Source organism: Clostridium ihumii AP5 (assembly GCF_000612845.1).
GTDB lineage: Bacteria > Bacillota > Clostridia > Clostridiales > Clostridiaceae > Clostridium_J > Clostridium_J ihumii.
Window position 1 is genome coordinate 1 of sequence record NZ_CCAT010000012.1, and the last position, 115343, is coordinate 115343.

The window sequence follows — 115343 nt, forward strand, 5'->3', positions numbered from 1 at the left end:
CCATCAAATGCAAAATCATCAATTTTCAATGGTATAAGTACATCATGTGATGCAACCAATGCATTTATAGTAGATATATTTATATCTGGTGCATTATCTATTATGCAAAAATCATATTTATGATTTACTTGTTCTAATGCTATTTCTAACCTTGTTTGCTGAGGTCTTGCTTGATCCATTAGCACCCTTAAATTTGCATTTAATAAATTCATATTTGCTGTAATGATATCAAGATTAGAATAATTTGTTTTTTGTATTATTTTATCTAAGTTTACTTTTCTCATTGTCATAATTTCTTCAATTCCTTTATGATTATAAGAATGTCTATCAAACAGCTTAGATAAATTTCCTTGTTTGTCATTATCTATTAGTAATACACGATAGTTATATATAGCTGCTAAAATATATCCAATATTTGCAGTAGATATTGTTTTTGCTACTCCACCTTTTAAATTAATAATTGATATAACTTTCATTACATTTCACCTTCTTTTACATAATCTAGAAAGAATGCACAATCGCCTATTTTTATTTTGTACTTATCCACATCTTGTGCAGTTAAATACTGTCTACCATAAATCTTTTTCATATCTTTCCAAATAGTCCATGGTATAAATGCATACACATCTTTTATACAAATACATACACCTGTTTTTGCACCCATTCTTTCATGTTCCTCTAGGCATTCCATTTGTGTATCTGTTAATGCTGCTCTTCTCATTTTTAATGTGCTTGTGTATTTGGCTTCGAATACTATTGCTTGACCACCAGCTAACGTTCCTTTAAAGTCTGGCTGTGCATTAGCTGTAAATCTCCCCATAAAAGTTCCATTATTACTTTTTTTCATAACTCTAAATGGTTCTGGAGTTTTCTCTATAACTGCTAGTCCTTTTCTTTTATAATAATTACACCCAGCAGTTATATAAGCTTCAAATAAATGCCCTTGTGCATTGTTTACAGTATTTTGATATTCTCTACATTCACTGACTCTCATAAAATTCACTCCTCTTTAATTTCTTTTATATGTTTTTATAAATATCATTCTTTCCTTTTCCACATTTTTAGGTATATGTGCCACCCTGTATCCTCGTAATATTCTGTAACTACACTTGTTATTTCATATTGTGGATAAATCTTTTCAAATTCTTTTTTATTGCTATTGTCTTTTGCTAATTTTTCTACTTTTCTTTTAGAATATTTATTATCATTAGTTCTTGAACAAGGTCTTATAAGGTTTTGACTACCACTCCAACTTTTTTTGTTCTGTGGTCTTTTCACTATGTATTTACACATAGCCTCTATGCCATTTTCATTAGGTTGAAGTCTATCAGCATTTACATATCCTAAGCTTTCGCCTTTCTTTTCTCCCCTTTTTCTTCTTTTGCACCATAAGTCTTCTACTGTGTTTCTATCTAGTCCACCATTCATAATTAAATGATGATGAATCTTTATATTCTCTTCTTCATTTTTTGAATAATAGTATTCTGTAACAACGATATATTTTAACTCTCCTAGTCCCTCTTTTTTCATCTTACGTTTTATTCGTCTAATATGATTAATTAATATTATTTCTGCCTCTTCTGGTGTTTTAGGTCTATTTGCATCTGTATATGTTAAAGACACATGATAATCACCTATTCCAAAATTGGCATTACCTATCTGTACTAAACGCCTCTTTGAATTTTTATCATTCAAGTCTTTTTGCTTTGGTAAACTTTCTCTTACTTTCTTTGACCTTTTCCCTTTTACATATGTTTCTTGGTTTTGAGTTCTAGGGATTATATCAACCTCCATGTACTCACTACCACAATATATTTTTTTCTCTCTCATAAAACTTCTACTCATTTTGGTTTCAACTCCTACCCTCATAACTCAATTTCTTATCCCACTTGTACATATCTTTCTTTTAAAATCTATAGGGTATATTCTCATATATTTATTTTCTATATTTTCTTTATATAAAAATGTAATATTTTTATATAAAATCTAATATATTAGTTTATATGGTTGTAATGTTAATACCCCATACAAGCCCTAAAAGGACTATGTTTTTTATTTCCAATTGTACTTTTAAAACCAAAATGATATAATGTTGTTACTGTAGATATCGTTTTGGTTTTTTTAAGACCTTTAATAATGTGTTCCCGCACAAAATTAAAGGTCTTTTAGCTTTGTAAGTAAATTCCATTTCATAGATATATTTAATGCTTGTACACTTTTAAACGTATTCATGTTTCTTTATGCCTCTTATACAATCAATTCATTTTTTAACTTATTTAATGCTTTATTTTTTATCCTACTTATATGTGTTGAAGAATATCCCATGATATTAGCTACTTTGCTTTGAGGATATCCACTTAAAACATTTAAAATTACAACTTGTTTTTCTTTTTCATTTAATGATTTATCTAAAATATCTTTAATTTCTATATATGATTCAAATTCATTTATTTCAGTTTCTTTACTTTTTATCATATCTAGCAGTGTACTTGCTCCATCAATATTAGCAATTGGCATATCTAAGGATAATGGAATTTTTGCAACCTTGTTCAATCTTTCCTTTTTACTTCCCATTCTCCATTTATCAGTAGTTAAATAGTCTTTTATATAATTTCTTATAAATTGAGCTGCATATGATGAAAACTTGTATCCTAAACTTTCATCATATTTCTCAGTTGCTTTAATTAGTCCCATACATCCAACTTGAAATTTTTCTTCATAATCAAATTTATCAATTACTATAAAATACTTATTTATGGTAAATGAAACTAAATCTAAATATTCTTCTACATTAATCATTTTCTAAACTCCTATTTAAATTGATTTTTATCTACATTTTTTAATATTTCTATTGTCATTTCTAAAATTTCTACATCCTTATTACAAGTTTCTATCATCTCAAATTGTTTACAATCTGATTTCAAATCATTTAAATGTTTTATAATGTATTCTTTCTTTTTATTCAGTTGCTCTTGATTTTTTTCAAGAGCAACCCTTTGTTCTTTATCTTTCTCCATAACATTTCCCCTCATTCTTTGCCATTTCTCTTGCATGAACATTTTCAAGTTTAATACCACCATTTTTTAATAGTGTTTCTATAGCTTCTCTTAATAGTTCTGCTGCCTTTTCTTCATTTTGCTCTCCTGTAATTTTACATTCTAATAACATTTACAAATCCCCCATCCTTTTTAATTGCTTCATTATGCTAAAAAACTATTTAATTAAACTTTTTAATGATGTTTCTAAACTTAGTTCCTCTACTCTACTAATAGCCTCTTGAAATAATCTCCTAGTAAATATTGCTGTGACTTCTACTCCCTCAAATTCATCTATTACAAATTGTATTAACTTATCTATTACTTCTTCTCTTTTTTCAGTCGTAACATATACTGTTAATTCTTCCATCCTAATCCCTACTTTCTATATTCAAATTCACAATGTTTTGATTTTCTACATTTTTCCACCTATAATGTAATTATCAGCTTGGCAGAGCTGAAATATTTTTGAAAGGTGGTTCTAAAACATGTCGACTTTTGACTCACTCCCAAAAGAATCAAAAAAATTATTTTGTATTCTTTATAAACAATACTTAAAAAATCTAAAAGATAATATGTCTAAATCACGTGCACGATTCATGGATAATTCTGATTATATTCAGAAAAATCTTTATTCACATCTAAGTGTTGATGATGTTTCAGATATATGTCGAAACTTACACCACAATGATTTTATAGAGTGTCATTTCGGTGATGATTTAGTTCTTGATGTTTCAATTACAGATGATGCAATTGCTTTTATGCAACATCGCTTTAAAAATGGAATTAAAGATTTAACAACATTTATTACTTCTCTAATTCCTTAGGTTCAATTGAAGTCGCATCTAGCATGTGACTTCCTTTTAAAATTTTGTGTTCTTCTCTAGTAATCAATCTTACTTTTCTATACTCTTGGCATGGATTAGCTAATTGTATTACTCTTATTAAACTTTCTTCATCAACCAAGATTGTTTCATTTTTTCTGTCATACGCTAACGCTGATAAATAATTTCCCACACCTCTCCATCTAAACACATTCATAATTTCAATAGCTTTATTCAATTCCTTACATTCTTCACATTTATTACTTTTTGTTTCTATAAACGGACTATCTAAGTTTTTATCAATACTCATTTGTTTTAAAATAAGTGCCTTACAATTTTGTAAAGCTTCTAATGTTTCTCTAATTGTTAATCCACTAAATCCTAAGTGCCTTAAAATATCCTCTGTTATCTCTGACACTTCAACAATTTCATCTTCTTTAATCATTTATTAAATTCCTCACTTTCTTTTTCTAAGGTTGCTACCCATTTATTTAAGCTATTATTCCCATCATTACGATTTCACCGACCTATCGAGAAGTGTTCGCTTTTACAAATTTTTAACTTATACTAATTTAATTTATTTTCTTCTTTTTTGTTTCCAAATTGTTTACCTAATTCAAATCCCAGATTAAAGCTTCTTTTAAAGAATTCAAAAGTTTCTTGGTCTTTAACATCTAAAGATAATACAAAATCAGTTATTTTATCAATTCTGGACTTTTCTTCTTTCTTTAAAATAATTTCCATTTCTTCACTTCCTTTATTGATTTTTAGTGAAATTAAATTTTATATTTTGTGTTGATGAATACATTATATATCTATATTAAGTATCAGTCAATACATAATTATAATTTATTTTTATTCTTTTGCGTTGACTAACACATTTTGTAATGTTATTATTTTCTTATGACTGGAGGTGATAAAATGGAAATGCATGAAAGAATAAAAAAGGTTAGAACTGATAATAAACTAACCCAAAGTGAATTTGCTAAACATTTAGGTGTAACAAGATCTGTTATATCAAATATAGAATTAAATAGACTTGCGAAACCTGAGCAAAAAAACTCTCTAATAAAACTAATTAGTAAAGAATTTAACATTAATGAGCAATGGCTTCTTGACGGCATTGGTCAAATGTTCATTGAGCCAGATACCTTTTCTCTTGATGAATATTTAAAACAAAAGAAAGCTACAGATTTAGAAAAAAATATAGTTGAGTCTGTTGTTAAAAGTTATTTTGAAGTATCTGAAGAATTTAGAGATGAGTTTATCAATAATCTTATTAACAGATTTAAAGAAACACTAAACAATGAAGATTGTGCTTGTGAATATGATGACATTACATCTAATAATGAAAAAAGTATTGAAGAAAGAGTTGCTGAAGCTGAAAGAGAATATTTAATTACAGTTCATGGTAAAACACCTGAACAATTAGACACTAGAGATAAGATTTTAAACTTTAAGCCAAATAGTAAATCTGATAAAGAACATGCTTAAAAATTAAGAAACTATGGATAAATGGGGGATTTTATAATGGGAAAAAAATATACTAATGAAATGTCAATAACTACTGATAAGTGTAATTCCTCTTATTTTACATCTGAGGAATTATATATATAAGACATCTAATAGACTGTAAAAGGAAAGATGTTATTTGTCTAGAATATTTCAGAAGAAAGAAAAATAAAAGAATATAATTATATGAAACTAAATCTTAATTAATATGCTAACTTATTAATTAAATTTATAGTATTTGAACAATCACTATTTTAAAAGAGTTATGTTAATGCATAGCTCTTTAGTCTTGAAAGGAGTATTTTTATGAGAATAGCAATTTATGCTCGTCGTAGTGAAGAAAAAGAAACTGGTGAAAGCATTAAAAATCAAATTCTTATATGTAATAGATATGTCTCTACATATTATCCTAACGCTTCTGTGGTGGATGAGTATTTTGATGATGATTATAGTGGTAGAAATATGCACCGTCCAGAATTTGAAAAGATTTTAAAATTAACTAAAAAGGGATTTTATGATGCATTAGTATTTTGGAAGTTAGATAGAGTTTCTAGAAATGCACTTGAATTTTTACAACTACAAAAACAACTAGAAGATTTAAATGTTAATTTAATTTCTGTTACAGAGGGTTTTGACCCATCAACTCCAGCTGGCAAACTTATGATGACTATGCTTGCATCTATAGCTGAAATGGAACGAAAAAATATTTCTCTAAGAGTTGCAACAAATATGAATGAAATGGCTAAAGCTGGTCGTTGGACTGGTGGTAGAGTTCCTTTTGGATATTCTGTAAATATTATTGATGGTAAAAAATATTTAGTTCAAAATGAAAGCGAATTTGCAATAGTTAAATCTATGTTTGATAAGTATTTTGAATGTGAAAGCTTATTTGCTACTAGTAAATGGCTTAAATCTACTTACTCTATAAATAAACCAGCTACTACTATAAAAAGAATGTTAGAAAATTTACTGTATGTAAAATCTGATGAAGATATTAAAAGTTATTTATCTTCTAAAAATATAACTCTATATGGTGATATTAATGGATTAGGTCTTATTAGCTATAATAAAGTGGATAAAACTAAAGATATTGGTGTAGAGTATAGAAATGAATCTGATTGGATTATTGCCATTGGAAAGCACCCTGGCATTATAACTGGAAAAGACTATATTAAAATTCAAACAATATTAAAAAGTAAAAATAATAGTGGTCGTCGTGGAACTGGTGAAGTTACTTTTTTAAATGGTCTATGTAAGTGTGCATATTGTGGTGGTTATATGCGTACTAAGCAAAAAACTGGATCTAAAAATAAATATTTTGTTTGTGGAAATAAAGATAGCATGCGTAATGATTGCAAAAATAAATTTTTAAGAATACAGGATGTTGAAGAAACTGTTATTTACAAATTATCTAATTATACTTCAAGTACTATAAGTATTAATAATAGTAATATTGATACTACTCTTCTTAAAAAGGAATTAGAAAAAAAGAATTCTCAAATAAAAAAACTAGTTACTAAAATATCTCTTGCTGATGATTTAGAAGATATTTTCCTAGAACAAATAAGAGAATTAAAAAAGGATGTAACTGAATTAGAAGTAACTATTCAAAATGCTGAAAGAAAGAATCTTTTAAATGAAGTTGACGAATATAATAGAACTGTTTATCTTCAACAACTTAAAAATTTTAAAACCGCCTTTTATAATTGTGAATCAATACAAGATAAAAGAATACTTGTAAAATCGCTCGTTGCATCAATAAACCTTGATGGCATAAATAAAAAAATAGAGCTAGTTCCTAAGTTCTAGCCCTATTTATATCTCATTTTTTATTATCTACTATTCTTTTCATATGGCTGACCAGATGCTGCTGGTCCTTGAGTTTTTCCAACAAAACCAGCTAGTGCTAACATTGTTAGTATATATGGTATTGCTGAATAGAACTCAGTTGGTAAAGACCATGTAAATCCTTGAGCAACGATTTGGAATGCTTCTCCAAATCCAAATAGTAAACATGCTCCAAGTATTCCAAATGGTTTCCAGTTACCAAATATAAGTGCAGCTAATGCAATAAATCCTCTTCCTGCAACCATGTTTTCTTTATATAGTGGTGTTATACCTAATGATAATGCAGCTCCACCAAGGCCCGCTAACATTCCAGATATTATAACACATATATATCTAGTTTTATAAACATTTATTCCTAATGTATCTGCTGCTTTTGGATGCTCTCCAACAGATCTAACTCTTAATCCAAATGGTGTTTTGTAAATTACAAAGTAAGATACAAATACTAACACTATTGCTAATATAACAAACCAGTTTATCCCGCTTAAAAATGGTCCTATTACTGGTATACTTGCAACACTCTCTGGAACGTGGAATGGTAGTCCTTTAACTATATCTGTTTGACCACCTTTTCCAAACAATCTAGTTATTAAGAAACTTGCAAGTGCTGTTGAAAATAAGTTTATCGCTGTACCTGATATAACTTGATCTGCTTTTAAGTTTACACTTAAGAAAGCATGTATTAGTGCAAGAACACCTCCTGCAACCATACCTCCAAATATACCCATTACTGGGCTTCCAGTAACATGAGTTACATATACGGCAAAGAAGGCTCCCATTGTCATCATACCTTCCATACCTATATTTACTACACCTGATCTTTCTGAGAACATTCCACCAAGGGCAGCAAATAATAGAGGAGTAGCTATTCTTAACGTAGCTGTTATTAGTGATATAAAGTTAAAACTATCCATTTATTATCGCTCCTTTTTTCTTTTTCTCTTCAAAATGTTTCATAATGTAGTCTGTTGCAACAAATATAATTATTATCGCTTGTATTAAAAATATTATTTCTTTAGGTATTCCATTTAATTGAAGTGCTCTTGCACTTGTATTTAATGCACCAAACAATACTGCTGAAGCTATACATCCAACTGGATTGCTCTTAGCTAATAATGCAACTGCTATACCATCAAATCCGTAAGCTGGTACTGCCATAAAGTCTTGTACCATATAAGTAACACCTGAAACGTGTAATGCTCCACCAAGACCTGCTATAGCTCCTGAAAGTACCATTGCAAGAACTGCATTTTTCGCAACATTTATTCCACCATACTCTGCAGCATGTGGATTTATTCCAACTGCTCTGATTTCATATCCTACAGTAGTTTTCCATAATAACCAGAAAATAAATATTGCAACTATAACTGCAAATATAATTCCTATGTTTGCTGTAGAACCTTTAGAAAATCTCATAAGTTTTGCACTTTCCTGAATTATAGGAGTTCTTGCTTTTCCCGGAACTCCAAATGCAGTTTTAAGTATTACATAGTTAGATAGGAATAATGAAATATAATTAAGCATTATAGTATTTATAACTTCACTAGTTCCAAATTTAGCTTTTAATAGTCCAGGTATTCCTCCCCAAATTGTTCCTGCTATAATACCTGAAACTATCATTAATATTACATGAACTATTGGGTTTAATCCTGGAATTGTTCCAACAATTCCACCTGCTAACATACCTACAACGAACTGTCCACTTACCCCTATATTAAATAATCCTGTTTTAAATGCTATAGCATTCGCTACACCTGTGAATATAAGTGGCGTCACTTCTGATATAGTATTTAATATATTTTTTTCATTTCCAAAGCTACCTTTCCATACTGTTCCTATTAAATCAGTAAGAGCTGTAAAATACTTTGTTATAGAGTATCCTTTCGCCCACATAACAAAGAACACTGATATAAATAATGAAAGAAGTATAGCTATAAAAGGAAACGCTACGGCTTTCCAATTTATTTTAAATCCTTTTGACTGTTCAGCCATTATTTTTCAACTCCTTCCTTGTTTTCATCTAATGTTCCACCAGCCATTAATATACCTAATTTTTGCTCATCAGCATCTTTTCTATCTATGATGTCAACAATTTTTCCATCATACATAACTGCTATTCTATCTGATAAAGCTAAAATTTCATCCAACTCTAATGATACTAATAAAACGGCTTTTCCTTTATCTCTTTCTCCAACTAATCTCTTATGTATATATTCAATAGCACCAACGTCTATTCCTCTCGTAGGTTGAGCTGCAATTAATAATTCTGGATCTTTATATATCTCTCTCGCAGCAATTAGTTTCTGTTGATTTCCTCCTGACAATGCTGAAGCATTAACTGCATTATTTGGAGTTCTAACATCAAACTCTTCAATTAGTTTATCACAATGTTTTTTAATATTATTGTAATTTAAAACTATTCCTTTACAGAATGGTTTTTCTTTATGCATTCCAAGAATAGAGTTTTCAAATAGTGAGTACTTAAGTACTAACCCTCTTTTATGTCTATCCTCTGGGATATGAGCTACACCTGCTTTAATTATTTCTTTAGGTGTCTTTCCATATATATCTTTTTCATCTACTGATATTTTTCCTTCTTTGGGCTTTCTAAGTCCAGTTAAAACCTCTAATAATTCTGTTTGTCCATTTCCATCTACACCAGCAATACCAAATATCTCTCCGCCAAAGACTTCAAAGTTTATATCTTTTATAACTTCCACTTTTCTTTGATCTATAGCTGATAAATTTTCTACATGTAAAACTCTTTTTCCTATTTTACAAGGATCCTTTTCTACAACTAGATTAACTTTTCTTCCAACCATTAGTTCTGCTAGTTCATCTATGTTTGTCTCCTTAGTTTGAACTGTTCCAGTTACTTTACCTCTTCTTATAATTGTAACTCTATCACTCATTTTCATAACTTCTTTTAATTTATGAGTGATTAATATTACAGACTTTCCTTCTTTTTTCAAGTTATCTATAATATTAGCAAGTTCTTCTATTTCTTGCGGTGTTAAAACTGCTGTAGGTTCATCTAATATTAATATTTCCGCTCCCCTATATAAGGCCTTTAATATTTCAACTTTTTGTTGTTGTCCTACAGAAATATCTTCAATAACTGCATTTGGATCTATACTAAATCCATATTTTTCAGATATTGCCTCAACATCTTTTACCGCTTTTTTCAAGTCAAGTTTTATTCCTTTTTTAGGTTCTATACCAAGTATTATATTTTCTGCTACCGTAAAGTTGTTTACAAGCATAAAGTGTTGGTGAACCATTCCTATTCCTAATTTTATAGCATCATTAGGATTTGTGATTTTTGCCAAATTTTCATTGACATATATCTCACCTTTTTCTGGTTGGTATAACCCATATAAAATATTCATAAGGGTAGTCTTACCTGCCCCATTCTCACCAAGTAAAACGTGAGTTTCTCCTTTTAAAAGTTCAAAATCCACATTATCATTGGCAATAGTTCCAGGGAAAACTTTGGTTATACCTTTCATTTCTATTACCTTTTTCATTCCGTTTCCTCCTTATACTAATAACCTACCACTTATTAGTAATTTACATCTCATACTTATTTAAGCCTACCATAATTATAATATTAAAAATAATAATTCAAAATACAATTTACTATTTATTTAGAATTTCTCACAATTAATCTAAAAAAAATTAACATTTTGATTTATTATTTTGATTTTCTTAAAACCACTTTTTTATTAAAAGAAGCTAGATGTAACTAGACACCTAGCTTCTTTAAACTTATATATTAAAACTATTTAAATTCCATTACACCTTTTCTGTCTTCTGGAACTTTAACTTCGCCTTTTACTATTTTATCTTCATATTCTTTTACTATTTTTATAACATCTTCTGGAGTGTTTTTATTTGTAGTTTCAGCTATACCAACTCCGCCTTCTTTTAAGCCAAGAACTTTATGTTCAGCTTTGAAGCTTCCATCTTTTAATTCTTTTATAGCTTCGTATGTTCCAAGGTCAACTCTTTTTATCATTGAAGATAAGATTACATCAGCATATTCTGGAACTGATAATGATTGATCCATATCAACTCCGATTGCCCATACTGCATTTCCTTTATCTTTTATTTCTTTAGCAGCTTTGAACATTCCAATTCCAACTCCACCAGCAGCATGATATATAACATCACAGCCTGAATCATATAATGATTTAGCTATTTCATATCCTTTGTTTGTATCTGAGAATGAATCAGCATATTTTACGTTTGATCCTGGTTTTGTTCCATCAGCACTTTCTAATCCTTTTGCAGCTTCTGGGTTAACTGCTTTAACACCAGCAGCAAATCCTGATTCAAATTTATTTATTGTAGGTAGGTCTTTTCCACCTATAAATCCTATTTTATTTGTTTTTGTCATTTTACCAGCTATTACTCCCATTAAGAAAGAACCTTCTTCTTCTTTGAATGTAATAGACATTACGTTATCTACTCCATCTGCTTCTTTATCTATAACTTCATCAATTATAGCAAATTTAGAATCAGTATTGTTTTTTGCAATATTAATCATTGCTTCTTTTAATTGGAATCCAATTCCGAATGTTAATTGTGAACCAGCATCAACTAAAGCTTGTAGATTTGGCTCATAATCTTCTTTCTTTTGAGATTCTATTGGTTTATATTCTACACCAAACTCTTCAACTGCTTTTTTTACTCCAGCGTCAGCTGATTGGTTAAATGATTTATCATTTAATCCACCTTCATCAGTTGCTAATCCAACCATTATTTTTTCATTGCTATCGCCTTTAGCTTCTTCTTTTTTATCTGCTCCATTGTTTGCACCATTGTTTGCAGCATTGCCACAACCAACTAAAACTGAAGCACTTAACATAGTTGCTGTTAGTATTGCTACTAATCTTTTAACTTTCATAAAACTAACCTCCTAAGATTACACTTAATTATATGTCTGAATATGAAAACATGCTAATTTTCTGCATATTTTCAATATATATAATTCTTTTATAATTCTCTTTAATATTATAATTAAAAATCATATATTTATTCAACTGTTTTTCGTTTAAAAGTTTAAATTAATAAAAAGATAGCACATATGTAAAGTTTTTTTATTATCAATTAAATTTTTAAACATACTTTTTTATAATATGACAAAAATATAATATACTCTTTGTTTTTTTATTTAGTATGTTGTACACTAAAACTCCTTTTGTAATATACTATATTTTTTTAAATTATACAAGTACTTTTTAATACACTTAAAATTCTGTTTTATATGACTTTTTAGAATTATATATATATTTGTCGTTTAATTTATTATCGCATCACTTTTATGAATATGTAAAGTTATTTTTTTAATATTTCACATTTTTTTATAATAAATTTATAATTATCATTTATGATTTTTTCTCTGATGGATTGTTTTTGTTCCCAGTTGTATAGTTTATTTTTTCTTTATAAATAACTTTATAATATTCAATTTGAATTTTTTCTTCCTATATATATATGCATTTTAAATATACATTTATGTGTATTTATCTTTTATTGTTTAACGTAAATTTTGACTGAGCAAAATGCTCAGTCAAATCTATGCTAAATATTCAGCTTTTTTCAAAACTTCTTTTGCCTTATCAAGTTCGTCTTCAGATACAAGTACTATAGGACCTGTACAGCCCATTCCACTTTCTGAATAAATGTTTTCTTTCCATAAAGCTTTACATGCATTTTCAAGTTCTAATATATCTATTCCAGCGATTGATGCAGTTACAACCTTTTTAGGTGGAATTTTAACTTCTTCTTCACTTTCTACCTTAACTGCTTTCTTAGCAGTTTTATCTATGAATTCTTGAAGTCCTTTTTCATTCGCCTTTTTAAACTCATTTCTTGCAATATCTAAAACTTTATTTTCTGCACAAGTTGCACAGTATCTTAATGCTTCTGCTATTAAAGGTGCTCCTGATGCCCTTGAAACTATATTAACAAGTTTATCATAATTTTCTCCTACACCTGGGCCATATCCTGCCCCAACTGTTTCATAGTTTCCACCAGTTGTAAATGAAGAAAATACTTTAACAAGTAAGTTTCCTGTTAAAGAATCACAAACCATAACATCTGGTGTTCCTGCTAATAAATCGTTTCCTCTCATAACAGCTCCACCATCAGCTCTTAGTGAACTTGCAAATTCAAATTCATATCCAGCTTCTTTAACTTCATTTAATATTCTTTCTACTTGTCTAGCACCATCTAAATTTAATATACCAACTTTAGGATTTTTTATTCCATTAGCTTTAGCTACTGAAATTCCTGATATTGCATTTTTAACCATTCCTTCAACTCTGTTAGTTGATGTAGTTCCTGTTGTAGTTGCTAATATCATTTCCTTACCTAATCCTGGAGTTAAAACTCTACCTATAGTAGACACTCCTATTGGAAAATCAAAGTGTTGAGTTACACAACCATCTAACTCTCCATTTTCTAGCATTTCAGTCATTTTTTTATGACCTGCTTCTGGAGAATCAACTTCCACTACTTCAAAATCTCCATCTACTTTTGTTCCTATTAAAACTATATCAAAATCACCATATTTATTTTTGCAAAGCTCCGCTGCTTTAACCATTTCTTCTACACCGTGCTCTGAACCTAATATAGTTAAGCCAATTCTTGCTCTTTTTTTGAATTGACCACTTTTTATCCCATTAGCAATATCATTAAATACTTCTGCAATCATTGCCTTAGTTGAATTTTGGCTCATATTTACACCCCTTTTCTAAAGTATAGTTCCTCCATATTAAAAGGAACTATACTTAAAAATTTAATTATTCCATATCTTTTGCTAAGAATGTAGCAAAGTCTTTCATTGCATCTGCAACCATTGATTTAACTTCGTCTTTACTGATTCCTGCATTTTCTTCTACAACACCTGTATTTTTCTCAACTAGTATAGATACACCATCAAATAGATTAGTCATTCTTCCTAAGAATAAACTTCCTTTACCTATTATCATAAAGTTATTTAATTTTCCTTCCTTTATGTGATCTATTCCATGTCCTATTACTGGCACTCCTGAAGGTATATGTCCTTGAGTTGGTGCAAATCCTGGATATCCATGTTCTTTTACGAATCCTGGTAATTCTTTTCTTTCTAATTGTCCTTTTTTAACAGCTAATGCTCCTATCATTTTATAGTTTTGTGTTGGAACATCTCCAGCTCCTGCTGGTTCTGTTATATCTGGTGTTTGCATTTCTGGTGCAAATTTATCTACATCTGTTATTTTTATTCCATTTTTAGTTAATGGATCAAGAACTAATGCTTCTAATACAGCTTGTGGTGAAGCACCATGTCCTATTGTGTGTCTTCCAATTACATCTGTTCTTAATATTGGACTAACACCATCATTTTGAGATACTAATACTGCAAATCCGCCTAAGCAATCTTCAAGTACTGGCATATCTTTTTTAACATGATCTCTACCATTCATTCCAAGTTTAGCTGTAGCTCCTCCAGCTATAACTAAAACATTTTTATATATTCCACTTTTAACAAGTGATGCTGCTGTAATTAATGAGTGTGATGGTCCTGCACAGAATCCTCTCATATCAGCTCCAGTTGCTCCTGTTAATCCAACAACTTCTCCTATTGATTTAGCTATATTTCCGCCACCTCTTTGGTTCATGTCTCCTATAGCTTCTTCTGAACATTCAATTATATATTCAATTTCTTCTACAGGTACATCTAAGTTATCAACTAAATGTAATCCTGCTAAAACACCAGAAGACTTAACTGCTAAGTTTTCTAGCATATAGTGAGCTGATAAGTTTGGATCTATTTCGTGAGCTCTTCTTACACATCCAACTAATTTTCCATCTATATATAGACCTTCTGCTCCTACATTATTAACTAAATCTTCAATTTTAGAAATTTCATCACCAACAACTTTTTCAGCTTTGTCAGCTATTAATTTATGTTTAGTTAATTTTTCTCTTGTTTCATTTGCAAAACTTTCTTCTAATATAACTAAATCAAATACGTCACATATTTTCATAAGTCCATAGAATTCATCTTGTGGCATAACTTCTCCAAATTTACCAAATCTATTTGCATTTTCAACATTTTTTCCAAACCAAGGTCTTGGCATTTCACTTAATTCATCTGGAGTTAAGTTTCCTATATAAGTTTGGTTTGGTGCATAAGCTACAACTTCCTCATATGGTCTTAAATGATCTTTTAAAGCTTTTAAATATTCTGACCCCGGATTAGTTTGTCTTTCTGCTGTTTGAGTTGTTCCATTATGTATTACCATATCTGGAGTGTTAACTAATATATATGCTGCTTTTTTTAATACTGGAAAATTCATGATTTTAAAACCTCCCTTTATACTCAAGTGAATATAATTCACATTTTTTACTCTTATTAATATTATCTAAATCATGATAGATAATCTAAAATATACAAGCTACTTGTTTTAAATTTTTCTTGCATATTTTACATCATCTAATAATTTAACTATTATGAAATTTTAAAATAATCAGGGAACAGATTCGTTCCCTAATTATTTTATATTATTAAAATTTTACAATTTTATTCAAATATTTTTTGTCCATCTACTGGAGTTTGTAATGCTATTAATGCTTTTTCTACTAAGTGTTTTCTTAAAGCATATTCATCTTCCTTGCTTAATGCAGGGTTTCCTAGTGGGTGAGGTATTGCTATTGTTGGTACTATTCTATTAGCTCCAACAGTTAAAGAAACTGGAGTTATTGTACACATGTGTACTACTGGTAATCCAGCTCTTTCTATTTCTTTTACTAGCGTTGCTCCGCAACGTGTACAAGTTCCTCACGTAGAAGTTAATATAACTGCATCTACACCATCAGCTATTAATTCTTTAGCTGCATATTCACCATATTTCTTAGTAGAAGCAACAGCTGTTCCATTACCTACTGTTGAATAGTAATATCTGTGTAAAGAACCTATTTTACCTTCTTTTTCCATTTCTCTTAATACATCAACTGGTATTACTCTATCTGGATCTTCATTTGCATATACTGGATCGTGTCCACCATGAGCTGTTTCATGAGTTTCACTTGTTAAATCCATTATACCTTCTATATCATATTTACCAATTTTTGATGCACTTGATGATTCAATATGATCTGGATTTCCTTTTGGAACTATACCACCAGATGTAACTATAGCAATTTTAGCTTTAGTTATATCTTTTATTGGAGGATTTGGCTCTACTCTATCAAAGTTAGGCATTTTAAATTCTGTTACAAATTCTTCACCTTTTAATTTTTTAACAAGCATATCTACTGCTCTCTTAGAACCTCTTTCAGTTGCGAAGAAATTTTTTCTTACGCCTCTTTCAATATATCCTTCTTCAGCTGGTGATCCAATCTCTTCACCTTTAGCTAATTTTATAGCTAATTTAGCCATTGATGGAAGGGCAGCTCTCATACCAACAGCACTATTTCTAGTAGATACTATATGAACATATTTTTTGTACATATCAGCACCTGGGTTTTCTATATACATCGCTGTTAAAACTGGTATATTTAAACTTTCTTTAACTGCTGTAGATACGTCACCACAAGCAACTCCATATCTACCTGCATTAAATGCTGGACCAGCTATAAACATATCTGGCTCGTATTTTTTAACCATTTCTAATATTTCTTTTTTAGCTTCTTCTGTATTTTCAGCAAAATATGAGTCACCACATATTACAGTTGCAACTATTTCTGCTCCTTCTTTTTTTAATAATCCGTTAAGACCCATTCCTGGTCCAACAAATCCTTCACGAACTTCTGGTTTATAATCAGCTTTTTCTTCTCCACCTATTCCAGCGTAAAACTGATTTATATAATGAACTACTTTTATCATGGTTTTCCCCCTTTCATTGGGCATTGACCCGTGAAATCTAAAATGTTTTCAGGGTCAAAAAACAATTTCTATTTCTTCCGTATTTTATATTTTTACTTTATATATTTTAAATTAAAGGTATTTACAGAATTGGTCTCTTACTGATTTAACTTCACTTACTATTTCATCAACATCTAAAACCATTTCCATCATTCCGCATTGTTCATCATAAACAGCATCATCAAATTCAGCTTTCATTTCTTCTTCAACAACGTGGAAAACTGATAATCCTAATTCAACTCCTGCTAAAGGACCTGCAAAAGTAGGGTCTCCAGCTGAAACAGTTTCTGCTGATAATCCTGATGCTTCAGCCTCTGCTCCACCTATTACTACTACCATATTTTCTGGTCCGAATTTTTCTGCTAAATCTTTAACTCTTTGTTGGATCTCCAGATCCATTGCACCTGCAGCTGTTCAGACAAAGCACTCTGTAGATGCAAATACTACTTCTCCTCCTGCTGATTTAACGCAAGCTTCTAAAGCTGGTCCTGGTATTCCGTCTCTATCACCGATACAAACAACTTTTTTTCCTTGTAACATAATTAATCTTCCTTTCGCTTATAGTATTTTGGTTATAGTTTTATTTATAAACCTAATTTATTTCTTTTACTTAAAAACCTTTAGCTGTTAAAGTGTTAAATCCAACTTCGCTTGTAGCTCCTGTTATAACTTGGATTTCAGCTTCTATACTTCCATCTTCTCTTAAACTTCCCATGTGTCCTCCAGCAATTATATTTGCTGCATCAACATGTCCAATTACTCTATCCATTTTAGGAAGTACTATAACTTCATTAGCATTTCCGCCTGTTACAACTGCATCTCCTTTTGGAGTTGAGTCTGCTAATGATTGAGAACATCCATCTTGTCCTGCATATTCATCAGTTACAAGTACAGTTTTTATTCCTTTTGCAGATATTTTATTACAGTTCATAACTAAATCAGCATCTGGATTACCAAATCCTTCTTCTGAAATTATTACTGCCTCAGCTCCTAAGAATTCTACTAATTTAGCAGTCATGTTAGAAGATCTTTCTTTGTCTGCAAGATATACGTTTTCATTAGTTATTACACAACCAAGGAAGTTTATATCTTTTCCATGTCTTTCATATAAATCTTCTATTATTGGATGATTCATGTGAACATAACTTGGATTTTTATCGCAAGCTGATACACAGTTACCACTTACTACTGCTCCATCAAATACTTCTGTTGGATAAATAAATGTTGGTATTATTTTCTTAGCATCTACTCCATAAACATAAGTGTCATGTAATAGTCCTTGAGTTTGTAACATATAAACATATATTACCTTTGGTAATTCTGGATATTGTTTAACTTGTTCTAATAATGGTAATGTTTCGAATGTTTTAACTTCATCTGGTTCAACATTCATTCCAGCTTTTCCAAGGTATGTAGCTGCTTTAAATCCTATAGTTCTAACAGCTTCCTCATGTTCGTGTTGTTTTACTCCCTCTTTTGGTTCACATATAATAACTAAGTTATTAGTTTTTGAGAATGGAGTAAATTTAGCTCCCTCTCCACACATATCTACTATACCTTCTTGGAATCCTACAATTTTACCAGTTGTAACAACTGCAGCTCCTTTTAATACATGTGTTCTGCCTGATCCTACTGTATCAACTTTGTTTACGAAACCTGGGAATATACCACCATTGCCCTCAACTTTAACTCTTGGCTCAATTACGTCTTTAACAGGTATTATTCTTACACTTTCACCTGGTCTTGCAATATCAAAATCGATGCTTGCTATTTTTTCATCCCCACCGATTTCTTTTAGAAGCTCTTCTTTATTAACATAAAGAGTTCCATTTTCAACTTTTGTTTCTGGTCCGAATTGAAGATCTTTTATCATTATTTTTCCAATCTCTAGACGCAAAACATTCACCTCCTAAAAATATATAAAGTTTATTAACTTATAGTTTATTATTATTAATATAGGCAGCTTGAGCTGCCTATATTATAAGCAACACATTTAAATTTTTTTATTTATTAATTATAGTGTTTCATAGCAAGCTTTTATGAAGCTTTCTACATCTGCAATATTAGATATTTTATCTGGAGTTAAAGTATCTACACATTCTCCAGCTTTGTATAATTTCATTGTTGGAAGACCTAAAACTTTTTGTGCTATTGCAAGTCTTCTTGCTCCACTTATATTTAAGCTAACGAATTTTATTTTATCGCCATATTTAGCTTCTAATTCGTGTACTGATGGCATTAATTGTTTACATATTTCACATTTGTCTCCCCAAAAATCAACAAATACAGGTTTTTCAGTTTCACCTAAAACATCACTTTCAAATACTTCCTTGTTGTCTTTTCCTATTTCTAACATTTTAATACCCTCCCAAAATGTTTCTTCATATATTTAAAATTAATTTTAATTTTACTTATTAGCAATATAGTGTTCAGCTTGAGTTGCTGCTATAGCACCATCTGAAGTTGCAGTTATAACTTGTCTTAAAGATTTTTTTCTAACATCTCCAGCCGCAAAAACACCTTCTATATTAGTTCTCATATCTTCATCAGTTATGATTTCGCCTCTATCACTTAATTTTAAGCTAGTTCCTTCAAATACTTTTGTAGTTGGGTTGTATCCAACAAATACAAAGCATCCATCTACTGCTAAATCTGATATCTCATTAGTTTTAACATTCTTAATTTTCAATCCACCTAGTATTCCATCGTTATCTATTGCTTCCTCAACTACTGAATCCCAAAGTATATCAATTTTATCATTTGCAAATACTCTTTCTTGTACTGATTTATTTCCTCTAAATTCATCTCTTCTATGAATTACAGTAACTTTTTCAGCAAATTTAGTTAAATATATTGCTTCATCTAATGCTGAGTCTCCACCACCTACAACAGCAACATCTAATTCTTCAAAGAAATCAGCGTCACATGTAGCACAGTAAGATACTCCTTTTCCTCTTAACTCTACTTCGTTTTTAAATCCTGCAAGTCTTGGGTTAGCACCTGTAGCTATTATAATTGTTCTTGCTTTATACTCACCATTTTTTCCAGTTAAAGTTTTAACTTCACCTTCTAATTCAACTTTAACTATTTCATCTTTAACTATTTCAGTTCCAAAGTTTTCAGCTTGTTGTTTCATTCTTGCTATTTGTGGAGCTGTTTCGTCTTGTATTGATCCTGGATAATTTTCAATTTCTGAAGTTGTAGCAGCTTGGCCTCCAAATTTAGCTCTTTCTAATAGTAATGCACTCATTTTAGCTCTTCCTGCATATAATGCTGCACCTAATCCTGCTGGGCCTCCACCTATAATAATGGTATCATAAATTTTATTTTCCATGATTTTCCCCTCCCTATTCAATTGCATGATGTATTAAATCACAATCTATTAATTGAAAATCTTTTAATATTTTATCACTCCATTTTGGAGTATTGAAATCTTTCAAAAATTTTTCTGTAGTATGTATAGAATTTTCTATTATATCTAAAGACTGTAAATCTATAGATTTATTTTTTTCTATTGAAACACATATTGTTCTATATGGAGTCTCATTAGGCTTTACACTACTCATTAATGGATGCGTTAAAAGTTTATGTCCTATATGTATTTCGTCTCTCACTTTTCTTAATACATCCATAGCATTTCCGTTTTCTAAATATATAACTTCAAAGTTATTTTTAAAATGTTCATCTGACAATGGATTATTAGTTATTATATATAATGGTTCAATCACCTAATTACCTCCTAACTAAGCATAAAAAAAGCATACACAAAACTATTAATAAAACAATTTTGCCTATGCCCTGTCCTTTTACCTGAGAGTTTTACTCCTTCGGTGCTTGCGCTTTCCAGAGTTATGTCCATCTTCGATCCTTTTGCCTGAGAGTTTCAAACATACCTGGCAAGACATGTTTTTGCTTCTTCGGCTATTCTACTATAAAAAGCTTTACATTGCTATTATGTAGAATCATCTCTCGAATATTTCATCCATACTATTTTTATTAAATTTTCTAAATCTATTGGAAATTTCAATTACAAGTTAAGTATATATTATTGTTTTTTAAATTTCTATAGTTTTTCGAATTTTTTGTATTTGAAATATCTATACTCAATTTTAATATTTCAAATAATTAATATTTTTTGAATTTTCCTGTCGATTTTTGTTTATTTTTTAGTAAATTTATAATATTCTTTAAATTATACTCTATTTTTTTGAACATTTCTTATTTCTATATTCAATTATATTTATTTTTATACATTTTTTTCTTATTTATGTCGTACTAAGAATTTTAAATAATTAAAATATTCATTATTATATACTATTTAAAATTTAAATTTATGATATAAATTGCTTAAATACTGTTTTTTTTAAATATATTATATGCTTTTATATATAATATACTTTAAGTTCCAATCATTTTTTGTTAATAAGTTATATATAAATTTGTTTTTAATCTAAAAAATCAAACTTTAAATTTCTTTATATATAGGAATCCAAGTTGAAACTTTAAGTTATTCATGTTTCAGTTGAGAATTTTAATTCTAAGTTTTAATCTATATTTTTTTAAAATTGACAATGGACAATTGACAGTGGACAGTGAAGGTGAAAATTGGATTTCCAATTTCAAAGAATGATCTTTTATTAAATTTGCGAAGCAAATTAGTTGAAAACAATATAAAAACGTAGTTTTTATGTATTTCCATTTTAAATATTAGGAATGAAATGAATAATATTAACCCTAACTGTCAATTATCAATTTTCAATTGTCAACTGGTTCCAAATATAAATATAGCAATAAACTGTAAGATTAGTACTATCATTTAAGAAAGACATTACTTTAAATTTGAACTTGGAACCCTATATATTATTGTATGCTAATTTTTTTTATTTTCTCTTTCCTATATAAAGTTAAATTATTTTTAAAGTTTTATATTAGTCTTTAGTATTTACTGCTTTCTTAACATGTATTTTGTATAAGAAAAAAAGATAATAAAGAAAGTTAACTTTCTTCATTACCTCTTTATTATATATTACTATTTTTCTATAAAAAATATTGCAAATACATTATCTCCAGAATGAACACCTACTGCACATCCAGGAGTTCTTTCTAAAATTTCAGCATTGTTATTAATTAATAATTCCTCAGCATTATCATATATGCTTTTATTTTCTTCTTTAAATCCTGATTCTATAACTATAACAGGTGTGCTACTATCTATTTCATACTTTTCCAAATACTCCATTATAGATCTTTGCACTTTTTTATTTCCTCTTATTTTTTCTTCTACCACCATTTCTCCGTCTCTGATAGTAAGAATTAATTTTATTCCTAATAAATTTCCTATAGCTCCTGCTGCTTTTGAAAGACGTCCACCCTTCACAAGATTTGTTAAGGATTGAAAGCAAGTCATGCTTCTCACTTTACTTTTTGCCTTTAATACTTCATTATATATTTCTTCTGCAGGACAACCATTTTCTTTAAGTATTGCAGCTTTTAAAACTAAAACACCTAAAGCTCCGCAAACAGCTTCTGAATCTATAACATACACATCATTCGTTTCAATTAAATCTTTTGCAATTAATGCAGATTGATATGTTCCACTCATTTTTGAAGACATATGTATAGCTACTATTTTATATCCTTCTTTTAAATATTTATCAAACATTTCAGTAAATCTGTGAGGCGTTATTTGTCCTGTCTTAGGAAATTCACTACAATTCTCCATTTTTTCCATTAGACTTGAAAAGTTTATTTCAACTCCATCTAAGTAGCACTGTTCATCTATATTAATTATTTGAGGCATTACTTCTATATCATACTTTTTTATTATATGGTCAGGTATATCACAAGTACTATCAGTTATAATTTTCACTTTTTCCTTCATTAAGAATAAACCCTCCTGTCTATTTCATCCCTTTAAAATTTATTTGCCTTAATGCTTCGTACGCTATAATTGCTACTGTATTAGATAAATTTAAAGACCTAGTTGTAGTTTCAACCATTGGAACTCTTATTAAATTTTCCTTATTTTCTTCTCTTATATAATTAGGCAATCCACTAGATTCTCTTCCAAACACCAAGAAATCTGCCTCTTTAAATTGAGGTTCAGTATGATTTTTCACTGCTTTAGTTGTGCAAAAATAAAATGTACCATCTTTATACTTATCTCTTAAATCTTCATATGATTCATGTATTTCTATATCTAATAGTGGCCAATAATCTAATCCTGCTCTTTTTAAGCTTTTTTCATCCAAACTAAATCCTAATGGTTTTATAAGATGTAGCTTACAATTTGTAAGTACACAAGTTCTACCTATATTTCCTGTGTTTTGAGGAATTTCTGGTTGAAATAGTACTATATTCAAATTCATATATTTTCCTCCCTAGTTCATACATACTTTATATTTTACTTAATACTTATTTTCTACTTAACAAAATTTAATTATATCATACAGTTGTTTATAAAAATAACTTGAAAATTATAATTCACATAAATTTTAAATTATAATACTTATATTATACGTTATTTTATTATTTTTTTATAGTGTATATTATGACTTTAGTAATAAACACTACTACAATATAATCACATTATGTCATTTTATATATTTTTTTAAATTATATTATCATTTTTATATACTTGAAATAATAAATAATAAGTTAAATATATCTTATTATTTATTGTTATTTTTTGCTTTCTTAATTTAATATTCTAATATAAATTTATCTATAATTTTTTTTACTCCATCATTATCATTACTATCTGTTATGTAATTCGCAATTTTTTTTGTTTCATCAGTAGCATTTTCCATAGCTACACCTAATCCAGCATACTCTATCATTGAAATATCATTTTCATTATCACCAATTGCAATGACCTCTGATTTATTTAAGTTGTAATACTCTGTAAGTCTTTTTGCTGCTCTTCCTTTTGAAACATTTTTGTTCATAACTTCAAAGTTATTACTAAATGAACTCACAACTTCATACATTCCTAATTTTTTTATATCTTCTTTTGCTTTTTTTATTTTATTTATATCATCATCAATAGCTACAGCTTTTAATATATCCATCTGATGATTTTCAAATACTTCCTCCCAATTTTCTACTGTTTTTATTTTTATTTTAAATTGTTCTGGAACAACCCTATTTGACTTTTCATAAAACTTAGATGTATACATCGAATTTCCTGCAAATATACCTTCCGCTGTATAAAAATGTGGTACTAACTCATAATAATTGAATATTTTTAAGAGTTCTCTACAATTTTCTATCCCTAATATACATTTATAAATTAAATTGTCACCTTCTCTTATATAAGCACCATTTGATGCTATTATTGGCGCTTGTATTTTCAAAAGTTCTCCGTAATATTTAGCTGAAACGAAAATTCTTCCAGTTGTTATAGCTATTTTAACACCTTTCTCATGTGCTTTTTTTATACTTTCTAAAGTTGCTTTACTTACCTTTTTTTCATTATTTAATAAAGTTCCATCCATATCTGTGCATATTAATTTATATTTCATATTTACCTCCAACTTCACAAAAATGGCATTGAAAAATATCAATGCCATTTTTAACACTTTTTAATATTTTCTATAATTATAAAGTCACTAAATACTTTTTCATTAAATACTTAAATATTGACTGTCTTTGTCTTACATAGTTTTCTATAAATATTATATAACTTTTTTTATCAATATTACCTATGTTTATTTGGCCATAATATTCTTTGTAACTTAGCTCTATTAATTCTTTAAGCCTTTTCTTAAGTTCTGAATTCCTTATTTCATCTAAAAATTCCAAATCAGTTGAACTTCTATTTTTAGTTATTCCTAATGTTTCTAATCTATTTATATAATAATTATATAACGGTATTATACTATCTGATTTTAACATCTTATTTTTTCTTACATAATATAAAACCACTTTGATTATTATATATAAAACTATTGTAAATATAATTGATACTCTTTTAAAGATTTTCTCATAATTTAAATTATAAAAATAACTGTCATCATCATCTTCTTCAAATTGGTTAATATTTTGATGATTTTTTCTTGGTGATATAATATTGTTTTCTTCGTACTTACTTTCTTCCTTTTTTTCTTCTTCTATTTTATTTTCCTTTTTCCATTCAGTCGGCGTTGGTGATGGATCTAGTGGAATCCATATATCCTTTTCTGGGTTTATTAAAATCTCACACCATGCATGTGCTTCTCCATTTGTAACAGTATAATGATCAATACCATCTTTTTTATCTTTTGAAATTTTAAATCCTTCTACATATCTTGAAGGTATTCCCGCTATTCTACACATCACTGATGTAGCCGTTGCAAAATACGTACAATACCCTTTTTTTTCTTTAAATAAAAAATAATTTAGGAATTCATCATCTTCTGGAATTTTGGAAACATCTAAACTATACGGATAATTGTTTTTTAAATACTTACTTATGGCAGTAGCTTTTCCAATAGTTGTATTTTCAAATTGTGTAATATCATTTACTAACTCATAAACATTTTCTGATAAAATAATTGGCAACTGAAGATATTTTTCGTAATCTCTTAGTACAATTGCATTACATCTAATCTTATTTTCATCTTTTTCATCATAAGCAATTATTTCTTCATCACTACTCTTTCTTGTTATAAAGTTATATGCATTTCCTTTATTATTGTTTTTTATATAACTATATAAGCCTTCATACCCCTCTGTTTTTATTGTATTTCTTATATTTTCTGGTACATTATACATAATTGTATATTGCTTTTTTATATTTTCATTACTTAAATAAGTGTCACCTTCGCTATGATAAACATCTCCAGTAGCTCCTAATATATTTATAGCTTTTTCTGGAACAAAAAAAGTATTTGTTTTGAAACTATTATTATGTGATATTTTAATGTTTTTGATATTCTTATAATCTGATAAATAATCACCTTTGTTCAAACTATTATTTTCATACTGTTTATTTTCATTTATACTAATTAATTCATCTATATTCTTTGATTTTAACCATCGCTTTCCATCATAAGTGTATTTTATATTGCCCTTTAAATAGCAAGGAATATCCGTATCCACATTAAATACATCATCATTTTTTAACTGTATCGGCCCACCTAGCTCTTTATCTGAATTTGTGTATCCCGAACTTTTTATACTATATGTTCCATTTAATGCATTTTCCTTGATATTTTCAATATTATTAACTCCAAATTTATTTTTAACTTTACTAATATATATATCAGTATTTATTGCTTCATATTCTTTAGGTAATGTTGATATTGAATATATCATCACAACTGATATTACAGTAGTAAAAATCATAGTATTTTTTATACTTAAATTTATATCTATTTTTTCCTTTTTATATTTCTTAGCCATATCCATATAATTGATCAAACATATGGATATAATAAAGAAGAAAAAATATAAATCTAAATACATTATAACTGTTTTAGTATATAGATACCAAAATGCTATTATAAAAGAAAAACTTAAAACTAATATTATTTTTTTAATTTTATTTGTTAAATATAATAATATTAACACTATACCAACTATAAATATTGCTATTACTATTTTGTATTCAATATAATCTATAGGTTTATTTTTATAAATCAAGTTGAAAAGCCTAGGTGTTTTTTTAACTATTTCATTTGTTATAAAAGCTATTACAACTTCATAGTTTCTATAACTATATATTGCACCTGCTATTAGCATAGCTAAAATTATACCTAATTTACATTTAATTTTTTTTGCAATTTCGTTTAAAAAATATACAAAAAATGCTAACATAACCCATTTAAAAATACTAGAAAATATAATACTATAATTGTAACTAATTTTTTCCACATTGTATGCTTTAATGATAATCTCTAAGGGAACTATTATATTTAAAAATACTAAAATTATAGTCACTATTTTATTTTTAAATTGCTCTTTATAATCATTATTTAAAATATACTTTTTCAAGATCTACACCTGCTTTTAAAATTTAATTATCTTATTAAATTCATAAATTTCTATATTCATATCTTTTAATTCATTTAATATTTGACTTTCATAAATATTTTTATCATAATAAAATATTTTTAAATTATATCCTATATTTCTTAAATAAATTATGTTATTTATATCCTCTTTCATTAATGTTAAAGTTATTATTACAACATCTGATGAATTATTTAAATTTTTAATTTTCTTTAATATAAATTTTGAAAAACTTTCATTACTATTACTATAATTTCTTAGGAAATACTCTCCCAGAATTTGAAAATCTTCATGATTTTCTATTTTAAATACCTTTTCATAATCATTATTTATATATATATTACTTTTTATTTCTCTTTTTAATATTTGATTTAAAAAGGATAATGTAAAATCTATCATTAGCTCTTCTTCTTTTGCAGTATAATCTTTTATTTTTTCTAAACTTTCCATGTTAAGGAAAATATTGGTATCTCCCCCTGATAATTTTTCATAATTTTTTACATATAATTTATTTTCTTTAGCACTTATCTTCCAATGAATTTTCTTTATGCTATCCCCATTTGTATATTCTCTAACATCTCTTACATCACTATTATTATTTAAAAACTTTTTTTTAACTATAACTTCTTCTAACATATTACTATAACTTTTATCTATTTCATCTAACTCATATATTTTGGGATAAACCATTATATTTTCATCATGTTCACCCTTAATGCTTATTGTACTAATATTGAAAATATCATTAATTGTTATATCTGTTTTTCCTAAACCATATACTCCTCTTCTTATAAATCTAATTTGTTTTCTCACAAAGTAACTGCCATCTTGTTTTAAATAAAATCCATTTCCTTTATAATCATTGCACATATGTTCAAAAAAGGAACTTTTAACTTTAACATATGGTAATGGTATAAAACTATCATTTTTAACTATCAATTTAATTTCTTCATTATCTCCTACTATAAAACTTTTTTTTAATATTCTAAAGTTACAATATACATATTTTGTACATATATAAAAATATATAACTTCTACAATTCCTACTAAAAATAATATATAAAAAATATAGTATGGAAAGTTTCCACCTGATAACTTTGCATATATAAAAGATACTATTAACATAAAAATATATATTAATTTGAACTTAATCATTTTGTTTCACCTTAGGAACAGGTATTATTTTCAATATATCATCAACTACATTTGCTTCTGTTAATCTTTCCGCTTTACTTTTAGGTGTTAATATAATTCTATGACATAATACTATCTTTGCATTTTCTTTTATATCTTCTGGAATAACATAATCTCTCCCCTTTATAAATGCAGTGGCTTGAGATATTTTTTGGAATGCCAATGATGCTCTTACACTTGCCCCTAAAGCTAATGCTTTATTGTTTCTAGTTGCTTCCACTATTCTAATAATGTACTTTATTAAGTCATCATTTATTTTTACTTTTTTTACTTTATTCTGAAGTTCTAATATTTCTTCTTTAGTTGATATACTTTGTATTTTATCAATTGGTGAGAATTCTCTGTATTCTTTTAATATGTTAAATTCATAGTCACTACTTGGATAACCTATATTGACTTTTATCATAAATCTATCCAATTGTGCTTCTGGCAATTGAAATGTACCTTCATACTCAATTGGATTCTGTGTTGCCATAACTATAAATGGTTTATCCAATTCATAAGTTGTCCCACTTTCTGAAACTTGATTTTCCTCCATGGCCTCTAATAATGCTGATTGTGTTTTAGGTGTGGTTCTATTTATTTCATCTGCTAAAAGTACATTGGAAAAAACTGAACCCTTTTTGAATTCAAATTTTTCTAATTTATTATTATATATGGATACCCCTATTATATCTGAAGGTAACAAATCTGGTGTACATTGAACTCTACTATAAGATAATCCCAATGTTTTAGTTAATGCTTTTATAATCATTGTTTTCCCTACACCTGGTATGTCCTCTATAAGTATATGCCCACCTGCAATTACACCTTTTATTATATTTAAAATTTCTTTTTCTTTTCCAAATATAACTTTGCTTACATTTTCATTAATTTCTTTTATTAAGTGGTTTTGATCATTCATAAGTAATCCCCCTTTTTTACCCATTTATTGTAATTTTATCATATTGTATAAAAAAAAAAGATAATAAAAACATTTGTTTTTATTATCTTAAAACTTTATTAACACTATATTAATATATTTATTTAGATACAACTGCTTGTGTATCATTATTTATTTCACTTTCTTTAGCTTTTTCTAAAGTTCCCTTAATTAACTCTGGAAATCCTGATGCAAAAATTAACGTTCTATCTCCTTGCTCTTCCATAACCTTTATTACAATATACTTCTTAGAAACAATATTTTTATCATTAAAATTGTGAGTAGTTTTTATTTTGTGATATTTAACTTCACTTAATAACTCTTCTTGCTGATATATCTTTACATCTTTTATTCTTCTTAACTTTATTTTTTCAACTTTACCTTTATTTTTAAATTCTAAAGAAAAAGTATGAAAATATACTGTTATAGTTACATCATCTGTCCCACTTAAATCTTCATAACCATCTAAATATAACAAATCTTTACTTTTAAATTGAATCCCCTTTTTCTTATCCATTTCAATAGATATTTTACACCAAATCATGATTCCTATTAATAATGCTAAAATAGCTGAAACAATCCATACTATAATCATAAAACTAATACTCCTTTTTAAATCATCTTGTTAATACTTTATTAATATTTTATTAATATTTTCAATTATATCATAATTTCAACTTTTAACAAATAATCTAAAAAAATTTTATTATATTCCTACAATTACAATATTATTTACAGCTTTATATATATCCTTTGCTACTATTTTTTTTTCTATCATTTTTCCATCCTTATATAAAACTCTATAAGTATTAACTACATATCCAATTTTGCCCTCTTTTTCTACTAATCTTTGGCCTTTACTTATAGCTCTACTATACTTAATTGTATCTTTTGGCTTTAAAATTTCTTCTATTTCACTTTCTATTTGATATCTTTTTAAATTTATCGATGTATCTGAATATATTTGAAATCCTACATAGTTATCCTGAACCTGTCCTCTTATATATATAGGTACCTCTAATGTATTTTTAAATTTAAAATCTATAGCACCATAATTCACCGTAGCATCTTGACCTAATGGAACATAATTTATCTTTTTACTATGTGGTTTTCTTTCTATAACCTCTATATCAGTCTTTAATATAGCATTATATAATGTTGATGATACTTGACATATTCCTCCCCCTACATCATCTACATATTGATTTCCTAATATTACATGTGCCCTTTTATATCCCTTACTTTCTGTTCTAACCCCAACTACATCATTAAAACTAAATATTTCATTTGGCATAACAACATAACTATCTACTGCTTTTGTCGCTAATTTTATATTTGTTCTTCTTTGTTCTGAAGAATTTTGTAAACTAGTTGAAAAACTACATATTACTCCATTTATCTTACTTAAATTTTGCTTCCTTTTTTCTGGTATCCATTGTTCTAGCTCACATTGAATTCTAATAATTTCTTCATTAATATTTTTATTTATTGACTTTTCTAATTGACTTTTTAAACTTTCATTATTTATTCTAACTCCATTTTCTTCATCTGTTATTGTAAATGATCCATTACTTTCTAATGTCATTTTACTTTCTATTGGCTTTATATTTACATCTCCTTCTATATAATAAATAACTCCATCCACTGCCTCATTGTTATACGTTAAGTTAATTTCTATATTTATTTTTTTAGGAAATAAAATCATGTAAAGTTTTTTTATAAAATTTTCTTTTTCCCCAATATTAATTGCATCTTCAATAGCTCTTTGTGTATCAAACTTTACTCCTAATTCCTCATAACTTGTTTTAAATAACTTATCTTCAACTCTTATTTCTATTTTTTTATTTGATATGTTTTTTTCAAATTCATGATGTAATTTTTCTTTGGCTTCCTCTATTTTTAAATTTGATACTTTTATATTTTCTATGTATATTTTAGGATATATCCTTGTACTATATTTATAAACTAATGTAATTGATATGATTACAATTCCCAAAGCTAAAATTAACATTTTAAATCCAATCTTTTTTAATTTTTTCATTAAGTTTTTCCCCCATATATCATTTTAAAATTTATTAAATTATTATGCTTAATACTTCTAGCTTGTCTTTATATTTATATTACTTAGGATTCAATATTAAAACTAAATTTTATAGAACATTAAATTTTTACAAACTTCATTGAAATTGTTTTCATTTAGTGAATTTTTTACTAGATTTTATTTGTTTATTATGTTAATATTTAAATTGATGAAAATATATGAATATTTTAGAATTTATTTCTATTATGTATTTTCAAAATCATTATATATAAGAGGTGGAATTATGTATAACATAGATTGCATAAAAAACTATTTAAATAATATATTAACAATACCAAGTCCAACTGGTTATTCAAAGAAAATAATGCCTTACATTGCTAGTGAATTAGATAAACTAGGAATAGAATATCATTTCACAAACAAAGGTGCTTTAGTTGCTACAATTAAAGGTAAAAATGATGAATATCAAAAAACTTTATCTGCACACGTTGATACTTTAGGTGCAATGGTAACTGGAATAAAAGGTACTGGTAGACTTTCCCTTACTCAACTTGGTGGTTTTATGATGAACTCAGTTGAAGGAGAAAATTGTATAGTTGAATGTGTTAATGGCAAAAGTTTTGAAGGAACAATTCAAACAATAAAACCATCTGTTCACATAAGTGGAGCTGAAGCAAGAGACCTTAAAAGAACAGCTGAAAATTATGAAGTTGTTTTAGATGAAAAAGTTTCATCTAAAGAAGATGTTGAAGCTTTAGGAATTAATGTTGGAGATTTTATTTGTTTTGATACTAGAACTAGATTTACTGAAAGTGGTTTCATAAAATCAAGACACCTTGATGATAAAGCTAGTGTTGGTATGCTTTTATATTCTCTAAAATATATAGTAGAAAACAAAATAGAACTTCCTCATACAATAAATGTATTTATAAGTAATTATGAAGAAATAGGACATGGTGCATGCTCTGGTATTCCTGTTAATACAAAAGAGTTTGTAGCTGTTGATATGGGATGTCCTGGACTTGATCAAAATTCAACAGAATATGCTTGCTGTATAGCAGCTAAAGATTCTTCTGGTCCATATGATTTAGATTTAAGAGTTAGACTTACAGAGCTTTGTAAAGCTAATAATATAGAATATAGAATAGACACATATCCTAGTTATGGTTCTGATGCTTCTGCAGCACTTAGAGCTGGATACGATGTTAAAACAGCTTTAATTGGAGCTGGAATATTTGCATCTCACGGATATGAAAGAACACATACTGATTCAGTATTAGCAACTGTAGACTTAATAATCAAGTATGTTCAAGAAGCAGTTAAATAAACCTTAACTATATATATTTTTATAAAAAGTCCATACTTTAAATAGTATGGATTTTTTATTTTTGTGTTTATAATTACATTTATTGTTATTTATATTTCTTTTTCATTATGTTAAGATGAATAGATGTCTTATGTTTAAGAATTAGAAATTAATTTATTAATTATTAGTTCCAAAACTTGGATACCCTTAAGAGTGAAACTAGCTCGGAATCATTTTATAACAAGCATTTCTTTTGAAAGCAATATATTTACAGCTAAAAGAATAGTTTTGAATTCGAGCTTGTTTCCCTATAAGCATATAAAATATTACCCTAGAACCCTATAAATTTAAAATTTGGAGGTTTTTTATGATAGTAAATAATCAATTTTTACCTATAAGTAAAGATGATATGAAAAAACGTGATATAGATCAGTTAGATTTTATAATTATAACTGGAGATGCATATATAGATCACCCTTCTTTTGGTACTGCCATAATTGGTAGACTTTTAGAATCAGAAGGATATACTGTTGGTGTTATAGCTCAACCTAACTGGCATTCTGTCGATGATTTTAGAAAACTTGGTGAACCTCGTCTTGGTTTTTTAATTAACTCAGGAAATATTGACTCAATGGTTAACCATTATACTGCAGCTAAGAAAAAAAGAAGTGATGATTTTTACTCACCTGGTGGAAAATCAGGATATAGACCAAATAGAGCTGTAATTGTATATTCCAATAGAGCAAGAGAAGCTTATAAAAATGTACCTATAATAATTGGAGGTATTGAAGCTAGTCTTAGAAGATTTTCTCACTACGATTATTGGGATGACAAAGTAAGAAAAAGTATTTTATTAGATTCTAAAGCTGATCTTCTAATTTATGGTATGGGTGAAAATCCAATTATAGAGGTTGCTAAATTTTTAAGTTATGGCAGTTCTATAGATAGACTTCATCATGTTAGAGGTACTTGTTATCTTACTAATGATATTTCTAAATTAAATGATTACATAATACTTCCATCATTTGAAGATGTTTCAAATGATAAGAAAGCCTATGCTGAGAGTTATAAACTTTATTCAAAGGAACAAGATTATGTTTGGGGTAAAACAATAGTAGAACCTTGCAACGATAAATATGTAGTTCAAAATCCACCACAAAAACCATTATCAGAAGCTGAAATGGATAGAGTTTATAACTTACCATATGCTAGAACGTATCATCCAATTTACGAAGCACTTGGCGGAATTCCAGCTATAAATGAAGTCAAATTTTCAATTACAAGCCACAGAGGTTGTTTTGGAAGTTGTTCATTTTGTGCATTAACTTATCACCAAGGAAGAGTTATTCAAAATAGAAGTCAAAATTCAATAATAGAAGAAGCTAAAATTTTAACTAATGATAAAGATTTTAAAGGATACATACATGATATAGGTGGTCCTACTGCAAACTTTAGACATAGAGCTTGTAAAAAGCAAATTGAACATGGTGTTTGTAAAAATAGACAGTGTATGTTCCCTACACCATGTAAAAATCTTATAGTTGATCATAGTGAATACTTAAGCTTATTAAAAAAGGTTAGAACTTTACCTAAAGTAAAAAAAGTATTTATTCGTTCTGGTATTCGTTATGACTATTTAATGGAAGATAAAAATCCAAAATTTTTCCATGAACTTTGTGAACATCATATCAGCGGACAGCTAAAAGTAGCCCCTGAACATGTAAGTGATAAAGTTCTTGCACAAATGGGAAAACCTAAAAGACAAGTCTATGACAATTTCAAGAAAAAATATGCTGATATAAACAAGAAATTGGGGAAAAATCAATTTGTAGTTCCATATCTTATGTCTAGTCATCCTGGTAGTAGTTTAAATGAAGCTGTTGAACTTGCTGAGTACATAAAAACTATGGGACATATGCCTGAACAAGTACAAGATTTTTATCCTACTCCTGGAAGTCTTTCAACAACTATTTATTATACTGGAATAAATCCAATAACTAATGAACAAGTTTATGTTCCTAAATCTCAAAAAGAAAAAAGCATGCAAAGAGCTCTATTACAATTTAGCAATGCTGATAATCATACACTTGTAAAAAATGCTCTGATTTGTGCTAAAAGAGAAGATTTAATAGGTTTTTCACCAAATTGTTTAATTGGACCTAGACCAATTAAACACAAAGGTTATCAAGGTAAAAAGGTAAAAGATGTTTCTAAGGATACTACATCTAAAAATGAATCTATTAAAAAAACTAAATCTAGTAACAATAAAAATAATAAAAAAACTTCTACTAAGACTTTTTCTAAAAATAGTAGAAGAAGATAATAAAATAGTCATATAAAAGTAGTGCTTAACAACTGCTTTTATATGACATTTCTTATTTAAATTTAATTTTAAACTATTTAGTTAAGATTATACTTTTCTTCTTAAATTGTCTTAATGAATATACTAATGTTAGAATCCATAATATTTCACCTAAAATTTTCACTCCAAATAAATTCACACCCAATAAACTTATTAGAATTGTTAATACTGTTAAACTTGCTGAAAGTATCATAAGTGCTAATCCTAGTTTATTAGAGTACTTATAACCTAAAGCCTTCATAGCTAATATTAAATATATTGTATTTACAACTTCTAATATTAAGTATAATCCATAATCTTCTCTTAAAATTATGACATATCCATATATATCTGACAGCATTGTATTAACAGGCGACTTTAATGTTACAAAAATATAAAATAAACTAAATATTAATACTATAGAATAGAAATAATTCAGCTTTATCTTTTCATTTCTATATAGCATATATATAGTTATAAATCCTATTATAGGCAAATAAACTATTTCTAAAAAAATTATAGGTTTTAAAAGATATAAATACAAAGGTTTTTTATTTATAAATAATATAAATAATGAAATGTACCTAAATAGAACTAAAATTAATGTACCAATTGTTATATGTTTTATCTTTTTAGGTGCATAACTAAAGGCTGTAGTTACTCCTTCATACAAAAGTAATACCATCAGAAATATTCCTAATAAATATATATAATCCAAACCTATCCCCCCAAGTTTAAACATACTGAAATTTCCGTTTAAAGTTTTATTTAATTTTAAACAAATACTTATAAATGTTATTCATCAATTTACTTAATATATATTTTATCCTTCACTAGATTATATTAACTAATAAAGCAAGTTATGCACATTATCTAATTCCTATTTTCATCTTAAACTACTTAAATTAACCTATCAGTTCTAAATTTTATTATATTCTTTAATATATCACTAAAAAATATGAAACAATCTTTTTTAGTACATAATTTAAAATTATATAGTCACATAAATCATAAACTAAATATGTAAAAAGTTATAAATTAAATTTACCTTCAACTCCTCCACAATAAAAAAAGGAGGTTAAAACCTCCTTTAAACTTAAAATATATCACTATTAACTTTCATATAAATATCCTAATACTTTTAAAGCTTTTCTTGCACAACTTATTTTCAATGGAAATTCTGGTCCTTTTTCTCCATCTATATCTGTAACAATATCTTCATCACACTCTATAGTTACTTTATCTGTCTTAAAACATAAAACTCCATCCATTTCATATATGTCTCTTTTCTTTAGCATAACTATAAAATTATTAAGAGCATTTCTTACAATATCACTTTTTACAATAATAACATCTAAAAGTCCGTCATCAGCTTCTGATGATTGTGCTAATTTTAAATTACCAGCCGTTTTTCCATTAAATATTAACATAAGATACATATTCCCATCAAATTTAAAATCTTTTGATTCTACTTTTACTTTTAACTTTCTTATGTTAGGTATCTCTTCAAGTCCTTTTATATAATACGCCATTTTCCCCATTGTATTTTTCAAATGAACATCTATTTTTTGAGATACATCTGTAAATACTCCTGCACTTGCAACATTAACAAAATATTTTTCATTTATTTTACCTAAATCCAAATATTTTTCTTGACTTTCTAATATTTGAATTAATGCCTTCTCTATATCTTGTGGCATTCCAACTATGTTTTTTGCAAAATCATTTGCTGTACCAACAGGTAATACACCTATTGGTATATCAATCTTTTTATGTTTCATTTCATTAACTACTGAGTCAATAGTTCCATCCCCACCAGCTATTAATATATATTTAAAATCATTATCTATACTATCAAAAGCATTTGATATAGATTCATCTCTTTGTATTCTATATGGTTCAACTATATATCCATATTGTTGATGAATTTGTATAACTTTATCAAGTTCTGATACTATTGAATTCTCCCCTGAATAAGGATTATAGATAAACTTAACTTTTTTCATAGCTTTCCTCCTATAAATTTAACATAAACATCTATTTTATAATTGTACCTTTTATATTAGCAATTCTCAAGTTTATTTACATAATTAAGGCACATGAGAAAAATAATATATCCATTTAATAGATACCCATTTTGTCATGTGCCTAAAAACATGTTTATTTAACCATGCTTCTAATTCAAAATTTCTAAGTTAGCATTTTATTACTCAGTTCTTTTTAATGCATTATCTAGTTCAATCCTAACAAAATTACTATTGGAAATTTGATTTATAACATCTGATTTAGTTTTTATATATCTGTTATAACTCTTTATACTATCACTAAAAGCACTTATCATATCATCTACTACTTCACCTAACTCATTTGCTCTTTTTATAGCATTTTTTACATCACTTTTTTTTGCTAATGCCATATTATTAAAATCATTTGCTGTACTAACTAATACCTTATATGAATTAACAGTACCATTTAACAGCATTGATAAATTATTTATATCCTTATAGTACTCTTCTATTACTATTCTATGGCTCATCTCATCACCCTATTTTCATAAGACATCTTATCTTTTTTTCAGATATCTATTAATTTTAAATAAGCTTATATACTTAACTTTATGAATATAGTAATAAAAAAAGAACAATTATTTTTATAATCCTATACATTTTATTTAATTACATTCCTATAAAATAATATCCTATAGTTATAATTACATAAGTAGCTGTTAGTATTCCACCTTCTAGCCAATAGGTTTTTCCATCTTGAAATACAAAATATGACATAGCTAATGCTATTATAAGCATTATTATCTGAAAATGACTAAAGACTAAAGTCATATTAAGCCCCATAAAAAATGATATTATTATTAAGAGAGGTGTAACAAAAAGTGAGATTTGAATACTTGATCCTATTGCTGTTTCTAAACTACAATCTACCTTATTATTCAGTGCACAAACTATACTTGTAGCATTTTCTCCAAAGCTTCCTAAAAGTGGTATCAATATTATCCCTATAAACTCTTCCGATACTTTATAAGTTTCAACTACTCTATTTACATTATATATTAATTTCTCACTTATAAAATATAATATTATTGATACAAATATTATTTTTAAAATTATAATTATACTTTGTTTATTTAATTTCTTCTCATTAGTATAATGTTCTGCTTTATCATTAGATGCTATAAATAAGTTTCTATGTGTGTATAATGAAAATATAAGCCCTAATATATATATAAATATTAATACTATAGATACTACTGCACTTATAGTAGTTGCTTTTTTATTATCCAATAATACATTTCCATCTAAAGAGCTTATTATAATTATAGATGCAATTGCCAAAAGCAAAAGTTGAAAATTAGTTCTAGCAAGTGCTTTATTAAATTTTTGCTCCTTATATTTTACTCCACCACAAAATATTGCAAGTCCTAGCCCTAGTAACATATTGGTTATAACTGCTCCCATAAGACCTGCTTGTGCCATAGCTATCATTCCATATTTAATTGACCACAACCCCATCATTAATTCTGGTAAATTTCCAACTGTTGCCGCTAATAGACCACCCTTTTTTTCTCCAATATATTCGGTTATATCAGATGTTTGATTACCTAAAATTATAGATAATGGTATCATCGAACATGAATATAAAATTATATTTATAATTAAAGATGTTGTTTCTATAAACATCAAACTTATAGACACTATAATAGGTATACTAAATTTTAAAACTTTAAAGTAGCTATCTACATTTTTATTTTTAGCTTCCATCATTACCTCCTATATCTCATGGTCTATTAATAAAATATTCAATTTTTGACAAAATGACACAAAATTTATTTTTTGTTATAAAAAACTTGTATTCACAAATATTCTTTTATAAATTTAAATCATTATTTCAAATTACTTTATATTAAAGTTTTTATTCATATATAGTTAGATCTTGACAATAATTTATAATCATACAAATTTAATAGTTTTTATACAACAAAAAATCCTTATTAGTAAAATACTAATAAGGATTTTAAAATTTATTTTATAAATATGTATTAATCTTCTTTTAATGCTTTTTTTCTTAATTTTAATCCGCATGGAGTTACTGCAAGTCCGCCTAAAGCAGTTTCTCTTAATGCAGCTGGCATTTCTCTTCCTATTTTGTACATTGCTGCTATACAATCATCGAAAGGAATTTTACTTCCTACTCCTGCCATTACAAGTTCAGCAGTTGTTAATGCACTTACTGCTCCTGCAACATTTCTCTTAGCACATGGTATTTCAACCAATCCTGCTATTGGATCACAAACTAATCCTTCTACATTTTTTATAACAATCGCACCTGCATCAAAAGCCATTTCAGCTGTTCCGCCCATCATTTCTACTACTGCTGCTGCTGCCATTGCTGCTGCACTTCCACACTCAGCTTGGCATCCACCTTCAGCACCAGCAAGAGTTGCATTTTTAGCTATTAAAACTCCAACTCCTGATGCTGAATATAAAGCCATGATTAATTCTTCATCAGTTTTTTCTAATTTTTCACCTGCAGTTAAAACAACTCCTGGTACTATTCCACAGCTACCTGCTGTAGGTGCTGCAACTATTCTTCCCATTGCTGCATTTATTTCTGAAGTTGATAAAGCTCTTGCCATTGCTTTAACCATAACATCTCCACATAGTGTTTTTCCAGCTTCTAAATATTTTTTTAATTTTACTGCATCTCCACCGATTAATCCACTTACAGAGATAACTTCTCTTTCCATTGCTTCCTTAGCAGCTTTTTTCATTACTTCTAAGTTTCTAGACATTTTCTCCATTAACTCTTCACGGCTAAGTCCAGTTGTTTCCATCTCTTCTCTTATTGTATATTCTGCTATACTTATATTTTCTCTTTTACAAACTTCTATAACTTCTACTGCTGTATTTGCAAACATAGTTTATTCTCCTTCCTTTGGTGGTACTATTTGGTCAACACTGTTTATGTTTTCAAGTTGTCTTATTTGATCTAATACATCGTTATCTACAACTTGTTCAACTTCTACAACCATAGCCGCCTCAGAACCTTTAGCTTTTCTATATACATTCATAGATGCTATATTAATTTCTGATTTGTATAGTACTGTTGTAACTCTGTAGATGATTCCTGGAACATCTACATGATTTATAATTAATGTTGGGTACTCTCCAGTAAATCTTAACTTTTGTCCCTCAACTTCAAAAATTTCTATATTTCCACCACCAATAGATGAACCTACTACGGTAACTTCTTCTCCATTTTCTGGTGTTATGATAAATTTAACTGTATTTGGGTGAACATCATCACCTAAATCAGCCTCTTCAAAAGTATATTCTAAGCCTTTTTCTTTTGCTATTTCCATTGAATTTCTTAATCTTTCATCCATTGGATCCATACCTAAAATTCCAGCAACTAATGCTTTATCTGTTCCGTGACCTTTGTAAGTTTTAGCAAAAGAACCATGTAGTAAAAATCTTACTTTTTTTATTTTTTCTCCACCTATTTTTGCTGCTATTTTAGCAAGTCTTGCTGCTCCTGCTGTATGTGAACTAGATGGACCTATCATTATAGGTCCTAAAATATCAAAAGCACTATAATTTTTCATATGTTTCCTCCTACATCGTTTTTATAATAATTGCAGTTTTATATATCAAACTAGTAATATTTTGACGCCTCTAAATATTAATGCTAGTTTGTTTAAGACAACTCTATTGCAATGACTATTGTAATACGTAGAATTATTTTTTACAAAGGAAATTGATAGTAATTGAAGATTAATAATTCAATTTATCATATTTATGAGTTTTTTAGTTAAAATTTAATACTCATAAAAACAACTTCCACCTATAAATTCTCTAATTATTGAATTACTTGGAACTAAATTCATATCTACTTCCTTAAAGAAATTTAGAAAACTTATAAGTCTTTTAGCTTCATCATATACTTTGCTATTTTCATTTATTTTTAAAAGTTCTTCTAATGCAAACTTTTTCAAAATGCATAATTCATACATAAGCGCTGAGTTAAACATTGCATCTACATTTTCTTGAAATATAAAGATGTTTTTTTCTTCTCCACGTCTTATAGATGGCCACATTTTTAATGTGTTTTCCGCATCGTATCCTCTTGAAAGATAATCCCTAACAATTCTTCTTATTATTCTAATATCTGTCGTTGCTATTCTATTATGGTCATCTAAGTTAAGTTGTGTCAATGGGCTAATATAAATTTTAAATTTTCTTTCTTTTTCAATTGAAGATGTTAACATTTCATTTAAACCATGGATACCTTCTACAATTAAAACTCCGTTCTTTGGAAGTTTCATTTTTCTTCCTAACCATTCCCTTTTTCCTAATTTAAAACTATAAGATGGAATTTCTACTTCTTCTCCACTTAATAACTTTTTCAAATGAATATTAAATAGTTCTAAATCTAGTGCATATATAGATTCAAAGTCGTATTCTCCAAATTCATCTTGTGGTGTTCTTTCTCGATTTACAAAATAATCATCTAACGATATAGGTGTTGGCACAACTCCATTAACTTGTAATTGTATACTTAATCTTTTAGAGAATGTTGTTTTACCTGAAGATGACGGCCCTGCAATTAACACAATATTCACATTTTTATTGGAGCTAATTTCATCTGCTATAGACGCAATTTTTTTTTCATGTAAAGCTTCACAAATTCTTATTAAGTTTACAAATTCGCCCATTTCTACATTTTCATTCAAGGCACCAACATCACTGACGCCTACCAATTTCCCCCATTTTTCAGCTTCATAAAATATACTTGCAAGCTTTTTATGATTTTCAAATTTTGGAATTTTAAATGGTTCTTCAATTGTTGGAAATCTTAATATAAATCCTGGTTCATAATATATTAAATCAAAAGTTTTTAAAACTCCTGTAGAATATGCCATAGGACCATAAAAATAGTCATATTGACCATCCATTTCATATAAACTTACTTTACTTAAATTTCTTGATTTTAAAAGACGTATTTTGTCCTCCATTCCATACTTTTCAAATATCTTTAAAGCTTCTTTAACATCAATTGAAACCTTATTTATTCTTATATCCTTTTGTATTATTTCATTCATCTTTTCCTTTATTAAATATATATCATCAATATCTAGTTTAGGTTCTTTAGTTATCTCTCCAAATAATCCTTTACTTAAAGAGTGTTCTATAGTTATTTTAGCATCTTTAAATAATTCTAAAGTCGCTTTAATAAGCACAAATTGAAGTGTTCTTGTGTAAGTTGCCATTCCAAATTTATCTTTTATATCTACTACTTCAAATTCACTATTTTCATCGATTATTGTGCCCAATTCTGACAATTTACCATTTATTCTACATAATGTGATAGGTATATTTTGCTCTAATTCATTGTTTTTTATAAGGTCATATGCAGTAGTATTTTTTTCTATATCTATAGTTTTATTGTTAGATATTACATTTATTTTAATCATAATAAATATCCCCCTAATTCTGAGTTAATATTATTATATAAGAATTTCTATTTTTTGTATCTTATAAAATGCATTTTATAAAAACAACCTTTTAAATATAAATTTTATGCAATTCTAATAACATTTATAACTTTTTGTTATATTTTTTTGTTTTATTCACAGACTAAGTTTTAGACATGTTTTATATTTCTATTTTTATTTTAAGAGGTGATTTTTTTGCTTATTTCAGTAATTAGAACTTTAATACTTTATTTTTTTCTTTTATTCATGATGAGAATAATGGGAAAAAGAGAACTAGGTCAACTTGAACCTTTTGATTTAGTAACAGCTCTTATGATTTCTGAACTTGGTGTTTTACCTATGGAGAACAACGGAATACCACTAACTAATTCTATTGTACCGATAATAACTATTGTAATGCTTCAAGTTTTAACATCCTTTATCCAACTTAAAAGCGAAAAATTTAGAACACTTTTCAATGGTGAACCTAGCATTTTAATTAAAGATGGTAGAGTTGATATGGATGAACTTAGAAATCAGCGTTTTAATTTAGATGACTTAATGGAAGAATTACGACTAAATGGATATTTCAATTTAGCTGAAATTCACTACGCCATTTTAGAAACTAATGGAAATATTTCTGTAATGCCTAAGGAAACTGTATCACCTTTAACAGCTAAGCAACTTAATATTACACTTGCTGATAACCCTCTTCCTTTAGTTGTTATAAGTGATGGAATAGTAAATAAATATAATTTAAAAGAATTAAAAAAAGATGAAAAATGGCTTAAATCACAATTAAATAAAAGAAATATTATAAACTTTAGTGATGTTGTCGTCGCTATTGTATATGACAAAAACGAAATGTTTATTCAATTAAAAAATGAAGAGAACAACACCTTTACTTCTATTAATGCTAATAGCACTAATGAACTTAAGGATAGTCTAATAAATTTTGTTAAAAATTCTTCTTCAAATAAAAATAATAATAAAAATAAATAATAATTTTATTAACAGGGAGCTAAGAAAATATGAAAAAAATGATTTTACCTTTCACAATTTTTGGTATAATGCTAATAGGAATATTTTTTGCTACTAACTATACAGTACAAACTTGTGATTATCTTCTAAATTTGACTACTGAAACAGAAGAAACTATAGCTTTTGAAAAATGGGATGATGCTTACGTCAATTCTTTGAAATTGCTTACAGATTATGAAGATTCTATAAAGCTTATATCATTATTTTCAGAGCATCAACATTTAGACAATGTGTATGTTGAAATACTAAAACTAACTCAATATGTTAATGAAAAAGATAAAACACACTCTTTATCATCTGTTCATAGTATAAAAGGATTGATTAAGTCTATGAAGGATGAAGAATCTATAACTTTAAGAAATATTTTTTAAAATTTTAGATTCGAATTTAATGTACTACATTAACCTTATGTGTTATACTATTTATATGTTTTAGAATATTTATTCTACTTAATTGTATTATATTATAAATATTTTTTAAAGTGAAAGGTGGATTTATTATGGCATTAGTTACTACAAAAAAAATGTTTGATAAAGCATTTCAAGGAAAATACGCTATAGGCGCTTTCAACATTAATAACATGGAAATAATTCAAGGAATTGTTGATGGATGTAAGACTAAAAACTCTGCAGTTATACTTCAAGTTTCTAGTGGAGCTATGAAATATATGAGACCAGATTATTTAAAGGCATTAGCTGAAGCCGCAGCAAAAGAAAGTGGTCTTGATATAGCATTGCATCTAGATCATGGTGATTCTTTAGATTTAGTGAAAAAATGTATTGAAGTTGGTTTTACATCTGTAATGTTTGATGGTTCTCACTATGAATATGAAGAAAATGTAAAACTTACTAAAGAAGTTGTAGATTATGCTCATGCAAGAGGTGTTGTTGTAGAAGCTGAACTTGGAAAACTTGCTGGTGTAGAAGACGAAGTAAAAGTTGCTGCACATGAAGCTACTTACACTGACCCAGATCAAGCAGTTGATTTTGTAAAAAGAACTGGAGTTGATTCTTTAGCTATAGCTATAGGAACAAGTCATGGTGCTTACAAATTTAAAGGTGAAGCAAAACTTGACTTTGATAGATTAGAAACAATTACGAAAAAATTAGAAGAAGCTGGTTTTCATAATTATCCAATAGTTTTACATGGTGCTTCTTCAGTTGATCAAAATTTTGTAAAAATGTGCAATGATAATGGTGGAGAAATAAACGGAGCTAAAGGTGTTCCTGCAGAAATGTTAAGAAAAGCTTCTGCTATGGCAGTTTGTAAAATAAACATGGATACAGATATAAGACTTGCTATGACTGGAAGTATAAGAAAATACTTAGCTGAAAATCCAAGTCAATTTGATCCAAGAAAATATCTTGGTGAATCAAGAAAAAATATAGAAACTTTAGTTGAAGCTAAAATAGATGAAGTTTTAGGTTCTGCTAACTCTATGAATTAATATAGATATAAAAAATAAACTCAAAATAATTTAAATTATTTTGAGTTTATTTTTTATATCCTTAAATTTTATCCATCTATCTCATCTTGTTTTTCATCATTCTTTACTTTATCATTTCCTGATAACTTATTCACACCTTCTATATCTATCATTGATTTGTTTTCATTGATAGCTTGACGAGCAGTGGATTGTCCAAAGTAAAAAGATATTATTACTGCAAATATGGTAACAAATTGATCACCAGTTACTTTTCCTTTTACAGCTAATATACAAAATGTTATTGTTAATAATATTGATATAAATCTCTTTATTCCGAATACATATACAAGAAACTCTTTCATGTCACACCCCTAAACTAAACTCTATACTTCATTTGTATGATATTTTTATAAAAATGTTAATTGCATAACTTGTAATATGTATACTTTTTTTTATATTTCTTTGTTTTGTTTTTATTGATATAATATATAGAGTTTCAAGTTCAAATTTAAAGTAATGTCTTTCTCAAATAATAGTACTAATCTTACAGTTTATTCTGATATCATTGTTGAAACCAATTAAAAACTAAGAGTGAAAAGTGATGGTTAATATTTAAGTTTATACTTTTTACCTTAACTGTCAATTATCAATATTAAACATTCATTTTAAATTTTTTAATATAAAATTTAAAAGTGATTTTAAAAACATATTAAACTTAAAATAATATTTTATTTATGAGGTGATTTTTTTGGAATATATAAAGGAAATTAATATTCTAGATGCAGTAATACATGTATTAGATAATAATAGTGATGAACCTATCTTAAATGCATTTGCCCTTGATTTAAACGAAGAAACTTACACATTTGTAGCAAAACATGTTCAACGTTGTTTAAAAGATGAAGAATTAAAATATGCATTTTTTACTGAAGATAGAAATATTGTTAAAGAAGTTTCTCAAGAATTTTTGAGTGGTGAAAATAATATTTTAAATGTTTCTAAAGAATTAGCTAAACAGCTATTTATACTAATGCGTTCAAAAGGAAATATTCCATCATGTGATTTACTTACTGTAAGCTTTTCAACTGAATATGGATTGTTTTTAGGGATATTTAAAATGGATTATATTAAGAATTACATGCATACTATTGAGTATGTTGATGATAAAATTGGTATAGATATAATACCTCAACTTACCGGCCTTCCATCTTCTAGCTCTAGAATTCAAAAATGTGCTTTTATAAAAGCAATAAATAGCGATAATGCCTATGATTTAATGGTCATTGATAAACAAAGTAAAAATAAGAATGCTGAGGATTATGGTTCAAATTATTTTATTGATAATTATCTAGGTTGTAGAATAATTGATAATGAAAGAGATATGACTAAAAATTTTGTTAAAGCTGCTGAAAAATGGACTAAGAACAATTTAAAAGAAAATGCATCTGAACAAGAAAAAGTTAGAAGTCATATAAAAAAATCACTAAAGAATGAAGAAAACATTGACATAAATGCTTTTTCTGATGAAGTTTTTAAGGATAATACAGAACTTAAAGAAAACTTTAAAACCTTTGCTAAAGAACATGGTGTTGTAGATAATGTAGCTATAGATAAAGAATGGGTAGATAAAAAATTAAAACGAATTAGATTGAAGATAGACAAAGATATGGATTTATATCTTTCTGAAGAAGCTTATCATGATTTTGAGCGTTTTGAAATTAAACGTAATGGTGATGGAAGTATCAATATGATTCTAAAACATATAATGAACTATGAAGAAAAATAACTTTTATTTTTCTTCATAGTTTTTTAATTTATATATTTTAAACTTATACTGTATAAAATATAGCATTTTTAATAAAACTATACATGTATGAAATTATTTATTAAAATCCCTATAGTTATTATTAGAAATTACTATAATGTTTTTTATATATAATTAAAGGATTTTAAGGTATATAAGTTAAATTATATTAATATTCATAATATTAAAACTATACTTAAAGGAGGTTCTATTAATGTATTCTATAGATAACGGACAATATCATAATAATGAAGAAGTTAAAGGATTAATCTCTGATGTTTTAAAAAGTAATCATTTTGCTATAACGCCTTTAAATGAAAATGATTGCAATTCATATGAAATCAATATTAAAGGCGATAAGTATGGTACCTTTAAAATTTCAAATAATCAAATAAACCATACTGGTCAAGTAATTGATGAAGGCACATTAGAAAATGGTGAAAACTGGAGTCTTGAACTTTATTAATTATGTAAAATAAAAGTGCTAAAAATTAGCACTTTTATTTTTTTAAAAAACTGTTTGATTTTCTTTTTTTAAATTTATAATTATATTTTTTATTTCTTGCAACATTCCTATTATTTCATGTGATAAATTTTCTGCTCTATATATTTCACTATTTACTAATTGTTTATCATTTTTCTCTATAGCTTTTTCTACACTATGACCTATACTATGCAGTTCTTTGTGAATTCCATCAATATTTTTCCAAATAGTTAATATATCCTTATTAGATGGTAATACTGAATTATAAAAATGTCCAAACCCACATTTAGTCCCATCCATTTGAAGTGGCTCTACAGTCATGTTAGCTCCCATATTTTTAAGTTTTTCAGTCCACCCTTCATGTGCTGATATAGCCATATCTATGTTATATATAAAATCATCATTAGATATCATAAAATATTCTTCACTACCTATTTCACCGCTTAACTTAGCTAAAGAATCTACTAACTCTTCTATACTTTCTAATTCATTTCCCATATTTTTTATCATTACAGATTTTTCTCTAACATTCTCTGACATTGACTCTAAAATCTCACTATCTTTTATAATTGATGTCACCGCTTCATTTATCTGTTCACCTATCGAACTAACCTCTTCCATATTATTAGCAACATCCTCTACATTTTCTATAACTGATTTAACAGCATCATTACTTTCATTAAATGAATTAGCTATGTTCACGGTATGGGTCTCTAATTTATTTATAAACTCTACAGTAGAATTTACACTTTCATAGTTTTTCAATGAAGATGATTCTATTTTATTAACAAATTCTTGCATAACTGCCAATTGATTCGTTGTATTTTCTGATAAACTTCTTATCTCTTCAGCAACTACAGCAAACCCTTTTCCATTTTCACCTGCTCTTGCAGCTTCTATACTAGCATTTAATGCTAATAAATTAGTATTGTCTGCTATATCATGTATTCCATTTAAAATACTTCTCATATCATTTACTATGCCATTTAACTCATTCATATTTTTCTCCATTACTGAAGAATTATTAGACACTTCCTTGTTTAAATTTAATATGTCATCAAGAGCAGTATTACTTGAATTTAATATATCTTTTAAACAATCAGTTTTATTTATTATATTTTCTAAAGATTTAGCATTATTTTCAATGGCATTTGATAATTCGTTTACACCAGCACCAGTTTCTTGTATTACTGAAACTAGATTATGTGATGAATCTTTAAGTGTATTTGATGTCTTTTCTAATTCTCTTGAATAATGTAATAATTGAACATTAAAATTACTTATTTTAGTTGATAAACCTAAAATACCCTTTATAAGTTTTTCTACCTTAGATGATATTCTCAATATAAATTTAGCTAGTTTTGAAAATAATTTTATATCCTCTTCACTAGAGTTATTAAACATTCCTTCAATTTCAGCTAAATCCCTTTTTTCAAAACTGGCCTTAATAAAACCTACCTGTTTTTTTATTTTAAATACTGATACCATATTTTTCCTCCCACTAAGACACTATTTTTATAATTATCGATAAATTTTTTTATACCTTTACATAATGCTAAACTTACTATCCTTAGATGTTAAATATATATGTTTATATTAATAAGTTAAATATTTCAAATGCATTGTAAGTTTAAAATTATGTTATAATTAACTATTGAATTTTAAGATTTCAATGTATAATTTAAATAGCAATATTATAATAAACTACTTTTCTTTGGAAAATACTAATATATATTGCTTACTGCAACTTAAGGAGGTTTTTTTATGCACGAAATTGAAACAAGAATTATAGACATAAATGTTGATGATATAAGGAATAAATTAAAAAATTTAAATGCATCAAAAGTTAAAGAAGAAAGTCAAGTAAATAATATCTTTGATTTTTCTGACAGACGTATGTTAAATGCTAAAGGTTATGCTAGAATACGTGAAGTTTTTGATCATATTTCAAATAGAAATATTTACTATATGACTACAAAAAAGCTTTTAAGTCAAGAAAAATATAAAATCATGGATGAATGTGAAGTCGAAATTAGTAATGGAGATGAAGGCAAAAAAATTTTTAACTCTTTAGGCTTGGAATTAGTTGAATCTATAAAAAAATTTAGAGAAAGTTATCAATATAAAAACACTTTAATTGAAATTGATATAAATGATCCAAGTTTTTGCCCATTTCCTTATATAGAAATAGAATCACTTTATGAAGATGAAATTATTGAAGTTGTTGGCTTGCTTGGATATACAATGAATGATACAACCTCAAAAACTATATATGAAATATTAAAAGATAAATCATCTTTAAAAGGTTTATAAATGTTTGGATATGTAATGCCATGTAAAATGGAACTTAAAGTTAAAGATTATGAAAAATTCAAAGCTTACTATTGTGGTCTATGCCTTGCTATAAAAAATGAATTTGGTAACCTTCCACGATTTGCTCTTAATTATGATATGACATTTTTAGCTATATTACTAGATAGCTTAAATAATGAAAATTTAGATTTTGTCGTTAGTAAATGTATTGCTCACCCAGTAAAAAAAAGAGCTAAAATTGTAAATTGTGATGCCCTTAACTACGCTGCATTTTGCAATATATCTTTAACTTACTTTAAATTATTAGATAATGTTCAAGATGATGAATCTAAATTAAATAAAATATTATCTATATTCTTAAAAAAATACACTAAAACTGATGACACAACTAATATAAAAATCCTCAATTATATGGAAGAAAAACTTGACTTATTAAATCAAATTGAAAATAATGAAAACCTAAGTTCTATTGATGAAATTTCACATATATTTGCTGATTTAACTGCATACATTATATGTGAATATGTAGATGATGACAAATTAAAAAATAACTTATATAATTTAGGATATAATCTAGGAAGATTTATATATTTAATTGACGCATATGATGATTTAAAGAAAGATATGGAAGAAAATAAGTTTAATCCAATAAATAAATGCTTTAATAATGATAATCTTCCTTATGAAGAATTAATAAATTTAATTAGAGATAGAATTGAATTTAATTTAATTATGAGTGCCCAAAGCTCTTATGATTCATTAATGGCTTTAGATTTATGTAAGAATAAAGACCTTTTAACTAATATACTAGAGCTAGGTTTAATGGAAAAGATAGAAAGTATTAAATTTAAGGAGTGTAAAAAAAATGAGAAATCCGTATGAAGTATTAGGGGTTAAAGAAGGTGCTTCTCAAGATGAGATAAAAAGTGCTTATAGAAAACTTGCTAAACAATATCATCCTGATCAATATGATAATAATCCTTTAAGAGAACTTGCTGAAGAAAAAATGAGAGAAATTAATGAGGCTTATGATGCCCTAACTAAAGGTAACACTAATTCTTATAATAGTAGCAATACTAATTCTAATCCAAACTATAGTGGTAATGATTTTTCTACATATCAATCAGTTAGAAACGATTTAAACATAGGCAATATTTCTGGTGCTGAAAGTAAGCTAAATTCTATTAGTAATAGAACTGCTGAATGGTATTTCCTTATGGGAATGGTCAACGTTAAGAAAAATTGGTTTGATAATGCATATAATTTAATTTCTCAAGCTTGTAGAATGGACCCTAACAACTTTGAATATAGACGTACATTAAATGAATTATCTATGCGTCAAAGAGCATATGCAGGCAATTATAACACAACTACTCGTGGTGGCGATAGTTGTTGTGATACCCTTTGTAAACTATGGGCTCTTGACACTTGCTGTGAATGTATGGGTGGAGATTGCATAAGTTGTTTCTAGTCTTAATACTATTATTATTGAAAGATAAACTAATATTAAATAGTTTATCTTTTTTCTAAATTATTAAAAATAATAATTTTAATTTAATATTATAACAACATCTGTTGGAGGTGATTTTATGGGAAATTTAAATATTAACTCTAAAACTACTTATATAACTAAAGGTGGAATTTATGTAGCTTTAAGCTTAGTTATCTTATATGCTTCTGTTTTAGTTCCTTTTAATACTATGTTTATCCTACTTCTTGCATCTAGTATTATTCCACTTTCTATTTTAACAATAGGTGTAAAACCTACTATTATAGTTTATATTGCAGTTTCTTCAATATCTTATTTTATAATTCCAACTAAATCTATTTGTATTATGTATTTACTATTTTTTGGTTCATATGGCTTCATAAAATATTTTATAGAAGGAAAGAAAAATAAAAATTTACAAGTTTTACTTAAGTTTTTATTCTTTAATACTTCTGCTATAATTTATTTATTTTTACTTAAAACACTATTTGCAACTGAAGTCTCTATAACATATAATAACAATATAGTGCTTTTAATTACACCTATAATTGTATATGAAGTTGCATTTTTCATATATGATTATGCTCTTACTCAAATAATTACTTATTTAAGCAAGAAAGTAATTAAAAATTTGAAATAATTGAATATAATTATTGTAAAATCACAATAATTATATTATAATTTATTATTAATTGAATATAATTATTGCTTTGATTAGGAGTATTAGTATTATATTAGTTTTTAGAGAGCTACAGTTTGCTGAAATGTAGTAACTAATTTGTATGAACTTGCCTATGAGCTTACTTGTTAGAAACAAGTACGGTCTTATATCGTTATAATACACAAGTGAGGCTTTTGCCTAATTAGAGTGGTACCGCGGAAATATAACTTTCGTCTCTTTTTATTTAGAGATGAAAGTTTTTTTATATTCTCAAAATAAAAATAATTAATGGGAAAACTATCTTTAACTTATTAATTGTTATCTTATTATGAAAGCAAACATTAGAATAACTATTGAATTTATTCATAAAAGTATAAGTTAAAAATATAAGTTGAAACCATACATATGTAAGGAGGATTATTTATGGGAAATTATAATACTGAAATTGATAAAAAATGGCAACAAAAATGGGAAGAAAGTCAAATTTATAAATTTGACAATGATAATCTTGACAAAAAACTTTATGTTTTAGAGATGTTCTCATACCCTTCTGGAAGCCAATTACATGCTGGGCACTGGTTTAACTATGGACCCGTTGACACATGGGCTAGAATAAAGAGAATGGAAGGATATAACGTATTCCAACCAATGGGTTTTGATGCCTTTGGACTTCCTGCTGAAAACTTTGCAATTAAAACTGGAATTCATCCTATGGATTCTACTGAAAAAAATATAGTTACTATGGAAAAGCAATTAAAAGCTATGGGTGCTATGTTTAACTGGGAAAATGAAGTTGTAACTTGTAGACCAGATTATTATAAATGGACTCAATGGTTATTCTTAAAGCTATATGAAAAAGGACTTGCTTACAGAAAAAATGCTCCTGTTAATTGGTGCCCTAGCTGTAATACAGTTCTTGCTAACGAACAAGTAGTTGATGGCTTCTGTGAAAGATGTGAAAGTGAAGTTACTAAAAAGAACTTAACTCAATGGTTCTTAAAAATTACTGACTATGCAGATGAATTACTTGAAAAAATAGATGAGTTAGATTGGCCTGAAAAAACTAAATCTATGCAAAAACACTGGATTGGAAAATCTACTGGTTCAGAAGCATTATTTAAAGTTGATGGTAAGGATATAGAATTTAATGTATTTACAACAAGAGTAGATACTTTATTTGGAGTTACTTATGTAGTTTTAGCTCCAGAAAATGATTTAGTAGATGAACTTACAACTGCTGAATTCAAAGGAGCTGTTGATGATTATAGAGAAGCTGCTAAAAAGCAATCTGATATAGAAAGACAATCTATAACTAGGGAAAAAACTGGTGTATTTACTGGTTCTTATGCTATAAACCCTATAAACGGTAAAAAAGTACCTATTTGGATTGGAGACTATGTTTTAAACAGTTATGGAACTGGGGCTGTTATGGCTGTTCCAGCACATGATGAAAGAGATTTTGCTTTTGCTACAAAATATTCTCTTCCAATTGAAAGAGTTATTGAAGGTGGCGAGCTTCCATATACTGAAAAAGGAACTTTAATAAATAGTGCTGAATTTAGTGGTTTATCATCAGAAGAAGCTAAAGAAGCAATTGTTAATAAATTAAGTTCTTTAAAATTAGGTGAAAAGAAAGTAAACTTTAGACTAAGAGACTGGCTAGTTTCTAGACAAAGATACTGGGGAGCCCCTATTCCAATAATTTATTGTGATAAATGTGGAACAGTTCCAGTACCTGAAAAAGATTTACCAGTACAACTTCCATATGATGTTGAATTTACACCTGATGGAAAATCTCCATTAGCTAAATGTGAAAGCTTTGTAAATACAACTTGCCCTTGTTGTGGTGGTCCTGCAAAAAGAGAAGTTGATACATTAGATACTTTTGTATGTTCTTCATTCTACTATTTAAGATATACTGACAATAAAAATGGTGAAATATGTTTTGATAGTGATAGAGCTAACAAAATGCTTCCTGTAGATAAATATGTAGGTGGTCCAGAACATGCTTGTATGCACTTACTATATGCAAGATTTATAACTAAAGCCTTAAGAGATATGGGATATGTAAACTTTGATGAACCATTTAAATCTTTAACTCATCAAGGACTTATCCTAGGACCAGATGGTTTAAAAATGAGTAAATCTAAAGGAAATACTATTTCTCCTGATGATTATATAAAAGATTTTGGTGCTGACGTATTTAGAATGTATCTAATGTTTGGATTCGGTTACACTGATGGTGGTGCTTGGAGCGATGATGGAATAAAATCTATTGGTAGATTTGTTGAAAGAATTGAAAGAATTCTTGAACATTGTATCGCGGAGTTAAAAAACAAAGATAATAATAAAGAAGTTCTAGAAGCACCAGAAAAAGAATTAAACTACTGGAGACACTTCGCTATTAAAAATGTTACTGAAGACGGAGATAAGATGCAATTTAATACTGCAATCGCTAGAATGATGGAGTTTACTAATGCATTATCTAAGTACTTAAATGAAAAAGTTAAAAATGTAAATTTCTTAAAAGAAGTTCTTGTAGACTACATTAAGCTTCTTGCACCATTTGCTCCTCACTTTGCTGAAGAACAATGGGAATGTTTAGGTATGAACTACTCAGTATTTAATGAAAAATGGCCTGAATTCTCACCAGAAGCCTTAATTAAAGATGAAGTAGAAATTGCTATTCAAGTTAACGGAAAAATTAAAGCTAAAATAAATGTTTCTACATCACTTGATGAAGAAGGCATTAAAGAAGCTTCTTTAAATAATGAAACTATAAAATCTAACCTTGAAGGAAAAACTGTAAGAAAAGTTATCGTTATAAAAGGTAGACTTGTTAATATAGTTGCTAACTAATTTAATTTTAATAAAAAAAGATTAATAGATTTCTATTAATCTTTTTTTATTAATTCTTATTATATTTATCTAAAGCTTTCTTTGTTTCTTGTAATAAGCTATTTAATTCATACGCTTCCCCTACTTCTAATAGTTTATTTAATTGTTCAGAGAATCTAGATGCCTCAGATATCTTTCCTAATGATGATAATGTTAGTATGTTTTCAACTATCCCTGTTACTAAACTAGATTTAACTTCAAATAATTTTTGTGCATCTTTTATTTCATCTTTTATATCCATCATTTGCTCATCTAGCTTAAATGCTGCATCTGCTGCGTTCTTTAACTTACTTTTTACATCTATAGGAATATCATGTTTATATTTATAGTTTAATGAATGTTCTACAGTTGCCCAGAAATTCATTGCCAATGTTCTTATTTGAAATTCTGCTAATATTTCTGTTGGTCCATCAACCATATTTACAGGATATTTTATTATTATATGATAACTTCTATACCCACTACTTTTAACATTTGTAATATAATCTTTTTCATATATTATCTGCATATCTTTTCTTTGTCTAATAAGTTCTACAACTGTATCTATATCATCAACAAACTGACACATTATTCTAACGCCAGCTATATCTTCCATTTCATATGCAATTCTTTCAAGTGGGATATCAAATTTATTTGCTTTCTCTAAAATACTAGAAACTTCCTTTACTCTTGCTGTTACAAACTCTATTGGGGAGTATTCGTTTTTTCTTCTTAGCTCTCTTCTTATGCTTCTAAATTTAACTTTTAATTCCTCAACTGCTTGTTCATATGGAATTAAAAACTTTTTCCACTCCACTACTGCCATCTAATTCACCCTTTACTATTTTAGCTTTATATATTAAATAATTTAATTTGAGTTAATACATATATATATAATATAATGTTATTAGTATAAAATATCAAATAAATATTTATTTTTAATATTTTTAAGGTGGTAAATGACTATGTCTGATAATAAAATTTTCTCTGGACTTGAACATGTAGGTTTTAAGGATAGTGATTTAAAAGATTTATCTCTTTATGAAAAAGAAAAAAAAGCTATAGAAGATGCAAAAAAAACATCACCTTCTTCATTACTATATGAAAAAACTATTGTTTGTCCTGTGTGTGAAACTACATTTAAACAACTAGCTTTAAAAAGTAATTCTTATAGAATGATATCTAAAGATTCCGACTTTTTCATAAGATATGCTACAATAAATCCTTACTTTTATGATGTCTATGTTTGTGAGCATTGCGGCTATTCAGCTTTAAAGGTAGATTTCAACAAAATTTCGGAGAAACAAAAAGAATCGGTTATAAGTAATATTTCAACAAAATTCAAATCAAGAACATATCCAAAAGAATATAATTTATCTATAGCTATTGAAAGATATAAGTTAGCTCTTTTGAATGCAACTTATATAAATAGTAAATCTAGTACAAAAGCTATGATTTGTTTAAAAATTGCTTGGATGTATCGCTTATCTGAGGATAATAACAGTTCTGAACTTGAAAAAAGTTTTCTTAAATCATCCCTTGAGGGGTTTAATGTTGCTTTAGAAAAAGAATCAATGCCTGTATATAAAATGAATACTTTTCTTTTGATGTATTTAATTGGTGAATTAAATCGTCGTCTTGAAAATTATGATACTGCACTTTCTTGGTTTTCAAGAGTTATTACAACTCCTGGTGTATCTACTAACTTAAAGGAACTTACTAGAACTCAGAGAGATCTCATAAAAGAAACTTTAGAGCAGCAAAATGCAGCTAAAGAAGAAAGTACCGAAATCTCTACAGATGATATAGATAGCAATGAGGATTCTACTAAATCCAATAAAGGGTTCTTTTCCAAATTATTTGGTGAGTAAAAAGTTAAGACTATAAATATAGCCTTAACTTTTTGTTTCATTTAAATTAGCAGCAACCTCATCTAATGTTATTTTTTCTATGTTATTCATATTTCTTTTTGCCACTGATAACATCAGTTTTATCCTATTAATTTGATTGGCTTCACTTGCACCAGGATCATAATCTATTGGAATTATATTACTACTCTCGTATTTTCTTTTTATAGCTTTTATCATTCCTTTTCCAGTAACATGATTAGGTAAGCAAGCAAATGGTTGCATGCATATTATATTATTTACTCCGCTCTCTATAAGTTCCAGCATTTCAGCAGTTAAAAACCATCCTTCACCTGTTTGATTACAAAGTGATAAAACTTTGCTTGCAAGTTTTCCCAAATATTCAATGTCTTTAGGTGCTGTAAATCTATTGCTCTTATTTAACTCTTCCTTCATTATCTTTCTATAATATTCAATAAAGCTTATAACAACCTGTCCTGAAATATCATTTAGTTTATTTCCAATTAAATTTTGATATTTGATTTTAGAGTTATATGCACAATACAAGAAAAAATCTGTTAAGTCTGGCATTACTGCTTCAGCACCTTCATTTTCTACTATTTCTATTACCCTATTATTGGCTGTTGGATGAAACTTTACTAAAATTTCACCTACTAATCCAACCTTAGGCTTATCATAATTATTTATCTCTAACATATCAAAATCTTTTATAACATTTTTTATATTTTCTTTTAATCCATTTAAATCATACTCTTTTATTTGCTTTTTAATTTTTTTATTCCACATTTTGTATAATTCATTTGTACTTCCTTTTATTTTTTCATAAGGTCTTACTTTTAAAGTACATCTCATAAACAGATCTCCATATATAAGGGCAATCACTGCTTTTTTCGCCATTTTTAGTGAGTATTTAAATCCTGGATTTTTCTCAAGTCCACAAGCATTTAATGATATAACTGGTATATTTTCCATTCCACAATCTTTTAATGCCTTTCTTAAAAAGCCTATATAATTTGTAGCTCTACATCCCCCTCCAGTTTGAGTAATTACTACTGATGTATTGTTTATATCATACTTTCCTGATTTCAATGCATTTATTATTTGACCTATAACTATTATAGATGGATAACAAGCATCATTATTTACATATTTTAATCCTTCATCTACAGCTCTTTCATCCACCGCTGGAAGAACTTCTAAGTTATATCCACTTGAACTTAAAGCTACCTGTAATAATTCAAAATGCATTGGTGACATTTGTGGTGCAATAAGTGTATGTCTTTTCCTCATTTCTTTCGTAAATATAGGTCTAGATTTTACTTTTGTTTTTTTACAACAGCCTATTGACTTTAATTCTCGCTCTTCCATTGCAGCTTTTAATGATCTAATTCTTATACGAACTGCTCCTAAATTATTAACTTCATCTATTTTTATACTTGTATATATTTTATCATTATTTTTTAATATTTCCTGAACTTGATCAGTAGTAACTGCATCTAATCCACAGCCAAAAGAATTCAATTGGACTAATTCAATTTTAGATTCATTGCTTACAAAAGATGCTGCTGCATATAGTCTTGAATGGTACATCCATTGATCTACAACTCTTAAAGGTCTTTCAACTTGTCCTAAATGAGCAATTGAATCTTCTGTAAGAACTACAATTCCATATCCCGATATAAGCTTATCAATTCCATGATTGATTTCTGGATCAATATGATATGGTCTTCCACACAATACAATTCCTTTTTTATTATAATCTTTTATATATTTTAAGGCTTCTTCACCTTTTTTTCTTATATCTTCTTTAAATTTTTCATCTTCACTCCATGCTAAATTTACAGCATTACTTATTTCTTTGAAAGGTATATCAAAGCTACTTAAAGATTTAAATAATCCCTCTTTTAACTTTTTAATATCCTTAAAAGCAATAAATGGATTTAAAAATTTTATATTACCTTCTATTAATCTATCTACATTATTTTTTATTACTTCTGGATATGAAATTACCATAGGACAATTAAATTGATTGTTAGCTTCTTTTTGTTCTTTATGCTCATAAAAAACACAAGGATAAAATATAAAGTCTACTTTCTTATCTATTAAATCAATAATATGCCCATGAGCCATTTTAGCTGGATAACAAGCTGACTCTGATGGTATTGTTTCCATACCTAATTGATAAATTTCCTTTGAAGATCTATTTGATAGTTCTACTTTAAATCCCAGTGTTGTAAAGAATGTATGCCAAAATGGATAATTTTCATACATATTTAAAACTCTAGGAATTCCAACTATCCCTCTATAAGCCTCATTATCTTCTAATGGTTTATAGTCAAATATTCTATCATATTTATATTGAAATAAATTTGGTAGTCCTTTTTCTTCTTTTAATCCACCTTCACCTTTTTCACATCTATTTCCTGAGATAAAACTTTCTCCACTTGAAAATTTATTAATTGTTAAAAGACAATTGTTACTGCATCCTCCACATCTTCTTAGGTTAGTAGTTACATTAAATTCATTTAACTCTTTTTGTGAAATTAAACTACTTTTTTCTTTTCCACTACCTCTTTCCTTTGCTATTAACGCAGCTCCAAATGCCCCCATAAGTCCTGCTATATCTGGTCTTATAACTTCTCTTTGTGATATTAATTCAAAAGCTCGTAATATAGCATCATTATAAAAAGTTCCGCCTTGAACTAATATTTTTTCTCCCATTTCCTTAGGATTTCTTATTCTTATAACTTTATGAAGTGCATTTTTAATAACGGAATAACAAAGTCCTGCTGCTATATCCCCAACTGAACTTCCTTCTTTTTGCGCTTCTTTAACCCTTGAATTCATAAAAACAGTACATCTTGATCCTAAATCTACAGGACTTTTGCTATTTATCGCTTCTTTTATAAAATCATCTATAGGTAGTTCCAACGACTTGCTAAAAGATTCAATAAAAGAACCACATCCAGATGAACATGCTTCATTTAATTTAATCTCATTTATAACTTTATTACTTATGGTTATGCACTTCATATCTTGACCACCTATGTCTAAAATAAAGTCTACATTTGGTTCAAAAAACATAGCAGCTTTTTGATGTGCAATTGTTTCAACTTCTCCATAATCAACTTTAAATGCTTTCTTTATTAATCCTTCTCCATACCCCGTAACAGTACTACCTTTTATAGTTATATCATTATCTATAATATTATAAATTTCATTTAAAATTTTTCTTATTTGTTTTATAGGGTTCCCATTATTACTACCATAATGTGAATATAAAATTTCTCCTTCTTCATTTATTAAAACTGCTTTTGTAGTTGTTGATCCTGCATCTAATCCTAAGTATGTACCTCCTTTGTATTCTTCTAAATTGCTTCTTTTAACAGAGTTGCTATTATGTCTTTTCTTAAATTCCTTTAATTCTTCCTCATTTTTGAAAAGAGGTTTTAACCTATTTATTTCATTATTCTCATATTTTTTTATACTATTAATTTTCTCTGTTAACTTTTCAGGTGTTAATTTTTCTTCATATTTAGAACATAGTGCTGCTCCTATTGCAACAAAAATTTGAGAATTATTTGGAAATATAACATCTTCCTCTTTAATTTTCAATGTTTCTATGAACCTTTTTCTTAATTCTGATAAATAATATAATGGACCACCTAAAAATGCTACTTTTCCTCTTATCGGTCTTCCACATGCAAGACCACTTATTGTTTGATTTACTACTGATTGAAAAATTGATACAGCAATATCTTCTTTTCTTGCACCTTCATTTAACAAGGGTTGAATATCACTTTTAGCAAATACCCCGCATCTTGCTGCTATAGGGTATATAACTTTATAATTTTTTGCTAATTCATTTAACCCATTTCCATCAGTTTCTAATAAAGCTGCCATTTGATCTATAAAAGCACCTGTACCTCCAGCACAAGTTCCATTCATCCTTTGCTCTACCCCACCAGTAAAATAAGTTATTTTTGCATCTTCTCCACCTAATTCTATTGCTACATCTGTTTCAGTAATCAACTCCTCAACTGCTTTCCTACAAGCAACAACTTCTTGTGTAAATCCTATATTTAACCACTTAGAAATTGTGAGTCCCCCAGATCCTGTCATCATTATAGTGAATAGTTTGTCGTCTAAATTATATAATCCATCTAATAATAGATTATATATACTTTCTTTTATATTAGAGTAATGTCTCATATATTTACTATAAATTATTTTCCCATTTATATTTAACGCTACTAACTTAACCGTCGTAGAACCAACATCTAGTCCTAAATGAACTAATTCTGCCATTTCTCTTCACTCCCCAAATAAATATAAACTTTTTAAATTAATTACACATTGTTTATTAAAATACCATTATATTTAAACAAGTTTTTCATTTAATTATTATTTACTAATTGTTAAACTTAATTTTTTTAATATTGCATCTTTTTATTTGATTTATATATTATACTTCTTATATTAACTATAGAGAACTAAAAATTTTAAACTCTTACTTAATTTTAATTATTATATTTTCTACTTCTATATTATAGCATTTTTCTTAAATTATAAAGAACCATAAATTTAAAAAGTTTCAATTTACATGCAATAAAATAAACTTTTAAAAACATAATAATTATTACTATATTTTTAAAAGTTTTATCATTGTATAAACTTATTTTTCATTATCTAATATTAATTTAGGTTTAAAATCTATATGATCACAAGATGTTAATACATACTCAACATCATTTTTACAACCTTCAAAAGCCCATGGTAACCCTGCTCCATGAATATGTCCATATATTACTTTTTCAACATTAAATTCTTCAATAATTTCTATAATTTCATTTTCCTCTTCACTATCATTAACTGGTGGATAATGTAACATAACTATTATTTTGCTATATCCATCCTTTTTTGCACTTTCTAAGGAAAGTCTTAATCTAATTAATTCTCTATCATATATTTTTTTATCATGAGTTGTAAACTTTGAACTCTTTGGTGTAATCCATCCTCTACTACCACATATAGCATAATCTTCATATACAAAGTAATTATTCTGTATAAAATGCATATCTTCATACATTGCATTTAACTTCGTTATACTAGTCCACCAATAATCATGATTTCCTCTAACTAATATTTTTTTACCTGGAAGTGAATTAATAAAATCTAAATCATTCTTACCTTCTTCAACTTTCATTGACCAAGAAATATCTCCAGCTATTAATACAGTATCATTTTCATTTATAAGTTTCATCCAATTTTCTTTTATCTTCTCATCATGATTAGCCCAATTGTCTCCAAATATATCCATAGGTTTTTCACTATTGAAAGCTAAATGTAAATCTGATATAGCATATAATGCCAATATTTTCACCTACTTTTTAATTCTATTATCAACATCCATTACATATGCAATTATTTTAGCTACTACATCATACAGCTCTGTTGGTATTTCTTCTCCAACATCTACATTTGTTAAAAGATTTGCAAGTTCTTTGTTTTCTACTATAGGTACATTAGCCTCTTCTGCATTTTCCAATATCTTATCTGCTACATGTCCCATACCTACTGCTGTAACTTTAGGTGCTGTACTTCCAAAATCATATTGTAATGCGGCAGCTTTTTTCTTTTCCTTCATGTCACCACATCCTACTATATTTATATTTATTATATTTTCTAAAATTGCACGTAATATATTTTATTATACTATAAATTTATATTTTAAACCATTACGTCTAACATCCCTAAATTTTTATCATTAAAAAACTCTCTGCAATTACTCATATTAAACTCTTCCATTTTTTCATTTACTTGTACATTAAAAGAATATGAATTTAGATTTAAATCTTTTATTAAATCATCTTTGTATAATTCTATGATGTCCATAAACTCTTTATTAGATTCTATATTTATATCTATATAATAATTATTTACAGATACATAAGCATCAACCACTCCCATATTTATAGTTGTTATACTAGTTGCAATTTTCATATTTGTAGAGTCTAATTTCTTTCCTTTTCCTCTCTCATCCTTTATAACTAATTTGCAATCATACTCTTGTTTTTCAATGTTCATTGGTACATTTAAAAAATAATAGTCATTACTAAGTGTATTAAACATCTTAAAATCTTGCATTTTACCTTCCATAAATTGCATTGCTTTTGCAAATGTTTCTGGATTTTCCTTACTAGCTTTTATTAATGTTTGTATACTCTCTTTTAAATTTGTTGTCTTTTCTTTGATTTGATTTTTAACTACTTCATCAAGTGGTGCTTTAAATTTATCTTTTATTTCTTTTCCATTTTCTTTTAAAATTTCTTTAGTATTAATATTCTCTTCTGTTTTTACTTCTTGATTTTGTGCTTTTTTTTCATTACCTTCTATTTGAACATTTTCCTTTGCCTTATTATTTTGTTCTAATTTATTGACACTATTTTCACTGTTAATTTCTTTATTATTTACATCTAATTTTTTAATTAAACTTTCAATATCTTTAACATCCTTAAATATGTTTGTCTCTCCATTATTTAGTTTGCTAAAACTCTCAATATTCTCCTTAGTTAAGGGTATATTCTCTTCTTTGAGCATAAAAATTGTTTTTGAATCCATAGTTTTTAATTCTGAAAAAAATTTTTTTAAGGTGTTTTCTATTTTATTACCTTGTTCACTATCTAGAGGTATGTTTTTGGCACTCAAATACTTATCAATAAATTTTTGTTCTTCTTTCGGATTAGTGTTTATTCTCTCTTTAAACTCTAATAAATTTTTAACCTCATCAATATTTTCTTGAGTCAATGCAATATTAAAATCAAGCATTTCTTTTATTATACTTTCATCACCTTTACTAACATTTAAACCTAAATTCTTTGCTATTTGAAGTAATACATCTTTTTGTGAAGTTGGAAGTTCTCCTTTTCCTGAATTTTCACTGTCATTTTTAAGCATTAAAATTAATTTTCCATCTTTTATATCACTAACTACAAACTTTAAAAGCTGATTATCTACAAGACTACCTTCAATACTATTATCTATTCTAGCTGGAAATTGTCTTCCATCCAATAATCTTACAATTACCTCATCGCTACCTTTATTTATGTTTAGTATTCTAGCAGTTACTGATTCCCCTTTTCTAAAGGTCATCTTATTGAAAGATTCTCTTGTATCTTGATTTTGCAATATTTGAATTCTAGATATATCTGAAGTATTCATACATCTCACTCCCCTAAAATTATTTTTTGTGTAATTCTTTATATTATAACGTCTTCAACCTTTAAATCATTAAATAAATTTATATCTTTATAATTTATATTATCGTATTAATTTTATATTTTTTCATAAAAAAATAAAACAAAGGATTTTTGACACCTTTGCTTTATTTAATCTCATCTTGTATTTTTTAACTTATTTACAATATTTTTTATTTCCCTTTTATCTTTTGTTTTCATAATTAAAGACATTACTGCTACGCCATCTGCTTTAGCGTTCCAAACATCTTGTACATTGTCTAAATTTATTCCGCCTAGCGCCACAATAGGTATATTTACTTCACACTTCAAGTTTCTTATAAATTCTGTTCCTTTTCCTTGTAAACCCATTTTACATTCAGTTTCATAAATGTTGCTACACAACAAGTAACTTGCACCTAATTTTTCAGCATTTATAGCCTCTTCTATTGAATGTATTGACACTCCAATAGTCCTTATACTCTTAGGTATAATCTCCATACTATCTTTAAATGTACTATAACTTAGTTGAGTGCCATATGCATTCAGTTCTTTTGCAACCATAAAATTGCTATTAACTATTAACTTACACTTCGAACCATCCATGTAACCTTTTATCTTTTTTCCTATACTATATAAACTTTTATCATCTAAATCTTTCTCTCTCAGTATTATCCTATCAATTCCATACTCAATAGATTTCTTTACTATTTCTAGGTATTTATCTCCTTCACAAAGATTCCTATTGGTAATTAAATATATCATTTTAGAAATCTATCCAATCTTTAAATATTGGTTGATATCCTCTTTCTAATAAATCCTTTTTTACTTCAATTTCATCTCTATCATCTGAAATCTCAAATTGTGCTGTGCTTGCACTATTTTCATCTATGTGACTTCCTACTTCTGTAGAACTTGAAGCTGACATTTTAGTTACCCCTAAAGGTAATAGATTCTCTCTAAATTCTTTTGATTCCCTAGTTGATATGTTTATATGAGAACTTCTAAACATTAATCTAAATGCTAAAATAGCTTGTACTATATTTTTATCACTTACATCTACTAAATCATTAAACACTCCTGCATGTGGTCTTATTCTTGGGAACGAAAAAGATACATCTACATATGGATATTTATCTTGTAGATATTTTCCATGAACTCCTGTCATAAATGCCTCCTCCCTCCAATTATATAAGCCTAATAAAGCTCCAATATTTACACTTCTCATCCCAGCTTTACAACCACTTTCTGGAGAATTTAATCTAAACTCATAATTTCTTTTTGGTCCCTTTAAATGCACTTTTTTATATTTTTCTTTATTATATACTTCTTGATATACAGTTAAACTATCTACACCATTTTCAACTAAATACTTATATTCATCTTCCTTTAATGGATATATTTCTATAGTTATAGAGGTAAAATATTTTTTTAGTACTTTAACAGCATCTTTTATATATTCTACAGGAGTGGTTACAGGATCCTCACCTGTTAAAAGAATAATATGCTTAAATCCTTTTTCACTTACAGCTTTTCCTTCCCTATCTATTTCATCTAAATTTAATTTTCTTCTTTTTATATCATTCTCTATATTAAAACTACAATAAGCACATTTATTTACACAGTGATTTGCTATGTAAATTGGAGTATATAAAAGTATTGTATTTCCAAAATGTTTTTTAGTAATACTATTAGATTTCTGAGCCATTACCTCTAAGAATTTTTCTGCTCTAGGACTTAATAGTGTTAATAAATCTATTTCATTTAAACTTTCCTTATTTATGCTTCTTATTATATCCTCATCACTTAATTCATTAAAAAACTTTTCATAATTGAAATCTTCATATCTTCTTATTTTTTCTAATACACTCATTTTAACATTCTCCTAAAAATCCTGTTAATGGAGATGATGCATTTGCTTTAACATCAACTGTTCCTAGTTTTGCTTCATAAGCAATTCTTCCTGCTTCTACTGCAAGTTTAAATGCTCTGGCCATTTCTATTGGATTTTTAGATGATGCTATTGCAGTATTTAACATAACTGCTGCTGCTCCCATCTCCATTGCCTCTGCTGCCTCTGATGGTCTTCCTATACCGGCGTCAACTATAACTGGAACATTTAATTCCTCTATCATTATTCTTATTAATTCCTTTGTTTTAATTCCTCTATTAGATCCTATTGGTGCACCTAATGGCATTATTGCAACAGCTCCAGCCTCAGCCATTCTTTTAGCTGCAATTAAATCTGGACTCATATATGGCATAACCTTAAAACCTTCTTTTGCTAATATTTCTGTTGCCTTTATATTTTCAAAATTATCTGGCATTAAATACTTTGTATCTGGTATAATTTCAAGCTTTATAAAATCACCACAACCCATAGCCCTAGATATTCTTGCTATTCTAACAGCTTCTTCTGCATTTCTTGCTCCTGAAGTATTTGGAAGCAATGTTATACTTTTATCTATATATTCTAAAACATTTTCCTCTTTGTTATCTAAATCTACTCTTCTTAATGCTAATGTAACCATTGCTGGTTCTGCAGCTTTTATTATATCTGGCATTATTTTGTTGCTACTATACTTTCCTGTTCCTATAATAAGTCTTGAATTAAATTCCATATCTCCTAATAAAAATATTTCCATCTTTTTTATTCCCCCATCTATACATTATATTTTTATACTTCATCTATTCCTAGAAGAAGTCTTACAGCCATATTGGCTTGATGATTTGCACATATGCTAACTCTAGGAGCCATAAGACCACATCCTAATTTTGCTTCATTTTCTAGATCACCACATACATAAAATCGTGAATTAATTTTTTTTGTAATTATACTGTTGCTAGAATAGTACCCTGCCATACCTGATGAACTTATTATTTTTATATTTTTCATTGTGCTTAATCCTTCATTTACAATCATTGCTTTAGTTTCCGGATTATCAACAGCTTCTATTAAAATGTTTACATCACTAAAAATATCCTGTATTCTTCCTTTTTCTAAATATTCATTAATGATTTTAATTTTCGTAAAAGGATTTATATTTTCTAAAATTTCCTTCATAGCCTCAGTTTTGAGTTTTCCTATTTGTTTAAAATAGTACTGTTGTCTATTTAGATTACTTGGCTCAACCACATCATAATCTAATAATTTTAATTGTCCTACACCCATTCTAACTAGTGAAATTGCTATATTAGAACCTAATCCCCCAAGTCCTATTATTCCAACTTTACCATTTTTAAGCTTTTCAAATACTTCTGGACTATGTCTAGACATCATAAGATGTTCAAGTTCATTCAAACTAGGCATTATTCCCTTTTTTATAAGGACAATCTTATCATTTTCTTTAATTTTATAATCATCACTTACAACAAATCCATTTGCAATTTTTAAATCGCAATCAATTGTATATTTTTTTATAATCTCACTTATAGTACAAGGTTCACAATTTAAATATTCTTCATTTAAAAATATTTTCATTTAGCCACCTCCAACAAAAGACACTATTTCTAAATTATCATCATCATTTAAAATTATTGCTTTGTACTCTTCTTTAGGCACTATTTTAAAATTTAATTCAACAACTACTAAATCTTGTTTTAGATTTAAATGTTCTAGAAGCTTTGAAATTGTAATTTCATCTTTAAATTCATAAACTTTACCATTAACTTTCATTTTCTCACCTCCTATAGGGTTGCAAATTCAAATTTAAATTAATAGCTTTATCAAAGGATACTAGTAATCTTACAGTTTATTGGTATATTTATATTTGAAATCAGTTGACAATTGAAAATTGACAATTGACAGTTATGGTTAATATTACTCATTTCATTCCTAATATTTAAAATAGAAATGCTTAAAAACTACGTTTTTATATTGTTTTCAACTAATTTGCTCTGCAAATTTAATAAAAAATCATTCTTTAAAATTGGAAGTCCAATTTTTACATTCATTTTCAATTTTCAATTAAATTAATTAGAATTCTCAACTGAATCATGAATAACTTAAAGTTTAAACTTGTATTCCTATATAGGATTCCAAGTTCAAATTTTAAATAACAAATTTATCAATTGAAAAACTTTTTTCTTGTAACACTACCATTCTCATTTAATATTTGAATAATTTCATTTTTATGCAATAAAAAAAGCTCACTACGTAAGCGAGCTTAATAATCAGAAAATTCTTACTTAAAAGTATTAATTTTAACTGAACTTTTGCTTCCCTACGCTGGTATTATCCATGTCAGGTTCAAGGGTTAGAATATATGATTATATATTCCTCTCAGCCACTGGGCACCCCTAGCACTATGAACATTTTTTTATAAAATTTACTAAATATTCATTTCTATCTTTATTATATACCTTATTTTTAAAAAGTAAATATAATTATTCAGAATTATTCAACATAAATATAAAAGCTATTTCAAATCAACACTAAGTTTCTTTGAAATAGCTAATTAAATATATAATTCTTATTGAATTTCTAACTTATAGAATTTTTTCTTACCTCTTTTTATTAATGAGTATCCTTCTTCATTTATAAATGAGTTTTCAAATTCTGCATTTACATCTTCTATTTTAGTTTCATTTATAGTTAATCCACCTTGTTGTATAAGTCTTCTTCCCTCTGCTTTAGATGGCACTATTTTTGTTTCCACTAATATATCTAATATTTTAGCATTTTCCATATCTTTTGTTATTGTTACAGTTGGAACATTTGACATATCAACTCCGCCACTAAATAAAGCTTCTGCTGCTTCTTTCGCTTTATTTGCTGATTCTTCTCCGTGAATAAGTTTTGTAACTTCATAAGCTAAAATAGTTTTTGCTTTATTTATTTCAGCACCCTCTAATGCACCAAGTCTTCTTACTTCATCCATTGGTAAGAATGTTAATAATGATAAGCATTTCTCAACATCTGCATCATCTATATTTCTCCAATATTGGAAGAAATCAAATGGTGACACTTTGTTTGGATCTAACCATAATGCTCCATTTGCAGTTTTTCCCATTTTCTTACCTTCACTATTTGTTAATAATGCACAAGTCATTCCATATGCAGATTTTGATTCTTTTCTTCTTATAAGATCCATACCTGCTAATATATTAGACCATTGATCATCTCCACCAAGTTCCATTGTGCAGTTATATTTTTGATTTAAAACTAAGAAATCATATCCTTGCATTAACATGTAGTTAAATTCTAAGAATGATAATCCTTTTTCCATTCTTTGTTTAAAGCATTCTGCTGTAAGCATTTTATTTACTGAGAAGTGAATACCTATATCTCTTATAAACTCTACATAATTTAAGTCAAATAGCCAATTTGCATTATTTTCAAGTATTGCTTTTCCTTCACTAAAATCAATTAATCTTGATAATTGAGCTTTTATTCCAGCTACATTTCTATCTATATCTTCTTTAGTAAGCATTTTTCTCATGTCAGTTCTTCCTGATGGATCTCCTATCATTGCAGTTCCACCACCAACTAAAGCTATTGGTCTATGTCCTGCTTGTTGCATATGTGCCATAAACATCATAGCTATAAAGTGTCCAACATGTAAACTCTCTGCTGTTGGATCAAACCCTATATAAAAAGTTACCTTTTCTTTTCCTAATATTTCTCTTATTTCATCTTCATGAGTTAATTGTTTTAAAAATCCACGTTCTTTTAGAACATCATATACATTTGTAGTCATAAAATTCTCCTCCACTTTTGTAAGGCTTATATGCCAAATTATTTTATTTGCTTATTTTTTTCTTAATTATTCTTATGAACTTTTATATAAAAAACTATATAAAAAAGTCCCTAGTTAAAAACTAGGGACGAAACTTTCCGTGGTACCACCCAAATTGACTTTTAATACTAAATATATTTATTATAAAAGTCCACTTTAATCTTATAACGTCAGATTTACGTTTCAGCCTACTCTAATAATTATAATTTCAGCTTAAAGCTCCAGAATGTATTTCTCTAAAATTCTTAACTGATTTGCACCACCCATCAGCTCTCTTTATAAGTTTTATAGATACTTCTTTCCTTCATAGCCTTTATTTTATTGAATTTATAATCTATAATACTATTAATTAGTGATAAATACAAGTAGTTTTTTGCTTATACTACATATTTTTTTATTTTTTCAGGAAGTTCATTGCATTTTGCACTTATATTTATATAAAAGTCAATACTGTGATTATTAACTAAGTATTCTATTTTATTAAATAATTCTACCATCTCTTCATTTTTCATGTTTTTTATTATACCATCTATCATTACATACTCTACATCATAATCCTGTGAAATTATTCCACATAAAAATCCTTCTATTTCTTTTGAATTTCTAAGTTTAAAATCTTCTGCACATATAAATCGTATATTTTTGTTTAGCTGAAAAAGCATTTTTTTATCATCGTCTACATAAACTAGATTTCCTTTTGCTTTTAAAGCCTTCTCATTTGCTAAGTCAACTAGAGCTTTTGTTTTACCTGAACCTTTTTCGTTACAGAATATATTTATCATTTTCCACGCCCCCAAACTTATTTTTTTGATTTCATTGTGCCTTATGGAATATTTTCCATTACTATTAAATTATATTAATTATATAATATTCAGAATTTTTTAACAATGGTTTATTTATTAAAATTTTTAACACCCGGTAAAACTACTTTGAATATATTTCTTTCTTCATCATTTATGAAATGTATTTCTCCTTTTCTTTTAAATTTTTTCTTTATTATTGTAAATCCAGAAAACTTCTTTAAAAATCTTTTCTTTTCATCTATAGTTATTATCTTTTCATATATCCACATGTTTCTTCTAATGTAATTTTCTTTATTTCCTCCTATTGTTTTTAGTAAACATCCTGGACTAATTATTACAATACTTTTATACCCTATAATAACTTCAATAAATTTATTGTACATACTATAATCTCTATACATAATAGCATTATTAATTGCTTCGATAACTGCTTCTATAGGATAAATCTCTGGCAAAATTTCTTTTATAACAGCTTCTGCTTCATCTAACATATATAATATATTTCCACTAATTACTATTGTATTTTCTCTCTTATTGGATACTTTATTTATTATTTTTATCATATTATGTGGTAAATAAATAGATGTAAACTTTGTAAAAATCAAAGCACTCCCTAACGTCAAAACTTTTTTTCCACTTTCTTTATCCAAATATACTATACCTGCATTCTCCATAAGTTCTTCTCTATTTTCATCATCTATTTCAAATCCTTTTTTTTGAAAATACATATCTATCATAGGTATATCTAATGCTATAATTGAGCTCTTCATTATAGGTATAGATTCTATAGTTAAACTTAAAGAGTTACTAAACATAGTTATAATTTCATCACGTCTCATGGTATCTGTTGTTGAGCCTCTTCTTATATAAAAAGACCCATTTTCTCTAATTTGATATGGACTTTGATCAGATGTATATATGGTTATTATTCCAACCTTTTTATTTTTATAATTAATAAATTCTAAAGAAACTGGTATAGGTGGCTCACATCTAGAACTTACTATTTGTTGAACCTTTTCTTCTGTTAGTCTTTCATCATCTATACCTACAATTTCTTTACTTTTGTCTTCAACACCTATAATTATATATCCTCTTCCACCTCTAGAATTAGCAATAGCACAAACGTCTTTTGCTAATTCTTTTTTACCACTTTCCGTATATATATCAATTTTCCTTTTAAAATCTAACTTAGTCCCTTCTTCTTTTTTTAGTAGAGTTTTTACTTTTTTATTATCCATCTTGCTCATTCCCTCAACTAAATAATAAAATTTTAATATTGTCTCTTATTACTATTGTATTTAACAACTTAATTTATTTTACTCAAATTTATATTGTTAAATATAAGTTTATATTTGAAATTATATAATTATTAAAATTTCAATGAATTATCCGTTAATTTTATTATACAATATTGTATAATACCCAAATTATGTTATAATAAAAGTAAAGAGATTTTTATATTCTCTAGTTTTAAAAAGATTAATTAGAACAAGGCTTTTATCCAAATTAACTCCTTTAATGAAGAGGAAAGTAAGATAATCCATGTTTAATTAGTCCTTAGATTTAAAGGAGGTAAATAAAATGGCAGATAAAACTATCGTTTGCAAAGATTGTGGAAAAGAATTTATATTTACTGAAGGAGAGCAAGCTTTTTACAAAGAAAAAGGATTTGAAAATGATCCAGTAAGATGCCCTGAGTGCAGAAAAGCTAGAAAAAATGCTAGAAACAACTTCAATAGATAATTAATTTGAAAGTTACAAGAGAGCTAATTTAAGCTCTCTTTTTTTATTTTTTCTATACTCAATTTACTTATTACTTTAAATAATATCCCTACTTCTTTTTATAAAATAAAAAATACGGAGGCTAAAACCTCCGCTCACACTATTAAAATATTTATAGCTTTATTCTTTTCTTTAAAAGTTCTGATAGTGGCAATGCTATTAACATTCCTAGTGCTACCTGAAGCACATTATTAAATATTGATCCAACTGCATTAGGGAAGTCATATAATATCCATCCAGCAAAAAAATATCCTATTATCATAACTATTCCCGCTATAAGAAATGCAAAGAAATTATTTAAAAACTTCTTACCTTCACACTCACCCCTATAGGCTATCATAGCAGCTATATATCCCATAGCTCCTTTTATTACAAATGTAAATGGAGCCCAAGCACCATATCCTGATAATAAATCAAATAAACACATACCAATAGCAGCAGCTGTAGCGCCCTTCTTTTTACCTAATAATATTGCCGCTATAAATACAGCACTATCACCTAAATGAAGAACACCTTGCCCAAAAGCTGATGGAACATGAATCACAGCCGTAGCTACATATACTATAGCCGCCATCAATGCTACTTGAACAAGAGAAAGAACACTTGTTTTGTTAGCTGCTTTATTTTGTACATTATCTAACATAAATCTACACCCCTTATTGTATCGTTACAATTTTTATCTTTAATATAATTTCATAATTATATTACTACAATATTACAATTATTACAATACAATTCTAAATGTTTATTTCAAATAATATATTTAGTAGTACAAAAAATAGTGATTTAAAGTAAAATTTCTCTACTTTAAATCACTATATATTAATTGTTTTTAGCTATACCTGATAGAACTAATCCTTTATTATGTTCTAATGCCCAACTAATACCCCAATCATTTTGGAATATTAATAAATCTCTATCTTTTAAGTCTTTAACAACTTTAGTATCACTAGTTAAGCTTAATTCTTCTGCTTTTGTTTCAGAACTTTCTATCCATCTTATATTTCTATATGGTAACATTTCTAATTTTATATCTACATTATATTCATTTTTTAATCTAAATTCTAGAACTTCAAACTGAAGTACACCTACAACTCCAACTATTAATTGTTCTATACCTATGTGCAATTCTTTAAATACTTGAATAGCACCTTCTTGCGCAATTTGTGTCACACCTTTTATAAATTGCTTTCTTTTCATAGTATCAACTGTTCTAACTCTCGCAAAATGTTCTGGTGCAAAACTTGGTATACCTTCAAATTTAAATTTATTTTTTGGTGTACAAATAGTATCTCCTATACTAAATATACCTGGATCAAATACACCAATAATATCTCCTGCATATGCATCTTCAATTATTTCTCTGTCTTGAGCTAAAAATTGTTGAGGCTGTGCAAGTTTCATTTTTGAATTTCCTTGCATATGAAATACATCCATACCTTTTTCGAATTTTCCTGAACAAATTCTCATAAATGCAATTCTATCTCTATGAGCCTTATTCATATTTGCCTGTATCTTAAATACGAACGCTGAAAAGTCTTCGCTAAATGGATCAATTAATCCTTTATCTGACTCTCTTCCAAGTGGTGATGTAGTCAAAGCTAAGAAATGTTCTAAAAATGGTTCTACACCAAAATTAGTTAATGCACTACCAAAGAACACTGGACTTAATTCACCTTTTTTAACTTTTTCATAATCAAATTTATCTCCAGCTATGTCTAATAGCTCTATATCTTCTAATAATTTTTCGTATAAATCTTCGCCTATTTCTTCTATAATTTTTTCTTCATCTTTTATAGAAATTCTTGTAGTTGTAACTTCTCTTTGACCATGGTCTCCATCATCAAATAATTCTATTTCTTCCTTCTCTCTATCATATACACCTTTAAAATGCATACCTGAACCTATTGGCCAGTTTATTGGATAAGATTTTATTCCTAATTCATTTTCTAATTCTTCCATTAATTCAAATGGATCTCTTGTTTCTCTATCCATCTTATTTACAAATGTAAAAATAGGTATTTCTCTCATACTACAAACATGGAATAATTTTCTTGTTTGATCCTCTACACCTTTCGCTCCATCTAATACCATTACCGCACTATCTGCAGCCATAAGTGTTCTATATGTATCTTCACTAAAGTCTTGGTGTCCTGGAGTGTCCAATATGTTTATACAAAATCCATTATATCCAAATTGCATTACTGACGATGTAACAGATATTCCTCTTTTCTTTTCTATTTCCATCCAGTCAGAAACAGCATGCTTAGATGCTTTTCTTGCTTTTACAGATCCAGCCATTCTTATAGCTCCTCCGTATAAAAGCAACTTTTCAGTTAATGTTGTCTTACCAGCATCTGGGTGAGAAATTATAGCAAAGGTTCTTCTTTTCTTTATCTCATTTATATATTCACTCAAAAACAATCTCTCCTTTATTAAATTATTTTTATTGATTTTTATAAACTTAGAATTATAGAATAATTATTTTTTAGTTTAATTAGAAATAGTCTAATTACTATTATAAAAAATTAACTACAACCTTTCTATAATTCTCTAATAACATAATTTATCTTGAGCCTACTCTTTATAATATCATGTTAACTTTAGGTAAACAAGATTATATCTTAACTTGCACATGTTTCTTATTAAAATTTTAAATTTATATTAAAAAAATTTATATTCTTCTTAATCAAATTTTTAACATTAAATTCTGTCATATATTTATATCTAAATGTTATTATATGCATTATATCTTATTATTAGCAAAAAAATTAGGGGCTACTCTTTGGCGCCCCATGTAAAATCACAATACACTATTCTGATGCTATTTCTCTATTAGCTGTAGAATCCATACCTATGATATTTAAAATATTTTTTGCTCTATCTTTAGTGCATCCTGTTAATTCTATATATGGCACTGACTCATTGTCTAGGAAATTTTTTATAGCTTCATCAACTTTTTTAGCCATTTCCTCATCTTGCCATCTTACCCCATCTTTTTCATATCCGAATTCTCTACCTACATAAAATATGTAATCATACTTAGCTATATCTCTAATTGCTAAGCCATATAAATCTTTTAATATTTCCATTTCTTTTACAGTGCGCTTTTTATCACCTAACATAAATCTAGCATATATATATGGAACAAAAGTCGCATAATCTGTTATAGCATATTCATACTCTTCCAGTTCTTCTTCTAACTTTGCCTGTCCTAAATATATTCCATATTGTTCTGCAATAGTTTCTATCATGCCTTTTTCTCTTAAGTAGTCTGTACTGTATTCTGCTGCGCACCCTACATTTATACCCAAGATTTTCATTTCTACATACAAATGTTGCATAAGTGTAGTTTTTCCACATCTCGGACCACCTAAAATTGCTATTCTAGTAGTCATTCCATGACCCTCCATTTATTTAAATTGTACATTTCATTATAACAAACATTACTTTATATTTCAACAAATTGCGTCATAAAAATGAATTTACACTTTTTGCTTTCTTTAGCAATTTAAAATAACTTTTTTATACTTTATATTTACTTTTAACTATATGATTGAATTTATTGAAGTATCAGTACTTATACTTCAACTTTTACCTTCAAAATTTATTATTAATAAAAAATCATGTATTTCTTTGTATAAAATACATGATTTTATGAATTAATTAAAAAAATTTTTATTCTTCATACCAACTCTTTATTATTCTGACACTTTCAATTGATGGATAATAAAGTTTATCACCTTCTCTATTGCCTATAGCAAAAACTGAAAACCCCATATTCCAATCTTCATTTTCAAAAACTTCCTTGTATGCTTCAAATCCTACACTTTGTTCTCTATTATTAGGAATATTACTAACTAATACATTCCATGGTTCCTTCAATGCTCCATCTAACCTTGGAAAACCTAATTCACCAAAAAATATTGGCTTATTCCACTTTTTATGAAGATCGCATAATTCTTGTTTTACATTTTGTTCTCTATTATGTATTTTAGTATTCAATAAATCTTCCACTATGTCATCTTTTGTATTTATGTTTTTATCACTTAATTCAAAATAGGCTGATACACTTATAAAATCTACTTTCCCAAATACTAAATTATTAATTTTTTCATTATATTTTTCATAAGTACTCAAATCCCATTTAGCCGTATACCACCAACTAGTTCTATATGTTATAAATCCATCAAATTCTTTCCTTACATAATCAACAACATCACACCACTTATCTTCATACTTTTCTATAAAAACAAAATTAGATGCCACATTAACAGCAAACACACTAAAATGGTTACCTACATCATTTACAATCTCACTTAATACACTTTTCCAATTTTCAAAGAAAATATCTATATTTTCTGGTTGCCATTCTGTTTCGTAATCTTCACCATTATTTATCCAAGGATAAGCTTCTAAAATTATGTTTATATTTTTTCTTTTTAATTTTTTTATTAAATTTATAGCTTTGTTTTTGCTTTCTTGGTTTATGCTGAACTTATCAGATTTTAAATTTTCTATATCAACTTGTATTGGTACATTAACTGTATTCAGTCCCAACTTTTCTATATCCTCTAATGTCTGTTCTATAGTATAGTCTACCGCTAAATTTCCACTTTTAATTTTTGTATTTTCAATACTTACACCACTTTTTAAATCTTTTTTTTGAAATTTTATACACATTATACTAGTGGTTAAAACAACTATAATTAAAATTAAAAATTTGTATTTGTTTTTAATTTTTATCACCTCTTATATAGGGTTCCAAGTTCAAATTTAAAATAATAGATTTATCAAATGATATTACTAATCTTACAGTTTATTACTATTATTATGCTTGGAACCAATTAACAATTAACAGTTAACGATTAACAATGATGGTTAATTAATTTGTTCTACAAATTATTTTAAAAATCTATTTTAAAAAACTGAGCTTTCAGTTTTATCCTTCATTATTAATTGTTCATCGTTAATTGTTAATTTTTGTACAATACTTTAAGTTATTCATGTCTCAGTTGAGAATTTTAATTTTAAGTTTTAATCTATTTTTTTCTATATTTTTTAATCATAAATAATGATACCGTTCCTAACATAATTATTATTATCACAATAAATGCAATAAAGATTTTCACATTACTAGACATATGTTTTTCCACTTTATTTGTTTCATTTTCTTTTATGTCTTTTTCATATTTATCCATTTTTACATTTCCATCTATATCCAACAAAAAAACATCACCAGTTAATTGTCCTTTGTCTTCTACTTTTATAAATGAATTTACTATATTGTATATTATATTTTCATTTGTTCCTGTTATAATCATAGCACTATTTTTATTATCATTAATATTTTTTAGCAATTGAATAGTTGCTAAATTCTTGCCATATTCATCTAATATTTGTTCTTTATCATTTGATTGAAAAGTATTAAAATCATTATTAAATTTTATGTGTAATTTATCATTATACTCTTTTATCAATGTATTATTATCTGGAGTACCTAAAACAATTAAATTTTTTGTAGAATCATTTTTAAAATTTTTTCTTCGTACAATTTCAAATTCTCCAGAGTTTTTCTCTAACTCTTTTCCAATATTTGATATCAGTTTTGATAGTAAATCTAAGTAAACATTATTCATTTCATTAGGTACAATCACTGATACATTGTTAAATACACCCTCTTTTATAAATGGATATGAATATGTATCAAATAAAATATCTTCTCTATCTTGATATGGAAGGTATATATTACTTTCATCCAATATATATGCCCACGGTGTATCCTTTTCAGAAAAGCTACAATATAAATCTTTCATTTCTAAATTGAATTTTACTTTAATATTATAATTACTATATCCTCTTATCTCATCAGGAATTTCTGCTTGTAAAAAATCTTCATCTGCATTTTCTAATGTTAACTTTTTACTTTTTATTGGAATATCATTTACATATATAGTTACAAGAGATTTTTCAAAATCTAAATTTTTAGAGTATCTAACTTTTAAATTAATTTTTGCTCCATTAGTAATAACTCTACTTTTTTGAAGGTTAACCATATAATTTGTTTGTTGCGTAAAAGGACCTTCTAATTTTATATCACCATACCCTAAATCTTTAAATGAAACATTATATTTAGGTTCTTCTACAATGTTGTTTACATCCATATTTTCATCAATAAATACACTATTTCCTATAACTTGTTTTGTTAAATTTCCATTTGTAATAAATTTTATACATTTATTTATTAATTTATCTTGACTAGATGTTGCTATAATTAACCTCTTATTAGAATTAAATGGTGATGTAACTTCCTTTAATATTGCTTTATTGCTTATTTTAGTTATTTCATCAACACTTAATGAGTTTTTTATTTCCTCAGGTAATTTGTTAACATTCCCAATGTATATTAAATTTTCACTATTTTTAGCATTGTATTCACTATATCTACTCACTATATTATTAAACTTATTGTTCTTATTTAGTTGTCCTACATAACTAGACATAAGCATAGCTGCTGTAAGTTCTTCATCACTAAAATCATCTGGAAGTAGTATAGTTACCTTTTGATCTATATTACTTTCTTTTATGTACGGATATGGAAACTCCTTTAAACCTACATTATCTTCAATTTCTTTAAAATCTATATGAACAAAAGAATCTTTACTAAATACAATCCAATTAGCAGTATTCATATCATCTGTACAAGGTTTTTCTCCTATTCGTCTATAACTTTTCACCCTTATTTCATTAAATCCTTGATTTATAAGTTTTTTATCTAAAAATACTTTTACAGTTTGTTCTGTTTCATTTGCATCTACAAGTCTAAATGAATGTATTGGTATATTATTTAAATACACCGTAACTGTTGATTCATCTTCATTTATTAAATCACTTTGAGTAAATACTAAATTTAAATATCCATTTTCCACCTTCCACATTTTATCTATTTTAAAAAATATACTTTTACTTGCCATTACACCATTGCATTCTGTATCTTCTCCAAATGTAAAATTTTTTCCTAATATTTTTTCATCATAATTAGATGCTAAAGTTATATTAGTAAACATAATTATTAAAATAATAAAGGCTGCTAAAAATTTTTTCACATCACTCACCTCGCCTAATGTAATATTCTTTAATTCATTTTAAAATCGCTCGGTTTTATACCATTTAACTTCTCTTTTTAAAATCTTATCTTTCCAATACTGAATAATACTATTTAGTGCCACTAAAAGCCACATTTGACAATAAGTAAAATACATTATTGGTATTAACAAAATATTTTTAATTGAACTTTGCCCCTTTTCCATAGATAATGTTACAGCTACTTCTAAAATAAAAAGAATGTATGCCATTATCCATAATATGTTGAAATTTCCTGCTATCTGTATTTTCACATTAGTAAACATGCTTATTAAAAAAATAAAATCTGATATGAATACAGATGATAAAAATAATATGTATACAAGAAAAAAATATAATACATCAAATACAACCTTAGAAGGCTTTTCTGTAAAAATTTTCATTATATATTTATTTAAAACATAAATATTTCCCTTTGCCCATCTAGTTCTTTGTTTAAACCATACTTTTACAGTTTCAGGCTCTTGCTCCCAAGTAACAGCTTTAGGCATAAACGCTATTTTATATCCTAGCTTATACAATCTAAAACTTATTTCCGTATCTTCTGATATAGCCTTAGTATCCCACCCACCAAGTTCTTCTAGTACACTTTTTTTTATAACAAAATTTGTTCCTGGAATAGTACATAAATTTAAAAGTTGCCATCTTCCTGCTTGTGACATCCATTGAAAACTCAAAGTTTCTATATTTATAAATTTAGTAAGTAAGTTCCTATCTCTATTTCTAGTTCTAAACTTTCCTATTACAGCACCTAATTTATCACTACTAAGTATTGTTGTAATTAAATATCTTAACGCATTTTTTTCTGTAGTATTGTCAGCATCATATATAGCTATATATTCACCTTTTGAAAGCTCATAACCCAAGTTTAATGCATTTGATTTTCCTTTACCTCCAGTTATTTTATCTGTATTTAATATTTTTAAATTTTCTGCTTTGAATTCCTCTTTTACTTTTAATAATTCATCATAAGTATTATCACTTGAATTATCATTTATCACTATAATCTCATATTTATCATTAGGATAATTTAATAGTAATAATGATCTTACAGTTTTATATATTACTTTCCCTTCATTATGTGCTGGAACCATTATTGATACTATAGGACATTCTTCATCATCAATTAACTTTATATTTGTATTATTCATTTTCAAATAATATATATATCCACTAGTAGCTAAAACTATATTTATTAATAATACAAGCCATATAGATATCAATGAATATAAAAATAAATAATCTATAAAATTTAATTCTTTCATAACTTAAATCACCTTAAAAACTTTCTTTTATTTATATTTTTGAAATATAAAAATACTATCAAAAATATTAATGTAAACATTCCAACTATAACTATTAATGCTCTATTTATTTTTTGTATATAAGATAAGTCTTTATTATTATTTACAATTATATTTTCATCATAACTTACTTCTAGTTTTCCATTTTTAGATTTTATACTTATGTCATCCCAATTAACCCAATTGTCATACTTTTTAATATCAATAAACTTATAGTTTCTATTTTTTGCATATGTAACTACCTTTTTTAATTCATCCTTATTTAATTCAGAAGCAATATTTATAGTGTAATTAAATCCCTTTATAATATTTAATTCACTCAAATCTTTTTCTATATCTTTTTGCCAATACTTACTTTCAGCATTTATATTGCGTGAATTATTAGGAATAAATATATGTTTATCTTCAGCATATTTTATTATATATGGTAATCTAAATATGTCTGTTTCACTTTCAGATTGAAAAATTGTTGAAAAATTATTTTTTATTTTCCCGTTTAAATAGAATGAATCATTTATAATACATAATGGATATATATTACTATTCAAACAATCTACAACCTCACCTTTAATATCTTCATTATTATTTCTTAGTGATATACTAGTTCCTTTACTTTGAGCATATTTTAAAACACCTCTTAGACTTTCTGTGATATTTGAAGTGTTTACAGATATAATATATGGCACTTGTTCTTCTTCTAAAACTTTAGCTAATTCAAGTAAATTATTACTATCTGTATTTTTTGTAACATCAGATATATTTATAATAATAGAGTTTTCTTTGTCATAATTTATCTCTAAAAATTTCATTAACTCATTTATTGTTTCATATATCATTATTTTATTTTTAGGAATAACACTTTCATACCAAAATTTACCTTCAGTAACTATAAACGGTATATACTCTTTTCCATCAAAAAAACTTGACTGTATATTTAATTTATTGCTATATATAGATGTTATATTTTCTTTTGAATCCATATAAAAAATTTCATTATCATATCCCTTTATATTTATTTCTTTTAAATCATAAATATTTTTATTTATTTTAAAATTGTAATTAGGGTTATTAGAAATAACTTGTTCTATATTTCTACCTATCCAAAAAATTTTTCCGTAATAACTCTTAATGTTTTGTATAAACTCATGTTTTAAATCAGAATCATAATTTAAAACTGCAAGTATGTGGGAATATTCATTTAAATCAATGCTTTTATATTCATTTATATCTATAGTTGAAACATTGAATTTGAAGTGCTTAATTATTTCTGTTAAATAATCTATAAAACTTAAATCACCATTGAAATTTTCCTTATAATCATAAACTATTAGTACTTTATTATTTTGTTCAATGCTATATGCACTTGTAATGCTACTGCTGAATATAAAAAAACACATAAAAAAAATTATAATTATTTTCTTATACATCATATTCTAGTTCCTTTTCAGCTAATTTTTTTAACTCTATAGCATCATGAATATTTTCATTGTATTCTACTATTCCAACCTTAACCTCTACATTAATATTTTTCTCCTGATTATCTAACTTTAAATTTATATTTTTTATATCGTCCTTTACTCTTTTATTGACAACTTCCCCTCCAAGTTCATCCGTTTCAATTAAAAGTATTGCAAATGTATCATCATTAAGCATATATTGAATATCCTCAATTCTAGTTGATTTAACTATACACTCACTTATTTCACCTATTATTTCTCTCATTTTTCTCTCACCAAAATAAACTAAAAGTTCATTGTAATAACTTATTTTTATAAGCATTAAAGCCATTGGAAACTTGTGTCTTTTACATCTACTAATTTCTCTTTCCAAATCCTCATAGAACCCTTTCAAATTTGAAAGTCCAGTTTTTTTATCTATAGTAACAAGTTCTTTCATTTCATTTTTTAATTCTTTATTCTCATTTTGAATTTCCCTTAACTTATCTCCAAATCGACCTGTTAAAAACGAAATTATAGGTATTGATATAACCCATAAGTAAACATTTATATTTATATTTATATTTTGTATCAATGATAAATATAAAAAATAACTAGCATATATAAACACAGCTATAGTAGCACTTAATAATCCCCAAATTGTACCTTTGAAATATGCTATTAAAACTATAAATGCAGTTATCCCCAGCATTATAAAATCTAAAAAAGTGTTGTCATGAAGATTAAAATATAAAAATCCAAATATAATAAACACTTGCATAATCATTGCTACTATATATAAATCAATACTTCTTGATAATTTATCCATATTAAAATTCTCCTTTATTAAATTACTTACTCCTTACATTGTAATTCTAGATTGATTATCTATTTTTTCAATAATATTGTAATAAATTAATGTTTTTTTGTAATAATAACTGTATTTTATATCTACAAGAATACTTTGTCGATTTATAGTATATTTTGCACTAATATTCTATTTATAATACAAACTTAACTATTAAAATTTATAACAAAATATAACAAACAATGTAATTACAAATAATTTCCCCAATACTTATCTCATAAATTTTTATTATTAAGTTCTTACATAAAAAAAAAGCATTACAATTATCGAATTTGTAATGCTTAATACTATAATTTTATCTAGGAATAAATCCTATTTTCTTTTGCATTTTTCTTAATGTTTTATTAGCAACATAATTAGCTTTTTCTGCACCTTTTTTGTATATTTCTTCTAGTTCACTTTTATTTTCTAATAATGCTTTTACCCTTTCTTGTACAGGTGTTAATTCTTCAACTATAGCTTCTGCTACATCATTTTTAAATTGAGCATAGCCTTGACCTTTATATTTATTCTCTATTTCTTCAAAAGTATATCCCTTTATATTTGATAGTATTGTCATTAAGTTTTTAACACCTGGTTGTTCATCACTATACTTAACTTCACCTATACTATCAGTAACTGCTCTAGATATTTTTTTTCTTATAACATCTGGTTCATCCATAATTAATATATAGCTATTTGGATTATCTTCAGACTTTGACATTTTCTTTTCTGGATTTTGTAAATCCATTATTTTGGCTCCTGTTTTACTCAAATAGGCTTCTGGAATAGTAAATGTAGGACTATAAGTTTTATTAAATCTTTCAGCTAAATCTCTTGCAAGTTCTAAATGTTGAACTTGATCAGCCCCTACTGGAACTACATCTGTTTGATATAATAAAATATCCGATGCCATTAATAATGGATAGGTAAATAATCCTGCCCCTATACTTTCACCACTTTTTTTTGATTTTTCCTTATATTGAGTCATTCTTGAAAGTTCACCCATATATCCATTACAAGTTAAAAGCCATGAACACTCACTATGTGCTGGAACATGTGATTGGATAAATAGTGTGTTTTTCTCTGGGATTATTCCTGATGCTATATATATAGCCAATATTTCTAATGTTCTTTTTCTTAAATCCGCTGGTTTTTGCATTACTGTTATTGCATGTAAATCAACTACACAAAAATAACAATCATATTCATCTTGAAGTTTTACCCAATTTTTTATTGCTCCTAAATAATTTCCTAATGTCAAATTTCCAGAGGGCTGAATTCCACTGAAAATAACTTTTTTCTTATCTTCCATAATAAAAAACCTCCATAAATTTATTTTAAATAAAATATAAAAAAGCCCTATGAAAATTCCATAGGGCGTGTATTAACGCGGTACCACCTAATTTTAAGTAAATACTTATCTTTTCAGATACTAACATATCTTACCTTTATAACGGAAGGAACCGTCAAAAGCTACTTTTAAATTCACCTTTGCTCTCAAAGACCCATTCAGTTTAATCATAATTGCGATAATTTCACCATCTATCACTCTCTAAAAATCTGTTTTTAAACTTACTTACTTCTTATCATAGATTTGAACTTATTTTATAACATTATATTCCGCAATTTAATTTTAGTCAATGTTTTTATGATTTTTAGTATTTTTTTGTGATTTATAGACAAAATAATATAAAAGCTTAATTAAAGGAGTGAAATTTACATGACTAAAAATAAAAAATCTTCCTATCCTCCAAACATGAGAAATTATCTTGATGCACCATTAAATACTCCAGAATCAAAATCTGAGTTAGACTCTGTAAAACTACCAGATAATGTTGAAGATGATATAGTTGTAAACAACATTTCTAATGCAGAATTTGATTATACATTTAATTGCGGTGCAGATATTCCTACTACAGAGGATGATGAATATTTTTAAATTTATCAAATTTAATATTTGAAAATAAAGGTGTTGGATTTTAAGTTTAATCTTCAACATCTTTATTTTTTTATGAATATTAAATTTAAAACAACAATTTTAAATTTATGTAAAAAATTTAAACTTATTTTATAATCAGTTTAATTTAATTATCTATACTGATATACTTTATAGTAAATTCATTCCATAATTTGTAATCTTTTTTTGTAAACGAGGTGATTTTATTAGAAGTTTTAAATTTATTTTAGTTTCTTTCTATTTAGTAATATGCATATTCTTTTCTGCTAGTTCAATATTACCTACAAAAGAAGAGATTTTAATAAGTAATTTTTTGAAAACTTTTTATGACTTTAAAAACAATTCACTTCCTACTTCAAAAGAGTATAATAAAAATTTTCCACATGATGATGTTTCTTATAAATTAAAAGATTATATGAGCGATTCTGCTTTTAATTCATTAATCTCTAGTGAACTTCAAAAAAAATATATTTTGCAATCATATAATATGGGATTTGATAGTAATTGTACTATTTTAAGAATAAATAAAATACCTAAAAGTAACACATATACCTTTCATATAAAAGTAAATGTGATTTTTTCTGACTTAGGATTGAAGGAATCCTACAATATAAAAGGTTCTTTAGTAATTGACACCTTAAATAATTTACCTAAAATAGCATCTTATACCAATATAAAAACGCCTTCTATTGGCACTAGTACAACTTTGTCTAAATTAGTTTAAATCATTGTATGCCTTTGTATAAAGTTGTATAATATACAAATATGAATAAACTTAAGTGTTCTAATTTAGATATTGATAGATATGAACTGGAAAGGGGTTTTTATGACAACTTTACTTATAATTATTTTAATATCACTAGCTTTAGTTCAGTTTTATTTTGCTTTTTTCATGCCTTGGAAAAAACTTGCTGATACTTATGAAGCCAGTGGTGCAACTATTAAAAATAAATCTAACTTTATTAAGAGCCAAAAAATATTACACTTTTTAGTTGGAGTTTCTGTTTTTATAATAACATTTATAGGTTATAAAAATAACTTTCAATTAGATACAAAGTTGACTATAGCTTTAATTACAATGATGGTTCTTTGTGTACTCCCATCATTAAATAAAAAACTTCACATAAAATTTTGATTAAAAATTTTTAATTTGTATAAAGAAAATGGAAACTACATTTTGTAGTTTCCATTTTCTTTATATATTATAAAATTCTAAGAATGATTTCATAGCATAAGTGTGATCATCTACACCTGCAAGCTCTCTTATAGAGTGCATTGATAATGTAGGATTTCCTATATCTACTGAACGAATATTTAAATGTGTTGAATTTATTGGTCCTATAGTTGTACCACCTCTAGCATCTGAACGATTTACAAATTTTTGTACTGGTACCCCAGCTTTTTTACATACCATTTCATATACAGCATCTGAATCAGCATCTGTTGTATATGCTTGATTTGCATTAATTTTTATAACTGGTCCTTTATTTATAAGTGGTCTACTTGTTGGATCATGTTTTTCTGGTGCTGCTGGATGTACAGCATGTGCATTATCTGCTGATATTATATAAGATTTTGCTAATGCTCTAAAGAATCCTTCTCTATCTTTTCCTAAAGATAGTACAATTCTTTCTAAGATATTAGATAACATATCTGAATCTGCACCTTGTTTTGTAGCACTACCTATTTCTTCGTTGTCATAGCATACCATCACATTTGTTGCTTGTGTTATATTAGATTTTACTAACGCATTTATACCAGCATGAACCATTTGTAAGTCATCTAATCTTCCCATTGATATAAATTCATCATTTAATCCCACTATAGATCCTTTTTCATATTCATAAAGATATAAATCAAAGTCTATAATCTCTTCTTTATTAACTTTTAATTCTTCTGCTAATAAATTTATTAAATAATTTCCTTTTTCTAGTTTTTCATTAACTAATGATAATACTGGCAAAGTATCTTTTTGAGCATTTATCTCAAAACCTTTATTTATTTCTCTATTCATATGTATTGCCATATTAGGTATTATTAATAATGGTTTATTTATATTAACAAGTTCTGTTTTTGGAAAAAGAATATTATCACTTTTTAATATAACTCTTCCTGCAATTCCTAGTGGTCTGTCAAACCATGTGTTTAATATAGGACCACCATATACTTCTGTATTTAATCTTACATATGAATTTTCAACTGTCATTTCACAATTTGGCTTAACTCTAAATGTTGGTGAATCTGTATGTGCACCTATTAATTTAAATCCCTCTTGTTCTATTTCACCTTTACCTACTGTAAATGCTATAAGTGCAGAATTATTTTTAGTTGTGTAGTATTTTCCACCTTTTTCTAACTCCCATTTAGAACATTCACATAATTCAGTAAAGCCTTCTTTGTTTAATACTTCTTTTACATTTTTTACTGCGTGAAATGCTGTTGGACTCTCATATAAAAAGTCTATAAGTTCTTTTGCAAATTCTAATTTTGTACCCATAATTTACACCTCGTTAAAAAATTTATTCAATTTTAGTATAACATATTTATACATTTTTTTAATTGTTTACATTTTCATTATATAGTGTAATTTATAGTATTATTACTTTGTTTTCTTCAATTTGCTTATTTTAACTTTAAATTTTATATATTAAAATAATTTAGAATAAAATAATATTTTTAAAACATCTGAGATATTATATTAGTGTGCTATAATTTATTAAATAACATTAAAATTAATTTGGAGGAAAAATATGTTTTCTAAATTACTTGTAAAAAAATTCATTAAAAATTCTGATGATGTAAAAGATAAATCTGTAAGAGAAAGTTATGGCTATTTAGGTGGAATTATTGGTATAATTATTAATTTTCTCCTTTTCATAATTAAACTTTCTGTTGGTTTATTTAGTAATAGTATTTCTGTTATAGCTGATGCTTTTAATAACTTATCTGATGTAGGTTCTTCTCTAATTACTATTTTTGGATTTAAATTAGCTGGAAAACCTGCTGATAAGGAGCACCCATTTGGCCATGGTCGTATTGAGTATATATCGGGATTAATTGTTGCATTCCTTGTAATGTTTGTAGGTTTCCAATTTATTTCTACTTCTGTAGATAGAATAAAAAACCCTACTAATATTAAATTTGCTTTAATTCCATTTATATTAATATTAATATCTATACTATTCAAACTTTGGCTTGGTACATTTTATAGATACATAGGTAACAAGGTAAATTCATCAGCATTAAAGGCTACATCTGTAGATGCTTTTAGCGATGCAATTTCTTCTAGTACAGTTGCACTTGCTCTATTTATATCTAACTTTACAACGTTGCCTGTGGATGGTTACATGGGTGTTATAGTTGCTTTAATAATTCTTTATGCTGGTTTTAACTTAATTAAAGATACTTTAAACCCATTACTAGGCTCAGCACCTGAACCTGAACTTGTAGAAAGTATACAAAAGTCAGTTTTAAGTTATGATGAAATTTATGGTGTTCATGATTTATTAGTTCATAATTATGGTCCTGGAAGAATTATCGCTTCCATTCACGCAGAGGTTCCTTGTGATATTTCAGTTGTTAAAATTCATGAAATAATTGATAGAGCTGAAAAAGAAGTTTCTAATGAATTAAATATTTATTTAATAATTCATATGGATCCTATAAATACTGACAGCAATGAAATTTTACAAGATAAACAACTTGTAGAAGAACTTATAAAAGATTTTGATATAATAAAATCTTTTCATGACTTTAGAGTTGTTGGTGAAGGAGATATAAAAAATTTGATATTTGATGTGGTTATAGATTCTCATATACAGTTTTCTAACTCTGATGAACTAAATCTAATAAGAAAATTAAATGAAAAAATAAAAGAAGCACATCCTCATTATAATCTTCTAATTACATTAGATAGAGATTATCTTGGAATTTAACTTAAAATTATATTATTTTCTTTATAAAAAATATATGGAATATTAAATTCTATATATTTTTTTATTTTACAATACACTTGCAAAATGTATATTTTATGTAAATTTTTATAATTTCAGAATATTTTGTTTTTAAATTCATTTATTTTCTGATAATATTTTATTTGTACTGTTAACTTTTTACTGATTTAAGAATACTATATTATGTAAATATTTATAATTCAATTTATGAACATAGAGTTTTATTAAAAATTTAAAATTTTTCACTATAATAATTTTTAAACATATATATTTATCTCACATTTTGCATAAATTAAATACAATGGTTTTAAAATAAAGTTAGGCATTTAATTAAGTATTTTAAAATCTAATTCTTATACTCTATGTTTATAATTCATTTAGTTACTTACGAATAGAGGTGTTATGTTATGTCAAAAAAACAAAAACATTACTTTTTAGGTGGAAATACATCTAATGGATTTTATTCTCATTACAAATATATACTTCCTCAAGAGAAAGCAAGAAGAATTATTTGCTTAAAAGGTGGTCCTGGAACCGGCAAATCATCTCTTATGAAAAAAGTAGGAAATTTATTTCTTGAAAAGGGATATAATGTTGAATTTCATCATTGTTCGTCAGATAGCAATTCCTTAGATGGTGTTGTAGTTAACGGACTAAACATTGCTATTTTAGATGGTACTTCTCCTCACGTTGTAGATCCTATAACTCCTGGAGCTATTGATGAAGTTCTAAACCTAGGACAATTTTGGAATGAAGAAGGTTTTAAAGAAAGCAGAGATAAAATAGCTTCAATTCAAAAACAGATAGGTAACAATTTTAAGCGTGCTTATAGATTTTTAGCTGCTGCTAGAAATGTATATGAAGATTGGTATACATTTAATAGCGAAGCATTAGATTTAAACGAAATAAATATTTTAAAGGAAGATTTAAAGAATTTTATCTTCAAAACAAAAGTATCAAATTTAGGTTATGATAGACATTTGTTCTCTACTGCTTTTACCCCTGGAGGTGTAATAAGCTTCATTCCAAATTTAATAGAAGATGTTGAAAATGTATATATCTTAAAAGGTGGACCTGGAACATGTAAAACAGAAATATTATCTTACTTAGCAGATGAAGCAGTCCGCAGAGGTTACTATGTAGAAGTTCTTCACACTCCTCTTATGCCTGAAAAAATAGAACATGTATTAATTCCTGAACTAGATACAGCCATTGTTACTTCTAATGAAATAAATAAATTATCAACTACTGGTATTGTCTATGATTTAAATAACTTTTTAGATGAAACCTTTATGAAAGAAAATAAAGATGAAATAGATTATGTACGAAATACTTTTTATATTTTATTAAATAAAGCTTTATCATGTATAAATGGTTCTAAAGCATTACATGATGACTTAGAAGCTCTTTATATACCTAATATGAACTTTGAAAAAATTAATAATGCTTCAGAAGAATTAATTCAAAGACTTTTAAAATATGAAAAAGATTATTTGTCTGAATTACAATAAAACATTATTAACTTTTAACTTGTTATATTCACTTTAAAACTCTTATAATTAATTTAAAATAGAAATAGCCATAATTATTAATAATCATGGCTATTTCTATTATTTTTTTAAACTTTTTTCAACTTCCTTTTCTGAAGCTTTTGTAATTTCACTTGGATATCCTAAATATTTTAACAATTTTATAGCATTTCCTGTTTTACATACTCCATTTTTCATTTTATAATCAAATACTAATCCTTCATTTTCATCTACATCTTCACAGAAGTAATAGTGTTCATATTTATCTTCAGCTACTTCTGTAAGTTCTATATCATGTGTTGCAACTATTGATATTGCATTTCTTTCCATTATATATTTTATTATTTCTTTTGATGATGCTATTCTTTCCACTGGATTTGTTCCCCTAAATATTTCATCTATCATACATAATGCTGTTACATCATTGTTTATTGAATTCAATATCTTAAGTAATGCTTCACACTCACCTAAATAATAGCTTTTTCCTGTGTTCACATCATCTGAAATGCTAAGTGATGTAAAAATCCTTAAAAAGCTAGCATTATAATTCTTAGTTAAAGTTGTATAAAAGGTTTGAGCAAGTAATGCATTAATCCCTATCATTCTTAAGAACGTAGATTTACCTGACATATTAGAACCTGTTAAAACTATTCCTTTTTTATCTAAAGTTACACTATTAGAAACTGGTTCAGCTATCAACGGATGTACACCACCTTCTATAGATATGTATTGATTCTTCTGAGCAAAGTTAGGTTTTGAGTAACAAGAAACCCTTTCTCTATAACTTGCCATAGATATAAGTGCATCAATTTCACCTACTAATTTATATAACCTAATAAGACTTTCCCTTTCAGATTTTATTGTGTCTATAACATCATAGTATCCCCTTATTTTAGTTAGAAATAAAATATTAATATATTCAATTAATATATCTGCACCTCCGGTAGCTGCTAAATATACTGACTTTTTCTCAATTTTCCCTAATGGTTTTATGAACTCTTTTATTCTTTTTCTATAATCACTTATTTCATCATTATTAATGTTTGAAATTCTCTTAGCTACTGTTATTAATCTTCCTGCATAAGCTATTGAATTCACTTCTTCTTCTATTTCTTTAGCCGATTTATAATGAATAAATACATTTAGGAAAAATGTAAATAATACATATTGATATGCTCTAGCCCCTATAAAAAAGCATGATATTATTGCCACTACTGGTAATATTGCTGCTACATTACATAGCACTTTTTTTAATTTATTAACTTCTTTTTTACTATTAAATAAATTTATTATCTGTCCTTTATTTTGTTTTCCTAGACCTAATAAAATAACTTGTAGTTTTTCTCTTAACTCATAGTTATTATTAAGCATTTCTATTTTTTCATCTCTTATCTTTAATTCGTTTTCTTCTATTTTAGGTGTCCTCAACATGTAATATAGTATTTGTTCTCCAGCAGTTGTACCTGTAATATTTATTTCTTTAAATACATCATCTAAGTTTAAATCATTGCATGTTTGCTCATCTAAAACATAAAAATCTTTTTCATGTAAATCTTCAGTACTTATATTCTCAAAAAATTTCTTAACTTTCTTTAAGTCAACTTTTTCAGCATCATTATATGGCCATCTTTCAGATACATATATAATTCTTTCCTCAAATTTTTGTTTTTTATAAAAATAAATACTTAATACTATAAATATTGCCGTAACAATAAAACCTATTTGATAATAAATACTGCCTTTCTCTCTACCTAAGTATAATGTCCCAACAAAACATCCAATTGTTATACCTATCATAAACATAAATAATGTTTTAAGTATCATTATCTTATTCTTCATAAATATCATCTCCCATCTAATATGCAAAAATAATAATTAAATTTAACTATTATTTTTAACTTTTCTTATATTTAATTTAATAACAACCTTCAAAGTTGCAATAAATTTTTGTATCATTTTTTAGAAATAAAAGATTGCATATTAATTTTACCATATATTCATAGGGTTCCAAGTTAGAATTAAAAATAATTTCTTTATCATCAGCTTTTCAAATTTATAAGTCATTCTTAATTTTAAATAAAGATTCAACTAAAACAAGAGTAATTTCCTTTTTAATCTTAGAGCTCTATACATATAATAAAAGTTATTGTATAATAATATTTTTATTATAGATATTTAAAATATGGAGGTTTACTTTTATGTTTGAAATAATAGAACGTGATTTAGAAGAAATTTTAAAGGAAAAAATTAAAAGTTGTGATTTTGCCATTAGTAATATAGATTCCCTTGACAGTACAAAACATATGGATAAAGTTTTTTTATCTAGAGCTCAATTTAAATTTACATTAATAAAAGACTTTAATTATGATGATACATATAAATCTGTTTTAGATGATGTAAATGAAGCATTAAAAATTAATCCAAATAGTTTAGATGGTAAAAAACTTAAAATTGAACTTGAAGAACTCTTAAATAATTATAAATAGAAATATTTAATTTTTTCTAAGTATTTTTATTTATACTAAATTTTAAAACATATTTCTACTGTTTTCAAATTTAAATATGACAATTTTTTTATACTTTTTACAAATATTTTATTTTATTATACTGAATATTGTGATATATTATGTTTATACAATGCTAAAATAAGCTTAAAACTTATTTTAAGGCAACTGATTTTTTCCATTACTGATTAAAAAAATAATAAGGTTTTACCTTATTATTTTTTTATATACAATGTATTTTTTTATATTTAAACCCTATAAATGTTATTTTATCTATTTCATTTTTTAATTATTATATTAACAAAATATGTATTGTGATATGATAATTTTGATGTTGTTAAGATATGAAAATAAAATACTTATTTTATTTTTACATGTTTATTATTATAAGTAAACATAATTCTATGCACAAATTTACCCTAATATTATGTAAATAGGATGAGATTTTAAACTCTCATCCTATTACCTTATTGTTTTGATATTGTTGCTAATTTGTGTAATGCTCTTGTTGCCATTACATAATTTAACTTTTTCATATTAGAATACTTATTTTCATCGTTCTCGTCTGTTTTAACAATTATAACTCCATCAAACTCTAAACCCTTAGCATAGTATGATGGCATTATTGTAAGTCCATGAGTATAATTTATATGCTCTTTTGTAATTAACTTATAATTCAACTTATTAAATAACATATTATTTAACTGCTCTGCTTCTTCCTCATTATAAGTTATAATTGCTATATTTTCTAACTCTTCATTTCTCATATTTTCTATAATATTTAATATTTTATCCATAAATTCTTGATTACTATTAGTGCTTACTTTTTCAACTGGCTCTCCAGCTCTAACTAATGGTACTATATCACTATCTTCTAGAAAACTATTTGCATATTCCATAATCTCTTTAGTAGATCTATAGCTTTTTTCTAATTTATATTCACTTATATTTAAATCTTTTATATATTTTTCTAATGTAAGCATTGCACTTGAACTAGTAAGTGGTAATAATCTTTGATTTGTATCTCCCACAATAGTAAATGAGTTACATTTTGTAAGTTCTTTTACTGCTATAAATTGTAATGGAGAATAATCCTGTGCTTCATCTATTACAATGTGTTTAACTTCATTTTTTAATTTAAATCCTTCTAATTTTACTTTTAAATATAATATTGCAGCTAAATCACCTTCAAACAGTTCTTTATTATCATTTAACTTATTGTATATTTCTAATACACTTGGACTATTTAAATAATTAAGAGATTTTTTTAGTTCAATTACATCTTTTAAAAGTTCTCTAATTTCTAATTTCCTATTAAATTCTATATTATTTATTTCAAGTTCTAGTTCATCTTTTGAAAGACATTCTTTCATCTTACTAAATTTTTCTTCTATAACCTTAAATTCTTCATTTCTTATATCTTTAATTTTAGAATAAATTATTCTTTTTATTTTTTGACTTCTTTTAAATAAAGGCATATTAACAAAATATTCATTGAACATTTTGTTCATTTCATCATCATCTACTACTACTTTTTCTCTTAGCTTTACATATTTGCATTCATAAAAACTTTTATTTAAATTTGAAATATAATTATCTAACTCTTCTTTAAAATCTAATGATGATTTATATGCTATTTCTTTTTCAAAGTTTTCATCTCCATTTAAAACTTTTTCCATAACATCTTTCAGTGATAATACATCTTCAGTATCTATTATTTCAGATGCAAAGTCCAAGAATGTACATTGCTTCACGCCACTCTCGCCCAAGCTTGGCAACACTTCTGATATATAATCCATAAATATATGGTTAGGTCCTAAAATTAATACTTTATTTTCAAAGATTTGTCTATTGTTATATAAAAGATATGCCACTCTATGAAGTGCTATTGTCGTTTTTCCACTTCCAGCTACTCCATCAACTACAACCGCTTTATATTTATCTTCTCTTATAATTCTATCTTGTTCTTGTTGAATAGTCATTACTATATCTTTAAGCTTCTCTGAGGAATTTTTACTAAGAACCATTTGTAATATATCATCATCTACATTCATATCTGAATCAAACATACCATTTAAAATACCTTTTTTTACAATGTATTGCCTTCTTCCAAGTATATTAACATCAACATCTCCCATAGGTGCACTATATTTAGCTTCTCCTAATGATCCATGATAAAATAATGATGCTACTGGTGCTCTCCAATCTACTATTACTGGTTCGAAACGCCCTTCTGGAGTTACACCAAATCTTCCAAGGTATATTTTGTCTATTCCAAAATCTTCTTCACTAAACTCAACGCTTCCAAAGTATGGTGAATATTTTAATATGTTTAGTTCTTTAAGTTTTCTGTCTATAGTAGTAAATGCTTCTTCTTTTACAAACCTTTCGTGATCAAAGTATTCTATTATTTTATCTTCATCTTCTTTATATTCATCAATAATATTTTTTCTATACTGTACTATATAATCAGTTATTTGTTTACGCTTTTCTAAATAAGACAATGTTTCGCTATTTATAATTTCAATTACATCTTTTAATTTTTCTTTTTCGATTTCAAGCTCTAATTCTTTTTTTAATTCTTCATTCAATTCTTTATTAGACATATCATCATTCCTTTCTACAAGAAGAAATTTTCACAAGTATTTTACGCTTGTAAATAACTACTATTTAGACATGTTCAAATTGATTCTTTTAGTATATATAATTTCCCTTTAAACCTCAAGACTACAAATTTATATGTATTTGTGATATAATTATATATAGAGATAGTGTTTATATTTTTAAACTACTCTTATAATTTAAATTCTATCAAATTTTTGTCAAAATATACACTCTTATAGTTCAAATCTTACACTATTTTCTCAATATGTTATATTTTATAAAATTAACTTACTCATAAAAGCACATAATAATTTAATTTTAGTCTAAACTCTATTTATTTATATTGAAAAAAAATAATAGGGAGAATACATCCCCCCTATAAATTATTACTTTTAAATTTCTTTCCAATATTTTATATCTTTTATACCAAGCCCAGGTTCATCTGTTAGTATAATTCGATTTTGATCAAAAGTAACGCCCCCTACAATAGGCTCATCCTCAAATTGAAGCATTGTGTCTAAATCAGAAGTTATCATATTCCCCTTTGCTGCTGCTATACTTGCTGCTGCTGTTATTCCTATTTTACTTTCAATCATACATCCCATCATACATTTTATGCCCATGGTATCCGCCATATTATAAATTTTAATTGCATTATGAATACCACCACTTTTCATAAGTTTTAGATTTATATAATCACATGTTCTATTTTGTATAACTCTAAATGCTTCTGCTGTAGAATATCCAAATACTGATTCATCCGCAAGTATCATAGTGTCTACATTGTCTTTTACTTGTTTCAATCCTTCTACATCCCAATACTTAACAGGTTGTTCTACAAATTCCACATTTAATTCTGCTTCTTCAAACTTTCTAATTATCTTTATGGCTTCTTTAGGTGTCCATGCTTCGCTTCCATCTATTCTCAGTCTAACAGACTTTTTAATAGCTTTCCTTATAGCTTTAACTTTCTCAACATCCTCATCCAATGTTCCAAATCCTAATTTTATCTTTAAACTTGTATATCCTTCAAGCATTGCGTGAAGTGAATTTGATACCATATTTTCCAAACTATCGTGGAATATAGTTATATCTGTTAATGTTTCTTTTTGCGTTCCGCCTAAAAACTTATACAATGGTATATTATATTTTTTTCCTAATAAATCATATATGGCTATGTCTATAGCTGCCTTTGCACTTGGATTTCCTTTTATACACATATCCATATCATTCATAACCCTATCTATAGACATAATCTCTTTACCTTTAATATACTTTTCTATATATTTTATAGCTGCTATAATAGAGTTTTCTGTTTCTCCTGTTATCATAGGAGCTGGAGCTGCACTTCCATATCCCACCATACCTTCTTCTGAAATTATTTTTATAACTACCTCTTCTGATGATTTAATTTCCCTGCTTGGCAGCTTATATAATTTCTTTAAAGGCATATCTAATTTTCCTATTTTTATTTCTTTTATTTTCATAAAACCACCCTTAAAACTTTTAAACTATTTACATATTTAATTATTGTAAATTAAAATTATTATATAATCATTTCTAATTATATAAGACGGCCTCCATTTTTATTACAAAATTTATTATTTTATTTTTAGATAAAAAAATATACATTTTCACAAACTACTAAAATAATTAATAATTTTAAGTTATTCTGTGTAAAATGTAAATAAATATTATAAAGCTTAACTCAAAAAAGTTTAAAATTATAACAGATGAACATATATTAATAGCCGTTTTTTTGCTAACACACACAAATGAAAACCTACATTCATCATCGCACTTAAATGCTCTTTTTAATTGTATCTTAGCAGTAATAAAACTAACTATAATAAGGATTAAACTTATTATACCCCAGTTATCAATATTAGAAAATAACAAGAGTATTGTAATAGCTAATGATACTAAAGATAATATTAACATGTTACCGCTCTCCATAAATTTTTAATATTTAATAAATATTATTTGTATTTTTTTGTTGCAATTTGGAATGTCCTAAATTAATTTTCCTAGGAAATTTTTCATCTTAGTAACTAAATCATGTGTGGTTATTTAAAATGAATATATTAAATTTTATTAACATATTTTTATTGATCTCATAACAATTTGGAATAAAAATAGATATTAATCTATTTGGATAATATTACTTTTCAATATTATTTTATCTATAATCATACTATATTCGTATGATTATGCCTAATAAAATAATTTAATATTTTTATAAAAACCATTATATGATTATAACTCATATCTTGTTAATTTTTTTTAAATTGTTAACATTCCATTTATATTATATCATCTTTAATATATTTTTATCTATAATTAATTTAATCTTTTTTATAACAAAAAAACCCCTATTTTTAGGGGTTTTTCTCTATTTTGCTAATTCATAAAGTGCATATGCATATATTTTTGCTAATTTTATTAATTCTTCAACATCTATATATTCGTTTGGTTGATGAACTGTACTTGGTTGACCTATGAATGTTGGTCCAAAAGCTACTGTGTTAGGCATTTCTTTAGCATATGTTCCTCCACCTATTGACACAAATTTTGCTTCCTCTCCCATTTGCTCACTATAAGCTTTAGCTAATTTTTGAACTAATGGATGAGTTGTTTCAAAGTATAATGGCTCTTGATGTTTAAGATTTTCCATCATAATTCCTGTTCCTTCTAAAGTCTTACATAAAGGAGTCATCATATCATCTAAAGTTTTAGTAACTGGATATCTTAAGTTTAATACAGTTAATCCACGTTCTTTTGTTACATTTATTTGACCTAAGTTAAATGATAATTTTCCTGATGGTTCATCTTCAAGATAAACACCAAAACTTTTTCCATCCACTTCCATTCCAACTTTTTCAGCAAAGAATTTAACATAGTTTGATACATCATCATTTCCAAGTTCAAGTGTTGCTAAGAAAGTTATAAGTTGCATTATTGCATTTTTTCCTAATTCTGGTGTACTTCCATGTCCAGAAACACCTATTGATTTAATAGTTACTTTATTTCCTTCTATTTCAGCACTCATTTCATATGATTTTTCTTTAGCAAAAGCTTCTAATGCAGATTTTACTTCTGCTGCTTTTTCGCATGTTAGTATAGCTTCACAATAATCTGGAACCATATTGGGAGCATTTCCTCCAACTATACTTTCTATAACTATTTCACCATTACCTGCTACTGCAAAATTTTGAGCTAGTTCAAATATTGTTATACCTTTTTCTCCATTTATTATTGGGAAATCAGCATCTGGTGTAAATGCTAATACTGGAGCTTTTTCTTTTTCTAAGTAATATGGTATATCTAATCCACCAGTTTCTTCATTTGTTCCAAATATAACTCTTATTCTTTTTGACATTGGTAAGTTTGCTTCTTCTATAGCTTTTAAAGCATATAAACAAGCAACAACTGGTCCTTTATCATCTGAAGTTCCTCTTCCATACATCTTTCCATCATGTATTTCAGCTGCATATGGTGGGTGTATCCATCCATCTCCTTCTGGTACTAAGTCTAAATGTCCAAGAGAAGCTACATATTCTTCACCTTCACCAATTTCAGCATATCCTGCATATCCATCAACATTAACTGTTTTAAAACCTAATTTTTCTGACATTTTTAACGCACATTGTAAAGCTTTGTCTACATCTTCACCAAATGGCATTCCTGGTTTTGGTTCTCCTTCTAAGCTTCTTATTTTAACTAATTCTTGTGTAGAAGCTATTATTTCCTCACGCATTTCATCAATTCTTTTATTCATATCCATATATATAACTTCCTTTCTTGGAAAATAATTTGTTTTTTTAACAATTTGTTAACTTATAATCTTATTATTACACTTTTTCTGAATAAACTCAATAATGAAATCAAATTTTCTTCGAAATTCTGTAATTGTTTTCAAATTTAATATAATATTACTTTATTTTTATACAAATTTCAAAAATTATTCTAAATATTTTGTATTATTTTGCAGAATTATCATTATCTTCTAGATTACTTTAATTTGCCTATTCTATTAAATGGTAATATTACAAATTGTGCTTTCCCTTTTATATACTTGTAATCTATATAAGGATTCTGCCAAACTCTAGCATCTAAAGATGTTGCTCTATTATCCCCTGCAAAAAAATAACAATTTTCAGGAACATCAAAAATTCCAGTTTTATCACTATTATTTACTACATATGGTTCATCTAATTTTTCATTATTTACATATACAGTACCATCCCCCATAAACTCTATATGATCACCTGGAAGCCCTATTACTCTTTTCACTAACTTCTCTTCTAACTCTTCTGATTTAAATACTAATATATCTCCTCTTTTTATAGATTTTTGACTATGTACTACAGTACAAAAAATTCTATCCTTTAATTGTATTGTAGGAAGCATTGAACCTGTTGGAACATTTATATTAAAAAATACAAATTTATTTATTATAATAGCCAATATTGCAGCTATAACAATTATGCTTCCCCATTCTTTTAAAAATTTTTTCATTTTCGTCCTCCTCATATAATTAAATTTCTAATTCTTCTTAATTAAATCGTTACTAAATTTAATCTCATGCTTCTTTTCATATATAAATTATACGTTTAAACATATCTTTAATTCAACATTATATATTAATATATAATGGATAGTACTTACTTATATTTTTTTGTTATTCAAATTTTTATATAATAAAAACTAGATATTTATAAATATCTAGTTCTATTCTAATTTTCCAAATCTACTAAATGGAAGTACTGTAAATCTTGCTTTTCCTTTTATATCATCATATTTTATATATGGTTCTACCCAAAATCTTGCATCAAGTGAATTATTTCTATTGTCTCCTATAAATACATAGGAATCCTCTGGAACATCAAATACAGCTTCTTTATCACTATTATTTTGTACATATGGCTCCTCTAGCTTTTTACCATTAACTAAAACACTTCCATCATTTTTAAATTCTATATGCTCTCCTGGAAGTCCTATTACTCTTTTCACTAACTTTTCTTGTAATTCTTTAGACTTAAATACTACTATATCTCCTCTTTCTATAGACTTCTTACTATGTATTACTGTGCAAAATATTTTATCACCTGGCTTTATAGTTGGATACATTGATTCTGTTGGCACACTTATATTAAAAAATGCAAACATATTAATAAAAGATGCAAGTATCACAGCAGAAACTATAGGAATTCCCCATTCCTTAAAAAACTTTTTTACTAATTCCACTTAAAACTCCTCCTGTTTAAAATATAAACCATAAACTATTATACCTATACGATTTTAATTTTAGTTTAAATATAATCCTTACCCAATATATCATGCTTTAAAATTATTTGTAAATTACTTTATAATTATATCATATAGGTTTACAGACTTGTATTTTAATTTTAAAAGTAAAAAGAGAGAATCTCTTCTCCCTTAATTAAAAAAATAAATTTTATTTACCAATATCTTTTCTATAATACATTCCATCAAATTTTATATTTTCTATTCCAGCATATGCATTAGCTCTAGCTTGTTCAAGAGTTTTTCCTATAGATGTAACTCCTAAAACTCTTCCGCCATTAGTTAATAACTTTCCATCCTCTTCTTTTACACCTGCAAAAAAAGTTTTAGCTTTAGAGTTATCTATACCTGTTATTTCAAAACCCTTTTCATATTTTTTAGGATATCCTTTAGATGCTCCTATTACACAACAAGCATATGCATTTTTAAATAATACTTTTATATTTTTCAAATTCTTATTTATTGCACTATCTATAACATCTACTAAGTCGCTCTCCATTAGTGGCAATACTACTTGTGTTTCCGGATCACCCATTCTCACATTGTATTCTAATAGATATACACCTTTTTTAGTAATCATAACCCCAAAGAATATTATTCCAATATAGTCTAAATTCTCTTTTTTAATACCTTCTAATGTAGGTATCATTATATTTTCACTAAAATCTTTTAATACTTCATCTGTACAATATGGATTAGGTGCTATTGTTCCCATCCCACCAGTATTTAATCCTGTATTTCCTTCTCCTATAGCTTTATGATCTTTAGATGATATAAACGGTATTATTACTTCCCCATCTGTTATAGAAAGTATTGATGCTTCTACACCTTCTAAAAATTCTTCTATTACTATAGTTTTTCCTGCATCACCTAAAGTTCTATTTTCCATTAATTCTTTTACGGCATCTATGGCTTCTTCTCTAGTACTTGCAATAATTACACCTTTCCCTGCTGCTAATCCGTCTGCTTTTACAACTACAGGTATTTCACATCTTTCAACATATCTTAATGCTTCATCTAAGTTATCAAAGTTTCCATACTCTGCTGTTTTAACACCATATTTTCTCATAAAATCTTTTGAAAAGGCTTTACTTCCCTCTAACTTTGCTGCTTCTTTACTTGGTCCAAATATTTTAAGTCCACGTGATTTAAACTCATCCACTATACCATCACATAATTCCTTCTCTGGACCTACAATTGTTAAATCAATTTTATTTTCTTCTGCAAAATTAGCTAATTCTTCAATAGTACTTAAATTTACATTTTCACATTTTTCTTCAACTGCGGTTCCACCATTGCCTTTAGAACAATAAATTTTTTCTACCTTAGAGCTTTGTGCTATTTTGTATGCTAAAGCATGCTCTCTTCCACCATTGCCTATTAATAAAACTTTCATACTGACCCTCCAAAACTCTTAAACTTATAATGAAATAAACAATTTAATGTTTAAAATGTCTTAATCCACTAAATACCATAGCTATTCCATGCTCATTACATGCTTCTATTGATTCTTCATCTCTTATTGATCCACCAGGTTGAATTATAGCTCTAACATTTGATTTTGCTATTTCATCTACACAATCTCTAAATGGGAAATATGCATCTGATGCTAAAACAACTGCACCTTCGCCTCTTTCTAGAGCTTCATTAGTTGCCCATATTCTATTAACCTGTCCACCAGCTATACCTATTGCTCTTTTATTGTTTGATACAACTATTGCATTTGATTTTACATATTTACATACTTTCATTGCAAATAAAAGTTCATCTAATTCCTCTTTATTTGGAGATTTTTTTGTAACGACCTTTAATTCAGTATTTAACTCAGTATCTCTATCTTGAACCAATAATCCACCATCAATAGATACTACTTCTTTTATCTCACTTGGTTTTGAAGTACATTTTATAACTCTTAAATTCTTTTTAGATTTTAAAACTTCTATAGCTTCTTCTGTAAAATCTGGTGCTATAACTATTTCAAGGAATATTTTAATCATTTCTTCTGCTGATTCTTTATCAACAGTCCTATTTAATGCAACTATACCACCAAATATTGACATTGGATCACATTCATAAGCTTTAACATATGCATCTTTAACATTATCACCTATAGCAACTCCACAAGGTGTATTATGTTTTAATCCACAACAAGCAATTTCTTCAAATTCATTAACAACTTTCCATGCAATATCCATATCTTTAATATTATTATAAGAAAGTTCTTTTCCATTTAACTTTTCTATATTGTTCATCATTCCAAGACCATTAGTATTTTTGTATACTACTGCATTTTGATGACTATTTTCACCATATCTTAATCTATTTTCTTTTACATAAGATGCTGTAAAATACTCTTCTTCAGATTCATTTTCTAATAAGAACTTACATATTGCTGCATCATATGCAGATGTTAAATTAAATACTTTTGCTGCATATTCTTTTCTTGTTTTGTAGTCAACATCTCCACTTTCTGATATTTGATTCATAACTTCACTATAATCATTAATATCACTTATAACAAGTACATCTTTAAAATTCTTAGATGCACTTCTTAACATGCTTGGCCCACCAATATCTATAAATTCTATTTTATCTTCAAATGTTATATCTTCTTTTACTTTTTCGAAAAAAGGATACAAGTTTACACATACTAAATCTATTGTTTGTATACTTCTTTCTTCTAAAGTTTTCATATGTTCTTCGTTATCTCTAAGAGCTAATATTCCACCATGAATATTTGGATGAAGTGTTTTCACTCTTCCATCTAACATTTCATCAGCTTTTGTAATTTCACATACTTCCAAAACTTTAACATTATTTTCTTTTAAATATTTATAAGTCCCACCACTTGATATAATCTCAACATTTCTTTCCTCTAAAAATTTAGCAAATTCTAATACATTTGTTTTATCAAAAACACTTATTAAAGCTCTTTTTATCATAATGCAATACCTCTCTTTATCCTTTTAACTAATCTATTACTTCTACTTGTCTTCCACTTACTTTAATTTTATTTTCACTAATAAGTTTTATAGCTTCTGACAAAGCCTCATGCTCTTTTTCTAATATTCTTTTTTGTAACATTTCTGCAGTGTCATTGTTTATTACTGGAACTATTTTTTGTAGTATTATTGCTCCAGTATCAGTCCCTTCATCAACAAAATGAACAGTACAGCCACTGAATTTAACTCCATACTCTATTGCTGCTTCATGAACTTTAATTCCATACATTCCTTTTCCACAAAAACTTGGTATTAAAGATGGATGAATATTTATAATTTTACCCTTAAAACATTCTATAAAATCAGCCTTTAATATTGATGTAAATCCTGCTAATACTATTAAATCCACTTTGTTTTTTAAAAACTTTAATAAATGACTACTCAAGTTTTCCTTATATTTTTTTCTATCAAAAACCATTGTTTCTATGTTGTTATACTTTGCTCTTTCAATACCATATACATTTTCTCTATCACTTATCACATATGATATTTCACAATTATTTAAATAACCACTTTTCACATTATCTATAATGCTTTGAAGATTAGTTCCTCCACCAGATATTAAGACTGCTATTTTAAGCAAACGCCTTCACCCCCAGCTTGTACTGTTCCAATTTTATACGCTTTTTCACCCATATCTTCTAACATCTTTATTACATCTTCTTCATCATTTTTATCTACTGCAAGAACCATGCCAATTCCCATATTGTAAGTATTAAACATATGTTCTTCTTCTACACCTTGTTTCATTAAATACTTAAATATTTCTGGAATTTCAAAAGAATTCTTATCTATTACAGCTGTAAAATTCTCCTTAAACATTCTTGGTATATTTTCATAAAAACCACCACCAGTTATATGTGACATACCTTTGATATCAAATCTTTCAATAAGTTTTAATATTGATTTTACATAAATTTTAGTAGGTTCTAATAATATTTCTCCTAATGTTTTTTCACCTAATTTTTCACTATAATCTTTAACAATTTTTCTAACTAATGAATATCCATTACTATGAACTCCTGAAGAAGCTATTCCTATTAATGAGTTACCTTCTTTTATCTTGCTACCATCTATAATTTTATCTTTATCTACTATTCCAACTGCAAATCCAGCTAAATCATAATCTCCATCTTTATACATGCCTGGCATTTCTGCTGTTTCTCCACCAATTAATGCTGCATTAGATTGTACACAACCTTCTGATACACCTTTTACTATATCTGCTGCAATATTTGAATCTAATTTCCCACATGCTATATAGTCTAGAAAAAATAATGGTTTAGCTCCATGACATAAAATATCATTAACACACATAGCCACACAATCTATTCCTACTGTATCAAATTTATTAAGTTTTATAGCAATTTCAAGCTTTGTTCCTACCCCATCTGTACCTGATACCAAAACAGGATTTTTAAATCCGTTTCCTATTTCAACCATTCCTGCAAAACTTCCAATTCCATTTAACACATTTGATGTCATAGTTCTTTTAGTGTATTCCTTCATTAATTTTACTGCTTTATATCCCTCTTCTATATTAACTCCTGCTTCTTTATAAGTTATCATAATAATCTCTTTCCTTTCTCAAACCATTTATTAAATTGATTTTCAAATTATTAACTTACTACTCATATAGTGTTTTCAAACTAATGTCTTAAATTATCCCTTTGCTATAGGGTTCAAAGTTTAAATAACACATTTATCAATTGAAAAACTTTTTTTCTTTCAATACTACTATTCTCATTTAATATTTTTATCAAATCATACTATTAACAATTTGTTCTACAAATTGATTTTTAAAAAACTGAGCTTTCAGTTTTATCCTTCATTATTAATTGTTCATCGTTAATTGTTAATTTTGCTACTATACTTAAAATCATATATGTGATTTAAATATTTATGAGCACTAAGTTAATAAATTTCCCTAGGTAGGCTTGAGGTGGCATGTTTTTAGCATGGAAACGGATACCACCTCAATATATTAAATTTAAGTTTTAAGCTATTTATATTATTTAAAGTTAATATTTTAATTTATATAATTATTAACTTATAATCTTAATCTTCAATTTTTATTGGTGCTGATATTGGGTATTCACCTTGAAAACATCCTGTACAAAAATCCATTTGTTTATCTAAACATTCTAACAATGCATTCTTAGATAAATATCCTAATGTATCTGCGCCTATTTTCTCACATATTTCATTTACTGTAATATTTGCACCAATAAGTCCATTTCTATATGGTGTATCTATACCAAAGTAACAAGGGAACTTAACTACAGGTGAAGATACTCTAAAATGTATTTCCTTAGCTCCTGCACTTCTTAAAAGTTCTACTAACCTTTTACTTGTTGTGCCTCTTACAATAGAATCATCTATTAAAACAACTCTTTTTCCTTCTACATTTTCTTTAAGTACATTTAATTTAACATTTACTGCATTTTCTCGTTCCTCTTGAGTTGGCGATATAAATGTTCTTCCTATATACTTATTCTTTATAAGCCCAACTTCATATGGTATTCCTGAAGCATGTGAATATCCCATTGCTGCAGATATTCCTGAATCTGGCACTGCTACAACTATATCTGCTTCAACTGGACTTTCTTCATACAATTTTTCTCCTGCCATAAATCTAGACTTATGAACGCTTATTCCATCAATTACTGAATCAGGTCTTGCAAAATATATATATTCAAAAGAGCAAACAGCTTTCTTGCTTTTCTCTGCAAAGTTTATACTTCTTAGACCATCTTTATTTATTACTACAATTTCTCCTGCTTCAACATCTCTTACAAATTCTGCTCCTGTAGCATCTAATGCACAACTTTCTGAAGCTAGAACATAACTTTCTCCTATTTTACCTATACATAATGGTCTAATTCCATATGGATCTCTAATGCCTATCAATTCATTTTCTGTTAATAGAACAATAGCAAATGAACCTTTTATTGCTTGCATAGTATCTACCACTGCATTTAGAACACCTTTTTTAGCACTTCTTGCAATCAGATATAAAATTACTTCTGAATCTATAGATGTTTGAAAAATACATCCAGAGTCCTCCAAAAGTTCTCTTACTATATCTGCATTTGTTAAGTTTCCATTATGAGCTATTGCTATACTTCCAAGTTTAAATTCCCCCATTATTGGTTGTGCATTTTTAGCATTACTTCCTCCTGCTGTAGAGTATCTAACATGTCCAATTGCAGAGTCTCCAGTTAGCTTAGATACACTCTCTTTATTAAACACTTCTGAAACTAAACCCATATCTTTATGAACATGCATTTTGTCTCCATCATAACTAACTATGCCTGCACTTTCTTGTCCTCTATGTTGAAGTGCATAAAGTCCATAATAAACTCTTTTTGCTACATCTATTTTTTCTTCTCCAGTATTAAAAATTCCATAAACCCCACACTCATCTTTAAATTTATCTGGAGAAAAATTGTTATAAATATATCCATTGTCTAACTTTTGCATAACTCTAATCACCCTTCGACTTTCTTAACTTTAATTCCTATTTTTCTCCACCTATCATTCTATTTAAAACTTCTGTATATCCTTCTACTAAATCTCCAAGTTCTCTTCTAAATCTATCTTTATCTAATTTCACGCCAGTTGTCATATCCCACAATCTACAAGTATCTGGTGAAATTTCATCTGCTAAAATAACTTCTCCATTAAATCTTCCAAATTCTAATTTGAAATCTACTAATTTAATATTTTGCTTTTTAAAGAATTCTTTTAAGATTTCATTTATTCTTCTTGCCATTTCATATATTTTATTTAATTCTTCAAATGTAGTAATTCCTAAAGCAACCGCATGATAATCATTCATTAAAGGATCGCCTAAATCATCATTTTTATAACTTATTTCTAATACTGTTGTTTTTAATTCTGTACCTTCTTCTACACCATATCTTTTAGCCATGCTTCCTGCCGCTATATTTCTTACTATAACTTCAACTGGAACTATTTCTACTTTCTTGCAAAGTTGTTCTCTATCATTTAATTTTTTTACAAAATGAGTTTTTATTCCTTCTTTTTCTAACATTTCAAATAGTAATGTTGTTATGCTATTATTTAATATTCCTTTTGAATTTATAGTTTCTTTCTTTTCTCCATTAAAAGCAGTCGCATCATCCTTGTAATAAACAATTACCTCATCATTTCTTTCTGCTTTAAATATTTTTTTAGCTTTTCCTTCATATATTAATTCTTTTCCTTCCATTTTAAAGATCCACTCCTTCTCCATTTTCTTTTATGAATTTTTCTTTCATATCTTTTCTATATTTAACTAATTTCTCTTTTACTTCTGGATATTTATTTGCAAGTATCTGAACAGCTAACATTCCTGCATTATAGCTGTTATTTATTCCAACTGTTGCTACGGGAATTGCCTTTGGCATCTGAACTATTGAATATAATGCATCCATTCCTTCTACAGCAGCTTTTATAGGTACCCCTATAACTGGTATTAATGTTTTTGATGCTATAACTCCTGGAAGATGTGCGGCAAGTCCTGCACCTGCAATTATACATTCACATCCATTTGCTTCTAAATCATTTATAACTTCTTCTAATTTTTCTGGAACTCTATGTGCTGACAACACATAGGCTTCAAATTCTATCTCAAACTCCCTTAAACAATTTGCTGCATTTTTCATAACTTCTGTATCAGATTTACTTCCAAATATTATAGCTACTCTCATACTTAATACCTCCACTTTATATAAACTATTAATTTATCAATTTAATATATAAAAAGGTGTTTTCATTCTATGGTTATAAAAAGGTTTTCTATTTTACATTTTCGGAATCTTCGGGTTTAAATTTTGTATAAATACGGGTTCAATTTATACTTATCATAATTATGTTGAAAACACCTCTTTAAGCTAATTATTTAAAATATTTAACACCACTTTCTATTATCTTTTGCTCGTGGTTACCTAAAACATTTTTTATTACATTATTTCCAATTCTCTCTGTATGTCCCATTTTTCCCAAGACTCTTCCATCAGGACTAGTAATTCCTTCTATTGCATATACTGAACCATTTGGATTATATTTTATGTCATATGTTGGATTTCCATTTAAATCTACATATTGTGTTGCTATTTGATCATTTTCAAATAATTTTTTAATCATTTCATCATTAGCATAAAATCTACCTTCTCCATGTGAAACTGGTATTGTGTGTATATCATTGACACTTACCTCACTAAACCAAGGTGATGAGTTAGATACTATTTTTGTATTAACCATACAAGATATGTGTCTTCCTATTGCATTATTAGTTAATGTTGGACTATTTTCATCAAGTTGTCTTATTTCTCCATAAGTTACAAGTCCTAATTTTATAAGCGCTTGGAATCCGTTACATATTCCTAATATTAATCCATCTCTATTTTTTAGAAGTTCCATAACTTCACTACTAATTTTTTCATTTCTAAATATAGTAGCTATAAACTTTCCTGAACCATCTGGTTCATCTCCTGCACTAAATCCACCTGGTAGCATAATTATTTGAGAATTTCTTATAGATCTTGCTAACTCATTTATAGACTCCTCTATTGACTTGGAATTTAAATTATTGAATACAACAATCTCTGATTCCGCACCAGCTATATTAAATGCTCTTTCACAATCATACTCACAGTTTGTCCCTGGAAATACTGGAATTACAACTTTAGGTTTAGCCATTTTTATTATTGGTGACTTTACATTAATCTTATTTTTAACTTCAAATTTATTAATTTTTTCATTTTCTAATTTATCATCACCATATTTAGTTGGAAAAATTTCTTCCAATGGTTTTGTAAATATATCTTCTATTTCACTTAAAATATAAAATTCATCTCTATACTCTATTTTTTCTTCATTTACTGTTTTCCCTAATATTGTATAATTTAATTCTTCTAATTCTTTATTTATATCAACATCAGATTTAAGCTCTAATACTATTGTTCCATAATCTGGGCTTATAAGTTTTTCAATTTCTAATTCATTATTAAATTTAAATCCTATTCTATTACCTAATGTCATTTTTGTTATACTTTCTAATACTCCACCAGATTTTACTGTATAACTTGATAAAACTTTTTCTCTATCTATTAATGATTTAACTTTTTCAAAGTTCTTTTTAAGTGAATCAAAATCAACTATTTCCTCTTCATTTCTTATTGCATTAATTGATATAACGTCACTTCCAACTTTTTTAAATTCTTGTGATACCACTTTTCTTACATCTACTGTATCAACCGCAAAAGATATTAATGTTGGTGGAACTGTTAAATCTTTAAATGTGCCTGACATACTATCTTTTCCACCTATTGCAGCTATAGATAGTTCATGTTGTGCATAAAGAGCACCTAATAATGCAGCAAATGGTTTTCCCCATTTTTCCTTATCTGTTCCTAATTTTTCAAAATACTCTTGAAATGTTAATCTAATATTTTTATACTCTCCACCTAAAGCTACAATTTTACTTACACTTTCTATTACAGCATACAATGCTCCATGATAAGGACTCCATGATGATATATATGGGTTAAATCCATGAGCCATAATAGTTCCTGTTGTTGTTTCTCCATTTTCTAATGGTATCTTAGCAACCATTGCTTCTGTTGGTGTCATTTGATACTTGCCACTAAATGGCATAAGCACTGTATTTCCACCAATAGAACTATCAAACATTTCTACTAATCCCTTTTGTGAACATATATTTAAATCACTAATTACTGATTTTACTGTTTCTTTAAAACTATTCTTTTTAAATTTACTCTCATTAAAATAAATTTTTTCTTCATTAGGCTTAATTACTTTTACATCATTAAAATTCTTAGCTCCATTAGTATCTAAGAAAGCTCTTGATAAATTTAAAATTTCCTGACCTTTAAAATTCATCACCATTCTTTTTTCTTCTGTCACTTCTGCAACAACTAATGCTTCTAAATTTTCTTTTTCTGCATGCTTTATAAACTTATCTACATCACTATCCTTAACCACCACTGCCATTCTCTCTTGAGATTCTGATATTGCAATCTCAGTTCCATCTAATCCTTCATATTTTTTTGGTACTAAATCTAAATTTATACGAAGTCCATCAGCAAGTTCTCCAATAGCAACTGACACACCACCAGCACCAAAATCATTACATCTTTTTATTAATGTAGTAACTTCTTTCTTTCTAAACAATCTTTGTATTTTTCTTTCTGTTGGTGCATTTCCTTTTTGAACTTCTGCATTACAAGTTTCTATTGATTTTTCTGTATGTTCCTTAGATGAACCTGATGCTCCACCAACTCCATCTCTTCCTGTTCTTCCACCTAAAAGAATTATCTTATCACCATTGCTTGGTATTTCTCTTATTACATTTTCATATGGAGCTGCACCTATAACTGCCCCAACTTCCATTCTTTTTGCTTCATATCCATCATGATATATCTCTTCTACATATCCAGTCGCTAGTCCAATTTGATTTCCATAACTACTATATCCTTTTGCAGCTTCCTTAGTAATTTTTCTTTGTGGCAATTTTCCTTTTAATGTAGACTTCATATTCATTCTTGGATCTTTAGCTCCAGTAACTCTCATTGCTTGATAAACATAACTTCTACCTGATAGTGGATCTCTTATTGCTCCACCTAAACAAGTTGACGCCCCTCCAAAAGGTTCTATTTCAGTTGGATGATTGTGTGTCTCATTTTTAAACATTACTAAATACTTTTCATCTTTACCATTTACATCTACATTAACAATTATGCTACAAGCATTTATTTCTTCTGACACATCTAAATCATCTAATGCACCAATTTTTCTTAATTTTTTCATTCCTATAATAGCTATATCCATTAAAGTCATATCTTTTTTTGATTTACAATAAACTTCATCTCTATATTCTTTATAAGTTTGAAAAGCTTTTTTTATATTTTCTGTGAATTTTCCATCCTCTATCTCAACATTTTCAAGCACAGTTTGAAATGTTGTATGTCTGCAATGGTCTGACCAGTAAGTTTCTATAACTTTTATTTCTGTTATTGTTGGATTTCTATGTTCTTCATTTTTAAAATATCCTTGTACAAGTTTTATATCTTCAATGGTCATAGCTAAAGAATTTTTAGTTAAAAAACTTTTTAACTCTTCTTCATTAAATCCTATAAATCCATTTAAAATTTCTACTGGTTTAACATCACTATCTTCATCTTCTAATGTTTCTTTTTTATAAACATCACATTCTCTAGAATCTACAGCGTTTATGTAGTAACTTTTTATTTTTTCTATATCATCACAAGTTAACGTTCCATCTAAAATTATAATTTTAGAACTTTTTACTTTTGGCATTTCTTGTTGTGTTATTATTTGTATACATTGTGCTGCTGAATCAGCTCTTTGATCATATTGTCCTGGAAGATTCTCAACTCCAAACGCATTCTCTTTATCTTTAATATTTAATTCCTCATAAACATCATCAACATTTACTTCACTTAATACGCTATTTTTAACTTTATCATAATCTTTTTCATCTATTCCTTTTATATCATATCTATTTATAACTCTAACATTTTCTAATAACTTTATATTTAAATTTGCCTTAAAATCTTTTAAAAGTCCTTGACCTTCTAAGTTAAAGTTCGGTTTTTTTTCAACAAAAATTGTGTAAATTTTGTTATTCATCACTTTCCCCCCTGAACACCTGGAAATAATACGAACATTATTTTAATGTTTCAATTTAATATTCGATAGTTTTATTATAATACACTTTTTACTTTTTTTAAAGTACATTTTTAAAATTTATTTATTTTTCATTCGACAATATACGAATAAAGTCTTTTTTAAGTAATTTAAAGTTTGTGTTTTTTTGTTTTTATTTTTTTACTATTTACTTTTATCTTAATTGTAATCATTTTCATTTATTAGTTCTAGGTTTTTATTTATAAATATTTCGTAAATTATTGCTTAGATTGAACTATTTGTAACTATAATGTCTTTTCACTTATTCTTAAAAATTGTATAATTAATTAAACATACGTTAATGAGTTAAAATATAATTATAGCAATTTAGGAGTGATTTATATGAATTCTAAAAAAATAAAGAAACACTTATCTATTTTTTTCCTTTTATCTACAGTATCAATTTTATCATTAACCGGTTGTACTACTGATACTAAAAATAATTCAAGTGTAAATAAAACAAATACGTCTATAAGCTTAGCTGCTAATACAAATAAAAATGAAAATACTACAGAACTAAAAAATCAGATTAAAACTCTAGAAGACAAAGTGAATGCCTTAACTGATGAGCTATCAAAAAAGGAAGATACAAATAATAATGTTAAAAATGATCTATATATACCTTTATACACCGCTAATTTAAATGATTATTCTTCTGAAATACTTTGTTATGTAAAATCTACATCTACAAATATAGAAGATAATTTAAAACTTTTATGTTCTAAATTGTCCCAAATAACATTTAATGAATTGCCAATAGAACTATCTAGTCTAGAAACTATAGAGGGTAAAAAAGTTGCTACAATAAATTTATCTGAAAGCTTAACTGACCCTAATATACCTGGAATTAGATGGTCACAGAATTATTTTCAAGGTTCTGCTGGTGGAGAAATTACTTCTACAACTTTAATCAATACTTTTCTTCAATCAGATTTAGATATAGATTGGATTGATGGAGTTAAATTTTTATACAATGGCAAACCTATAGAATTTCAACATGTATCTAAACTTTCTCAGATTCATTATAAATAAAATCTAACTTATATATATAAATAAAATCAGTAGCATCTATGAATCTTCATATTTGCTACTGATTTTTACTTTCTTTTCTCTAAATATATAAAAGCGAACACAATTATAATTGCTACTAACAATATTCCTATAATCCATCTAAATACTTTATCTATCTTTTTAGTAGGTGTATGTCCAAACATTTTATCATTTTGACCATTTAATATACAATGATATGTTTCCATCTTATATGAATATTTGCATACCCATATAGGTACTAATACTTGATATATTTCCATTGTTTCAATTTCATGTGAATTTTCACTATGAAATTTCTTCTTCATTTCTTTAGAATTTTCTTTTAAAAGATTATTGTTTATAAGTTCTTCTAAATTCTTTACAATTGCTCCTTTATAATGATTTAAACAATCATCATAAGTTTGTATAAACTTTTCTTTAGGTGCTTGTTTTTTTTCATACCCACTTATATTCATTTTAGAAAAATCAAAAGGAGCTATTTGGTCCATATCATACCTAGGAATGACTTGTGATGCAAAAAGAGGGTAATCTTTAGCTGAAAACTGCCCTTTTTCATTAGTTATTGTGCTCATACCCCTTCTTAATTTATACCTTTTCTGTACCTTTATATTATAATTCAAGTCAATTTTTAAATTGCATACATAACAAGGTATATAGTATGGTTTAATCCCCATTAATCTCATTTCATCTTTAAAATTTCTTGGTGTATCTTTTCTGGTATCTATCCACTCATAAAATTTACTTTTTATTTCATTTACATCAAAGTTCTCATATTCAACAATATATATTTCTTCTTTCATACTTGCACCTCAAATTTACAAATCATTACACTTGTATAATTCGTATTTTCCAAAAAATTCTTTAATGAAATTTGATGTTAATATAATAATAAACAGTTTGATACAAATATCAAACTGTTTATCATTATAATCTTTCATTCTTTAATTGCTCTTCTATATCACTACCAATAAGCTCTATAATTCTATTTATTAACTCATTGATTTCATCATCATCTTCTTTTTTTACACCACTCTCTAAAATTAACGTTGGTGAACATGAACAACATTTTCTTGTAAGTAATATGACCTTAGTATGAACATCTTGTTTTAATATATCATCATAAGTTATATTTTCTTTATCCATTGAGACTAACATACTCATTAATCCATTATGGATTTTTAAATCTATCCCATTATATCTTATAGCTTTTAATTCTGCGCTCACAACCTTCATAAATTTGCACCTCTTTCGTTTTTAGATATATTAAATATCTTTTATTACTTCTATATTATGTCACAAAAGCAATGGTAATTAAATATTTTATAATATAAATGGAATATTTACATCTTTCTAAAATTTATTACTAACCATACATGTCTAACATCATAATTAAATTAAGATTATAAATAAAGAAGCTATTAAACATTAAATGCTTAACAGCTTTTCTATTTATAAATCTATTTAAGTTGTTCTTGAATTATGTTTTCTACCTGTTCTGCGTCAGGTGATATTATTAAAACAACATAATTTCCAAAAGTATCAATTTTAGCATTTTTAACTAGCTCTAATTGTTCTGGCAAATAATGTTCCCATTGTGTCTCTAAATCTTTAACATGTTTTTCTACTGATGCTTTTACATCCTCTACTTTTCCCGCTTCTTTTACTTTTATTATTGCTACTTCAGAAGCTGAAACATTAATTTTAGGTTTCTTAACCACAAATTCTTCTATATCAGCACCATTAACATAATATTCCTGTTCAAAACGACCCATATCAGTATAATTCTCTGATGCAGGAAATTCTACTTTCTCCTCTACTGCTACTATTACATCATTTACAGCAACATTTTTAGCAGTAGTCTTTCCACATCCACTTAATGTAATTGTCATCAATGCAACTAAAATTAAACTTGCTATTCTTTTCACTTGAATTCCTCCTAGTATTTTTATTTCTAAAATATATTTCTAATTGGTAAACTTGTCTTAAATGTATATTTTTTTAATATAGTGTATACTCTAATATATTTTTA

102 protein-coding genes, 3 riboswitches and 3 other annotated features are annotated in these 115343 nt (G+C 26.9%); of the genes, 24 read left to right on the plus strand and 78 right to left on the minus strand.

Annotated features, from left to right (window positions below; translation table 11 throughout):
- The 7 genes from BN346_RS02855 to BN346_RS02880 all read right to left on the minus strand — a co-directional run.
- The coding region (locus BN346_RS02855) for a ParA family protein (RefSeq protein WP_034439154.1) at positions 1-476 on the minus strand (476 nt) is incomplete at its 3' end.
- Complete coding sequence (locus BN346_RS02860; RefSeq protein WP_034439155.1) at positions 476-994, minus strand: Holliday junction resolvase RecU; 519 nt, start codon at positions 992-994, stop codon at positions 476-478. The genes BN346_RS02855 and BN346_RS02860, both read right to left, overlap by 1 nt.
- 44 nt (positions 995-1038) lie before the next feature.
- Positions 1039-1845 (minus strand): rolling circle replication-associated protein, encoded by an 807-nt coding sequence (locus BN346_RS02865; protein WP_034439157.1) that lies wholly within the window; start codon positions 1843-1845, stop codon positions 1039-1041.
- 402 nt (positions 1846-2247) lie between these two features.
- Positions 2248-2799, minus strand: a complete 552-nt coding sequence (locus tag BN346_RS02870; protein ID WP_034439160.1) for a sigma-70 family RNA polymerase sigma factor — start codon at positions 2797-2799, stop codon at positions 2248-2250.
- Between the two features lie 11 nt (positions 2800-2810).
- The gene (locus BN346_RS02875) at positions 2811-3017 is read right to left on the minus strand and encodes a hypothetical protein (protein ID WP_034439162.1); all 207 of its coding nucleotides are present in this window, start codon (positions 3015-3017) and stop codon (positions 2811-2813) included.
- The gene (locus BN346_RS21495) at positions 3004-3168 is read right to left on the minus strand and encodes a hypothetical protein (RefSeq protein ID WP_158644439.1); all 165 of its coding nucleotides are present in this window, start codon (positions 3166-3168) and stop codon (positions 3004-3006) included. The genes BN346_RS02875 and BN346_RS21495 overlap by 14 nt, the downstream gene beginning before the upstream one ends.
- 45 nt (positions 3169-3213) lie before the next feature.
- The gene (locus BN346_RS02880) at positions 3214-3405 is read right to left on the minus strand and encodes a hypothetical protein (RefSeq protein WP_034439163.1); all 192 of its coding nucleotides are present in this window, start codon (positions 3403-3405) and stop codon (positions 3214-3216) included.
- A gap of 118 nt (positions 3406-3523) precedes the next feature.
- Here BN346_RS02880 and BN346_RS02885 point away from each other — a divergent pair, with 118 nt between their 5' ends.
- Positions 3524-3862 carry a hypothetical protein gene (locus BN346_RS02885; protein WP_034439165.1) on the plus strand — a complete coding sequence of 113 codons (339 nt, stop codon included), beginning with the start codon at positions 3524-3526 and terminating at the stop codon, positions 3860-3862.
- Here BN346_RS02885 and BN346_RS02890 read toward each other — a convergent pair.
- Positions 3843-4304, minus strand: a complete 462-nt coding sequence (locus BN346_RS02890; protein ID WP_034439167.1) for a hypothetical protein — start codon at positions 4302-4304, stop codon at positions 3843-3845. The two genes, BN346_RS02885 and BN346_RS02890, sit on opposite strands and share 20 nt — an antisense overlap.
- Before the next feature lie 122 nt (positions 4305-4426).
- Positions 4427-4603, minus strand: a complete 177-nt coding sequence (locus BN346_RS21500) for a hypothetical protein (protein ID WP_158644440.1) — start codon at positions 4601-4603, stop codon at positions 4427-4429.
- A gap of 177 nt (positions 4604-4780) precedes the next feature.
- Between BN346_RS21500 and BN346_RS20370 the strand changes: the two genes are divergently transcribed.
- Both BN346_RS20370 and BN346_RS02900 read left to right on the plus strand, forming a co-directional pair.
- The gene (locus BN346_RS20370) at positions 4781-5353 is read left to right on the plus strand and encodes a helix-turn-helix domain-containing protein (protein ID WP_051539938.1); all 573 of its coding nucleotides are present in this window, start codon (positions 4781-4783) and stop codon (positions 5351-5353) included.
- Between the two features lie 324 nt (positions 5354-5677).
- Positions 5678-7180 carry a recombinase family protein gene (locus BN346_RS02900; RefSeq protein WP_034439169.1) on the plus strand — a complete coding sequence of 501 codons (1503 nt, stop codon included), beginning with the start codon at positions 5678-5680 and terminating at the stop codon, positions 7178-7180.
- Between the two features lie 23 nt (positions 7181-7203).
- Here the strand turns inward: BN346_RS02900 and BN346_RS02905 are convergent, their stop codons facing one another.
- The 20 genes from BN346_RS02905 to BN346_RS03010 form a co-directional block, all read right to left on the minus strand.
- On the minus strand, positions 7204-8133 hold the full coding sequence (locus BN346_RS02905) for an ABC transporter permease (protein ID WP_034439172.1): 930 nt from the start codon (positions 8131-8133) through the stop codon (positions 7204-7206).
- A complete protein-coding gene (locus BN346_RS02910; RefSeq protein WP_034439173.1) occupies positions 8126-9211 on the minus strand; it encodes an ABC transporter permease in 1086 nt (361 codons plus the stop codon). The genes BN346_RS02905 and BN346_RS02910 overlap by 8 nt, the downstream gene beginning before the upstream one ends.
- Positions 9211-10746 carry an ABC transporter ATP-binding protein gene (locus BN346_RS02915; protein ID WP_034439175.1) on the minus strand — a complete coding sequence of 512 codons (1536 nt, stop codon included), beginning with the start codon at positions 10744-10746 and terminating at the stop codon, positions 9211-9213. Before BN346_RS02915 ends, BN346_RS02910 begins: the two co-directional genes overlap by 1 nt.
- Positions 10747-11000: 254 nt before the next feature.
- The gene (locus BN346_RS02920; protein WP_034439177.1) at positions 11001-12128 is read right to left on the minus strand and encodes a BMP family lipoprotein; all 1128 of its coding nucleotides are present in this window, start codon (positions 12126-12128) and stop codon (positions 11001-11003) included.
- A 672-nt stretch (positions 12129-12800) separates the two neighbouring features.
- On the minus strand, positions 12801-13964 hold the full coding sequence (gene grdD / locus BN346_RS02925) for a glycine/sarcosine/betaine reductase complex component C subunit alpha (protein WP_034439179.1): 1164 nt from the start codon (positions 13962-13964) through the stop codon (positions 12801-12803).
- 64 nt (positions 13965-14028) lie between these two features.
- Positions 14029-15567 (minus strand): glycine/sarcosine/betaine reductase complex component C subunit beta, encoded by a 1539-nt coding sequence (gene grdC / locus BN346_RS02930; protein ID WP_034439181.1) that lies wholly within the window; start codon positions 15565-15567, stop codon positions 14029-14031.
- A 224-nt stretch (positions 15568-15791) separates the two neighbouring features.
- Positions 15792-17096, minus strand: a complete 1305-nt coding sequence (grdB, locus tag BN346_RS02940) for a glycine reductase complex selenoprotein B (protein WP_081770899.1) — start codon at positions 17094-17096, stop codon at positions 15792-15794.
- A gap of 111 nt (positions 17097-17207) precedes the next feature.
- Entirely contained in the window at positions 17208-17675 is a 468-nt protein-coding gene (gene grdA, locus BN346_RS02945) for a glycine/sarcosine/betaine reductase complex selenoprotein A (RefSeq protein ID WP_081770900.1), read from the minus strand.
- A gap of 70 nt (positions 17676-17745) precedes the next feature.
- On the minus strand, positions 17746-19032 hold the full coding sequence (locus tag BN346_RS02955) for a glycine/sarcosine/betaine reductase component B subunit (protein ID WP_034439194.1): 1287 nt from the start codon (positions 19030-19032) through the stop codon (positions 17746-17748).
- A 117-nt stretch (positions 19033-19149) separates the two neighbouring features.
- The gene (locus tag BN346_RS02960; RefSeq protein WP_034439195.1) at positions 19150-19491 is read right to left on the minus strand and encodes a thioredoxin family protein; all 342 of its coding nucleotides are present in this window, start codon (positions 19489-19491) and stop codon (positions 19150-19152) included.
- Positions 19492-19542: 51 nt separating this feature from the next.
- Positions 19543-20469: a thioredoxin-disulfide reductase gene (trxB, locus tag BN346_RS02965; protein ID WP_034439197.1), complete on the minus strand. Its 927-nt coding sequence runs from the start codon at positions 20467-20469 to the stop codon at positions 19543-19545.
- 13 nt (positions 20470-20482) lie between these two features.
- Positions 20483-20863 carry a GrdX family protein gene (locus BN346_RS02970; protein WP_101541667.1) on the minus strand — a complete coding sequence of 127 codons (381 nt, stop codon included), beginning with the start codon at positions 20861-20863 and terminating at the stop codon, positions 20483-20485.
- A 68-nt stretch (positions 20864-20931) separates the two neighbouring features.
- Positions 20932-20984, minus strand: a riboswitch (glycine riboswitch).
- Between the two features lie 3 nt (positions 20985-20987).
- Positions 20988-21117: riboswitch (glycine riboswitch) on the minus strand.
- Between the two features lie 1047 nt (positions 21118-22164).
- Entirely contained in the window at positions 22165-23016 is an 852-nt protein-coding gene (locus tag BN346_RS02975; RefSeq protein WP_034439199.1) for a DegV family protein, read from the minus strand.
- Positions 23017-23035: 19 nt separating this feature from the next.
- Positions 23036-23503: a tRNA (uridine(34)/cytosine(34)/5-carboxymethylaminomethyluridine(34)-2'-O)-methyltransferase TrmL gene (gene trmL / locus BN346_RS02980; RefSeq protein WP_034439200.1), complete on the minus strand. Its 468-nt coding sequence runs from the start codon at positions 23501-23503 to the stop codon at positions 23036-23038.
- A gap of 333 nt (positions 23504-23836) precedes the next feature.
- Positions 23837-24658, minus strand: a complete 822-nt coding sequence (locus BN346_RS02985; RefSeq protein WP_034439201.1) for a Cof-type HAD-IIB family hydrolase — start codon at positions 24656-24658, stop codon at positions 23837-23839.
- Positions 24659-24734: 76 nt separating this feature from the next.
- Entirely contained in the window at positions 24735-27110 is a 2376-nt protein-coding gene (locus BN346_RS02990) for a transglutaminase domain-containing protein (RefSeq protein WP_034439202.1), read from the minus strand.
- 15 nt (positions 27111-27125) lie between these two features.
- Positions 27126-28283, minus strand: a complete 1158-nt coding sequence (locus BN346_RS02995; RefSeq protein WP_034439203.1) for a DUF58 domain-containing protein — start codon at positions 28281-28283, stop codon at positions 27126-27128.
- Positions 28276-29226, minus strand: a complete 951-nt coding sequence (locus BN346_RS03000) for an AAA family ATPase (protein WP_034439204.1) — start codon at positions 29224-29226, stop codon at positions 28276-28278. The genes BN346_RS02995 and BN346_RS03000 overlap by 8 nt, the downstream gene beginning before the upstream one ends.
- A 118-nt stretch (positions 29227-29344) precedes the next feature.
- Positions 29345-29839, minus strand: a complete 495-nt coding sequence (locus BN346_RS03005) for a hypothetical protein (RefSeq protein WP_034439205.1) — start codon at positions 29837-29839, stop codon at positions 29345-29347.
- Positions 29840-29950: 111 nt separating this feature from the next.
- A complete protein-coding gene (locus BN346_RS03010; protein ID WP_034439206.1) occupies positions 29951-31285 on the minus strand; it encodes a VanW family protein in 1335 nt (444 codons plus the stop codon).
- 283 nt (positions 31286-31568) lie between these two features.
- Between BN346_RS03010 and BN346_RS03015 the strand changes: the two genes are divergently transcribed.
- Together BN346_RS03015 and BN346_RS03020 are read left to right on the plus strand one after the other, a co-directional pair.
- Complete coding sequence (locus tag BN346_RS03015) at positions 31569-32612, plus strand: M42 family metallopeptidase (RefSeq protein ID WP_101541668.1); 1044 nt, start codon at positions 31569-31571, stop codon at positions 32610-32612.
- A gap of 349 nt (positions 32613-32961) precedes the next feature.
- Entirely contained in the window at positions 32962-34914 is a 1953-nt protein-coding gene (locus tag BN346_RS03020; protein ID WP_101541669.1) for a YgiQ family radical SAM protein, read from the plus strand.
- Between the two features lie 73 nt (positions 34915-34987).
- Here BN346_RS03020 and BN346_RS03025 read toward each other — a convergent pair whose 3' ends face one another.
- The 7 genes from BN346_RS03025 to BN346_RS03055 all read right to left on the minus strand — a co-directional run bounded on the left by BN346_RS03025 (position 34988) and on the right by BN346_RS03055 (position 42418).
- The gene (locus BN346_RS03025; RefSeq protein ID WP_034439209.1) at positions 34988-35650 is read right to left on the minus strand and encodes a hypothetical protein; all 663 of its coding nucleotides are present in this window, start codon (positions 35648-35650) and stop codon (positions 34988-34990) included.
- Between the two features lie 394 nt (positions 35651-36044).
- The gene (locus BN346_RS03030; protein ID WP_034439210.1) at positions 36045-36938 is read right to left on the minus strand and encodes a YegS/Rv2252/BmrU family lipid kinase; all 894 of its coding nucleotides are present in this window, start codon (positions 36936-36938) and stop codon (positions 36045-36047) included.
- Positions 36939-37138: 200 nt separating this feature from the next.
- Positions 37139-37468 (minus strand): methyl-accepting chemotaxis domain-containing protein, encoded by a 330-nt coding sequence (locus tag BN346_RS03035; RefSeq protein ID WP_034439211.1) that lies wholly within the window; start codon positions 37466-37468, stop codon positions 37139-37141.
- A gap of 139 nt (positions 37469-37607) precedes the next feature.
- Entirely contained in the window at positions 37608-38705 is a 1098-nt protein-coding gene (gene cax / locus BN346_RS03040; protein WP_034439214.1) for a calcium/proton exchanger, read from the minus strand.
- 278 nt (positions 38706-38983) lie between these two features.
- Entirely contained in the window at positions 38984-39862 is an 879-nt protein-coding gene (gene sdaAA / locus BN346_RS03045) for an L-serine ammonia-lyase, iron-sulfur-dependent, subunit alpha (RefSeq protein ID WP_034439216.1), read from the minus strand.
- Between the two features lie 3 nt (positions 39863-39865).
- Complete coding sequence (sdaAB, locus tag BN346_RS03050; RefSeq protein ID WP_034439218.1) at positions 39866-40549, minus strand: L-serine ammonia-lyase, iron-sulfur-dependent subunit beta; 684 nt, start codon at positions 40547-40549, stop codon at positions 39866-39868.
- Between the two features lie 213 nt (positions 40550-40762).
- Positions 40763-42418: a nucleoside kinase gene (locus tag BN346_RS03055; RefSeq protein WP_034439221.1), complete on the minus strand. Its 1656-nt coding sequence runs from the start codon at positions 42416-42418 to the stop codon at positions 40763-40765.
- A gap of 267 nt (positions 42419-42685) precedes the next feature.
- Here BN346_RS03055 and BN346_RS03060 point away from each other — a divergent pair, with 267 nt between their 5' ends.
- The 3 genes from BN346_RS03060 to fba all read left to right on the plus strand — a co-directional run bounded on the left by BN346_RS03060 (position 42686) and on the right by fba (position 44906).
- Positions 42686-43420 (plus strand): DUF421 domain-containing protein, encoded by a 735-nt coding sequence (locus tag BN346_RS03060; RefSeq protein ID WP_242838381.1) that lies wholly within the window; start codon positions 42686-42688, stop codon positions 43418-43420.
- A gap of 29 nt (positions 43421-43449) precedes the next feature.
- The gene (locus BN346_RS03065) at positions 43450-43830 is read left to right on the plus strand and encodes a DUF4363 family protein (RefSeq protein WP_034439223.1); all 381 of its coding nucleotides are present in this window, start codon (positions 43450-43452) and stop codon (positions 43828-43830) included.
- 128 nt (positions 43831-43958) lie between these two features.
- Positions 43959-44906 carry a class II fructose-1,6-bisphosphate aldolase gene (gene fba / locus BN346_RS03070; protein WP_034439226.1) on the plus strand — a complete coding sequence of 316 codons (948 nt, stop codon included), beginning with the start codon at positions 43959-43961 and terminating at the stop codon, positions 44904-44906.
- Positions 44907-44974: 68 nt separating this feature from the next.
- Here the strand turns inward: fba and BN346_RS03075 are convergent, their stop codons facing one another.
- Entirely contained in the window at positions 44975-45247 is a 273-nt protein-coding gene (locus tag BN346_RS03075; RefSeq protein ID WP_034439228.1) for a hypothetical protein, read from the minus strand.
- A gap of 386 nt (positions 45248-45633) precedes the next feature.
- Between BN346_RS03075 and BN346_RS03080 the strand changes: the two genes are divergently transcribed.
- Both BN346_RS03080 and BN346_RS03085 read left to right on the plus strand, forming a co-directional pair.
- Positions 45634-46671 (plus strand): nucleoid-associated protein, encoded by a 1038-nt coding sequence (locus tag BN346_RS03080; protein ID WP_034439231.1) that lies wholly within the window; start codon positions 45634-45636, stop codon positions 46669-46671.
- 232 nt (positions 46672-46903) lie between these two features.
- A complete protein-coding gene (locus BN346_RS03085; protein WP_034439235.1) occupies positions 46904-47155 on the plus strand; it encodes a hypothetical protein in 252 nt (83 codons plus the stop codon).
- 42 nt (positions 47156-47197) lie between these two features.
- Here BN346_RS03085 and BN346_RS03090 read toward each other — a convergent pair whose 3' ends face one another.
- Positions 47198-48661, minus strand: a complete 1464-nt coding sequence (locus BN346_RS03090) for a methyl-accepting chemotaxis protein (protein WP_034439238.1) — start codon at positions 48659-48661, stop codon at positions 47198-47200.
- 276 nt (positions 48662-48937) lie between these two features.
- Here BN346_RS03090 and BN346_RS03095 point away from each other — a divergent pair, with 276 nt between their 5' ends.
- From BN346_RS03095 to leuS, 5 genes are all read left to right on the plus strand, one after another.
- The gene (locus BN346_RS03095; RefSeq protein WP_034439243.1) at positions 48938-49486 is read left to right on the plus strand and encodes a class IV adenylate cyclase; all 549 of its coding nucleotides are present in this window, start codon (positions 48938-48940) and stop codon (positions 49484-49486) included.
- Positions 49487-50368, plus strand: coding sequence for a DUF5685 family protein (locus tag BN346_RS03100; protein ID WP_034439246.1), 882 nt, complete (start codon positions 49487-49489; stop codon positions 50366-50368).
- Positions 50352-50957, plus strand: coding sequence for a J domain-containing protein (locus BN346_RS03105; RefSeq protein WP_034439249.1), 606 nt, complete (start codon positions 50352-50354; stop codon positions 50955-50957). The genes BN346_RS03100 and BN346_RS03105 overlap by 17 nt, the downstream gene beginning before the upstream one ends.
- Before the next feature lie 118 nt (positions 50958-51075).
- The gene (locus BN346_RS03110; RefSeq protein WP_034439252.1) at positions 51076-51615 is read left to right on the plus strand and encodes a hypothetical protein; all 540 of its coding nucleotides are present in this window, start codon (positions 51076-51078) and stop codon (positions 51613-51615) included.
- Positions 51616-51676: 61 nt separating this feature from the next.
- Positions 51677-51877: a binding site (T-box leader), on the plus strand.
- 182 nt (positions 51878-52059) lie between these two features.
- On the plus strand, positions 52060-54495 hold the full coding sequence (gene leuS / locus BN346_RS03115) for a leucine--tRNA ligase (protein WP_034439255.1): 2436 nt from the start codon (positions 52060-52062) through the stop codon (positions 54493-54495).
- A 49-nt stretch (positions 54496-54544) separates the two neighbouring features.
- Here leuS and yjbM read toward each other — a convergent pair whose 3' ends face one another.
- Complete coding sequence (gene yjbM / locus BN346_RS03120) at positions 54545-55339, minus strand: GTP diphosphokinase (protein WP_034439258.1); 795 nt, start codon at positions 55337-55339, stop codon at positions 54545-54547.
- Positions 55340-55478: 139 nt separating this feature from the next.
- Between yjbM and BN346_RS03125 the strand changes: the two genes are divergently transcribed.
- Positions 55479-56384, plus strand: a complete 906-nt coding sequence (locus BN346_RS03125) for a DUF2225 domain-containing protein (protein WP_081770901.1) — start codon at positions 55479-55481, stop codon at positions 56382-56384.
- A gap of 24 nt (positions 56385-56408) precedes the next feature.
- Here BN346_RS03125 and BN346_RS03130 read toward each other — a convergent pair whose 3' ends face one another.
- The 12 genes from BN346_RS03130 to BN346_RS03185 all read right to left on the minus strand — a co-directional run bounded on the left by BN346_RS03130 (position 56409) and on the right by BN346_RS03185 (position 71395).
- Entirely contained in the window at positions 56409-60689 is a 4281-nt protein-coding gene (locus BN346_RS03130; protein ID WP_034439260.1) for a 2-hydroxyacyl-CoA dehydratase, read from the minus strand.
- 367 nt (positions 60690-61056) lie between these two features.
- Entirely contained in the window at positions 61057-61755 is a 699-nt protein-coding gene (locus BN346_RS03135; RefSeq protein ID WP_034439263.1) for a metallophosphoesterase, read from the minus strand.
- A gap of 9 nt (positions 61756-61764) precedes the next feature.
- Complete coding sequence (locus BN346_RS03140; protein ID WP_034439266.1) at positions 61765-62028, minus strand: EscU/YscU/HrcU family type III secretion system export apparatus switch protein; 264 nt, start codon at positions 62026-62028, stop codon at positions 61765-61767.
- An 83-nt stretch (positions 62029-62111) separates the two neighbouring features.
- Positions 62112-63602, minus strand: a complete 1491-nt coding sequence (locus BN346_RS03145; RefSeq protein ID WP_034439269.1) for a hypothetical protein — start codon at positions 63600-63602, stop codon at positions 62112-62114.
- Between the two features lie 173 nt (positions 63603-63775).
- Positions 63776-64381, minus strand: a complete 606-nt coding sequence (locus tag BN346_RS03150) for a thiamine phosphate synthase (protein WP_034439270.1) — start codon at positions 64379-64381, stop codon at positions 63776-63778.
- Between the two features lies 1 nt (position 64382).
- A complete protein-coding gene (gene thiH, locus BN346_RS03155) occupies positions 64383-65489 on the minus strand; it encodes a 2-iminoacetate synthase ThiH (RefSeq protein ID WP_034439272.1) in 1107 nt (368 codons plus the stop codon).
- Between the two features lies 1 nt (position 65490).
- Complete coding sequence (locus BN346_RS03160; protein WP_034439273.1) at positions 65491-66261, minus strand: thiazole synthase; 771 nt, start codon at positions 66259-66261, stop codon at positions 65491-65493.
- 32 nt (positions 66262-66293) lie between these two features.
- Entirely contained in the window at positions 66294-67097 is an 804-nt protein-coding gene (thiF, locus tag BN346_RS03165; protein WP_034439276.1) for a sulfur carrier protein ThiS adenylyltransferase ThiF, read from the minus strand.
- A complete protein-coding gene (gene thiS, locus BN346_RS03170; protein WP_034439279.1) occupies positions 67098-67292 on the minus strand; it encodes a sulfur carrier protein ThiS in 195 nt (64 codons plus the stop codon).
- A 527-nt stretch (positions 67293-67819) separates the two neighbouring features.
- Positions 67820-67927, minus strand: a riboswitch (TPP riboswitch).
- A gap of 161 nt (positions 67928-68088) precedes the next feature.
- A complete protein-coding gene (gene tyrS, locus BN346_RS03175) occupies positions 68089-69315 on the minus strand; it encodes a tyrosine--tRNA ligase (protein WP_034439281.1) in 1227 nt (408 codons plus the stop codon).
- Between the two features lie 120 nt (positions 69316-69435).
- Positions 69436-69671 (minus strand) — a binding site (T-box leader).
- A gap of 60 nt (positions 69672-69731) precedes the next feature.
- Entirely contained in the window at positions 69732-70136 is a 405-nt protein-coding gene (locus tag BN346_RS03180; RefSeq protein WP_034439284.1) for a hypothetical protein, read from the minus strand.
- A 110-nt stretch (positions 70137-70246) separates the two neighbouring features.
- Entirely contained in the window at positions 70247-71395 is a 1149-nt protein-coding gene (locus BN346_RS03185) for an AlbA family DNA-binding domain-containing protein (RefSeq protein WP_034439287.1), read from the minus strand.
- A 343-nt stretch (positions 71396-71738) separates the two neighbouring features.
- Between BN346_RS03185 and BN346_RS03190 the strand changes: the two genes are divergently transcribed.
- Positions 71739-71900 (plus strand): zinc-ribbon domain-containing protein, encoded by a 162-nt coding sequence (locus BN346_RS03190; protein ID WP_034439289.1) that lies wholly within the window; start codon positions 71739-71741, stop codon positions 71898-71900.
- A 151-nt stretch (positions 71901-72051) separates the two neighbouring features.
- Here the strand turns inward: BN346_RS03190 and BN346_RS03195 are convergent, their stop codons facing one another.
- From BN346_RS03195 to trpS, 9 genes are all read right to left on the minus strand, one after another.
- Entirely contained in the window at positions 72052-72582 is a 531-nt protein-coding gene (locus tag BN346_RS03195) for an ECF transporter S component (RefSeq protein WP_034439291.1), read from the minus strand.
- Between the two features lie 179 nt (positions 72583-72761).
- Positions 72762-74357, minus strand: a complete 1596-nt coding sequence (locus tag BN346_RS03200; RefSeq protein WP_034439294.1) for a peptide chain release factor 3 — start codon at positions 74355-74357, stop codon at positions 72762-72764.
- A 395-nt stretch (positions 74358-74752) separates the two neighbouring features.
- Entirely contained in the window at positions 74753-75337 is a 585-nt protein-coding gene (locus BN346_RS03205) for an ATP/GTP-binding protein (protein WP_034439295.1), read from the minus strand.
- Positions 75338-75617: 280 nt separating this feature from the next.
- Positions 75618-76622 carry a glycoside hydrolase family 113 gene (locus BN346_RS03210; protein ID WP_074432669.1) on the minus strand — a complete coding sequence of 335 codons (1005 nt, stop codon included), beginning with the start codon at positions 76620-76622 and terminating at the stop codon, positions 75618-75620.
- A gap of 359 nt (positions 76623-76981) precedes the next feature.
- The gene (locus BN346_RS03215; RefSeq protein WP_034439299.1) at positions 76982-79045 is read right to left on the minus strand and encodes a cellulose biosynthesis cyclic di-GMP-binding regulatory protein BcsB; all 2064 of its coding nucleotides are present in this window, start codon (positions 79043-79045) and stop codon (positions 76982-76984) included.
- Between the two features lie 39 nt (positions 79046-79084).
- The gene (locus BN346_RS03220) at positions 79085-80347 is read right to left on the minus strand and encodes a glycosyltransferase family 2 protein (protein ID WP_034439300.1); all 1263 of its coding nucleotides are present in this window, start codon (positions 80345-80347) and stop codon (positions 79085-79087) included.
- Positions 80348-80355: 8 nt separating this feature from the next.
- Positions 80356-81783, minus strand: coding sequence for a polysaccharide deacetylase family protein (locus tag BN346_RS03225; protein WP_148361071.1), 1428 nt, complete (start codon positions 81781-81783; stop codon positions 80356-80358).
- Between the two features lie 22 nt (positions 81784-81805).
- Positions 81806-82651, minus strand: a complete 846-nt coding sequence (locus BN346_RS03230; RefSeq protein WP_034439305.1) for a GGDEF domain-containing protein — start codon at positions 82649-82651, stop codon at positions 81806-81808.
- 334 nt (positions 82652-82985) lie between these two features.
- Positions 82986-83984: a tryptophan--tRNA ligase gene (gene trpS / locus BN346_RS03235; RefSeq protein ID WP_034439307.1), complete on the minus strand. Its 999-nt coding sequence runs from the start codon at positions 83982-83984 to the stop codon at positions 82986-82988.
- Positions 83985-84042: 58 nt separating this feature from the next.
- Positions 84043-84271 (minus strand) — a binding site (T-box leader).
- 157 nt (positions 84272-84428) lie between these two features.
- Between trpS and BN346_RS03240 the strand changes: the two genes are divergently transcribed.
- The 3 genes from BN346_RS03240 (at position 84429) to BN346_RS03250 (ending at position 85764) form a co-directional block, all read left to right on the plus strand.
- Positions 84429-84611: a hypothetical protein gene (locus BN346_RS03240; protein WP_242838382.1), complete on the plus strand. Its 183-nt coding sequence runs from the start codon at positions 84429-84431 to the stop codon at positions 84609-84611.
- Between the two features lie 331 nt (positions 84612-84942).
- On the plus strand, positions 84943-85353 hold the full coding sequence (locus tag BN346_RS03245) for a hypothetical protein (protein ID WP_034439311.1): 411 nt from the start codon (positions 84943-84945) through the stop codon (positions 85351-85353).
- Between the two features lie 102 nt (positions 85354-85455).
- Positions 85456-85764 (plus strand): hypothetical protein, encoded by a 309-nt coding sequence (locus BN346_RS03250; protein ID WP_034439312.1) that lies wholly within the window; start codon positions 85456-85458, stop codon positions 85762-85764.
- Positions 85765-85824: 60 nt separating this feature from the next.
- Here the strand turns inward: BN346_RS03250 and BN346_RS03255 are convergent, their stop codons facing one another.
- Complete coding sequence (locus tag BN346_RS03255; protein ID WP_034439314.1) at positions 85825-87126, minus strand: M18 family aminopeptidase; 1302 nt, start codon at positions 87124-87126, stop codon at positions 85825-85827.
- Between the two features lie 253 nt (positions 87127-87379).
- Between BN346_RS03255 and BN346_RS03260 the strand changes: the two genes are divergently transcribed.
- Both BN346_RS03260 and BN346_RS03265 read left to right on the plus strand, forming a co-directional pair.
- Positions 87380-88564: a cation diffusion facilitator family transporter gene (locus BN346_RS03260; RefSeq protein ID WP_034439316.1), complete on the plus strand. Its 1185-nt coding sequence runs from the start codon at positions 87380-87382 to the stop codon at positions 88562-88564.
- Between the two features lie 425 nt (positions 88565-88989).
- Positions 88990-90093, plus strand: a complete 1104-nt coding sequence (locus BN346_RS03265; RefSeq protein ID WP_034439318.1) for a PRK06851 family protein — start codon at positions 88990-88992, stop codon at positions 90091-90093.
- A gap of 99 nt (positions 90094-90192) precedes the next feature.
- On the opposite strand, the gene BN346_RS03270 is transcribed toward BN346_RS03265, so the two are convergent.
- Positions 90193-91950 (minus strand): MutS-related protein, encoded by a 1758-nt coding sequence (locus BN346_RS03270; RefSeq protein WP_051539943.1) that lies wholly within the window; start codon positions 91948-91950, stop codon positions 90193-90195.
- Between the two features lie 359 nt (positions 91951-92309).
- Between BN346_RS03270 and BN346_RS03275 the strand changes: the two genes are divergently transcribed.
- Positions 92310-92597 carry a hypothetical protein gene (locus BN346_RS03275; RefSeq protein WP_034439322.1) on the plus strand — a complete coding sequence of 96 codons (288 nt, stop codon included), beginning with the start codon at positions 92310-92312 and terminating at the stop codon, positions 92595-92597.
- 485 nt (positions 92598-93082) lie between these two features.
- Here the strand turns inward: BN346_RS03275 and BN346_RS03280 are convergent, their stop codons facing one another.
- The 13 genes from BN346_RS03280 to BN346_RS03345 form a co-directional block, all read right to left on the minus strand.
- Entirely contained in the window at positions 93083-95221 is a 2139-nt protein-coding gene (locus tag BN346_RS03280; protein WP_034439323.1) for a HelD family protein, read from the minus strand.
- 390 nt (positions 95222-95611) lie between these two features.
- On the minus strand, positions 95612-96706 hold the full coding sequence (locus tag BN346_RS03285; protein WP_034439325.1) for a mandelate racemase/muconate lactonizing enzyme family protein: 1095 nt from the start codon (positions 96704-96706) through the stop codon (positions 95612-95614).
- A 905-nt stretch (positions 96707-97611) separates the two neighbouring features.
- Entirely contained in the window at positions 97612-99003 is a 1392-nt protein-coding gene (gene pepV, locus BN346_RS03295; RefSeq protein ID WP_034439329.1) for a dipeptidase PepV, read from the minus strand.
- Between the two features lie 227 nt (positions 99004-99230).
- Positions 99231-99737 carry a signal peptidase I gene (gene lepB / locus BN346_RS03300; RefSeq protein ID WP_034439331.1) on the minus strand — a complete coding sequence of 169 codons (507 nt, stop codon included), beginning with the start codon at positions 99735-99737 and terminating at the stop codon, positions 99231-99233.
- A gap of 213 nt (positions 99738-99950) precedes the next feature.
- Complete coding sequence (lepB, locus tag BN346_RS03305) at positions 99951-100466, minus strand: signal peptidase I (RefSeq protein ID WP_034439333.1); 516 nt, start codon at positions 100464-100466, stop codon at positions 99951-99953.
- Between the two features lie 211 nt (positions 100467-100677).
- The gene (gene purD, locus BN346_RS03310; protein WP_034439334.1) at positions 100678-101922 is read right to left on the minus strand and encodes a phosphoribosylamine--glycine ligase; all 1245 of its coding nucleotides are present in this window, start codon (positions 101920-101922) and stop codon (positions 100678-100680) included.
- Positions 101923-101965: 43 nt separating this feature from the next.
- A complete protein-coding gene (gene purH, locus BN346_RS03315; protein ID WP_034439336.1) occupies positions 101966-103468 on the minus strand; it encodes a bifunctional phosphoribosylaminoimidazolecarboxamide formyltransferase/IMP cyclohydrolase in 1503 nt (500 codons plus the stop codon).
- 28 nt (positions 103469-103496) lie between these two features.
- Positions 103497-104111, minus strand: a complete 615-nt coding sequence (gene purN / locus BN346_RS03320; protein ID WP_034439338.1) for a phosphoribosylglycinamide formyltransferase — start codon at positions 104109-104111, stop codon at positions 103497-103499.
- Positions 104099-105097, minus strand: coding sequence for a phosphoribosylformylglycinamidine cyclo-ligase (purM, locus tag BN346_RS03325; protein ID WP_034439340.1), 999 nt, complete (start codon positions 105095-105097; stop codon positions 104099-104101). Before purM ends, purN begins: the two co-directional genes overlap by 13 nt.
- Positions 105098-105586: 489 nt before the next feature.
- The gene (purF, locus tag BN346_RS03330; RefSeq protein WP_051539946.1) at positions 105587-107011 is read right to left on the minus strand and encodes an amidophosphoribosyltransferase; all 1425 of its coding nucleotides are present in this window, start codon (positions 107009-107011) and stop codon (positions 105587-105589) included.
- Positions 107012-107048: 37 nt separating this feature from the next.
- Positions 107049-107762, minus strand: coding sequence for a phosphoribosylaminoimidazolesuccinocarboxamide synthase (purC, locus tag BN346_RS03335; protein ID WP_034439342.1), 714 nt, complete (start codon positions 107760-107762; stop codon positions 107049-107051).
- Position 107763: 1 nt separating this feature from the next.
- Positions 107764-108243: a 5-(carboxyamino)imidazole ribonucleotide mutase gene (purE, locus tag BN346_RS03340; RefSeq protein ID WP_034439345.1), complete on the minus strand. Its 480-nt coding sequence runs from the start codon at positions 108241-108243 to the stop codon at positions 107764-107766.
- Between the two features lie 187 nt (positions 108244-108430).
- On the minus strand, positions 108431-112207 hold the full coding sequence (locus BN346_RS03345; RefSeq protein ID WP_034439346.1) for a phosphoribosylformylglycinamidine synthase: 3777 nt from the start codon (positions 112205-112207) through the stop codon (positions 108431-108433).
- A gap of 399 nt (positions 112208-112606) precedes the next feature.
- Here BN346_RS03345 and BN346_RS03350 point away from each other — a divergent pair, with 399 nt between their 5' ends.
- Entirely contained in the window at positions 112607-113296 is a 690-nt protein-coding gene (locus BN346_RS03350) for a GerMN domain-containing protein (protein ID WP_051539947.1), read from the plus strand.
- A 65-nt stretch (positions 113297-113361) separates the two neighbouring features.
- Here the strand turns inward: BN346_RS03350 and BN346_RS03355 are convergent, their stop codons facing one another.
- The 3 genes from BN346_RS03355 to BN346_RS03365 all read right to left on the minus strand — a co-directional run bounded on the left by BN346_RS03355 (position 113362) and on the right by BN346_RS03365 (position 115239).
- Positions 113362-114114 (minus strand): hypothetical protein, encoded by a 753-nt coding sequence (locus tag BN346_RS03355; RefSeq protein WP_034439349.1) that lies wholly within the window; start codon positions 114112-114114, stop codon positions 113362-113364.
- Positions 114115-114238: 124 nt separating this feature from the next.
- On the minus strand, positions 114239-114547 hold the full coding sequence (locus tag BN346_RS03360) for a hypothetical protein (RefSeq protein ID WP_034439351.1): 309 nt from the start codon (positions 114545-114547) through the stop codon (positions 114239-114241).
- A gap of 224 nt (positions 114548-114771) precedes the next feature.
- Positions 114772-115239: a DUF4358 domain-containing protein gene (locus BN346_RS03365; protein ID WP_034439354.1), complete on the minus strand. Its 468-nt coding sequence runs from the start codon at positions 115237-115239 to the stop codon at positions 114772-114774.
- Positions 115240-115343 lie beyond the last annotated feature (104 nt).

Bases quoted from the DNA above. Each gene is read 5' to 3' on its own strand.
- BN346_RS02860 (WP_034439155.1), bottom strand. From the start codon at position 994: ATGAGAGTCAGTGAATGTAGAGAATATCAAAATACTGTAAACAATGCA.
- BN346_RS02865 (WP_034439157.1), bottom strand. From the start codon at position 1,845: ATGAGTAGAAGTTTTATGAGAGAGAAAAAAATATATTGTGGTAGTGAG.
- BN346_RS02870 (WP_034439160.1), bottom strand. From the start codon at position 2,799: ATGATTAATGTAGAAGAATATTTAGATTTAGTTTCATTTACCATAAAT.
- BN346_RS02875 (WP_034439162.1), bottom strand. From the start codon at position 3,017: ATGGAGAAAGATAAAGAACAAAGGGTTGCTCTTGAAAAAAATCAAGAG.
- BN346_RS21495 (WP_158644439.1), bottom strand. From the start codon at position 3,168: ATGTTATTAGAATGTAAAATTACAGGAGAGCAAAATGAAGAAAAGGCA.
- BN346_RS02880 (WP_034439163.1), bottom strand. From the start codon at position 3,405: ATGGAAGAATTAACAGTATATGTTACGACTGAAAAAAGAGAAGAAGTA.
- BN346_RS02885 (WP_034439165.1), top strand. From the start codon at position 3,524: ATGTCGACTTTTGACTCACTCCCAAAAGAATCAAAAAAATTATTTTGT.
- BN346_RS02890 (WP_034439167.1), bottom strand. From the start codon at position 4,304: ATGATTAAAGAAGATGAAATTGTTGAAGTGTCAGAGATAACAGAGGAT.
- BN346_RS21500 (WP_158644440.1), bottom strand. From the start codon at position 4,603: ATGGAAATTATTTTAAAGAAAGAAGAAAAGTCCAGAATTGATAAAATA.
- BN346_RS20370 (WP_051539938.1), top strand. From the start codon at position 4,781: ATGGAAATGCATGAAAGAATAAAAAAGGTTAGAACTGATAATAAACTA.
- BN346_RS02900 (WP_034439169.1), top strand. From the start codon at position 5,678: ATGAGAATAGCAATTTATGCTCGTCGTAGTGAAGAAAAAGAAACTGGT.
- BN346_RS02905 (WP_034439172.1), bottom strand. From the start codon at position 8,133: ATGGATAGTTTTAACTTTATATCACTAATAACAGCTACGTTAAGAATA.
- BN346_RS02910 (WP_034439173.1), bottom strand. From the start codon at position 9,211: ATGGCTGAACAGTCAAAAGGATTTAAAATAAATTGGAAAGCCGTAGCG.
- BN346_RS02915 (WP_034439175.1), bottom strand. From the start codon at position 10,746: ATGAAAAAGGTAATAGAAATGAAAGGTATAACCAAAGTTTTCCCTGGA.
- BN346_RS02920 (WP_034439177.1), bottom strand. From the start codon at position 12,128: ATGAAAGTTAAAAGATTAGTAGCAATACTAACAGCAACTATGTTAAGT.
- grdD (WP_034439179.1), bottom strand. From the start codon at position 13,964: ATGAGCCAAAATTCAACTAAGGCAATGATTGCAGAAGTATTTAATGAT.
- grdC (WP_034439181.1), bottom strand. From the start codon at position 15,567: ATGAATTTTCCAGTATTAAAAAAAGCAGCATATATATTAGTTAACACT.
- BN346_RS02960 (WP_034439195.1), bottom strand. From the start codon at position 19,491: ATGTTAGAAATAGGAAAAGACAACAAGGAAGTATTTGAAAGTGATGTT.
- trxB (WP_034439197.1), bottom strand. From the start codon at position 20,469: ATGGAAAATAAAATTTATGATACCATTATTATAGGTGGAGGCCCAGCA.
- BN346_RS02975 (WP_034439199.1), bottom strand. From the start codon at position 23,016: ATGAAGGAAAAAGTGAAAATTATAACTGATAGTACTTGTGATATACCT.
- trmL (WP_034439200.1), bottom strand. From the start codon at position 23,503: ATGAATTTGAATATAGTACTATTTCAACCAGAAATTCCTCAAAACACA.
- BN346_RS02985 (WP_034439201.1), bottom strand. From the start codon at position 24,658: ATGAAATATAAATTAATATGCACAGATATGGATGGAACTTTATTAAAT.
- BN346_RS02995 (WP_034439203.1), bottom strand. From the start codon at position 28,283: ATGATTAAGTTCAAATTAATATATATTTTTATGTTAATAGTATCTTTT.
- BN346_RS03000 (WP_034439204.1), bottom strand. From the start codon at position 29,226: ATGAATGATCAAAACCACTTAATAAAAGAAATTAATGAAAATGTAAGC.
- BN346_RS03005 (WP_034439205.1), bottom strand. From the start codon at position 29,839: ATGATTATAGTATGGATTGTTTCAGCTATTTTAGCATTATTAATAGGA.
- BN346_RS03010 (WP_034439206.1), bottom strand. From the start codon at position 31,285: ATGAAAAAATTAAAAAAGATTGGATTTAAAATGTTAATTTTAGCTTTG.
- BN346_RS03015 (WP_101541668.1), top strand. From the start codon at position 31,569: ATGTATAACATAGATTGCATAAAAAACTATTTAAATAATATATTAACA.
- BN346_RS03030 (WP_034439210.1), bottom strand. From the start codon at position 36,938: ATGAAAAAAGTTAAGTTTATCTATAATCCTTATTCAGGGGAGAATTCA.
- BN346_RS03035 (WP_034439211.1), bottom strand. From the start codon at position 37,468: ATGAGCCATAGAATAGTAATAGAAGAGTACTATAAGGATATAAATAAT.
- cax (WP_034439214.1), bottom strand. From the start codon at position 38,705: ATGGAAGCTAAAAATAAAAATGTAGATAGCTACTTTAAAGTTTTAAAA.
- sdaAA (WP_034439216.1), bottom strand. From the start codon at position 39,862: ATGTTTGCAAATACAGCAGTAGAAGTTATAGAAGTTTGTAAAAGAGAA.
- sdaAB (WP_034439218.1), bottom strand. From the start codon at position 40,549: ATGAAAAATTATAGTGCTTTTGATATTTTAGGACCTATAATGATAGGT.
- BN346_RS03055 (WP_034439221.1), bottom strand. From the start codon at position 42,418: ATGATTAAAATAAATGTAATATCTAACAATAAAACTATAGATATAGAA.
- BN346_RS03060 (WP_242838381.1), top strand. From the start codon at position 42,686: ATGATGAGAATAATGGGAAAAAGAGAACTAGGTCAACTTGAACCTTTT.
- BN346_RS03065 (WP_034439223.1), top strand. From the start codon at position 43,450: ATGAAAAAAATGATTTTACCTTTCACAATTTTTGGTATAATGCTAATA.
- fba (WP_034439226.1), top strand. From the start codon at position 43,959: ATGGCATTAGTTACTACAAAAAAAATGTTTGATAAAGCATTTCAAGGA.
- BN346_RS03075 (WP_034439228.1), bottom strand. From the start codon at position 45,247: ATGAAAGAGTTTCTTGTATATGTATTCGGAATAAAGAGATTTATATCA.
- BN346_RS03085 (WP_034439235.1), top strand. From the start codon at position 46,904: ATGTATTCTATAGATAACGGACAATATCATAATAATGAAGAAGTTAAA.
- BN346_RS03090 (WP_034439238.1), bottom strand. From the start codon at position 48,661: ATGGTATCAGTATTTAAAATAAAAAAACAGGTAGGTTTTATTAAGGCC.
- BN346_RS03095 (WP_034439243.1), top strand. From the start codon at position 48,938: ATGCACGAAATTGAAACAAGAATTATAGACATAAATGTTGATGATATA.
- BN346_RS03100 (WP_034439246.1), top strand. From the start codon at position 49,487: ATGTTTGGATATGTAATGCCATGTAAAATGGAACTTAAAGTTAAAGAT.
- BN346_RS03105 (WP_034439249.1), top strand. From the start codon at position 50,352: ATGAGAAATCCGTATGAAGTATTAGGGGTTAAAGAAGGTGCTTCTCAA.
- BN346_RS03110 (WP_034439252.1), top strand. From the start codon at position 51,076: ATGGGAAATTTAAATATTAACTCTAAAACTACTTATATAACTAAAGGT.
- leuS (WP_034439255.1), top strand. From the start codon at position 52,060: ATGGGAAATTATAATACTGAAATTGATAAAAAATGGCAACAAAAATGG.
- yjbM (WP_034439258.1), bottom strand. From the start codon at position 55,339: ATGGCAGTAGTGGAGTGGAAAAAGTTTTTAATTCCATATGAACAAGCA.
- BN346_RS03125 (WP_081770901.1), top strand. From the start codon at position 55,479: ATGTCTGATAATAAAATTTTCTCTGGACTTGAACATGTAGGTTTTAAG.
- BN346_RS03130 (WP_034439260.1), bottom strand. From the start codon at position 60,689: ATGGCAGAATTAGTTCATTTAGGACTAGATGTTGGTTCTACGACGGTT.
- BN346_RS03140 (WP_034439266.1), bottom strand. From the start codon at position 62,028: ATGAAGGAAAAGAAAAAAGCTGCCGCATTACAATATGATTTTGGAAGT.
- BN346_RS03145 (WP_034439269.1), bottom strand. From the start codon at position 63,602: ATGAATACTTCAGATATATCTAGAATTCAAATATTGCAAAATCAAGAT.
- BN346_RS03150 (WP_034439270.1), bottom strand. From the start codon at position 64,381: ATGATATATTTAATTACCAATAGGAATCTTTGTGAAGGAGATAAATAC.
- thiH (WP_034439272.1), bottom strand. From the start codon at position 65,489: ATGAGTGTATTAGAAAAAATAAGAAGATATGAAGATTTCAATTATGAA.
- BN346_RS03160 (WP_034439273.1), bottom strand. From the start codon at position 66,261: ATGGAAATATTTTTATTAGGAGATATGGAATTTAATTCAAGACTTATT.
- thiF (WP_034439276.1), bottom strand. From the start codon at position 67,097: ATGAAAATATTTTTAAATGAAGAATATTTAAATTGTGAACCTTGTACT.
- thiS (WP_034439279.1), bottom strand. From the start codon at position 67,292: ATGAAAGTTAATGGTAAAGTTTATGAATTTAAAGATGAAATTACAATT.
- tyrS (WP_034439281.1), bottom strand. From the start codon at position 69,315: ATGACTACAAATGTATATGATGTTCTAAAAGAACGTGGATTTTTAAAA.
- BN346_RS03180 (WP_034439284.1), bottom strand. From the start codon at position 70,136: ATGATAAATATATTCTGTAACGAAAAAGGTTCAGGTAAAACAAAAGCT.
- BN346_RS03185 (WP_034439287.1), bottom strand. From the start codon at position 71,395: ATGGATAATAAAAAAGTAAAAACTCTACTAAAAAAAGAAGAAGGGACT.
- BN346_RS03190 (WP_034439289.1), top strand. From the start codon at position 71,739: ATGGCAGATAAAACTATCGTTTGCAAAGATTGTGGAAAAGAATTTATA.
- BN346_RS03195 (WP_034439291.1), bottom strand. From the start codon at position 72,582: ATGTTAGATAATGTACAAAATAAAGCAGCTAACAAAACAAGTGTTCTT.
- BN346_RS03205 (WP_034439295.1), bottom strand. From the start codon at position 75,337: ATGACTACTAGAATAGCAATTTTAGGTGGTCCGAGATGTGGAAAAACT.
- BN346_RS03210 (WP_074432669.1), bottom strand. From the start codon at position 76,622: ATGTGTATAAAATTTCAAAAAAAAGATTTAAAAAGTGGTGTAAGTATT.
- BN346_RS03220 (WP_034439300.1), bottom strand. From the start codon at position 80,347: ATGAAAGAATTAAATTTTATAGATTATTTATTTTTATATTCATTGATA.
- BN346_RS03225 (WP_148361071.1), bottom strand. From the start codon at position 81,783: ATGTGTTTTTTTATATTCAGCAGTAGCATTACAAGTGCATATAGCATT.
- BN346_RS03230 (WP_034439305.1), bottom strand. From the start codon at position 82,651: ATGGATAAATTATCAAGAAGTATTGATTTATATATAGTAGCAATGATT.
- trpS (WP_034439307.1), bottom strand. From the start codon at position 83,984: ATGGAAGATAAGAAAAAAGTTATTTTCAGTGGAATTCAGCCCTCTGGA.
- BN346_RS03240 (WP_242838382.1), top strand. From the start codon at position 84,429: ATGAGAAATTATCTTGATGCACCATTAAATACTCCAGAATCAAAATCT.
- BN346_RS03250 (WP_034439312.1), top strand. From the start codon at position 85,456: ATGACAACTTTACTTATAATTATTTTAATATCACTAGCTTTAGTTCAG.
- BN346_RS03255 (WP_034439314.1), bottom strand. From the start codon at position 87,126: ATGGGTACAAAATTAGAATTTGCAAAAGAACTTATAGACTTTTTATAT.
- BN346_RS03260 (WP_034439316.1), top strand. From the start codon at position 87,380: ATGTTTTCTAAATTACTTGTAAAAAAATTCATTAAAAATTCTGATGAT.
- BN346_RS03265 (WP_034439318.1), top strand. From the start codon at position 88,990: ATGTCAAAAAAACAAAAACATTACTTTTTAGGTGGAAATACATCTAAT.
- BN346_RS03270 (WP_051539943.1), bottom strand. From the start codon at position 91,950: ATGAAGAATAAGATAATGATACTTAAAACATTATTTATGTTTATGATA.
- BN346_RS03275 (WP_034439322.1), top strand. From the start codon at position 92,310: ATGTTTGAAATAATAGAACGTGATTTAGAAGAAATTTTAAAGGAAAAA.
- BN346_RS03280 (WP_034439323.1), bottom strand. From the start codon at position 95,221: ATGTCTAATAAAGAATTGAATGAAGAATTAAAAAAAGAATTAGAGCTT.
- BN346_RS03285 (WP_034439325.1), bottom strand. From the start codon at position 96,706: ATGAAAATAAAAGAAATAAAAATAGGAAAATTAGATATGCCTTTAAAG.
- pepV (WP_034439329.1), bottom strand. From the start codon at position 99,003: ATGGATATGAATAAAAGAATTGATGAAATGCGTGAGGAAATAATAGCT.
- lepB (WP_034439331.1), bottom strand. From the start codon at position 99,737: ATGAAAAAATTTTTAAAAGAATGGGGAAGCATAATTGTTATAGCTGCA.
- purD (WP_034439334.1), bottom strand. From the start codon at position 101,922: ATGAAAGTTTTATTAATAGGCAATGGTGGAAGAGAGCATGCTTTAGCA.
- purH (WP_034439336.1), bottom strand. From the start codon at position 103,468: ATGATAAAAAGAGCTTTAATAAGTGTTTTTGATAAAACAAATGTATTA.
- purM (WP_034439340.1), bottom strand. From the start codon at position 105,097: ATGATAACTTATAAAGAAGCAGGAGTTAATATAGAAGAGGGATATAAA.
- purF (WP_051539946.1), bottom strand. From the start codon at position 107,011: ATGCAAAAGTTAGACAATGGATATATTTATAACAATTTTTCTCCAGAT.
- purC (WP_034439342.1), bottom strand. From the start codon at position 107,762: ATGGAAGGAAAAGAATTAATATATGAAGGAAAAGCTAAAAAAATATTT.
- purE (WP_034439345.1), bottom strand. From the start codon at position 108,243: ATGAGAGTAGCTATAATATTTGGAAGTAAATCTGATACAGAAGTTATG.
- BN346_RS03345 (WP_034439346.1), bottom strand. From the start codon at position 112,207: ATGAATAACAAAATTTACACAATTTTTGTTGAAAAAAAACCGAACTTT.
- BN346_RS03350 (WP_051539947.1), top strand. From the start codon at position 112,607: ATGAATTCTAAAAAAATAAAGAAACACTTATCTATTTTTTTCCTTTTA.
- BN346_RS03355 (WP_034439349.1), bottom strand. From the start codon at position 114,114: ATGAAAGAAGAAATATATATTGTTGAATATGAGAACTTTGATGTAAAT.
- BN346_RS03360 (WP_034439351.1), bottom strand. From the start codon at position 114,547: ATGAAGGTTGTGAGCGCAGAATTAAAAGCTATAAGATATAATGGGATA.